General features: G+C 57.9%; 103 protein-coding genes and 5 pseudogenes (2 of these 108 running past the window's edge). 51 read left to right on the top strand and 57 right to left on the bottom strand.

The window, feature by feature from the left end; genetic code table 11:
• A protein-coding gene (locus ACZ9BE_RS10065) for a phage holin family protein (protein ID WP_008080174.1) crosses the window boundary here: on the top strand, window positions 1-321 show its 3' portion. The gene continues 12 nt to the left of window position 1, outside the view; 321 of the gene's 333 nt are visible here — the last part of the coding sequence; its start codon lies off the left edge, out of view; it ends in the stop codon at window positions 319-321.
• Window positions 322-461: 140 nt separating this feature from the next.
• Here ACZ9BE_RS10065 and ACZ9BE_RS10070 read toward each other — a convergent pair whose 3' ends face one another.
• Window positions 462-662 (bottom strand): KTSC domain-containing protein, encoded by a 201-nt coding sequence (locus ACZ9BE_RS10070; protein WP_476249340.1) that lies wholly within the window; start codon window positions 660-662, stop codon window positions 462-464.
• A 221-nt stretch (window positions 663-883) separates the two neighbouring features.
• On the opposite strand from ACZ9BE_RS10070, the gene ACZ9BE_RS10075 reads away from it, so the two are divergent.
• Complete coding sequence (locus ACZ9BE_RS10075; protein WP_423661904.1) at window positions 884-1,486, top strand: terminase small subunit; 603 nt, start codon at window positions 884-886, stop codon at window positions 1,484-1,486.
• Between the two features lie 444 nt (window positions 1,487-1,930).
• Here ACZ9BE_RS10075 and ACZ9BE_RS10080 read toward each other — a convergent pair whose 3' ends face one another.
• From ACZ9BE_RS10080 to ACZ9BE_RS10090, 3 genes are read right to left on the bottom strand one after another with little or no spacing between them, the layout of a single operon-like run.
• On the bottom strand, window positions 1,931-2,386 hold the full coding sequence (locus ACZ9BE_RS10080; protein ID WP_423661906.1) for a MaoC family dehydratase: 456 nt from the start codon (window positions 2,384-2,386) through the stop codon (window positions 1,931-1,933).
• A 16-nt stretch (window positions 2,387-2,402) separates the two neighbouring features.
• Entirely contained in the window at window positions 2,403-3,236 is an 834-nt protein-coding gene (gene panB / locus ACZ9BE_RS10085) for a 3-methyl-2-oxobutanoate hydroxymethyltransferase (RefSeq protein ID WP_423661908.1), read from the bottom strand.
• Between the two features lie 14 nt (window positions 3,237-3,250).
• Window positions 3,251-3,871 carry a LysE family translocator gene (locus tag ACZ9BE_RS10090; RefSeq protein ID WP_423661910.1) on the bottom strand — a complete coding sequence of 207 codons (621 nt, stop codon included), beginning with the start codon at window positions 3,869-3,871 and terminating at the stop codon, window positions 3,251-3,253.
• Window positions 3,872-4,004: 133 nt separating this feature from the next.
• Between ACZ9BE_RS10090 and ACZ9BE_RS10095 the strand changes: the two genes are divergently transcribed.
• Window positions 4,005-4,460, top strand: a complete 456-nt coding sequence (locus tag ACZ9BE_RS10095) for an Lrp/AsnC family transcriptional regulator (RefSeq protein ID WP_476249341.1) — start codon at window positions 4,005-4,007, stop codon at window positions 4,458-4,460.
• A 293-nt stretch (window positions 4,461-4,753) separates the two neighbouring features.
• Here the strand turns inward: ACZ9BE_RS10095 and ACZ9BE_RS10100 are convergent, their stop codons facing one another.
• The 5 genes and pseudogenes from ACZ9BE_RS10100 to ACZ9BE_RS10120 all read right to left on the bottom strand — a co-directional run.
• Window positions 4,754-5,647 (bottom strand): LysR family transcriptional regulator, encoded by an 894-nt coding sequence (locus ACZ9BE_RS10100; RefSeq protein ID WP_476249342.1) that lies wholly within the window; start codon window positions 5,645-5,647, stop codon window positions 4,754-4,756.
• An 81-nt stretch (window positions 5,648-5,728) separates the two neighbouring features.
• Window positions 5,729-6,781 (bottom strand): alpha/beta hydrolase, encoded by a 1,053-nt coding sequence (locus ACZ9BE_RS10105; protein WP_476249343.1) that lies wholly within the window; start codon window positions 6,779-6,781, stop codon window positions 5,729-5,731.
• A 50-nt stretch (window positions 6,782-6,831) separates the two neighbouring features.
• Window positions 6,832-7,657, bottom strand: a pseudogene (locus ACZ9BE_RS10110) (alpha/beta hydrolase); the annotation flags it as partial.
• A pseudogene (locus ACZ9BE_RS10115) lies at window positions 7,635-8,054 on the bottom strand (aldo/keto reductase); the annotation flags it as partial. The pseudogenes ACZ9BE_RS10115 and ACZ9BE_RS10110, both read right to left, overlap by 23 nt.
• Window positions 8,055-8,099: 45 nt before the next feature.
• A pseudogene (locus ACZ9BE_RS10120) lies at window positions 8,100-8,372 on the bottom strand (aldo/keto reductase); the annotation flags it as partial.
• 90 nt (window positions 8,373-8,462) lie between these two features.
• Here ACZ9BE_RS10120 and ACZ9BE_RS10125 point away from each other — a divergent pair.
• The 7 genes from ACZ9BE_RS10125 to ACZ9BE_RS10155 all read left to right on the top strand — a co-directional run bounded on the left by ACZ9BE_RS10125 (window position 8,463) and on the right by ACZ9BE_RS10155 (window position 16,951).
• Entirely contained in the window at window positions 8,463-8,966 is a 504-nt protein-coding gene (locus ACZ9BE_RS10125; RefSeq protein WP_476249344.1) for an NAD(P)H-dependent oxidoreductase, read from the top strand.
• A 79-nt stretch (window positions 8,967-9,045) separates the two neighbouring features.
• Window positions 9,046-9,918 carry a helix-turn-helix domain-containing protein gene (locus ACZ9BE_RS10130; RefSeq protein ID WP_476249345.1) on the top strand — a complete coding sequence of 291 codons (873 nt, stop codon included), beginning with the start codon at window positions 9,046-9,048 and terminating at the stop codon, window positions 9,916-9,918.
• A 148-nt stretch (window positions 9,919-10,066) separates the two neighbouring features.
• Entirely contained in the window at window positions 10,067-11,335 is a 1,269-nt protein-coding gene (locus ACZ9BE_RS10135) for a DUF1479 domain-containing protein (RefSeq protein WP_476249346.1), read from the top strand.
• 58 nt (window positions 11,336-11,393) lie between these two features.
• A complete protein-coding gene (locus ACZ9BE_RS10140) occupies window positions 11,394-12,674 on the top strand; it encodes an ABC transporter substrate-binding protein (RefSeq protein ID WP_423661922.1) in 1,281 nt (426 codons plus the stop codon).
• Between the two features lie 281 nt (window positions 12,675-12,955).
• Entirely contained in the window at window positions 12,956-14,293 is a 1,338-nt protein-coding gene (locus ACZ9BE_RS10145) for an MFS transporter (RefSeq protein WP_423661924.1), read from the top strand.
• 24 nt (window positions 14,294-14,317) lie between these two features.
• Complete coding sequence (locus ACZ9BE_RS10150) at window positions 14,318-15,580, top strand: gallate dioxygenase (protein ID WP_102899740.1); 1,263 nt, start codon at window positions 14,318-14,320, stop codon at window positions 15,578-15,580.
• Window positions 15,581-15,703: 123 nt separating this feature from the next.
• The gene (locus ACZ9BE_RS10155) at window positions 15,704-16,951 is read left to right on the top strand and encodes an OprD family porin (protein WP_476249347.1); all 1,248 of its coding nucleotides are present in this window, start codon (window positions 15,704-15,706) and stop codon (window positions 16,949-16,951) included.
• On the opposite strand, the gene ACZ9BE_RS10160 is transcribed toward ACZ9BE_RS10155, so the two are convergent.
• Window positions 16,926-18,161, bottom strand: coding sequence for a LysR family transcriptional regulator (locus ACZ9BE_RS10160; RefSeq protein ID WP_423661929.1), 1,236 nt, complete (start codon window positions 18,159-18,161; stop codon window positions 16,926-16,928). The two genes, ACZ9BE_RS10155 and ACZ9BE_RS10160, sit on opposite strands and share 26 nt — an antisense overlap.
• A 155-nt stretch (window positions 18,162-18,316) precedes the next feature.
• Between ACZ9BE_RS10160 and galB the strand changes: the two genes are divergently transcribed.
• The 7 genes from galB to ACZ9BE_RS10195 all read left to right on the top strand — a co-directional run bounded on the left by galB (window position 18,317) and on the right by ACZ9BE_RS10195 (window position 27,852).
• Entirely contained in the window at window positions 18,317-19,051 is a 735-nt protein-coding gene (galB, locus tag ACZ9BE_RS10165; RefSeq protein ID WP_401163312.1) for a 4-oxalmesaconate hydratase, read from the top strand.
• Window positions 19,048-19,764 carry a 4-carboxy-4-hydroxy-2-oxoadipate aldolase/oxaloacetate decarboxylase gene (locus tag ACZ9BE_RS10170; protein ID WP_102899744.1) on the top strand — a complete coding sequence of 239 codons (717 nt, stop codon included), beginning with the start codon at window positions 19,048-19,050 and terminating at the stop codon, window positions 19,762-19,764. Before galB ends, ACZ9BE_RS10170 begins: the two co-directional genes overlap by 4 nt.
• Window positions 19,765-19,766: 2 nt before the next feature.
• Window positions 19,767-20,855: a 4-oxalomesaconate tautomerase gene (locus tag ACZ9BE_RS10175; protein ID WP_476249348.1), complete on the top strand. Its 1,089-nt coding sequence runs from the start codon at window positions 19,767-19,769 to the stop codon at window positions 20,853-20,855.
• A 575-nt stretch (window positions 20,856-21,430) separates the two neighbouring features.
• The gene (locus ACZ9BE_RS10180; protein WP_476249349.1) at window positions 21,431-24,526 is read left to right on the top strand and encodes a TrlF family AAA-like ATPase; all 3,096 of its coding nucleotides are present in this window, start codon (window positions 21,431-21,433) and stop codon (window positions 24,524-24,526) included.
• A gap of 308 nt (window positions 24,527-24,834) precedes the next feature.
• Entirely contained in the window at window positions 24,835-25,224 is a 390-nt protein-coding gene (locus ACZ9BE_RS10185; protein ID WP_476249350.1) for a (deoxy)nucleoside triphosphate pyrophosphohydrolase, read from the top strand.
• Window positions 25,217-26,041: an HNH endonuclease gene (locus ACZ9BE_RS10190; protein ID WP_476249351.1), complete on the top strand. Its 825-nt coding sequence runs from the start codon at window positions 25,217-25,219 to the stop codon at window positions 26,039-26,041. Before ACZ9BE_RS10185 ends, ACZ9BE_RS10190 begins: the two co-directional genes overlap by 8 nt.
• A 533-nt stretch (window positions 26,042-26,574) precedes the next feature.
• Window positions 26,575-27,852 carry a hypothetical protein gene (locus tag ACZ9BE_RS10195; RefSeq protein WP_476249352.1) on the top strand — a complete coding sequence of 426 codons (1,278 nt, stop codon included), beginning with the start codon at window positions 26,575-26,577 and terminating at the stop codon, window positions 27,850-27,852.
• A gap of 294 nt (window positions 27,853-28,146) precedes the next feature.
• Here ACZ9BE_RS10195 and ACZ9BE_RS10200 read toward each other — a convergent pair whose 3' ends face one another.
• The 3 genes from ACZ9BE_RS10200 to ACZ9BE_RS10210 form a co-directional block, all read right to left on the bottom strand.
• Window positions 28,147-29,397, bottom strand: coding sequence for a hypothetical protein (locus ACZ9BE_RS10200; protein ID WP_476249353.1), 1,251 nt, complete (start codon window positions 29,395-29,397; stop codon window positions 28,147-28,149).
• 160 nt (window positions 29,398-29,557) lie between these two features.
• Window positions 29,558-30,376, bottom strand: a complete 819-nt coding sequence (locus ACZ9BE_RS10205) for a DUF2971 domain-containing protein (protein ID WP_476249354.1) — start codon at window positions 30,374-30,376, stop codon at window positions 29,558-29,560.
• A 614-nt stretch (window positions 30,377-30,990) separates the two neighbouring features.
• Complete coding sequence (locus ACZ9BE_RS10210) at window positions 30,991-31,917, bottom strand: universal stress protein (RefSeq protein WP_406228987.1); 927 nt, start codon at window positions 31,915-31,917, stop codon at window positions 30,991-30,993.
• 255 nt (window positions 31,918-32,172) lie between these two features.
• On the opposite strand from ACZ9BE_RS10210, the gene ACZ9BE_RS10215 reads away from it, so the two are divergent.
• From ACZ9BE_RS10215 to ACZ9BE_RS10230, 4 genes are all read left to right on the top strand, one after another.
• Window positions 32,173-33,246, top strand: coding sequence for an NAD(P)-dependent alcohol dehydrogenase (locus ACZ9BE_RS10215; protein WP_252887848.1), 1,074 nt, complete (start codon window positions 32,173-32,175; stop codon window positions 33,244-33,246).
• A gap of 35 nt (window positions 33,247-33,281) precedes the next feature.
• Entirely contained in the window at window positions 33,282-33,506 is a 225-nt protein-coding gene (locus ACZ9BE_RS10220) for a hypothetical protein (RefSeq protein ID WP_476249355.1), read from the top strand.
• A gap of 47 nt (window positions 33,507-33,553) precedes the next feature.
• The gene (locus ACZ9BE_RS10225) at window positions 33,554-34,795 is read left to right on the top strand and encodes an MgtC/SapB family protein (RefSeq protein WP_406228990.1); all 1,242 of its coding nucleotides are present in this window, start codon (window positions 33,554-33,556) and stop codon (window positions 34,793-34,795) included.
• Window positions 34,796-34,895: 100 nt separating this feature from the next.
• Window positions 34,896-35,819, top strand: a complete 924-nt coding sequence (locus ACZ9BE_RS10230; protein WP_406228992.1) for a universal stress protein — start codon at window positions 34,896-34,898, stop codon at window positions 35,817-35,819.
• A 53-nt stretch (window positions 35,820-35,872) separates the two neighbouring features.
• Here ACZ9BE_RS10230 and ACZ9BE_RS10235 read toward each other — a convergent pair whose 3' ends face one another.
• On the bottom strand, window positions 35,873-36,436 hold the full coding sequence (locus tag ACZ9BE_RS10235) for a GNAT family N-acetyltransferase (protein WP_041478749.1): 564 nt from the start codon (window positions 36,434-36,436) through the stop codon (window positions 35,873-35,875).
• A 223-nt stretch (window positions 36,437-36,659) separates the two neighbouring features.
• Between ACZ9BE_RS10235 and ACZ9BE_RS10240 the strand changes: the two genes are divergently transcribed.
• Window positions 36,660-37,571 carry a universal stress protein gene (locus ACZ9BE_RS10240; RefSeq protein ID WP_406228994.1) on the top strand — a complete coding sequence of 304 codons (912 nt, stop codon included), beginning with the start codon at window positions 36,660-36,662 and terminating at the stop codon, window positions 37,569-37,571.
• Between the two features lie 41 nt (window positions 37,572-37,612).
• On the opposite strand, the gene ACZ9BE_RS10245 is transcribed toward ACZ9BE_RS10240, so the two are convergent.
• The 3 genes and pseudogenes from ACZ9BE_RS10245 to fnr all read right to left on the bottom strand — a co-directional run bounded on the left by ACZ9BE_RS10245 (window position 37,613) and on the right by fnr (window position 40,852).
• A complete protein-coding gene (locus tag ACZ9BE_RS10245) occupies window positions 37,613-38,518 on the bottom strand; it encodes an amino acid ABC transporter substrate-binding protein (protein ID WP_406228995.1) in 906 nt (301 codons plus the stop codon).
• A 49-nt stretch (window positions 38,519-38,567) separates the two neighbouring features.
• A complete protein-coding gene (potE, locus tag ACZ9BE_RS10250) occupies window positions 38,568-39,908 on the bottom strand; it encodes a putrescine-ornithine antiporter (protein ID WP_476249356.1) in 1,341 nt (446 codons plus the stop codon).
• A 202-nt stretch (window positions 39,909-40,110) separates the two neighbouring features.
• Window positions 40,111-40,852, bottom strand: a pseudogene (fnr, locus tag ACZ9BE_RS10255) (fumarate/nitrate reduction transcriptional regulator Fnr).
• 233 nt (window positions 40,853-41,085) lie between these two features.
• Here fnr and ACZ9BE_RS10260 point away from each other — a divergent pair.
• On the top strand, window positions 41,086-42,057 hold the full coding sequence (locus ACZ9BE_RS10260; protein ID WP_095179823.1) for a universal stress protein: 972 nt from the start codon (window positions 41,086-41,088) through the stop codon (window positions 42,055-42,057).
• On the opposite strand, the gene ACZ9BE_RS10265 is transcribed toward ACZ9BE_RS10260, so the two are convergent.
• The 9 genes and pseudogenes from ACZ9BE_RS10265 to ACZ9BE_RS10305 all read right to left on the bottom strand — a co-directional run bounded on the left by ACZ9BE_RS10265 (window position 42,051) and on the right by ACZ9BE_RS10305 (window position 49,116).
• Window positions 42,051-42,263 (bottom strand): hypothetical protein, encoded by a 213-nt coding sequence (locus ACZ9BE_RS10265; RefSeq protein WP_224787233.1) that lies wholly within the window; start codon window positions 42,261-42,263, stop codon window positions 42,051-42,053. The two genes, ACZ9BE_RS10260 and ACZ9BE_RS10265, sit on opposite strands and share 7 nt — an antisense overlap.
• A 342-nt stretch (window positions 42,264-42,605) precedes the next feature.
• A complete protein-coding gene (locus ACZ9BE_RS10270; protein WP_056785583.1) occupies window positions 42,606-42,809 on the bottom strand; it encodes a hypothetical protein in 204 nt (67 codons plus the stop codon).
• An 8-nt stretch (window positions 42,810-42,817) separates the two neighbouring features.
• The gene (locus ACZ9BE_RS10275; RefSeq protein ID WP_406228999.1) at window positions 42,818-44,188 is read right to left on the bottom strand and encodes an ATP-binding protein; all 1,371 of its coding nucleotides are present in this window, start codon (window positions 44,186-44,188) and stop codon (window positions 42,818-42,820) included.
• A pseudogene (locus ACZ9BE_RS10280) lies at window positions 44,185-44,848 on the bottom strand (response regulator). The gene ACZ9BE_RS10275 and the pseudogene ACZ9BE_RS10280 overlap by 4 nt, the downstream one beginning before the upstream one ends.
• 11 nt (window positions 44,849-44,859) lie before the next feature.
• Window positions 44,860-45,504 (bottom strand): tetratricopeptide repeat protein, encoded by a 645-nt coding sequence (locus ACZ9BE_RS10285; RefSeq protein WP_041478760.1) that lies wholly within the window; start codon window positions 45,502-45,504, stop codon window positions 44,860-44,862.
• Complete coding sequence (locus ACZ9BE_RS10290) at window positions 45,501-46,310, bottom strand: SDR family oxidoreductase (RefSeq protein ID WP_095179828.1); 810 nt, start codon at window positions 46,308-46,310, stop codon at window positions 45,501-45,503. The genes ACZ9BE_RS10285 and ACZ9BE_RS10290 overlap by 4 nt, the downstream gene beginning before the upstream one ends.
• The gene (locus ACZ9BE_RS10295; protein ID WP_476249357.1) at window positions 46,297-46,971 is read right to left on the bottom strand and encodes a TenA family transcriptional regulator; all 675 of its coding nucleotides are present in this window, start codon (window positions 46,969-46,971) and stop codon (window positions 46,297-46,299) included. Before ACZ9BE_RS10295 ends, ACZ9BE_RS10290 begins: the two co-directional genes overlap by 14 nt.
• Window positions 46,971-48,449, bottom strand: a complete 1,479-nt coding sequence (locus ACZ9BE_RS10300) for an AMP-binding protein (RefSeq protein WP_476249358.1) — start codon at window positions 48,447-48,449, stop codon at window positions 46,971-46,973. Before ACZ9BE_RS10300 ends, ACZ9BE_RS10295 begins: the two co-directional genes overlap by 1 nt.
• Window positions 48,439-49,116: a thermostable hemolysin gene (locus tag ACZ9BE_RS10305; protein WP_041478764.1), complete on the bottom strand. Its 678-nt coding sequence runs from the start codon at window positions 49,114-49,116 to the stop codon at window positions 48,439-48,441. Before ACZ9BE_RS10305 ends, ACZ9BE_RS10300 begins: the two co-directional genes overlap by 11 nt.
• A 206-nt stretch (window positions 49,117-49,322) precedes the next feature.
• Here ACZ9BE_RS10305 and ACZ9BE_RS10310 point away from each other — a divergent pair, with 206 nt between their 5' ends.
• Together ACZ9BE_RS10310 and ACZ9BE_RS10315 are read left to right on the top strand one after the other, a co-directional pair.
• On the top strand, window positions 49,323-49,874 hold the full coding sequence (locus tag ACZ9BE_RS10310; RefSeq protein ID WP_041478765.1) for a cytochrome b: 552 nt from the start codon (window positions 49,323-49,325) through the stop codon (window positions 49,872-49,874).
• A gap of 132 nt (window positions 49,875-50,006) precedes the next feature.
• Window positions 50,007-50,135 (top strand): hypothetical protein, encoded by a 129-nt coding sequence (locus tag ACZ9BE_RS10315; RefSeq protein WP_095179833.1) that lies wholly within the window; start codon window positions 50,007-50,009, stop codon window positions 50,133-50,135.
• A gap of 7 nt (window positions 50,136-50,142) precedes the next feature.
• On the opposite strand, the gene ACZ9BE_RS10320 is transcribed toward ACZ9BE_RS10315, so the two are convergent.
• The 17 genes from ACZ9BE_RS10320 to rfaH form a co-directional block, all read right to left on the bottom strand.
• Complete coding sequence (locus ACZ9BE_RS10320) at window positions 50,143-51,480, bottom strand: MFS transporter (RefSeq protein WP_337957967.1); 1,338 nt, start codon at window positions 51,478-51,480, stop codon at window positions 50,143-50,145.
• A gap of 289 nt (window positions 51,481-51,769) precedes the next feature.
• Complete coding sequence (locus tag ACZ9BE_RS10325; protein WP_476249359.1) at window positions 51,770-52,444, bottom strand: polysaccharide lyase family 7 protein; 675 nt, start codon at window positions 52,442-52,444, stop codon at window positions 51,770-51,772.
• A gap of 27 nt (window positions 52,445-52,471) precedes the next feature.
• Window positions 52,472-53,656, bottom strand: coding sequence for an MFS transporter (locus ACZ9BE_RS10330; protein WP_476249360.1), 1,185 nt, complete (start codon window positions 53,654-53,656; stop codon window positions 52,472-52,474).
• A gap of 408 nt (window positions 53,657-54,064) precedes the next feature.
• Entirely contained in the window at window positions 54,065-55,543 is a 1,479-nt protein-coding gene (locus tag ACZ9BE_RS10335) for a family 16 glycosylhydrolase (protein ID WP_476249361.1), read from the bottom strand.
• A 30-nt stretch (window positions 55,544-55,573) separates the two neighbouring features.
• On the bottom strand, window positions 55,574-56,629 hold the full coding sequence (gene galE / locus ACZ9BE_RS10340) for a UDP-glucose 4-epimerase GalE (RefSeq protein ID WP_476249362.1): 1,056 nt from the start codon (window positions 56,627-56,629) through the stop codon (window positions 55,574-55,576).
• Window positions 56,630-56,660: 31 nt separating this feature from the next.
• A complete protein-coding gene (locus tag ACZ9BE_RS10345) occupies window positions 56,661-58,079 on the bottom strand; it encodes an oligosaccharide flippase family protein (protein ID WP_476249363.1) in 1,419 nt (472 codons plus the stop codon).
• A gap of 17 nt (window positions 58,080-58,096) precedes the next feature.
• Window positions 58,097-59,026 carry a glycosyltransferase family 2 protein gene (locus ACZ9BE_RS10350; protein WP_476249364.1) on the bottom strand — a complete coding sequence of 310 codons (930 nt, stop codon included), beginning with the start codon at window positions 59,024-59,026 and terminating at the stop codon, window positions 58,097-58,099.
• Window positions 59,020-60,327, bottom strand: coding sequence for an O-antigen ligase family protein (locus ACZ9BE_RS10355; protein WP_476249365.1), 1,308 nt, complete (start codon window positions 60,325-60,327; stop codon window positions 59,020-59,022). Before ACZ9BE_RS10355 ends, ACZ9BE_RS10350 begins: the two co-directional genes overlap by 7 nt.
• A 1-nt stretch (window position 60,328) precedes the next feature.
• Window positions 60,329-61,435, bottom strand: coding sequence for a glycosyltransferase (locus tag ACZ9BE_RS10360; protein WP_476249366.1), 1,107 nt, complete (start codon window positions 61,433-61,435; stop codon window positions 60,329-60,331).
• Window positions 61,432-62,511, bottom strand: coding sequence for a glycosyltransferase (locus tag ACZ9BE_RS10365; RefSeq protein WP_056785624.1), 1,080 nt, complete (start codon window positions 62,509-62,511; stop codon window positions 61,432-61,434). Before ACZ9BE_RS10365 ends, ACZ9BE_RS10360 begins: the two co-directional genes overlap by 4 nt.
• Window positions 62,512-62,522: 11 nt before the next feature.
• Window positions 62,523-63,230 (bottom strand): WecB/TagA/CpsF family glycosyltransferase, encoded by a 708-nt coding sequence (locus tag ACZ9BE_RS10370; protein WP_457263299.1) that lies wholly within the window; start codon window positions 63,228-63,230, stop codon window positions 62,523-62,525.
• Window positions 63,227-64,585 (bottom strand): UDP-glucose dehydrogenase family protein, encoded by a 1,359-nt coding sequence (locus tag ACZ9BE_RS10375; protein WP_476249367.1) that lies wholly within the window; start codon window positions 64,583-64,585, stop codon window positions 63,227-63,229. Before ACZ9BE_RS10375 ends, ACZ9BE_RS10370 begins: the two co-directional genes overlap by 4 nt.
• 46 nt (window positions 64,586-64,631) lie before the next feature.
• Window positions 64,632-66,023: an undecaprenyl-phosphate glucose phosphotransferase gene (locus ACZ9BE_RS10380; RefSeq protein ID WP_476249368.1), complete on the bottom strand. Its 1,392-nt coding sequence runs from the start codon at window positions 66,021-66,023 to the stop codon at window positions 64,632-64,634.
• A 66-nt stretch (window positions 66,024-66,089) separates the two neighbouring features.
• Window positions 66,090-68,399, bottom strand: a complete 2,310-nt coding sequence (locus ACZ9BE_RS10385) for a GumC family protein (protein ID WP_476249369.1) — start codon at window positions 68,397-68,399, stop codon at window positions 66,090-66,092.
• Window positions 68,400-68,401: 2 nt separating this feature from the next.
• Window positions 68,402-68,935 (bottom strand): polysaccharide biosynthesis/export family protein, encoded by a 534-nt coding sequence (locus ACZ9BE_RS10390; RefSeq protein ID WP_150635425.1) that lies wholly within the window; start codon window positions 68,933-68,935, stop codon window positions 68,402-68,404.
• Between the two features lie 12 nt (window positions 68,936-68,947).
• The gene (locus ACZ9BE_RS10395; RefSeq protein ID WP_476249370.1) at window positions 68,948-70,108 is read right to left on the bottom strand and encodes an outer membrane beta-barrel protein; all 1,161 of its coding nucleotides are present in this window, start codon (window positions 70,106-70,108) and stop codon (window positions 68,948-68,950) included.
• Window positions 70,109-70,159: 51 nt separating this feature from the next.
• Window positions 70,160-70,678 carry a transcription/translation regulatory transformer protein RfaH gene (rfaH, locus tag ACZ9BE_RS10400; RefSeq protein ID WP_056785643.1) on the bottom strand — a complete coding sequence of 173 codons (519 nt, stop codon included), beginning with the start codon at window positions 70,676-70,678 and terminating at the stop codon, window positions 70,160-70,162.
• Window positions 70,679-71,363: 685 nt separating this feature from the next.
• Here rfaH and ACZ9BE_RS10405 point away from each other — a divergent pair.
• The gene (locus ACZ9BE_RS10405) at window positions 71,364-72,338 is read left to right on the top strand and encodes an NAD-dependent epimerase (protein WP_476249371.1); all 975 of its coding nucleotides are present in this window, start codon (window positions 71,364-71,366) and stop codon (window positions 72,336-72,338) included.
• A gap of 1 nt (window position 72,339) precedes the next feature.
• Here ACZ9BE_RS10405 and ACZ9BE_RS10410 read toward each other — a convergent pair whose 3' ends face one another.
• Both ACZ9BE_RS10410 and ACZ9BE_RS10415 read right to left on the bottom strand, forming a co-directional pair.
• The gene (locus ACZ9BE_RS10410; RefSeq protein ID WP_056785649.1) at window positions 72,340-72,549 is read right to left on the bottom strand and encodes a hypothetical protein; all 210 of its coding nucleotides are present in this window, start codon (window positions 72,547-72,549) and stop codon (window positions 72,340-72,342) included.
• 94 nt (window positions 72,550-72,643) lie between these two features.
• Window positions 72,644-73,570 (bottom strand): alpha/beta hydrolase, encoded by a 927-nt coding sequence (locus ACZ9BE_RS10415; protein ID WP_476249372.1) that lies wholly within the window; start codon window positions 73,568-73,570, stop codon window positions 72,644-72,646.
• Between the two features lie 118 nt (window positions 73,571-73,688).
• Between ACZ9BE_RS10415 and ACZ9BE_RS10420 the strand changes: the two genes are divergently transcribed.
• The 9 genes from ACZ9BE_RS10420 (at window position 73,689) to ACZ9BE_RS10460 (ending at window position 83,099) form a co-directional block, all read left to right on the top strand.
• Window positions 73,689-74,594 (top strand): LysR family transcriptional regulator, encoded by a 906-nt coding sequence (locus ACZ9BE_RS10420; RefSeq protein ID WP_256809917.1) that lies wholly within the window; start codon window positions 73,689-73,691, stop codon window positions 74,592-74,594.
• Window positions 74,595-74,796: 202 nt separating this feature from the next.
• A complete protein-coding gene (locus ACZ9BE_RS10425) occupies window positions 74,797-76,044 on the top strand; it encodes an ABC transporter substrate-binding protein (RefSeq protein WP_016774568.1) in 1,248 nt (415 codons plus the stop codon).
• 77 nt (window positions 76,045-76,121) lie between these two features.
• On the top strand, window positions 76,122-76,997 hold the full coding sequence (locus ACZ9BE_RS10430) for a branched-chain amino acid ABC transporter permease (RefSeq protein WP_024012825.1): 876 nt from the start codon (window positions 76,122-76,124) through the stop codon (window positions 76,995-76,997).
• Between the two features lie 11 nt (window positions 76,998-77,008).
• The gene (locus ACZ9BE_RS10435) at window positions 77,009-78,790 is read left to right on the top strand and encodes a branched-chain amino acid ABC transporter ATP-binding protein/permease (RefSeq protein ID WP_218192294.1); all 1,782 of its coding nucleotides are present in this window, start codon (window positions 77,009-77,011) and stop codon (window positions 78,788-78,790) included.
• Window positions 78,783-79,487, top strand: a complete 705-nt coding sequence (locus tag ACZ9BE_RS10440; protein ID WP_073474647.1) for an ABC transporter ATP-binding protein — start codon at window positions 78,783-78,785, stop codon at window positions 79,485-79,487. The genes ACZ9BE_RS10435 and ACZ9BE_RS10440 overlap by 8 nt, the downstream gene beginning before the upstream one ends.
• Before the next feature lie 33 nt (window positions 79,488-79,520).
• Window positions 79,521-80,291: an SDR family oxidoreductase gene (locus tag ACZ9BE_RS10445; RefSeq protein ID WP_476249373.1), complete on the top strand. Its 771-nt coding sequence runs from the start codon at window positions 79,521-79,523 to the stop codon at window positions 80,289-80,291.
• Window positions 80,292-80,315: 24 nt separating this feature from the next.
• The gene (locus ACZ9BE_RS10450; RefSeq protein ID WP_095179870.1) at window positions 80,316-81,461 is read left to right on the top strand and encodes a glycerol dehydrogenase; all 1,146 of its coding nucleotides are present in this window, start codon (window positions 80,316-80,318) and stop codon (window positions 81,459-81,461) included.
• A 108-nt stretch (window positions 81,462-81,569) separates the two neighbouring features.
• The gene (locus tag ACZ9BE_RS10455; RefSeq protein ID WP_024012829.1) at window positions 81,570-82,106 is read left to right on the top strand and encodes a 2,4'-dihydroxyacetophenone dioxygenase family protein; all 537 of its coding nucleotides are present in this window, start codon (window positions 81,570-81,572) and stop codon (window positions 82,104-82,106) included.
• An 87-nt stretch (window positions 82,107-82,193) separates the two neighbouring features.
• Window positions 82,194-83,099 carry a LysR family transcriptional regulator gene (locus ACZ9BE_RS10460; protein ID WP_016774575.1) on the top strand — a complete coding sequence of 302 codons (906 nt, stop codon included), beginning with the start codon at window positions 82,194-82,196 and terminating at the stop codon, window positions 83,097-83,099.
• Between the two features lie 121 nt (window positions 83,100-83,220).
• On the opposite strand, the gene ACZ9BE_RS10465 is transcribed toward ACZ9BE_RS10460, so the two are convergent.
• The 3 genes from ACZ9BE_RS10465 to ACZ9BE_RS10475 form a co-directional block, all read right to left on the bottom strand.
• On the bottom strand, window positions 83,221-85,680 hold the full coding sequence (locus ACZ9BE_RS10465) for a fimbria/pilus outer membrane usher protein (protein WP_476249374.1): 2,460 nt from the start codon (window positions 85,678-85,680) through the stop codon (window positions 83,221-83,223).
• A gap of 197 nt (window positions 85,681-85,877) precedes the next feature.
• Window positions 85,878-86,627, bottom strand: coding sequence for a fimbrial biogenesis chaperone (locus ACZ9BE_RS10470; RefSeq protein ID WP_041478776.1), 750 nt, complete (start codon window positions 86,625-86,627; stop codon window positions 85,878-85,880).
• Between the two features lie 68 nt (window positions 86,628-86,695).
• The gene (locus ACZ9BE_RS10475) at window positions 86,696-87,301 is read right to left on the bottom strand and encodes a fimbrial protein (RefSeq protein ID WP_056785673.1); all 606 of its coding nucleotides are present in this window, start codon (window positions 87,299-87,301) and stop codon (window positions 86,696-86,698) included.
• A gap of 320 nt (window positions 87,302-87,621) precedes the next feature.
• Between ACZ9BE_RS10475 and ACZ9BE_RS10480 the strand changes: the two genes are divergently transcribed.
• From ACZ9BE_RS10480 to ACZ9BE_RS10505, 6 genes are all read left to right on the top strand, one after another.
• Complete coding sequence (locus ACZ9BE_RS10480) at window positions 87,622-88,842, top strand: EAL domain-containing response regulator (RefSeq protein WP_056785675.1); 1,221 nt, start codon at window positions 87,622-87,624, stop codon at window positions 88,840-88,842.
• Window positions 88,843-89,015: 173 nt separating this feature from the next.
• A complete protein-coding gene (locus tag ACZ9BE_RS10485) occupies window positions 89,016-89,723 on the top strand; it encodes a response regulator transcription factor (RefSeq protein ID WP_041478777.1) in 708 nt (235 codons plus the stop codon).
• A 7-nt stretch (window positions 89,724-89,730) separates the two neighbouring features.
• Complete coding sequence (locus tag ACZ9BE_RS10490) at window positions 89,731-93,363, top strand: transporter substrate-binding domain-containing protein (protein WP_476249375.1); 3,633 nt, start codon at window positions 89,731-89,733, stop codon at window positions 93,361-93,363.
• A gap of 102 nt (window positions 93,364-93,465) precedes the next feature.
• Complete coding sequence (locus ACZ9BE_RS10495) at window positions 93,466-93,843, top strand: type 1 fimbrial protein (protein WP_243242766.1); 378 nt, start codon at window positions 93,466-93,468, stop codon at window positions 93,841-93,843.
• A gap of 308 nt (window positions 93,844-94,151) precedes the next feature.
• A complete protein-coding gene (locus ACZ9BE_RS10500; RefSeq protein ID WP_476249376.1) occupies window positions 94,152-94,613 on the top strand; it encodes a hypothetical protein in 462 nt (153 codons plus the stop codon).
• A 115-nt stretch (window positions 94,614-94,728) separates the two neighbouring features.
• Window positions 94,729-96,357, top strand: a complete 1,629-nt coding sequence (locus ACZ9BE_RS10505) for a methyl-accepting chemotaxis protein (protein ID WP_056785681.1) — start codon at window positions 94,729-94,731, stop codon at window positions 96,355-96,357.
• 74 nt (window positions 96,358-96,431) lie between these two features.
• Here ACZ9BE_RS10505 and ACZ9BE_RS10510 read toward each other — a convergent pair whose 3' ends face one another.
• Window positions 96,432-96,971: a hypothetical protein gene (locus ACZ9BE_RS10510; RefSeq protein ID WP_476249377.1), complete on the bottom strand. Its 540-nt coding sequence runs from the start codon at window positions 96,969-96,971 to the stop codon at window positions 96,432-96,434.
• A 324-nt stretch (window positions 96,972-97,295) separates the two neighbouring features.
• Here ACZ9BE_RS10510 and ACZ9BE_RS10515 point away from each other — a divergent pair, with 324 nt between their 5' ends.
• A complete protein-coding gene (locus ACZ9BE_RS10515) occupies window positions 97,296-98,252 on the top strand; it encodes a fimbrial protein (RefSeq protein ID WP_315435016.1) in 957 nt (318 codons plus the stop codon).
• Here the strand turns inward: ACZ9BE_RS10515 and ACZ9BE_RS10520 are convergent.
• Together ACZ9BE_RS10520 and ACZ9BE_RS10525 are read right to left on the bottom strand one after the other, a co-directional pair.
• Window positions 98,247-98,606: a response regulator gene (locus tag ACZ9BE_RS10520; RefSeq protein ID WP_016774585.1), complete on the bottom strand. Its 360-nt coding sequence runs from the start codon at window positions 98,604-98,606 to the stop codon at window positions 98,247-98,249. The two genes, ACZ9BE_RS10515 and ACZ9BE_RS10520, sit on opposite strands and share 6 nt — an antisense overlap.
• Window positions 98,607-98,629: 23 nt before the next feature.
• Entirely contained in the window at window positions 98,630-100,069 is a 1,440-nt protein-coding gene (locus ACZ9BE_RS10525) for an ATPase domain-containing protein (RefSeq protein WP_130899380.1), read from the bottom strand.
• Between the two features lie 313 nt (window positions 100,070-100,382).
• Between ACZ9BE_RS10525 and pstS the strand changes: the two genes are divergently transcribed.
• The 6 genes from pstS to ACZ9BE_RS10555 all read left to right on the top strand — a co-directional run bounded on the left by pstS (window position 100,383) and on the right by ACZ9BE_RS10555 (window position 105,635).
• Window positions 100,383-101,414, top strand: coding sequence for a phosphate ABC transporter substrate-binding protein PstS (pstS, locus tag ACZ9BE_RS10530; protein ID WP_051600442.1), 1,032 nt, complete (start codon window positions 100,383-100,385; stop codon window positions 101,412-101,414).
• 74 nt (window positions 101,415-101,488) lie between these two features.
• Window positions 101,489-102,454, top strand: coding sequence for a phosphate ABC transporter permease subunit PstC (gene pstC / locus ACZ9BE_RS10535; RefSeq protein ID WP_024012838.1), 966 nt, complete (start codon window positions 101,489-101,491; stop codon window positions 102,452-102,454).
• A complete protein-coding gene (pstA, locus tag ACZ9BE_RS10540; RefSeq protein WP_016774590.1) occupies window positions 102,454-103,365 on the top strand; it encodes a phosphate ABC transporter permease PstA in 912 nt (303 codons plus the stop codon). The genes pstC and pstA overlap by 1 nt, the downstream gene beginning before the upstream one ends.
• Window positions 103,366-103,440: 75 nt before the next feature.
• Window positions 103,441-104,202: a phosphate ABC transporter ATP-binding protein PstB gene (gene pstB / locus ACZ9BE_RS10545; protein ID WP_016774591.1), complete on the top strand. Its 762-nt coding sequence runs from the start codon at window positions 103,441-103,443 to the stop codon at window positions 104,200-104,202.
• Window positions 104,203-104,295: 93 nt separating this feature from the next.
• Complete coding sequence (locus ACZ9BE_RS10550) at window positions 104,296-104,994, top strand: hypothetical protein (protein WP_375123766.1); 699 nt, start codon at window positions 104,296-104,298, stop codon at window positions 104,992-104,994.
• Window positions 104,994-105,635, top strand: coding sequence for a hypothetical protein (locus ACZ9BE_RS10555; protein WP_476249378.1), 642 nt, complete (start codon window positions 104,994-104,996; stop codon window positions 105,633-105,635). Before ACZ9BE_RS10550 ends, ACZ9BE_RS10555 begins: the two co-directional genes overlap by 1 nt.
• A gap of 36 nt (window positions 105,636-105,671) precedes the next feature.
• Here the strand turns inward: ACZ9BE_RS10555 and ACZ9BE_RS10560 are convergent, their stop codons facing one another.
• The 3 genes from ACZ9BE_RS10560 to ACZ9BE_RS10570 all read right to left on the bottom strand — a co-directional run bounded on the left by ACZ9BE_RS10560 (window position 105,672) and on the right by ACZ9BE_RS10570 (window position 108,184).
• On the bottom strand, window positions 105,672-106,064 hold the full coding sequence (locus ACZ9BE_RS10560; RefSeq protein ID WP_009049394.1) for a RidA family protein: 393 nt from the start codon (window positions 106,062-106,064) through the stop codon (window positions 105,672-105,674).
• Between the two features lie 232 nt (window positions 106,065-106,296).
• Entirely contained in the window at window positions 106,297-107,328 is a 1,032-nt protein-coding gene (locus ACZ9BE_RS10565; RefSeq protein ID WP_433782840.1) for a chorismate mutase, read from the bottom strand.
• 34 nt (window positions 107,329-107,362) lie between these two features.
• A complete protein-coding gene (locus ACZ9BE_RS10570) occupies window positions 107,363-108,184 on the bottom strand; it encodes an NAD(P)-dependent oxidoreductase (RefSeq protein ID WP_476249379.1) in 822 nt (273 codons plus the stop codon).
• A gap of 148 nt (window positions 108,185-108,332) precedes the next feature.
• On the opposite strand from ACZ9BE_RS10570, the gene ACZ9BE_RS10575 reads away from it, so the two are divergent.
• Window positions 108,333-109,193, top strand: coding sequence for a LysR family transcriptional regulator (locus ACZ9BE_RS10575; protein ID WP_009049391.1), 861 nt, complete (start codon window positions 108,333-108,335; stop codon window positions 109,191-109,193).
• Window position 109,194: 1 nt separating this feature from the next.
• Here ACZ9BE_RS10575 and ACZ9BE_RS10580 read toward each other — a convergent pair whose 3' ends face one another.
• Window positions 109,195-110,607, bottom strand: coding sequence for an MFS transporter (locus tag ACZ9BE_RS10580; protein WP_476249380.1), 1,413 nt, complete (start codon window positions 110,605-110,607; stop codon window positions 109,195-109,197).
• Window positions 110,608-110,874: 267 nt separating this feature from the next.
• Here ACZ9BE_RS10580 and ACZ9BE_RS10585 point away from each other — a divergent pair, with 267 nt between their 5' ends.
• Both ACZ9BE_RS10585 and ACZ9BE_RS10590 read left to right on the top strand, forming a co-directional pair.
• Window positions 110,875-111,633: an SDR family oxidoreductase gene (locus ACZ9BE_RS10585; protein WP_064361704.1), complete on the top strand. Its 759-nt coding sequence runs from the start codon at window positions 110,875-110,877 to the stop codon at window positions 111,631-111,633.
• 79 nt (window positions 111,634-111,712) lie between these two features.
• Window positions 111,713-112,219 carry a nuclear transport factor 2 family protein gene (locus tag ACZ9BE_RS10590; RefSeq protein ID WP_116254814.1) on the top strand — a complete coding sequence of 169 codons (507 nt, stop codon included), beginning with the start codon at window positions 111,713-111,715 and terminating at the stop codon, window positions 112,217-112,219.
• Here ACZ9BE_RS10590 and ACZ9BE_RS10595 read toward each other — a convergent pair.
• Both ACZ9BE_RS10595 and ACZ9BE_RS10600 read right to left on the bottom strand, forming a co-directional pair.
• Window positions 112,191-113,579: a heavy metal sensor histidine kinase gene (locus tag ACZ9BE_RS10595; protein WP_262138109.1), complete on the bottom strand. Its 1,389-nt coding sequence runs from the start codon at window positions 113,577-113,579 to the stop codon at window positions 112,191-112,193. The two genes, ACZ9BE_RS10590 and ACZ9BE_RS10595, sit on opposite strands and share 29 nt — an antisense overlap.
• Window positions 113,552-113,875 carry the final stretch of a heavy metal response regulator transcription factor gene (locus tag ACZ9BE_RS10600; protein WP_039760267.1) on the bottom strand. 372 nt of this gene lie beyond the right edge of the window, so 324 of the gene's 696 nt are visible here — the last part of the coding sequence; the start codon falls outside the window, past its right edge; it ends in the stop codon at window positions 113,552-113,554. The genes ACZ9BE_RS10595 and ACZ9BE_RS10600 overlap by 28 nt, the downstream gene beginning before the upstream one ends.

The following is a 113,875-nucleotide window of genomic DNA, read 5'->3' on the forward strand; positions in this document are numbered from 1 at the left end:
CAACAGGCACTTGCAGAGATGCCGATCTGGTTGGTGATTGCCCTGTCATTGGTTGGCGGCGTGTCCGGCGAGATGTGGCGCGCTGACAAGGATGGGGCAAGAGGCTGGGCATTGTTGCGGCGGCTCGCACTTCGGTCCGGCGCCTGCATCGTCTGCGGCGTGTCAGCGATGATGTTGCTGTTTGGCGCGGGCTTGTCGATCTGGACAGCGGGCGCCCTGGGTTGCCTGACCGCGATGGCCGGCGCGGATGTCGCCATCGGCTTGTACGAACGCTGGGTGGCCAAGCGGCTGGACCTGAGCGAGGCGGAACCGAAGGCATGAGCCGCGGGCAGGCCGGGTGGGGCGCCGAATTTCACGGGTCCTCCCCAAGGGCCGCCCCCTACACGGGTTATCGAACTCGCGGATTCTCTCTAGCTGAAACCTTCGCAGGGATGTCCGTCTTTCCAAGTTGAGTACGGGCCTCAGCACTGATAACGATCACGGATGTGCTGGTTGTAATAGGCGCCTTTGGACACCGCGGTCATCAAGCCATTGTGTATGGCCGATGGGACGCCGCAGAAATCGTAAGAGTGCCCCTGTTCAAAGCGGATCCTCATTCGTCTCGTTGCTGGGTCGTAGCCAACGGCGGTCATCGCACTGGAACGCACGGCAATCATGTCCATGACATCTCTCCCTCTGACGGATCGTCCACTGATGCTAGTCGAGCGAGGCGGATCTGCAGCCCAGGCCACCGAAAAGTCGCCGGGGACCCTGAGGACTTTCAAAGGACACGGGGTCGGAAACCCGCGGGATCTTGTTAGTGGGAGACTCGCCAGCTTATTGAAATTTCAATCCACTGAAATCTTGAAAGGATTCATTGAAAAGCCGCTGAAAAGGAGGGCTTATGAGCACAGCTACGTACCTGTCAAAGAGCGCCTTTGCTGCGCACATCGGACGGTCGCCGAGTTACATCACCTGGCTGAAGGAAAACGGTCGACTGGTCCTGTCCCCCAATGGCAAGCAAGTCGACGTGCTGGCCACCGAAGCATTGATCCGCGAAACCGCCGACCCGAGCAAGGCTGCCGTCGCTGCTCGCCACCAACAGGATCGGCTTCAGCGTGATGTGTACAGCCACGTCGCAGCCAAACACGAGTCGACTAACACGGCTGCGCCGCCGCCCGTTGAATCAGCCCAGGGGCACTCTCCGGACTTCCAAAAAGCGCGTGCGCATCGTGAGCATTACTTGGCGCGCATGGCCGAGATGGAGTTTCGCAAAGCGCAGGGAGAGCTGGTGGAGATCAGCTTTGTGCAGAAGGCCGCGTATGAAACGGCGCGGTCGCTCAACCAATCGCTGATGAGTATGTCGCCGCAGTTGGCACCGCAGCTCGCCGCGCTGTCTGATCCATGGGAAGTGGAACGACAGCTGACCGCTGCACTACGTCAACGGCTCAACGAGGCGGCTCAAGTGTCCAGCGACGATTTTGGATTTGTATTAGACGAACGCTAAAAGGATACAGATGTCATTCGGCCTGCATGATGGTTAAAGCGTCCTCTGCTATTAGTCAAAAGCGATGAGCTGCGTTTTATAAAGTGCGAGTTAAGCAGCAAGCCTTTCGCAGGCTTTAGGTGATTATTCCAGTTTGATCGCCTCTATCACCTCATGCTACGGCTCACCAGGCGTTGGTCTCTTAGAGTGTAGAGGCACCAAGCTTGGGGTTCGCCACGTGAAATAAAGCATCAGGGTCGCGCCTAGTGCAAAGGGCAATCCCACCCATAGCGATACCTTGTAGGCCAGTAATACTCCCGCTGCGCCACCAACGAAAGCAGCTAGCAGAAGAAAGTAGGCGTCTTCAATTCCCCTTCCTGGTCTAACAATAAATCTTACTAAGTCCTGCATGCGTGGTTCCTATACAAGAGGTGTTTTTGGCATATCTTGGCCGCCCTTATAAATCTAAGTTTCATCAATTGTTATTGATGCGAGTAGATTTCTCTCGGTGTCATTGGGGATCAGCCCTGTTGTTTCGGCGAGCAAGACAACCTGGCCGTTATTGTTGTTCACGGTAACTTCGGCTTGCGCTCGATTACCGTCATCGATCCCCATGATTTTCCACACGCAAGTCAGCTCATCGCCAATGTAAACGGGGCGCTTGAAGCGAAAACTCATAGAGGTAGCCAGCCATCCCAATTGCCCTCCGATTTCCGTAATCAGCGTTGCAGTCAGCAAGCCATGAGCGATGACACCATCAAAGCCTTTTGCTTCTGCGTACATAGCGTCGGAATGCACCGGGTTGTGGTCGCGCGATAGCACCTCAAACTGAACGATATCTGCGTGTGAAAAAGTGCGTTTGATTTTGAAAGTATCGCCTTTCTCAAGTCCTTCAATTGCTTTCTGGCGTATTGCGTTCATTGGCATCTCCGACGATTTAAAACGTATGGTCAATCCCTGGGAATGAGCCCGACTCGACGTCTTTAGCAAAGGCTTGTGCAGCGTCACTCATCACCTTTCTCATATCCGCATACTGTTTGACGAATCGCGGCAATTGACCATGACGGAGCCCTACCATGTCCTGCCAGACGAGTACCTGGGCATCGCAGCCACCTCCTGCACCGATTCCGACGGTAGGGATGGAGACTATCTCGGTGATCCTCGTCGCAACGTCTCCTGGCACCATTTCAATAAGCAGGCCAAACGCTCCTGCACGCTCGAACGCAACGCTCAAATTAATCAACCTCTGCGCATCCTCGCCCTTGCCTTGAATACGGTATCCGCCTAGCTGGTGTTCTGCCTGTGGGGTAAAACCGATATGAGCCATAACCGGAATGCCTGCGGCTACCAACTTCTCTACCTGCGCAAGCATTTCGACCCCACCTTCGAGCTTTACAGCATGAGCGCCGCCTTCCTTCATGAAACGGGCTGCGGTATGGAAACATTGCTCAGGCGATCCCTGATAAGAGCCAAAAGGCAAGTCCGCAATGACCAACGCCCGCTCAGTTGCGCGAGAAACCGCCCTGACCAGGGGCAGCATCTCGTCAACTGTTACTGGCAACGTCGAGTCGTGCCCAAAAACGTTGTTGGCGGCGGAATCGCCTACGAGCAGTACCGGAATTCCTGCTGCCTCAAACACCGACGCGGCGTACATGTCATAAGCAGTCAACATGGCCCATTTTTGACCCCGTGCCTTCATGTCTTGTAAATGAGGAATTCTTACCCTCCCGCGACAAGGGCTGTTATAGGGGGCAGTGATTTGATCAGACATTTTGCTTCCTTAATTCAAATGGTCAGCCGTTCGGCAGCAAGAACCACAGCAATGGCGATCATCGCGGCTCCCGATATCCGGCTCACATAGATAGCGGCTGCTGGACGTGAAGCAAGCACCGCTCCGGCGCCATAGCCAACCGCGAGATATACGACGCCGCAACTGAAACCGTGGATCAAACCTAACGCGACAATCTGAGTCCCTACTGGCCATACCGCCGACGCATCAGTGAACTGAGGTAGCAGCGCCAGAAACAACAAAAGAACCTTCGGGTTGAGACCGCTGACGCACAGTCCTTTTATCGCCCAGGCCATCCAGCTACTGTCACCGCTGGATGCTCCTTGAGGAGGCAACGAAGGCTTTAGCAACATGTTGAAGCCGAGCCATAGGAGATAGGCCGCCCCCATCAGCGTTAATGTCAGCAACGCATGGGGTATTTTGACCAACACCCCACCCACGCCTGCAGCGACGATCAACGTGGCCACAAGGTGACCGGAAAGCATGCCGACTACGGCGGGTAGGACACGGCCTCGCAAACCTGCCGATATCGAGTAGGCCCAGTCGACCCCTGGCGTGATAACAAACAAAAATGATACGGCCCAGAAGGCCATCATCAGAGACACTGTCACGATCAAATCCTTCTTTTTTCATCAGTTCAGTGCGCCGTTTACCGCCCTGAAACACTGTGATGGAAGGATAAAGAAAGCCAAGTGGTATTATCTTTCGAAGAAACCCGCCAAGGCGGACTGCATTAGAAGGTTTTTCTGAATGGATCGAATTGATAAGAAGATTCTTGCGCAGCTACAGCAAGATGGTCGCCAGTCGCTGACAGAATTGGCCGACCGCGTGGGTCTCAGTTTGTCTCCATGCCATCGGCGTGTTCGGGCGATGGAGGATGCAGGCGTTATCAAAGGATACCGTGCTCAGCTATCGGCGACCGAGATAGGTCTGAATTTCTCGTCCCTGGTATTCGTAACCCTTCGAGAGGGGCACCAAAAGGCGGTAGCGGATTTCGAAAGTGAGCTACCACGAGTTCCCTATATAGTCCAAGCACAAAGACTTTTTGGCGATCCTGATTATCTGCTGATGGTGGTGACAGCAGATCTTCCAGCCTTTCAGAAGCTTTACGATGAAGAACTGTCTAGGCTACCTAACGTACAGCGTCTCACATCGACGTTAGTGATGAAGCACGTAATCACAGACCGTCCTTTGCCTTTAGAATAAGAGCTCAAGCATTACGGGAGAGTCAGGGGGGAAGCAGTCATACGTTTGTCGAATCGACCAATGTTGATATACGACTGCTTGGCGCGAACAAAGACTGTTGCATAGGTTCGTCTATGGCTGATAGCTGCTGCTGTTGAACGACCGGTTGAATCCACCGCCAATAGCTACCACTCAAAGTCAGCAGTAATCGCCCCATTGCAGTCGGTCGCTTCCGTCTGCAACCGATCAAAAGCATTTGCTCATTTACGGGTTTATGGGGCGGATGAAGCTCATGCGCCTTGAAGGTCGATGACTCAGCGCTTGTAGAGTAATGCTTCAACTACAACACCAAACGCTGATGATTGTTCACGGCGATTCGGGTAGTAAAGATGGTAACCGGCAAAGGGTTGGCACCAATCTTCCAACACCCGTACAAGACTACCTTCGGCAAGCTCCTTCGCCACCATGTCCTCTGGCAGGAACCCCAAACCACATCCAGCCATCGCCGCGCGCAGGATCGGCACGCTGCTGTTGAACGTCCATTGCCCCTCGACCCGAGCTTTGAGTTCGTGGCCATCCTTTTCGAAATCCCATTGCATCAGGCTGCCGTGAGTCGGTAGGCGCAGGTTGATGCAGTTGTGCGCGGCCAGATCGCCCGGTTCCATCGGGTAAGGCCGATGCCGGAAATACTGCGGCGAGCCGACAACTGCAATACGCAAGGATGGACCGATCGGCACGGCGATCATGTCCTTGGCCACCTGTTCACCCAGGCGCACACCTGCGTCATAACGCTGCGCGACGATGTCGGAGAGGGCGTGGTCGACGGTGATTTCGACCTTGATGTCCGGGTAGTCGGGCAACACCTTCAGCAGCTTCGGCCAGAGGATATTGTTGGCTGCATGCTCGGACGCCGAGATCCGCACGTTGCCGGCCGGCGTGTCGCGAAACTCACTGACAGCAACCAGTTCCAGTTCGATCTCATCGAAGCGCGGCGTCATCGACTGATACAAGCGCTGGCCGGCCTCGGTCGGCGAAACGCTGCGTGTGGTTCGCGTCAGCAGGCGCACGCCCAGCCGAGTTTCAAGGGCGCGCATGGTGTGGCTCAGCGCCGACTGCGAGACGCCCAACTGTGCGGCTGCGCGGGTAAAACTGCCTTCGCGGGCGATCACCACGAAGGCTTGCAGGTCGTTGAGGTTGGCGCGGGACATTGATGAGGGCCTCTCATGAGGGGCGCGGGATTATTCCATGAAAGCAGGTTGCGCATGGATGCGCGACCCTCAAGGCGCTCATCACAGGGTGCGTGCGTAAAATTCGCTCAGCTTGCCAATCGCCGCATCAACATATTGCGGCACCCAGTAGGTTTCGATGTGCGTCGCGCCATCGACAATGAACACTTCCTTGTCCGTGGTGCCGGTGGCTTTGGGGAAGGCATCCTGAGTCATGTACAGGCTGTCGGCCTTGCTGCCGGCGATCATCAGCAAGGGTTGATTGATCAGCTCAATGTGGTCGGTGGCGTCGAAACGCATCAAATCCAGCAAGCTGCTGGTGGTGTATTTGAAGGTCGAGTTGGGGTGTGCGTGGGTTTTCCAGCAGTACTCGTAGCCCTGGCGATACAGTTCGAAGGGCAGTTTGGCTATCTGCTCATCGGTGAGGTTGGCATCGCCCGAATACAGCGCCGCACCGCCGGCCGCTTCCTGCGCGCGGGCTGCTGATGCCTGTTGCAAACGTTGCTGGATGCTGTCGATTTGCGAGTCGTTGTAGCCGTTGCGGCGTACCCGGCCCGAGTTGAACATGCTTACGGTCGCCAGCGATTTGAAGCGTTTATCGGTTTGCGCCGCCGCCAACGAATAGCCGCCACCGCCGCAGATGCCAAGCAGGCCCAGACGCTTGTCATCGACACCGGCAAACTGGCTGATGAAGTCGGCCATGCCGTGGATGTCCTCGATGCGATACGCCGGTTTATCGATGCTGCGCGGCTGACCACCGCTGGCGCCCTGATAGGCCGCATCGGCCGTGATGGTGATGTAGCCCTGTTCCGCCAGGCGCTGGGCATACAGACCGGCAACCTGTTCTTTGACGCCGCCATTGGGGTGTGCAACGACCACGGTCGGGTAAGTCTTCTTCGCGTCGTAGTTGGCCGGGGTGTACACGTTGGCGGCGATGTCCAGACCATTGAGCGTGTACTTGACCGGGTGGATATTGACCTTGCCCGGTTCGTTCCTGCTGATCGCGCCGTCGTAGGCGAGGGTGAAAGGGTTCTTTTTGTAGTCGGCGGCCAAGGCCCCGCCCGCCGAGAGGCCGAACAATGCCGACATGAGCGTGGCTTTGAGAGTGTTCTTCACGTGAAGCTCCTGAGCAATCAATTAGGGCGGCAGTTGCAAAAGTGTTGGGGTCAGTCCAGCTGTTTTTCTTTGAGGAATTGCGCGACCAGATCAGCGATCTGCACGTTGTTCAGATCCAACATGGGGAAGTGGGTGTTGCCGTGAATGCCAATCTCCGGCAGGTGGATCAGGCGCACATCACCGCCATGTCGATTGACCGCGTCACGCCAGAGCCGGGCCATCTTCAAGCGTGCGCGCCAACTGTCCTGAGCGGGCAGGTCGACGGCCTGTTCCGGGATGTTGTCGCCGTAGAGGATCAGAATCGGAATGCGCGTCAGTGCCATGAATTGCTCCATCGGCACCGCTGCGCCTTGCACCGTGTCGAATGCGCTGGGAATCGGCGCCGGCACTTCACCGTCAGCAAATACGAAACTGCTGCCCGGTTCGAACGCCACGATGGCTTTGACCTTGTCGTTCTTGATCGCCGTCAACCAGCCCGGCCCGCCACCCTGAGAATGCGTAAACAGGATGCCGGGGCCGATTTTGTCGAACAGCGCCGACACACCATCGGAGACCACGCCCATGTCAAACGGCCCGGTGTTCGGCGTCATTGCCCTGAAAAACTGCTCGCGGGTCTGGGCGTCCTGTGCCACTTGCACGCCGTTGAAGTAGCGGGGCCACAGGCCGATGCGGAACTGGTTGAACCACAATTGTTCGTCCGGCACAGGCTTGATGGTGGTCTCGACCATGCTGCGCCCGGCATCGCCACGCCGTGGCTGATCGATCAGATAGACACCGTAGTGGCGGCGCAGAAAAGATGTTCTGAAACCCCTCGCGGCCATCGGCAGTGGTTACCCAAGTCTTGGAAAATTGCGCCGCGCCGTGAAAGGCCGAAATGCTTGACCTTGCCCTCGGCGATCAGATCCTTGACGGTGCCGGCCACGTCTCCGATGGGCACCTGGGGATCGACGCGGTGCTGATAAAACAGGTCGATGCAATCGGTACGCAGACGCTTCAACGCCGCTTCGGCCACGGCGCGTATATGCTCCGGGCGGCTGTTGGTGCGGCCGACACGTGCGCCGGTGATCAGGTCGATATCGAAGCCGAGCTTGGTGGCGATGACGACCTGCTCGCGGATCGGCTGCAAGGCTTCGCCCAGCAGCTCTTCATTGGCGAACGGGCCATACGCTTCGGCGGTGTCGAACAAGGTGACGCCTTGCTCGTGGGCTGAACGAATCAGCTTGATCATGCTGGCTTGGTCGGCAGCCGGCCCGTAGGCCGACGTCATGCTCATGCAGCCAATACCCAAGGTGGACACTTCCAGGCCATTACCCAACGTGCCGGCAACGTCTTCGATCGGCACGTCCGGATCGACGCGGTGCTGGTAAAGCAAATCGATGTAATCGGTTTTCAGTCTGCGCAGCGAACCTTCGACGGCGACCCGAATACGTTCGGGCCGGCTGTCCAGAGTCTGCTTTGTGTTATCGGTACCGACGGCGAAGCCGAATTTTGTGGCGATCACGACCTGGCCACGAACCGGGGACAGCGCCTCGCCGACTACTTGCTCATTGAGATAGGGGCCATAGAACTCGGCGGTATCGAAGATTTGAATCTTCCAGCCGAACAGGAAAACATGTCTGCCAACGGACGCTCAACGCTGGATGTCGAGCAAGAGCAGGCGAAAGTGCTGTGATGTGATCTGTTGATTTTTCAGTTCCCCGTCTGGTGGTTTTCGATGCCTGCGATACTGAAAGGATGGGTTGATCGCACGATGACCCGAGGCTTTGCCTATGCCTCGGGTGAGAAATACGACAGTGGGAAGTTCAAGGGCCGCCGCGCTATGCTGTGCATTACCACCGGCACCGCGGAAAGCCTATATCAACCCGATGGCATTGATGGGTGTATGAATCACATTCTATGGCCCATCCACAATGGGATATTTCGCTACCTCGGATTCGATGTGCTTCCTCCTTTTGTCGCATGGATGCCTGGCAGCGTTTCACTTGAGGTGCGCAACAATTACCTGGCTGCTTACGAAATCAGGTTGCGAGTACTTCCAGCGACGCAAACACTATTCTTCCACCCACGCGAGGATTACGGTAGCGACCAGCGATTGAAACCAAGTGTGCTGGCGCGCTCCGGTTTTCAATGGAACCCTCGTGCAGGTCAATGTCATGATCAGGCGGCCAACGATTTTACGCGTTGAGACCTCGCCAGCTCACGGCGTAAGTAGTGGGTGTTACGATTATGGCGATACAAGTCCCTTGCTAGGCCGAGTCGATGCCATGAAACCCAGCTTCGAGAAAGTACCCACAGAGGCTGCAACCTCTTGGACCCTATTGAACAGGCGTTTGCTGTATGCGATTCCATTCGAGTGGCATCATCATCCCGAATATGAATTGACACTCACGCTCAATAGTCGCGGCCATCGCTACATTAGTAATGACGTAGCGCGCTATGACGATGGAGACCTGATTCTTGTAGGGCCGAATATTCCTCATAGCTGGTCTTCAGCGGAGCGTATTGATGAGGATCAGCCGCATGTCGCCTTGGTTATCTGGTTTTCCGCTGCTTGGGCCGACTCGCTGGTGACATTGTTTCCGGAAATGGCTGCGGTTCGTCCATTGCTGGCGGCAGCTCAACACGCGGTGAGTTTCAGTGGTAGGGCCTCCAGTGAAGTACGCTCCTCCATCGAGGCAATGGTCAATCAGACGCCGCCCCAGCGCTTGATCGCATTGCTAACGGTGCTCGACAGGCTGGCAAGAGACGCTGATGCTACTCGGATCCTGCCGACGCTAGGCGGTCTGGCGGGTGATCAGATTGTCGAAGACGCGCGTATTCATCGAGTTCTGCATTACCTACATGGTAACTACGCCCGGGCAATCAATGTTGCCGAGTTAGCAGAGCTGGCCTGCGTCAGTCTGTCTGCTTTCCATCGAATGTTTCGCCGGCATACACGCTGTACCGCCTTGGACTATATCGTTCGACTGCGCATCGGCCATGCATGTGCGTTGCTGATGCAGGGCAACTCGCCGGTATCGATAATAGCGGGGCAGGTAGGCTACTCGTCGCTGGCATTATTCAACCGCCAGTTCAAGGCGTTGAAAGGGCTGACACCTTCCGCGTTTCGTCAAACGCACAGCCATCATTTTCAGTGAAGGTCAGAAATCTAGTGGGTTGATACTCCGATAGTATTGGCTTAAAACGCCATTATCGTACTAGTCGACGCTTCAAATGAGGCTGACGTGTGCTTATTTAAAAGTGGTTCCATACCTGCATGAATAACAAAAACAGCAGGTAGTTCCCATGAGTAAATACCGTGCCTTCGAAAGCGAAACGCTTCCGCAAGATTATCGAGACAGTATCGTCAAAATGAAGCGCGCCTTGCGCGCGCAGATCGGCGACGTTAAATCTTTGTTTGAACAAGTTAGCGAATTCATCGTTGCTGAAATCGACTCAATCAAGGCGCAGGAGGCGCTAACCGGTTCGGCTTGGCCGATCCTTGAGTTCGAGGATATCGCGGTCGGGAAAGTGAGTGCGGACCAGTTGGCGCTAATCAAGCGGCGTGGTTGCGTCGTGCTCAGAAACCATTTTCCTCGAGAGCAGGTTTTGGGGTGGGACGAGAGGCTTTTGGATTACCTTGACCGCAATCACTTCGATGCAATTTATCGTGGTCCAGCGGACCAGTTTTTCGGAAGCCTGGAGGCATCGCGTCCAGAAATTTTTCCGATCTATTGGTCGGAGTCGCAGATGCAGTTGCGTCAGGATGAGCGCATGGGGGCCGCACAATCTTTTCTGAATCGTCTTTGGAAGATCCATTCTCAAGGGCAGCAATGGTTCAACCCTGACATCAATGCCCTATACCCGGATCGGGTACGGCGTCGGCCTCCGGGAACACATTCAAAAGGTCTCGGACCACACACCGACTCGGGCGCCTTGGAGCGATGGCTGCACCCAGCCTACCTGAAGGTATTTGACAAAATTTACAGCAACGACTTCAGCGCCTACGACCCTTGGGACGCAGCCTTCCGTACTGAAGTCGATGAGTACGCCTACAAAGATACGGTCAAGTGCTCTGCGTTCCGCACGTTTCAAGGCTGGACCGCGTTATCGGATATGAACGCCGATCAGGGGGTACTACATACCTTACCGATCCCCAAGGCGATGGCTTACATGCTGCTGCGGCCACTGCTGGACGATGTACCTGAGGATGAGCTGTGCGGGGTTGCGCCGGGCAAGGTACTTCCGGTGTCCCGACAATGGCATCCACTGCTGTTCGAAGGGCTGAGTCCGATTCCGGATGTCCGTGCGGGCGATTCGGTGTGGTGGCATTGCGATGTAATTCACAGTGTCGCGCCCGTGGCAAATCAACAAGGCTGGGGCAATGTCATGTACGTTCCGGCCGCACCTATGTGTCAAAAAAACATGCGTTACGCCAAAGATGTCTTCAGGGCATTCGCGCAGGGTGCATCACCCGACGATTTTCCTCGGGAAGACTATGAAACAACTTGGGAAGGTCGTTTCACCTTGGAGCGTCTGAACGCGCTCGGACGTGCCGGTCTGGGGCTCGAATGATTGCGTGAGACTGAGCGAATAGCCCACTACCTCGATAAAAAAACAATAAGGTACTGAAATGAATTTAATGAACCGCCTTGCAGCCATGGTTTCTCTTGCCGCTTTATTTCCTCTTGTGATTCAGGCCGCTGAAACCAAGGGAAGTGTTGAAGTTGTTCACTATTGGACCTCCGGGGGCGAGGCCAAGTCGGTGGAAGTTCTGAAAAATATCATCGAGAAAGATGGATTCACTTGGCAGGACAGTGCAGTCGCCGGCGGCGGAGGCAGTGCGGCCATGACTGTGCTGAAAACCCGTGCTGTATCGGGCAATCCTCCCACCGCCGCGCAGATAAAAGCGCCAGATATTCAGGAATGGGGTCGCCTCGATCTTCTTGCCAGCATTGACGACGTCGCCAAGGCGAATAACTGGGACAGCCTGCTTCCCGAGTCCGTCGCCCAAATGATGAAGTACGAGGGACATTACGTTGCGGTACCGGTGAATATTCATCGCATCAATTGGCTTTGGCTTAACCCTGTCGTCCTGAAGCAGGCGGGCATATTCGATGTGCCGACCACACTTGATGAGCTTTATGCCGCTGGGGATAAGCTCAAGGCGGCAGGGTTCATCGCTATCGCACATGGCGGTCAGGCCTGGCAGGACACGACAATCTTCGAAAACCTCGTTTTGAGCGTGATGGGCGTTGATGGTTTCAAGAAGGCCTTTATTGATGTCGACGACAGTGTTTTCACCGGGCCGAAAATGATTGAAGTATTCAATGCGCTGCGAAGAATCCAGAGTTATCTGGATCCCGATGGTAACGGTCAAGACTGGAATCTGGAAACAGCCAAGGTCATCAATGGCAAAGCTGGCATGCAAATCATGGGGGACTGGGCGAAAAGTGAGTGGAGCGCGGCGGGCAAGCTTGCCGATACAGATTACATTTGCGTGCCATTTCCCGGCTCACAGGGTGCTTACAGCTATACAATTGATTCACTGGCGATGTTCAAACTAGCCTCGAAGAATGACAGCCCTGGCAATATTGCAGCCCGCAACGACCTGGCCAAAGTAGCGCTGGAGCCGTCGTTTCAATATGTTTTCAATCAAAACAAGGGATCAATACCCGTCATAAAGGGTTTGGACATGAGTCGATTCGATAGCTGTGCGCAAGCCTCTGCAAAGGATTTCGCTGCTGCCGAGAAGACTGGTTCACTCGCTCCGAGCATGGCATTCAACATGTCGACTTCCCAGGCGGTGCAGGGCGCTGTGTTCGATGTCGTGACACACTTCATGAATGACAAATCAGCCGATGCTGCTAAGGCTGGCAGGCAGTTGCTGGCGGCGATCAAGGCCGCACAATAAATTGCTTTAGTTTTGAGCTGCTTCGTATACCGAATACGGAGCAGCTATTGACGTTCCATCTCCTACTAGCGGCTGCTCGTGCCGCAATCATCACCCCCCTCTCTACCACGCTCTGTTTATCTCTGTTGACTCCCCGATAAGAAAAATCGATACCCGGTTAATAATTTCCCAGAGGCGGGCGGTATACCTGCGGCTTTACAGTCACCTCCATCGTTTAGCGTGGGCGGTCCAATTACAGGCCTTGTCCGTCGGGACTTCTACAAAAATAAGAAGGTGAGAGCATGAGTAGTGAAACGATCGATATCAAAGCGTGGATCGACAACCGAAAAGTGGTGCCGTACCAGTGGCTGATTATGGGTTTATGTTTTTTCATAGTGCTTTTCGATGGCTTCGACGTCGCGGTGATGGGGTTTATTGCCCCCTCGCTGATTCAAGAGTGGGGATTGTCAAAAGCGGCGTTCGGCCCGGTGATGAGCGCCGGCATGGTGGGACTCGCGATCGGCGCCCTGACCGCCGGCCCTTACGCTGACCGACTCGGCCGTAAAAAGATATTGCTTACGGCGGTGACCGGATTCAGCGTGTTGAGCCTGGCTTGTGCGTTCGCTCGCAACCCTTATGAGTTGGCCACTCTGCGTTTGATGACTGGTGTGGCGCTGGGCGCGGCTTTGCCCAACACCACGACGCTGTTGTCCGAATACTTGCCGGAGCGCAATCGGTCACTGTTCATCACGATCATGTTCACCGGATTCAACATGGGGTCGGGATTGGGCGGATTTCTCGCCGCGTGGTTGATTCCCCATTACGGCTGGCAGTCGGTGCTGCTCGCCGGCGGAATTCTGCCGTTGCTGCTGCTGCCATTGATGTGGCTGCTGTTGCCTGAGTCCGCTCGTTTTCTTGCTGCGCGCAATGCGCCTGCCGGCCAGATCGCCAAGGTGCTGAACAAGCTTGGCGGCACGTTTAGCGCAGCGACGAAGTTCGTCATCGCCGAGCCTCAAACCCAGCAAAAGACTCCGATGCGCTTGTTGTTCACCGAAAACTATCGCTTCGGCACGCTCGCTTTGTGGGCGACTTACTTCATGGGGTTGCTGGTGATCTACCTGACCATGGGTTGGATGCCGACCCTGCTGCGTGAAGGTGGGCTGTCCATCGAACGAGCCGCGACCATCACCGGCCTGTTTCAGATTGGCGGTACCGTCGGCGCCATCGTGGTTGGTTGGGCGATGGACCGGCGTAATCCGAACGCGGTAATTGCCACGTCCTACGCACTGGGTGGCGCTTTCATTCTGCTGCTGGGCGCGTTCAGCCTCGAATCCAGTCTGCTGGCGTTCGGCGTAGTGGCGGCAGGTTTCTGCATGAGTGGGGCGCAAACCGGCCTCAATGCTTTCGCGCCGGGGTACTACCCGACAGATTGTCGCGCCACGGGCGTCAGCTGGATGCTGGGTATCGGCCGCTTCGGGGCTATCTTTGGTTCACTCATCGGTGGCGCGGTGCTCAGCATCGGGCTGGGGTTGCCGCTGCTGTTTGCCCTGTTGAGCGTGCCTGCCTTTATCGCTGCACTGGCGATACTGGCCAACGGTCATGCACGGCGCCGAGTCAGTCGGGCCTTGCTGACACATTAATCTTTTTCGACAAAGGAACTCGTTATGGCACGCATCATTGGTGGCCTTGCTGTATCTCACACCCCGACCATCGGCTTTGCGGTCGATCACGACAAGCAGCATGAGGCCGCCTGGGCGCCGATCTTCCGTGGCTTCGAGCCGATCAAGGTGTGGCTGAAGGAGCAGCAGCCGGATGTGCTGTTCTATATCTTCAATGACCACGTGACGTCGTTTTTCTTTGATCACTATGGTGCATTTTCCCTCGGTGTCGATGAGCGTTACGAAGTCGCCGATGAGGGCGGTAATCCACGCGAGTTGCCGGGGATCGCTGGCCATGCGGCGCTGTCGCGGCACATCGGCGAGAGCCTGGTAGCGGATGAGTTCGACATGAGTTTCTTCCGTGACAAGCCGCTCGATCATGGCTTCTTCTCGCCGATGTCGGCACTGTTGCCGTGCGAGCCGGACTGGCCGGTGGAGATCGTGCCGCTGCAGGTTGGCGTGTTGCAGTTCCCGGTGCCGAGTGCGCGGCGCTGCTACAAGTTGGGCCAGGCGCTGCGCCGGGCGATCGAAAGCTACCCCGAGGACTTGAAAGTGGCCATCGTCGCGACCGGCGGCGTTTCCCACCAGGTGCACGGCGAACGCTGTGGTTTCAACAACCCGGAGTGGGACCAGCAGTTCATTGATCTGTTGGTCAACGATCCCGAGCGCCTGACCGAAATGACCCATGCCGAGTACGCCGCGCTGGGAGGCATGGAAGGTTCGGAAGTGATCACCTGGCTGATCATGCGCGGCGCGCTGTCGGCCACGGTGAAAAACCTGCACCAGGATTACTACCTGCCGTCGATGACCGGCATTGCCACACTGCTGCTGGAAAATCAGGATCGGCCCGTTCCCGTCGACGTCATTGCGCGGCATTTGCAGCACATGCAGCATCAGTTGGCAGGCATCGAGAAGCTCGAAGGCACCTATCCATTCACCCTGGAACGTAGCGCCAAGGGTTATCGGTTGAACAAGTTTTTGCACCGCATGATTGAACCGCATTGGCGTCAGCGTTTCCTCGACCAACCCGAAGCGCTGTTCGATGAAGCAGGGCTGAGCGATGAAGAGCGGGATCTGCTGCGCCGCCGCGACTGGCGCGGATTGATTCACTACGGGGCGATTTTTTTCGTGCTGGAAAAACTCGCTGCCGTGGTCGGGGTGCCGAATCTGCAGATATACGCGGCAATGCGCGGACAAAGCCTCGAGGAATTCATGAAAACCCGTAATCAGCAGGTGCTCTATTCGGTAGCGGGCAAGGCCCCGCGCTAACGTCACGGCGTCATCGACGGCTCGCTCCGGGCCGCTTCGCCACACCCTTGAATGACTTCACTGCGCCCGGCTCATGCGGGCGTAGCGGACTGCTTCATCCCAAAAAAATGGATAACAATAACAATGAAAATCACCGCCAATACACGCGTAGTCTTCACGCTGTCCGCCGTTTGTGCTCTGCCTGTCGAGGCGAGCGCCGCAGGCTTTGTGGAAGACGCTAGCGCCAATCTCAACCTGCGCAACTTCTACATCAATCGTAATTTCACCAACCCGGCCAATGCGCAGGGCAAAGCCGAGGAGTGGACGCAGAATTTCATTCTCGACTTTCGCTCCGGATTCACCCAAGGCACAGTCGGCTTCGGTGTGGATGTGCTAGGGCTGTATTCGCTGAAGCTTGATGGCGGTCAAGGCACGGGCGGCACGCAATTGCTGCCGCTGAACAGTGATGGCCGACCTGCCGATCAATTTGGTCGCCTGGCTGTCGCCGGGAAAATGAAAGTCGGCAAGACCGAAATCAAGCTCGGCGAGTGGATGCCAGTGTTGCCGATATTGCGTTCCGACGACGGTCGCTCGTTGCCACAAACCTTTCGTGGCGGTCAGGTCACTTCACAGGATATCGCCGGTTTGACCTTGTATGGCGGTCAGTTCCGGCAGAACAGTCCGCGCAACGATTCAAGCATGGAAGACATGTTCATGCAGGGCAAAACCGCGTTTACCTCTGACCGCTTCAACTTCGTCGGCGGCGAATACGCGTTCAACGAAAAGCGCACGATGATCGGCGTGTGGAATGCTCAGCTAAAGGACATCTATCAGCAACAGTATCTGCAACTGGTTCATAGCCAACCACTGGGTGACTGGACGCTGGGCGCCAATCTTGGCTACTTCTGGGGTCGCGAGGATGGCAGTGCCCGCGCAGGCGATCTGGACAACCGTACGTTCTCGGCATTGCTGTCGGCACGCTACGGCGGCAACACGTTTTACCTCGGTTGGCAAAAGCTCAGCGGCGACGATGCCTGGATGCGCGTCAACGGCACCAGCGGCGGAACCTTGGCCAACGACAGCTACAACAACAGCTACGACAATGCGCGGGAGAAATCCTGGCAGCTGCGCCATGACTACAACTTCGCCGTCCTCGGCGTGCCCGGTCTGACCCTGATGAACCGTTACATCAGCGGCGACGATGTGCATAGCGGGGCCGTCACCGATGGCAAGGAATGGGGGCGCGAATCCGAGTTGGGTTATACGCTGCAAAGCGGTGCGTTGAAGAACCTCAACCTGCGCTGGCGCAATTCGAGCATTCGCCGCGATTACAGCAGCAATGAGTTCGACGAGAATCGCTTGATCATCAGCTATCCGTTGAGCCTGCTTTAAGCGCCTCAGCGGCCTGTGCCTGGATCACCCGGCGGATCATTTCCATCAACGCCTGCGCCACCGGTGAGTGCAGGCAGCCGCTGCGGTAGGTCAGGCCAATGGCTCTGGCGGTCTGTTTCAACTCCAGCGGCAAAATGCACAACTCGCCGCTAGCGATTTCCTGTTCCAGTTGATGCGCTGAAACGGCCGCGAGCATGTCCGAGCGTAACAACAGTCCGCGAATGATCGCCATGTCGGCGCTTTCCACCACCGGGGAAGGCGCAGGAATGCCGAAACTGGCGAAGCATTCCTCGAGCATCGTCCGCGCCGGTGAGCCGGCGCGAGGCAATACCCAGCGCGCGTAGCCCAGATGATTCTGCAAATCGCCGTTGCCGCAGAGCGGATGATCACGCCGCGCAAGCACGACCATTTCTTCCGTCAGCAGTGACTCGCCGACCAGGTCGCTGGCATAGGTCGATGAGCGCAGCGCACCCAAAATGAAATCCACATCGCCGGCACGCAACTCGGTCGCCAGCAGGTCGAAGGGACTCTCATTGGTGATCACTTGAATGCCGGGATGCTCTGCCATCAGGCGCACGATGGCCTCGGGCAGGATGCGCGTGCGGCCGAGGGGCAGGGCGCCGACGTGCACAACACCGTGCAAGGCACCGCGAAGGGCGGTGATGTCGCTGTCGATATGGCGCAACTCGTTCAGCGCACGGCGGATTGCAAACAGGATGTCATGACTGGCGCGGGTCGGCTGCAAGCCGCGTGGCGTGCGCTCGAACAGCGATTGGCCGCAGCCGTTTTCCAGCACTTTCAGCGTCGAACTGACCGCAGGCTGACTCAGCCCCAGCAGGTTGGCCACTGTCTGCATATGCTGGGTTTCACAGAGTTTGACGAACACTTGCAGGCGTCGTGCCTGGAACAGATAAAGCGGTTCAATCGCGGCTTTCTCACCTTGGCCGAGCAATGTCGGCACGCTCCCAAGCTCCGCCAATACCCTTCGCGCACGGGGTAGCAAGCGTTCACCGAAATCGGTCAGGCGCATACCGTTGGCGTGGCGCTCGAACAGCGTCACGCCCAGGCGGGCTTCAAATTCCGATATGGACCGGGTGACCACTGATTGCGCTCGGTACAGCGCCACTGACGCTTTGGAGACGCTGCCGTGATCAGCTACGCGGACGAAGGCACGCACGTGCATCAGGTTCGGAAGTTCAAAGGGTTCCATGGGCAAGGACTCTGCGGGTCGGCGAATCCGACGACTATGCCGCCGCTATTTTCGAGTGGCAATAAAAAAAACGCATACCTCGAACACTCGAACGCACTACTCCGTCGGCGGGGTGCGATGCGATGCTCTTTCGCAACGCAAGAGGAGAATCCGCAATGATCGATTCAACCAAAAACGCGCTGGTTGTCAGCGCCCACTCAGCCGATTTTGTCTGGCGTGCCGGTGGCGCCATCGCTCTGCATGCACAGCAGGGTTACCACGTTCACATCGTCTGCCTGTCGTTCGGTGAGCGCGGCGAATCCGCCAAGTTGTGGCGCAAGGGCGAGATGAGCGAAGACAAGGTCAAAGCCGCACGTCGCGAAGAGGCTCAGGCCGCCGCCGACATTCTCGGGGCCAGTGTCGAGTTCTTCGATATCGGCGATTACCCGATGCGCGCCGACAAGGAAACCTTGTTCCGTCTAGCCGATGTTTTTCGCCGGGTGCAACCGGAGTTCGTTCTCAGTCACTCGCTCAAGGATCCGTACAATTACGATCACCCGCTGGCCATGAACCTCACGCAGGAGGCGCGCATCATCGCCCAGGCCGAAGGCTATAAACCGGGTGAGAAAATCGTCGGCGCACCGCCGGTCTACAGTTTCGAGCCGCACCAGCCCGAGCAATGCGAATGGCGCCCCGATGTGCTGCTCGACATCACTGATGTCTGGGACAAGAAGTACGCGGCCATCCAGTGCATGGCCGGGCAAGAGCATTTGTGGGAGTACTACACGCGCGTTGCCCAGCAACGTGGTGTGCAAGCCAAACGTAATGTCGGGATCACCTCAACCCGCAACATCGTCTATGGCGAGGGTTACCAGAGTATTTTCCCGCGTGTCACGGAGAATCTGGGATGAGCGAACATATCGGTAAGACTGGCGTTGTCGTGCGCAATATTCAGCGCGCCGAAGCAGCGCTAATCGATGAGTTGAAACGCTTCGGCGTGGCGACCATTCATGAAGCGCAGGGTCGCAAAGGCCTGTTCGCGACTTCGATCAGACCCATTCAGCAGGGCACAGTGATCAGTGGTTCAGCCGTCACGGTGCTGGTTGCGCCGGGTGACAACTGGATGTTCCATGTGGCCGTCGAACAATGCCGGCCCGGCGATATTCTGGTGGTCGCGCCGAGTTCGCCGTGCACCGACGGCTACTTCGGCGACCTGCTGGCCACCTCGCTCAAAGCCCACGGCGTTAGGGCGCTGGTAATTGATGCGGGCGTGCGCGACACCCACACCCTGCGCGAAATGGGCTTCCCGGTCTGGTCCCGCGCCATCAGCGCTCAAGGCACAATCAAAGAAACCCTGGGCTCGGTCAACCTGCCGCTGGTGTGCGGTGGGCAACTGGTCCATCCGGGTGACGTGGTGGTTGCTGATGACGATGGTGTGGTGGTCGTGCGACGCACCCAGCTGCTGCAAGTCGTCGAAGCCAGTCGTGCCCGCGCCGATCTGGAGGAACAGAAGGCCCTGCGCCTGGCCAAGGGCGAACTGGGTCTGGACATCTACAACATGCGCGCGCGCCTGGCGGAAAAGGGTTTGCGTTACGTCGACAGCCTTGAAGAACTGGGAGACTGAGCATGGCGCAGACCCGCATTCCCTGTCTGCTGATGCGCGGCGGTACGTCGAAAGGCGCTTACTTTCTGGCCGAGGATTTACCGCAGCAACCTGCGCTGCGAGACCGCGTGCTGCTGGCGGTGATGGGCTCGCCGGATGCGCGGCAGATTGACGGCATTGGCGGCGCTGATTCGCTGACCAGCAAAGTGGCGATCATCAGACCGTCGAGCCGCGCGGGTGCCGATGTCGATTATCTTTTCGGCCAGGTTCTGGTGGATGAGCCGCGTGTCGATTACGGTCAGAACTGCGGAAACATCCTCGCCGGTGTCGGTCCGTTCGCCATCGAGCGCGGGTTGGTGGCGGCGACAGCCGACGTCACCCCAGTGCGGATCTACATGCAAAACACCGGACAGATCGCCATCGCCCATGTGCCAACGTCTGATGGTGAGGTGTGCTACGACGGCGACGCGCGTATCGACGGCGTGCCGGGGCAGGCCGCGCCGTTGATTGTCGAATTCGAGGATGTCGCTGGCGCCAGTTGCGGTGCCATGTTGCCGACTGGTAACGCCCGGGACGTGATCGACGGCGTCGAAGTGACCTGCATCGATAACGGCATGCCCGTGGTGCTGATCAACGCGCAAGAGCTTGGTTGCAGTGGCTATGAGAGTCCCGCGCAACTCGATGTCAATGCTTCACTGAAACAGCGTCTGGAGTCCATCCGCCTGCAAGCGGGGCAGCGCATGAATCTGGGTGATGTGAGTCAGCGCAACGTGCCGAAGATGTGCCTGATTGCACCGCCGCAGGTCGGTGGGGCCATCACCACACGCAGTTTCATTCCCCATCGCTGCCACAGCAGCATTGGGGTGTTTGGCGCCGTCAGTGTAGCTGCTGCCAGCTTGATTGACGGCAGTGTTGCGGAGGGCATGGCAGTTGTGGAGGAAGGTGATATGAAGCGCTTGTCGATAGAACACCCGACGGGCGAGTTTACTGTTGAAGTACGGTTAAAGGATGGGAAAATAGCGGGCTGCGGGTTGATGCGCACCGCCAGACTTTTAATGAGCGGCGTCGTATTCGTTCCGTCAGGTCTTTGGCGTGATATGCCAAATCGTTAGTTATGACCCTTCGTTTAAGTTCAAACAAGCGATCCTGTAGACACGGTTGTGAGTTCTGGTTGCGGAAATCAAAGAAATCATGCGGAAAGGATTTACGAGATCCGCTATTGCTGCCGCTTACCTCATAAACGATAAAGCCCCGAATAATCAGGGCTTTATCGTATCAAATATGGCGGAGGCGATGGGATTCGAACTCATGGACCTGTTACAGTCGACGGTTTTCAAGTCTGAAGATTAATTTATACATTTCAATAGTTTAGTCTGTATTCGTTTCCGCTAGACAGTGGTCGTTAGTGCTCTGGAGGGCTCTGAAATTAAGGGGGAGGTAATTTTTGCGGTAACGAATTTGACCAGCATTTGGTGTTCTGGGGGTGGGGTCATGATCGCTGCGCTTACTGAAAAGGCGACTCTCACCTGATCAACCAAGTCATGTTGGTAAAGTGAAATTACCCAAACGCCTATGCTTTTCTATCGTTGCCCAACTTGTCGGTGTTGGCATCCCAACCTAATCTCTGGCAAGCCCTGATGCTGCAAGCGAATGGGGTGGAGCAGTCTAACGCACTGGAAGGTGGGAAATGGCTATTCAAAGCGGCAGTGAACGCGGGTCAGAGTGGCGGCAATGGGATTTGCATATTCACACTCCAGCGTCATTCGAGTGGAGAGGAGCGAAGTTCGACCGGAAGAATCCGGATTCAGCAGCGAACAAAGCGCTTGTTGATGAAATGATCGGTGCACTTAACGCAGCGAAACCTGACGTTTTTGCGCTTATGGATTACTGGACATTCGACGGATGGTTTGCACTCAAGCGCAGATTAGCTGAGCCAGACGCTCCGATCCTGAAAAAGACTGTTTTCCCTGGTATTGAGCTGAGACTGGCAGCCCCAATGAAGGGACGCTTGAATGCCCACGTTCTCTTCTCTAACGAGGTTGACGACCAGATTCTGAAGGACTTCCTTGCTCACCTCCGTATTGCGTTGATTGACAGACCCTTGTCTGACGCCGCTCTCATAAACTACGCACGCGAAGCACCTGAAGGCTTGCTGAAACCACATGGGATCAAACCTGAACAGATTGCAGCCGATGATGAACTGGCTTACATAGCAGGCGCAAAAATCATTGAACTGACGTGCGAGAGCTACAAGGAAGCGATTGCCAAAGTTCCAGACGACCAAGCAATTGGCTTCATGCCGTACGACACAAACGATGGTTTAAGTGATGTGAAGTGGACAGAGCACTATGCCTATTTTTTGGGCTTGGTTAGGTGCTCCCCGATTTTCGAGAGCCGGAACTTGGACGTTCGCTCTGCGTTCGTTGGAGAAGAAACGCCAGGGAATGCCAAATTTTATTCGGGCATAAGGAAAGGATTGAACGACATATCCCGATTGGTTGTGGCAGGTAGCGACGCTCATTGCTTTGTCGGCATACCAGGAAGTAAGGATCGGCGTGGATACGGCGACTTTCCATCAGACAAGAAAACCTGGATCAAAGCTGATCCCACATTCCGTGGGTTGCAGCAGGCTATCCGAGAACCTGCGAAACGTTCATACATAGGCGTTACACCGCCTAAGCTTGACCAGATTGCTGCCAACAAAACATTTTTTATCGACTACGTGGTGATTAGCAAGGTGGGGGGATCACCACTAACGTCACATTGGCTGGACGATGTCTACCTTCCGCTTAGTTCTGACCTCGTCGCCATTATTGGCAACAAGGGGAGCGGCAAAAGTGCTTTGGCCGATGTCCTTGCTCTGTTAGGCCATTCACGGCAAACCACCCATTTCTCATTCCTTCGAAAAGAGCGATTCCGGGGCAAAGCTGGTGAGCCTGCTCGACAGTTCGAGGGCTTTCTCTTCTGGCATGACGGGACAATAAACACTTGCAATCTAAATACTGACCCGCCTGCTGAGAAAGTTGAGATGGTGAGGTATATACCGCAAGGACATTTTGAAGAGCTCTGCAACGCGCATGTTACAGGGCAGTCTGACGCCTTTGAAGATGAGCTTAGGTCAGTCATTTTTTCGCATACCGATGACGCAATCCGATTAGGGGCACTGGATTTCAATCAACTGATCGAGCAGCAGGAAAGCACCTTCCGTCTCCAGTTGAACGAGTTTCGTAAAGATCTCAAAAGACTCAATCTTGAAATCGCAAGCTCTGAAAGCCAGCTCCATCCACTAATCAAGAAAAGCCTTGTGGAACAGCTTGGGCTCAAGCAACGGCAGCTCGCCGAACACGGAGCCTTAAAGCCAGCAGAAATGGAAAGGCCATCTGCTGATCTATCGCCTGAGCAGCAGTTGACGGCTGCCACTCTTGAGAGAGTCGCCGTGGAACTCAAACGTTTGGATGAGGAGCGGGTCGCAGCCAATGAGACGGCTTCGCAGCTCGCCGCCAAGAGCAAGGCTTTAAAGGATGTTAGGGAGCAGGTTCGACTACTGCAACGCACTTATGACCAGTTCATTGCTGATACGAGAAAGGACCTCATCCTGTTAGGGTTGGAAGTCGCTGACCTTGTGAAAGTCGAGAGTAATCTCGCCCCGTTGAACCAATTGGCTGACGCAGTTTTGGCTGATCAAGCAGCCATAGGCACCAGCACCCAAGCTAGAGAAGACGCGCGTCAGAAATTTTTGCAGCAGCAGACAGAGGCCAAAGCACGGCTGGATCAACCTCAGCTCATTTATCAGAATTATCTGCTCGCGGTTGACGAATGGCAGCGCAAATATCAGGACTTGGTTGGTGCCGCGGACGCCCCAGAAACAGTGAAAGGACTAGAAGCTAGGATCGCGCAGATCGATGCTCTGCCAGAGAGGCTGGAGACGCAAAAAATCTACCGGCAGCAATTAACAGGTGATATCTACGACATCCTTGATGCACAGCGCCGGGCGAGAGAGGCACTGTTCAAGCCGGTTCAGGAACTCATTCAGGGCAACAGCCTGATTCGCGAGGAGTATAAGCTGGGGTTCAAAGCGAAGCTCGGAGGCTCAATCGACGCTTTTGCCACCAGCCTGTTTACCTTGCTTAAACAGAACGTAGGTGAGTTCCGCGGTGACGACGAGAGCTTTACCACAGTTCGACGTCTGGGTGACGCTGCGGACTTTGACAGTCGTGAAGAGGCAGTGGCTTTTGCACAAACTCTGCACGACAAAATTTCAGCAGCGGCAGCTACGATAGGGGACAAGGTCGAATACGGCATCGACTCAATGCTGCGCAAAGACAAAAACGCGAACGAGGTATACGACCTGCTATTCGATCTTTCCTACCTGGAGCCTCGGTATTCACTACTGTTCCAAGACGCGGAAATCGAACAGCTCTCACCTGGTCAGCGCGGAGCACTGCTCTTGATCTTCTATTTGTTGGTTGATAAGGGGCGCAACCCTATCATTCTGGACCAGCCAGAAGAGAACCTTGATAACGAGACTGTAGTAAGCCTTCTGGTGCCGGTTCTCACCGAGGCGAAGAAGCGTCGTCAGATCATTATGGTTACACACAACCCGAACCTTGCGGTGGTCTGTGACGCGGAGCAGATCATTTGGTCTCACTTCGATCGGGCCAACGGGCAGAAAATCTCCTACACCGCAGGCGCCATTGAGAGTCCTACTATAAACGGACATGCGGTCAAGGTGCTTGAAGGAACAAAACCTGCATTTGATAATCGCAGGTTCAAATATCACTGAGATTCGATCCCGGGGGAGCCTGCGCTGAGCTCTGCCCGAACCCTTCCTTCGCGGAGCTATGTTGGAGACTGCCGCAGGGATGCTAGTCGGCCGTATGCCGTTAACAAACCACCGCTTTCGGCCAGAAGCGGACGGTGGTAGGCGACCGCTACCGGGCCAGAAACGGACATCAAGAACGTCTATGAAACTTAGGGCGTTTCATAAATTGATCGACCTTGGTCTAGATTCAAAACGGCTGGGGGAATCGGCTATGATGATGGCCATTTGTTTGTATGGTGCTTTTGGCCCCGGCGATAAGGACTCGCGACATGAAAAAACCGGTGGCCGCTGCAGTCGTTCATCTTGATGGGAAAATTCTCATCACTCGTAGGGCTCCAGGTCAAAATCTCGAGGGCATGTGGGAGTTTCCAGGCGGCAAGCTTGAACACGAAGAATCTGCCCTGGAGTGCATTACTCGTGAGTTACGTGAGGAGCTTGGTGTTGAGTCTGTCGCCGGCGAAATACTCACCACCACGACTTACACCTATCCCGGCGGCGAGATCGAGTTGATCGCCATTTCGGTTCAGCTGCAATCCACCCAGTTCACCTTGCAGGTCCATGACCGGTTTCAGTGGGTGCTACCTCAAGAACTCCTTCAATACAACTTGGCTCCTGCCGACATTCCCATTGCCCAAGAGATCATCCGGAAATATGGCTAATTTCATTTCTCCTGTCCCCGGATCAAACCTTAAAAACGAAGACCTAATTCTTCATTTTTTATGCAGTCCTCAAGGTGGAATGCGCCGGTCAAATCGGACCAACACTCTCGTCATTGTTTCTAATCACGTGGCGTCAATTTACGACGATCGGTGGGTCGAAGATGTATTGCATTACACCGGTATGGGTCAGGTCGGTGATCAATCTCTTGTGTTCAACCAAAACAGAACACTGAACGAATCGCGCATTAATGGAGTGGCCGTACATCTATTCGAAGTCTTTACCGCCAAGACCTATACCTACATCGGGGAGGTAATGCTGGCTGATGAGCCATACCAAGAAAGACAACCGGATGTAGAAGGGCAGGACCGCTTTGTTTGGGTTTTCCCCTTGCGTTTGAAATCGGGCACTCCGCCGGCAATTTCTGATGTCACGCTGCAGCAACTCAATCGGGTGAAGGAAAAACAGGCCAGGAAATTGAGTGACGCTGAGGTAGAAGCGTTAGCCCTGCGTCAAGGACGGACCAATGTTGGGAAGCGGAGCGCCAGAGTCACGCAACATCAGCGCTCACCATGGGTAGCAGAGCACGCTAAGCGTAGATCCAAGGGGCGATGTGATTTGTGCCAGGAAGCCTCTCCGTTCAACAGGAAGGATGGGACGCCATATCTGGAGACACACCATATCGAGTGGCTTGTGCATGGTGGAGCAGACACGGTGGAAAACACAGTTGCTCTCTGCCCCAACTGCCATAGAAAAATGCATGTTCTTGATGACCAGGCTGACAAAATACTTTTGGTCGCGCGGATCAATTCCCACTAATGAAAGGAGCTATGTGTGGACGCGGAAATCAGTTTTGAACATGAAGGGACAGAGTACACTGGCACCTACTCGGTTCACGGAGATGAGCTCATCGTTTATCTACCTGATGGTAGCCAACGGGCAACCACGTTGCGTGGCCTTGACCCTGAAGTGACTGCCTTAACTCATCTGCGTGGGTTTGTACTGCATTCGAAAAACGTTGATCGGACTGGTAACTGACAGTCAGCATCGTTCTGCCGTGATCAGAAAACCCATCGGTAGGTTGTCATGAGTGGCTGTTCCGGGCCGGAAGCGGCCACTCACCATAAAGTCGTTTCTACACATTGGCCGGACCTATCCTTAGCAAGGGTTTTGCATACGCAGCAAGTCCTTGGCGGGGCTGCGGTGATAGTCAAACGCCGTTGCTCTCAGTAGAGAATGCCAATAATATCTGCGACCAAACCAGCAAAAGCTTCGAATGCATTTTCTCAAAGCTGAAAAAATATATAGCCGATAGAAATTGTGCACTTGCCATCTAACAAATAAGGAAAAAAATGCTCAGCGATCTGGATGAGTTAATATTGAGTTGCGAGGACCCTCGCTCACGACTATATATCGAAGAAGCCGTAAAATGTTATAAGGCAGGTGCGTATCGCTCGTCAGTGGTAGCTTGTTGGATTGCAGTTGCTTTCGATTTGGTGGACAAAATAAGAGAGCTATCAGCTTCCGGAGATAAGGAGGCCCAGGTTGAAATTGCAAGATTTGAGACTATACAGAAAACTCACAACCTTCCGGGAGCCTTAGCTTTTGAAAAAGAACTTCCATTGATGGCGAAGGACAAGTTCGAACTAATTTCTCCTATTGAATATCTAGATATTGTTCGCTTGGTAGAGGATCGCAACAGATGTGCTCATCCCTCACAAGTTTCTGACAACCAAGTATTCTCTGCGTCGGCGGAACTGGCAAGATTGCATATATTCAACTCTGTAAATTCCATACTTTCCAGACCTGCATCGCAAGGAAAGGTAGCACTGGCGCGAGTTTTGAGCGATGTAGATTCTAAATTTTTCCCGAGCAATCTAGAAGACGTTGTTACGTTATTCGAGGCCGGGCCTTTGAAACGGCCAAGAGAGTCTCTTTACAACAACTTACTAAAAGTTTTTGTAAAAACCGCCTTTGGGGGAGAAGAGTCGGCAAAATTTAATAAGTGCGTGCTTGCTTTATCGGCAATTAAAATTATCCACCCTAATTTGTGGGAAAGGTTTTTCGAAGATTGCGTCAGACAAACAGTTGAACGCATGCGCACGGAAGAGGAAATATGCGGCGCAGTGATAATCGTAGCACGGCTCGCCAAATTGGGTTTATGGAATGCCCTTCCCAAGGCGGAGCAGTTAAGGATTTTGACATTTATACAAAACGCACCACATAAATTATTTGTTGATTTGGATTGGTTTTTTTTACTGGACGCGCTCCCCCCCGAATTAATTGCCGCAGCAGAAAAAAGAATCAGATTTGCAACATTTGATGAGCTGGACAAAGTTGACTGGCTTGTCACTCCTTCAGCGATGTTGGATCGGCTAATCACCATATATTCAACCTCTCGTAGCTTTGCTGAAGCAAATACATATGGTCGGACCATCAGGCAAGTTATGCAGGAAGTCGACCCTACCTACAAACAAGCCAATGAAATTGTTAGGATGGCATCGGCAAATGACCAGATTAAGCACAGCAATGAGTTGGCCAGTGTTCTGCGAGCGTTGGAGTCTGTTGAGGGTGGAAGGGTCGCAGTAGAGCAACTGATGGTAGATCATGGTTTAAATATTAATCTTTGATGTTTATTAGAGGAGAAATATTTAGGCTCTCTTGCCCCAATTGTAATTCTTTACCAAGGTCATGCGCGGGTCGCTCTCAGCTACTTTTCGCGTCTATGCCTCCTTCAGAATCGTATTCAGTCGATCGCCGTAGTCAATCGGATGCTCGCAATCGACCACTAACGGCCAAAAGGAGCCAGTTGAAGGCGTCTAGAAAACTATGGGCGACTCAGCATGTTCATAAGTTTTATATAGAGCTTAAGATTAGTCGAGTAATGGATGAATAATGTCGATCGAATGATGTTTATATTTAGCTTATTCAGGGCTAATAAACAATATGGCTTTATCTATAAGGTCTCGCTGTCGTATCAACTCCTCTATCGAAGCTGACGAGTCTAAGAATTTATTGGCATCTTGCAATCCAGAAAAAATGCCCACTTCAGCCAAGTGAAAAATAACCGCCTGCCGAAAGAATTTTTGTATTTGGAAGCAATGAGGGGATGGATCGTCGATAGACTGCCCCATATGTACATTTCGATTCCGGTAGTCTTTTACATGCTCTAATATTTGTCGATGATACTCACGTTCTCCATAAAGGTAAGAGCAACGCGCAACGACTAAATCCGTATTATTTTCACCTGGAGCCATTACTGACTCCAAAGCAGCCCACCCCCGTTGAACAGAGGAGTTTTTATCAGTCTCGTCAAAGGCACGCACAAATCTTACGATGGCGTCCTTGATAATGTGCGCATCCTTATGATGCTTGAGTTTATCTGTTACAAACCCGAAGAAATTTATCGATTGGGTTTTTTTTTCAGCTGTCAGATTTAATGATCTTCGCTCAGTATAGTTAGAGTCATACCAAAAAATATTGCTATCACTAAGACTGCCATCCTTGTTGTGTAGCGTGTGCATTCCCCCTAAAGTCAGCTTATTGATAGGCGCTCTTCGAATTGCCTGCATCGAAATGGCAATCTCAAACGCAGGGTTTATATCTAGACAAAATACTCCCCTTATGAAATCCAGTTCATGTAGCGCATGCTCTACACCATCCATAGGGTTTTTCGACTTGAATCTTACAACAACAGGACAATAACTATCTGGTAGAGATGGAGATTCGAAATTCCAACGAGCGTTATATGCTTCTCGAGTTTTATATTTTTTTGGAAGCCCGCCTGGGTAACATTCCAGAGTCGTATCGCCGAGTACTATCCTTCGCAGTGGAAAGCCCGCGGCTATCGATATCGAAGTTACTAACACGTACTCCTTCGGCACCTGCTTGTTATAAGATAACACCTCTGTCTTTAATGCCTTCAAAAAATCATCAGCCAATTTGCTCCCGGATTTCACCCAGGAGTTCAAGGCGCGGTTATAAAATCGCTTAGCGGTGTGATAACTAAATGTTTTATGAAAATCAATCATCGTAAAAAGAACGGAATCAAGCTCATGCATTTCGAAGCCATTGAAAGACACTTTACCTTCGGCGTCGATAGATGAGCAGGCCTTTAGGCGATCTAGGATGATTTGCGGCTTCAGTTTTTTGTTGGCCTTCCATTCGACTTTCATATCCACTCCTCAAATTCAACAATATTCTAACCCCGTTTACATCGCTCTGAATCGCCCGGGTATCCCAGATACATCCAAGGCACCCTTTTGGCCGAAAGAAGCCTGCTATGCCGGGCGGGCATGAAGTATCATAGGTCGAGGGTGCAGTTTTGGTAGCCGATTAAGTGCCTGCTGTCCCCAGTAGTCCTAGCCGCTTTGCTTCCAGATGTGACATGTATTTTACGGGCTGAAATTCAACTGAGAAGTTAGACTTGCTACGGCAACCTTGCCAGAGCTGGACGTGTTCATTTTGTCCAGCGAGAACTAACGCGATAATCTCAATCGCAGTGAGGGGCATGTCTGGGCCGAAGTAGATGCCGGTGAGTGCTTCGGAAGGATACCGATATGCCGTGCCGGCTTGACTATGAATAGCGCGCCACTCGTGCTCATAAGCCCAATCAATCGCTTTGGTACAATATAGATCGGAGACAGGGTCGGAATCTTCACCGCACAGGATCGGAACGATGTCGAGAATGGGCATGTCTTGTGTATAGCGAACCTTCTTAATCTTGTGAAATGGATCGGCCAAGGTTGAAAACTCCAGGCAGAAACCTTTGCAATGATCCCCGTAGTGGGACCACATCAATAAGTTGTCCTTCTTCTCTGAAAAGCAGCTGACCCCACGTTGTGACAGAAATCTTTTGATCATGTCATCTAAGGTTTCCTGTCCTATGCGAAGGAGCATATCCCTAAGCACAGCAGGAGACGCTTTTTCGAACTCTCGCCGAATGCCACTTTCGATTTTGGGTTTCGCTAAGTAATGGCTTCGCAGTTTCTCAACATCTGCGTCAGTTGGCTCCTTGATGCGCGGTGAAAGCGCGCAGTCGTACGGGTCGTTGAAAGCGAGCGGGGAACCGAAATAGATTAATTGGTCCTTCAGGTTCTGAAGCGACTGTGCGGTAAAGCGTTCGTACTTGTAGAGGTGCAGCGGCGATGACATGGGTTCAGATTCCTAGAAAAGCCTGACGCTACTGTTTCGCCATCAGCCTGTCCACTGTCCGTTGCTGGCCGTCAACGATCGCTTTCGAACGTCCGGTTTTGGCCGATAGCTGCCTTTGACGCCTCATACATGGAATTCCAGCCTATGTTCACTCGGCCCCCACACCTGGACTAGGCGTGGGGGCCTTTGTTGCGGCCACGGCAACCAGTCACCCCGATTCTGGTCTGTCATTCCTTGGCTGTCTGGCTACTGACGTGCATCTGAGTTGTCTTAAAATGCGTGATCTTGCAGCCCGATTTCTTTCCGCAATTTATTTTGAGGTGATGGTTTTGCTGTCTTAGAACGAAGAGGAAATTTCTGTGATGCGGAAAAAAACTGAACGTAAGCTATTGAATTAAAGGTAAAAAATTGTGGACTTAAAATCCCCCGCTCGTAAGGGCGTGCCGGTTCGATTCCGGCTTCGGGCACCATAAATATCAAGGGCTTGCATGACATATGTCATGCAAGCCCTTATTTTTTGTGCCGTGGAAATGTTTTCCACGCTCCTGACTGGCCATTCCGTCGCCGTCTGGTGCCTGGAGATCCACTCCTTTCTTCAGCGTCGACTGCATCCATCAGCGAGTAAGCGTTTCCGGCGCTACGACCCATACGCTACAAGGCATTTTGTACAACAGATGCTCGACCGTGCTGCCAACCAGTCTGCCTATTCCTCGATGAGTGACGCGGCCCATTACGATCACATCGATGTCGTAAGCATCGGCATAGCTGGAAAGCACCTTGGCGGGATCGCCCACAATCATGTGCTGGTTTTCTGCCGGAATGTTGTTGCGTGCAGCCAGCGCCTGGAAAGCTTCGCCTTGGGCATCGAACAGTTTCTTGGCTGCGCTGGAAGAAAAGATCGCGGACGCGTTATTGAAGCCGAATTCGGCAGCGCTGATCGATGACAGGTCATGGGCATAAATCACGTCCAGGCTGCCATTGCAGACACTGGCCAGTCTTGCTGCTTCGCGCAGGATCCGGTCGTTGAGGCCCTGGTATTGGCCATCACGATGGAAGGGGTCGACCGCCGCGACGATTCGGCGTGGCAGTGCGTTTTGAGCGTGGCTGACAAAATGCAGCGGCACCGGGCATTCGCGCAACAGGTGGATGTCCAGCGGGGTGAACATCAGTCGCGACAGAACTGATTCGTGCTCCAGAGCCTTTACAAGGGCGGCCATCGGCTGTTCCTTCAAATGGATGAGGATCTCCTTCAAAGGATTGTCCACCCAGACGACCTCGGTGGTGACGGTCACTCCGATCTTGCGCAGCGGCCGGGCCTGGTCTTCGAGCCATTGATGATGACGTTCGACATAGCCCAGACGCATCTGCTCCAGGGCTTGCTCGTTGACCATTCCTGCGGTCGCCAGGCCCTCCAGATAATCAAACGCGACAATATGCAGTGCGGCATCCGACGCTTTGGCCAGTGCGGCGGCGCGGTCGAACGCGGGACTGTTTTTCATCAGCGGCGACACGACCAGCATGAAACGCGATTGCTCAGACATGACAGAACTCCCGAGGTAGTCACCCAAGCATTGCGCTGCATGCCTGGAGTGAGTAGTGGCGCATGCGCTTATCCTGGAGCGAGCCAGCAGGGCGGGGTTGATATTTATCAACCAGACATCAGCGCGTGGTCGTGAGCGGATGTACGGTCGAGCAAGACCACTGATCCTCGGATAGTTGACCATTATCAACTACGACCCTGTCGTCGCGGCTCAAGCTCTGCTCTGCACTCACCTGTCGGCGGAGGGAAAGCCATCATGGCCACCATGAAAGCCGCAATATTCGTTGAAAAAAACCGCATCGTGCTCGATGACAAGCCGATTCCCGAGGTCGGGCCGCTGGATGCGTTGATCCGCGTGACCACCACCACCATTTGCGGCACCGACGTACATATCCTGCGCGGCGAATATCCAGTGGCCAAAGGGCTGACCATCGGGCACGAACCGGTCGGCATCATTGAGCGATTGGGCTCGCAAGTACGCGGTTTTATCGAAGGGCAGCGGGTGATCGCCGGTGCCATCACCCCAAGCGGGCACAGTTACGCGTGCCTGTGTGGCTGCGGCTCGCAGGACGGCCCCGACACCCGGCACGGCTTCAAGGCCATTGGCGGCTGGAAGTTTGGCAACACGATCGACGGTTGCCAGGCCGAGTACGTATTGGTGCCGGATGCACAGGCCAACCTGTGCCCGATCCCCGATGAGTTGAGCGATGAACAGGTCCTGATGTGCCCGGACATCATGTCCACCGGGTTCTCGGGGGCGGAGCGGGGCGAGATCGCCATCGGCGACGCTGTCGCAGTATTTGCATTGGGTCCCATCGGCCTCTGCGCCGTGGCCGGAGCGCGCCTGAAGGGCGCCACCACGATTATAGGTGTCGACGCGGTGCCCGAACGCATGGCCATGGCGCGCCAACTGGGCGCGACCCATACCGTCAATTTCAAGGACGGCAATGTGGTGGAGCAGATCATGGCGTTGACCGATGGCCGTGGCGTGGATGTGTCCATCGAAGCGCTGGGCACCCAAGGCACGTTCGAGTCGGCATTGCGGGTGCTGCGCCCGGGTGGGCGCTTGTCCAGCCTCGGGGTGTATTCCAGCGATCTGCACATCCCGCTCGGCGCGTTTGCCGCCGGACTGGGCGATTACAGCATCGTTTCCACCCTGTGCCCCGGCGGCAAGGAGCGCATGCGGCGCCTGATGGCGGTGGTGCAGAGCGGCGCCGTCGATCTGTCACCGCTGGTGACTCACCGTTTCAGACTGGACGACATCGAGCAGGCGTATGAGTTGTTCGCTCATCAACGCGACGGGGTCATGAAAGTCGCAATCACTCCTTGAAAGCACCTTGGCGTGCCGCTGAAACCGGGGTTTGCATGAACATCAAGATCGCTGAAAAACACGCTCCCCATGGCTGGGTCGTGCACATGGATGACTGGGATGTGGGCTTCAGGAGCCTTAAGGCTGCGCAGGAATTTGTCGAGGTGCTTGAGGCCCGTATCAACGCTCCTCATGAGTGGCCGAATGCGTTTGCCCAGCCGTTGCCAGCGAGGCAGGCAACGGCTCGCCGCATCAGCGCAAGTGCTGAATGCTCGCCATAAGCCAAGTGCAGAGCAGGGTGCGCAAACCCTGCGGGACGCTACCCATCATGAATGAGGTTTTTGATCTGTCCGGCGCCGCTGCGGCGCTGGGGATCGGCATGCTCATCGGTCTTGAGCGTGAACGGCACAAGGGCACCGGCGATGCGCGACACTGCGCCGGCTTGCGCACGTTCGCCATTACCGCGTTGTTGGGGTATGTCGCGCTACAGGTCGGCGGTGGTCTGCTGCTGGGGATCATCGCCGTCTGTGTAACGTTGCTGACCAGCGTCGCCTACTGGCGCAGTCAAAGCGACGACCCTGGGCTGACCAGCGAGGTGGCGTTGATCGCGGTGCTGATCCTGGGCGCGTTGTGCGCAACTGCGCCGGCGCTGGCAATTGCCCTTGGCGTAGTGATTGCGGGCCTTTTGGCCTATCGGCAGACGCTGCATCACTTTGCCAACAGCCAGTTGTCCGAAACTGAAATGCGCGATGGTCTGATCCTGCTGATCGCCGCGCTGGTAATACTGCCATTGGCACCGGACCGATATATCGGCCCCTACGCCGCGATCAATCTGCGCACCATTTGTACCGTGACGGTGTTGCTGATGCTGGTCGGCGCATTCGGCCACATCGCGGTGCGCGCTTTGGGCTCGCGCTATGGCTACGTCATCAGCGCGATTGCATCCGGCTTCGCCTCCAGTACCGTGACGATCGCGACCATGGGCCAACGCCTTGCCCATGAGCCAGACAACATCCGCATCCTCAGCGCCGCTGCGATTTTCTCCAATCTGGCAACGGTGATACAGGTCGGACTGATCCTCATGATGGTTGATCCGAATCTGCTGAACAGTGTATGGACGCCACTGCTTTTCGGCTTGATCGCTACGTTGTTGTACGGCGCCTGCCTGATGTTTCCCGACCCCACGCGAGGGAGCCGCAGCAAGCCGGTCGACACGGCAGGGGCGTTCAATCTGAAACTCGCGGTCATCGTGACACTGACTCTTACCGGCATCACATTCGTCTCCTCGGCCATGCTCAGCCACTTTGGTCAGGCGGGTCTGTGGCTTACCGCAATGCTTTCGGGCTTTGCCGATGCGCACTCTGCCACAGCGTCCATCGCCAGCCTGGCCAAGGCGGGCCAGGTGCCTTATGACTCGATAGTCGTGCCAGCGCTGATTGCCGTCAGCAGTAACTCGGTGAGCAAATGCGTGGTGGCGTGGGTCAGCGGCGGCAGGCGTTTCGCTGCCTGCGTGATCCCGGGGCAGTTGTTGCTGACCTTGGCCATGTGGGCGGGCACTGTGCTGTTTTGAGCGCAATCGGTGCTCTTGCTGATAAAGATCAAGCTGCCAATGGCCACAGCATTCACCCTGAAGACTGTTTGTTCTGGCTGGCCGCATGCCGAGGTATCCCATGTCACAGACTCCGCGTTTACTGTTGATCGCTCCCTGCGCCATGGAGCACACGCCTGCGTTCGAGCGCGCGGCTGCGCTGGCCCAGGCCATGCAGTTGCCGTTGCACATCGTGGCCTTCGACTACTTGCAGGCGCTGGCAGTGGCAGGGCTGTTTGCCCCCGAGCAGATCCGCCTCGCCCGCGATGGTTATCTGCGCACTCACCGGCAGTGGCTCGCAGAGCAGGCTTCATTGCTGGCGAGGCATCAGATCATGGTCACCAGCGAGGTGATGTGGGTTCAGGATCCCTTCGCCGAGATCCTGCAGTTCATCAACGAAATGCCGTTGCTATTGATCATCAAGGATGTGCAGCACGAGTCCGTGCTGGAGCGTATTTTCTACACCCCGCTGGACTGGCAACTGTTGCGCGATTGCCCGGTGCCGGTGCATCTGGTGACCGACGACACTCATCCGCGCCCACGCCGTGTGCTGGCCATCGTCGATGTCTTGCGCAGCGAAGAGCAGCACTGCCTGTTCAACGATCAAATCATCGATGCCGCCACCCAACTGGCCGCGCAGTGCGATGCCCGTCTTGATGTGGTGCATGTTTACGACTGGACGGCGGCTTACGCCACGGACATGGGGTTCGGCGCACTGCCATTGGCCACCGGGATCCATGAAACGCTGGGCACTGCGCAGCATGAGGCATTTACGGCCCTGGCCGAGCGCCACGGCGTGCCGGCCTCATGCCGGCACTTCATCGAGGGCGCGCCGGTGCGCAGTATCTGCGAGTTCGCCATCAACAAGCAGATCGACGTCATTGTCATGGGCACAGTGCAGCACCACGGCTTGAGCAAGTTGTTAGGCACCACCGCCGAACAGCTGCTGCATCGGGCACCTTGCAGTGTGCTGGCGATCAAGCCGCAACCCACACTGCAATCCTGAAACACGAACGCCCCGAGGTGAATCGTTGGCCGACTCACCTCGGGGCGATTCATTTACAGGTCAAGACGATGAATGACCTGGCGTGCGTCGTCAGGATCATTGTGGGTTTCGAAGCCCAGGCTTTTGGCCAGATCGCGCATCGCCGCGTTACTGGCGGCATCGACCGAGTACATCTGGCGGAATCCGTTGTGGCGGGCTGCCTTGATCAAGTGTTCCATCAGCAACGTGCCCAAGCCCAAGTGCTGCCATTCATCGGCGACCGTCACCGCGCACTCGCATTGATGTCCGCCTGTGCCGGCATAGCGGCTGATGCCGATTTCGATCAACTTGCCGTTCTCGTGAACCAGTGCAATGAAGGCGGTGCGCTGTTTGTTATCGGTGTCCATCAACTGGTCGAGCAGAGCGGTGCCGGGTTCGCCGATCTGGGCGAGAAAACGCATGTGCCTGGATTCGGGGGACAGGCGCTTGATGAAGTCGTATTCGCGCAAGCGATCCTTCTCCGTGAGCGGCCGGATCAATACATGGCGACCGTCCTTGAGCGCCTCAATCCAGTATTGACCGGAAACCGCCGCGTAAGCGGCCACGGCCTGATCGTTGTGGTCTTTGACGGTGAGCATGGTCATTCTCCATCCGGTTCAAAAGGCTGGCGGGCGTTGAAAAAGCGTCCGCTTGCCTCCCTTCTACGCGGTTGCCCATGGCGACATCTGATCTACATCAGACAGCTGCCATGCGCCTCGCTCATTGACCCGGGCTTGATGTAAATCAACGCCCGGCCAGGGCGAGCGGGCGCAGTCTTGAAGCCTGCCGGCCCACCGCGCCGGTGCCGAGCGGAGGTGTGTGATGGGCCAATATGAACGTCTTTTGCTGGTCGCCGACCAGACGCTGCATCAATCGGCGGCGATGTTGCGTGCCATCGCACTGGCCAAGGCGAGCGGGGCGGCGCTGGATGTGCGGGCCTTTGTTTCGCCGGTGCCGATCACCCATCTGTGGGAGGAAAAAATCGATGACGTGGATGCTCAGCGCTATCAGCGGCGCTACCGTCGCTGGGTGGCCGATGAGCTCGAGCAGCTCAGCAACCAAGGGTTGGACGGCACGGTTGATGTGGTCTTTTCCAGCCATCCGCTGCTGGACATCCTCAAGACCGTCCATGTACTCAAGCCCGACCTGTTGATCAAGGACGTGCGACTGGAACCGGCGCTCAAGCGCGTGTTCATCACGCCGCTCGATTGTCACCTGCTGCGTGAGTGTCCGATCCCCGTGCATCTGGTCAATCAGATTCGCTATGCGTTGCCGCATCGTGTCGTCGCGGCCGTTGATCCGTTTGATCCAGATACCCAAATCAATGGCTTGAACGACGTCATCATACGATCGGCGAACGCTTTGGCGTTGCAATGCGACGTGCCGTTGCACCTGCTCTGCGCCTACGATTTGTCCGCCGCTTTCAACGGCGATGCACCAATGATCAACGGTGGCTGGAACGAAGATCTGGCGAACGAGCTGCGTCAGACACTGCATCAGGCTTTTGTCGCCCTTGCCGATCGTCACGGTGTGCCACCTGAGCGTCGACACTTCGTCATGGGCCATCCAGTGCAGGTCATCAATGAGTTCGTCGAGCAGTACCTGGCCGACGTGGTGGTGATGGGCACGGTTCATCGCGTGGGCATCGAACGCGTGATCGGCAGCACCACCGAGCGCGCATTGTATTCGCTGCCGGGGAGCATTCTGGCGGTGAGGAAAGAGCCTGTGCGGTGAGCATGATCGCAGCGTAGCGAGCCAGCCTGTTCGCTGGCTCGCTAGGGGATTGCATAGATCTTGAACAGCTTCCTGGCCGCATCGCCGGCGCCGCCCAGATGTTTGTCGAATGCCTGTTCAATTTCGCCGGATCGGTACATTTCACTCAGCGCCGTGTCGACCAGCAGACGAAAGTCCTCATCCTCTCGATCCACTGCCATCGCCGTCGGTGCGGACTCGAAAATCCGCTCCAGCAGCACCAGGTTGCCCGATGGATAATTTCTGGTCAGCAGATGCTTGAGCAGCATGCGTTCAGCGAAAAACGCATCGGCTTTGCCATTGGCAACCAGATTCAGACCGGCTTCTGCGTTCTCTACCGTGACCAGCGTGGCTACCACACCCAGCAATCGCATCTGCTGTTGTATCCACGTCTCGGTGACCCCGCCGGCGATGGCGGCATACGTCTGATTGGCCAGACCACGGTTCACCGTGGCTCGCCACGTTGGCCCGGTATGGGCCACTTTGCCATTCAGCACATTGAGCAAGGTTTCGGAAGCATCCTGGCGCACCACGGCCGAGAGACCGGCGGTGTAAATCGGCACCGAGTAGCTGACGACCCTGCGCCGCGCCAGCGTGGGTGGGGTCGGCGTACAAAGAATGTCGATCCTGCCGGAACTGACGGCGCTCATCTCGTCGTTGAGCGAGACCGGTTGGTAATTGATTTTCAACGTCGGCAGATTCAGATCGATCCTGACCTTCTCGGCTATTTTCAGGCAGAGATCGATGGCATAGCCGCTGGCTTTATCGGCGGCCTGATCACTGAAAGGCATGAAGTCAGGCACGTAGCCAAGGGTGATCGCTTGACTGGCACGGATGCGCTCCAGCGTATTGCCATGGGTCACTACCGGTAGCAGCGCAAGGACGCAGACGAGCAGCAGGTGGTGGGCTCTGATCAGTTTCACGTTCATGCGCGCGGTTCCTCGAATTCAGATATCTGTGCTGTACCGAAGACTTCGATCAAGGGTTATCAGGCCGGGGGCCGACAGGCGCAGGGGCAGCGACAAAACGTTTGGCGAGGAAACCGTAAAGCAGGTAGCCGAACACCAAGACCAGGATGCCGCCGAACACCGCGTCCTTGCCGCAGGCATACAGCGCATACAAGGAATAGGCCACGGCAACCACTAACAGCAGGGTATTGCGCGTGTATACGGCGGCGCTGACTCTGGCTTTGTACATCATGACCAGCAGCCCGGTGGCTGCCGTCACGTAGGGAATCAGGTTGGTCACCGCGGCGAGGCTGACGAGTTTTCCAAACTGCGCGCTTGCGTTCGGCGAAATGGTCGACAGCGCCATCAAGGTCTGCAGTACGCCGCAGACCAGCATCCCGACGATGGGGGCGTTGCGTGCGCTGACCTTGCTGAACAGTTTCGGGAACATGCCCTGATCAGCGGTCACCTTGGCCGTTTGCGCCAACGTGAACTGCCAGCCCAGCAGCGAGCCAACACAGGCCATTACCGCGAGCGCCATGGTGATGTTGCCGACCAGGGGATTGAACATGTGTGCATAAACGAGCGCGAAAGGAGCAGATGAGTTGGCCAGTTCGGCGTTGGGAATAATGCCCTGAATGACCGTCGTCGAGAGCACATAGACCACCGCGGCGCCCAATGTCCCGAACAGACAGGCCAGCGGTACGGTGCGCTTGGGGTTTTCCACCGCATCTGAGGCCTGGGCTGCCGACTCCATGCCGAGAAACGCCCAGAGTGTCAGGGGAATCGCTTTGCTGATGGCCTCGGATATCGGCAGTTGATTCGGGTTCCAGGCGGCGATGATCAGATCGGGTTTGAACCAGAACCAACCGATGATGCTCAAGCCCGCTACAGGAATGATTACCCCCCACACCGTAACCGCACCAATCCTGCCGGTGATGCCTGGGCCGCCGAAATTCGCCACGGTGGTCAGCCAGAGCAGACCGACCGTTCCAACGAATAAAGGAATGGCGCCGCTTCCCAGCCAAGGCATGAACGATGTCATGTATCCCACTGCGGAAATGGCCACCGCCACGTTGGCGATGGCCAGCGACAGGAAGTACAGGTAAGAGCACAGAAAAAAGCCTGACTTTGCATGCGCCTCTTCGGTGTAGGCAGATAACCCGCCAGAGCGCAGGCAGAAGATGCCGCACTGGGAAAAGCAATACGCGATGGCCATGGAGCCGACAGCGGTGACGATCCATGACAGCAATGAAACAGCCCCGAGTTGGGCCATGCTCGTCGGCAACATGATGATGCCTGAGCCCATCATGTTCACCGTCACCAGTGTGGTGAGCCCCATGAGGCTCATTTTCTTGCTTGAGTCGGCCATCGGAGTTCCCTCGATTTGCGCAACGCATCACCGCTCAGCCAACGCACAAGGTTTTGCCGGCATCGGCAGTACGCAGCTTTTCAAGCGACGTTCAACGGTTAGAAAGACAGGTGATTTCAAGTGCATCGAAACAGCGCGCCCATCGCTTCGATATGGCTTGCCCGAGGGATGGCGAAGGCATGGCAGGAACTCATGGACGGGCTCAATGCTGCTGGCGGTTGCAGCCCGACACCATCTGCTTGAGGCCGTCCATGTTGCGGATTTTTACGTCGCGTGCGGTGATTTCCACCAAACCCTGATCGCGCAAGTGGGCAATGCCGCGGCAAATGGTTTCCAGACGCAGCCCAAGGTAGGAGCCGATTTCTTCGCGCGCGCATTTTCAGCACGAACTCTTTCGAGGAATAGCCACGGGAGCTCAGGCGTTGTGAGAGGTTGAGCAGGAAAGCCGCGAGGCGCTCATCGGAGTTCATATTGCCCATGAGCATCAACATGCTGTGATCGCGCACGATTTCCCGGCTCAGCAACTTGTTGAGGTTGTGCTGCAGCGATGGCAGGCTTTGCGCGAGTTTTTCCAGCTGTGCGAAGTGAATCGGACAGACTTCGCTGTCTTCCAGCGCATATGCAGTACACGCGTGTTGATCGATGCTGATGGCGTCCAGCCCGAGCATTTCGCCGGGAATATGAAAACCGGTCACTTGCTCGCGGCCATCGACGGAGACCACGCTGGTCTTGAACGAGCCTATTCGCACAGCGTACAGCGAGCGCAGCGGGTCCCCCGTCCTGTAGAGAGCAGCGCCTTTCTTCACCTTGTATCGCTGCACGATCAGTGTGTCGAGTCGATCAACCTCCGGGCCAGTCAGACCGAGCGGCAGGCATAACTCCACCACACTGCAATTGGAACAGGCAGTTTTAAGAATCGGCGGGGGCGAGTGGGCTTCAAGCATGGATAAGCAGCCTCCAGTGAGTGTGATAAGCATAGAAGTCTTCGCAGCGCACGTGCCTTTCGTTTGGCGTGCCAGCGTGATTACGGACGAACGGCGGGGAGGGGAATCACAAAGGCAACGGCCTCTGCGCCGCTCTTGTGTCGCAGGCTTGATGGGGAGACTTGATGCATATCAAGCGTGGCGGTTGGCAGAGTTGCAGAATCGTCCAATGGCGCTGACTGGAAACACTCGTGATGTTCAGGCTCAAACGCATTCTGTTGATCGCACCCGCCGAAATGACCCGCACCCCGGCGTTTGATCGCGCCCGGGCGCTCGCTCGGGCCAGTGGCGCGTTGTTGCACATCGTAGCGTTCGATCATGTCCAGTCCCTGGCGTTGGCCGGCCTGATCGACCACGACGCCATGGCGCAAGCGCGTGAAGGCTATTTGCAGATGCATCGCCAGTGGCTGGAGCAGCAGGCCCGGTTTCAACGTGGCGCCGGCGTGCAAGTCAGCACCGAAGTGGTCTGGGCCAGGGCCACCCCGGCGCATGTGCTTGAGTACATCAATGACATTCATGTCGATCTGGTGATCAAGGATGCTCACCATGTTTCAGCGCTCAATCAAACGTTTCATCCGCCATTGGACTGGCTATTGGTACGAGATTGTCCCGCCTGCGTGCATCTGGTCACCGAGGCCGCACATCCGAAACCCTTGAAGATCCTGGCGGCCATTGACCTGTCGCATCTCGAGGATCTGACCCAAGGGCTCAATGACCGGATACTTGGCGTTGCATCGACATTGGCAGCTAAATGCGATGCATCGTTGCACTTGTTGAACGTCGCCAATTGGTCAGTGGTGGGTGATGCGGCGATGAGTGTGCCGAACTTGAGTCTGGATCACAGTTTGCGCGATGCGATCAACGACACTCAGCAGGAAGCCTTCGATACGCTGGCCGAGCGCTATGGTCTCGATGAAGAGCATAGCCACCTGCTCTCAGGTGTCCCGTACCGGGTGATCGAAGACTTCGCCCGGCAGCACGCGTTCGACCTGCTGGTGCTCGGTATCTGTCACCATCAAGCGCTCGACGGCTTCATCGGCGGCACGGCCGAATGCCTGATGAACCGGGCTTCTTGCAGTTTGTTGATGGTCAAGGCAATGCCTGCCACAGCCTGCCCGGTCATCGCAGCAGTTGATGGTAATCGGTTGGGGATAATCCATCAGTGACTGCGCCCGCCGTGTGCGTATTGCCATTGTTGCCAGGCGTGCCGATATTTCTCATCGGCGCGTTTCCTCGCTTCAGTGAACTTGTGCATGGTGTCTGTAGAAAACGGCTCTTCAAGGACGGCATAGGCCCGTTCGCTGAGCCGATCGGCTTCGTGAAACAGTGCGCCACTGTCATCGATCGCGTCGGGGACATTGGCGGTTGTCATGGCTGAATCATTGATGACCATATCGTGAACCTCGCAAAGCAAGAATGAGGGTGGGTTGCGGACCTGCCACCCTGTGGCCGCATCTGTAACTTTCACGCGTTCGAGCAGCTTGTGACTGTCCCTGATCCGAGATGCGGGCGCAGCCGAGTCATGAATCTATTTCGATCCAGTTTGTCGTCGCAGCGATTGATCCAGATCAATGTCGCTCGCCAGTTTCATCGCCGCTTTGTCGGTTTTCCAGGCGCTTTCGCAAGGGTGGTGGACAAGCCTCGATATTCAGGTTTTTCACTGTACCAGGACCCCTGCAGCGTACTGGCGGTCTAGCGCAAACGCTGGTGCACCTTACAAAGTCAGCGTTCCGGCCCACAACATCCGGCCAGCGTAAATCGCGGCGGCCCAGATGATGATCAACACACCCGTTTCCGGACCGCTGAGCGGCTGACCCTGACGTGTTTTCAGCGTGCCCAGGTAAATCAACGAGCCAAGCGCGTAGAGCAGAGCGCTGAGCAGCAGGTATTTGGGGCCGGCGGCATACAGCTGAATCAATCGGATGATTATTCCCCTGCCGGAATCGATAACGTCGCCCTCAAACCTCCCTCTGCGCGGTTTGTCAGTTCAATCCGTCCGTTCAGTCGCATCGCGATGGTGTTGACAATGGTCAAACCCAACCCGGCTCCATGCGCCGTGCCACGGCTGTAGAAACGCTCGAACAATCGCTCTCTGTCCGATTCATCGATTCCCGGCCCTTGATCGTCGACCGTCAAATGACAGAAGCCATCAGACTTGCTCAGGTGCACGGTGATCGCACCGTGTTCGGGGGAGAAATTCGCCGCGTTGGTGATCAGGTTATTCAGCGCAATGTCGATGGCGGCGGGGTCGGCGAGGACATGAAACGGTTGGTCGCTGACCTCGAAGATCAATTCAAGGTGTTTGCTCAGCAACCATGGTGTCAATTGCACCAGGCTGTTGCGTACGGTTTCGCTGAGATCAATGCGTTGCAGTGGCGGCGGGTTGGGTTTGGGTTCAAGACGCGCCATGGTCAGCAGTTGGTTGACCAGCCGGCTGGTGCGGTCGACTCCGGAGATCAGAAACTCAAGTGACTCACGGCGCTCTTCTTCGGTCCCGGCCTCTTGCAGATTTTGCGCATGCACCCGCAGCACCGCCAGCGGCGTGCGCATTTCGTGCGCGGCATCGGCGATAAAGCGACGCTCCCGGCCGAGCACTTCCTGAATCTGCGCGAGCATGCGATTGAGCGCTGCCTGCATTGGCTCCAGCTCACTGGGCAGGGGCGTCAGTTGCAGCGGCTCAAGTGAACCACTGTGACGGGCGCGCAGAGTCGCCGCCATGTCTGCCAGGGGCTTGAGTCCCCAGCCTATGGCCAGCCAGATCATCGCGGCGAGGATCAGGCTGCCGAGCATGTTCGGCCACAGCGTGTGGCGCACGATGCGGTCGACCAGGTCGGTGCGCACATCGTCGCGCTCGCCGACCCAGATGCGCAGGCCGTTCTGCTTGTCTTCCAGCATGAACGCTCGCCATTGCCGACTTTTCAGATCGACCACGTCGCTGAACCCCGTTCTCGTCGGCGGCGCAGTGAAGGAGGGCGCACTGGCGGTGTGTACCAGCACCTCGCCTTGCGGGTTCCACACCTGGAAGGCGATTTTGCTTTCGTAAGGATGTCCGTCAACCCGTGGCTTGGCTTCCCCGAGAGCCTGATTGAACGCCTGATACAACTGCGCGTGCTCGGTACTCGCCATCGGCATACGCATCACGCCTTGCAGCAGGCGCGCGTTCTGCGCCAATTGCGCGTCGTAGACCTCGGCGATTTCGTGGTTGCTGTCATGCACGTTGAAGAGGCTGAGTACCGCCAGACCGGCCAGTAACAGGCCGATGATCAGGGTCAGCGTGCGCCGGCGGATCGAGGTCATCGACGCTCCTCCACCAGATAACCCACGCCGCGGATGGTGCGGATCAGGTCGGTGGAGAACTTCTTGCGCAGGTGATGAATGTGCACTTCCAGGGGTGTTGCTTTCCGCTTCTTCATTCCAGCCGTAGAGCAACTGGATCAATTGATCGCGAGTCATCACCCGCCCCGGCGGCGACAGCAGTTCGTGCAGCAACTGATATTCCTTGGGGGTGAGCGCGACCGGTTGGCCTTGATAACTGACCTGCTGGGTGCCGGGGTTGAGGCTGATACCGGCGTGCTCGATCAGCGCCTGGGCGCGCCCGGCACTGCGGCGCAACAGGGCACGCAGGCGGGCTTTGAGTTCGGCGAGGTCGAACGGCTTGACCAGGTAATCGTCAGCACCGGCGTCGAGTCCGGCAATGCGGTCTTCGGTGGCATCGCGAGCGGTGAGAATCAATACCGGCAGGTTCGAACCGCTGTCGCGCAGGCGGCGCAACACTTCGAGGCCATCCATGCGCGGAAGGCCGAGGTCCAGCACGGCGACATCAAACGTTTCGCTGAGCAGGGCATGCAAGGCGCTGCTGCCGTCCTTGAGCCAGTCGACCGTGTACCCCTCGCGGCCCAGCGCCTGATAGATGCCTTCACCCAGCGCCACGTCATCCTCGATCAGTAATAAACGCACGCGCACTCCTTTCAGTCGAGTTTCTTGTTCACGTCCACCAGCAAGGCGTCGATCTCTTTACGACGCCCGGCGTCGGCACTTTCGCGGCCCGCACGGGGTGCGGCTTGTCTGGCCTTGATCAGCGCTGCCTTGGCTTCAGCGTAGCGCTTCTGACGGTAGAGATGGTCGCCCCAGAAGTACAGACTGTCGATGCCATCGGGGTTGAGCTGCAGGGCTTGTTTGAGCAATTGCTCGGCCTTGTCGCTGTCGCCGAAGCCGATCGGCCAGCCCGGTACCCGATCGTACAATGCAGCGAGGCTGGTATAGGCCGAGCCCTGCAAGGCTTTAGGGTCAAGCGTCAGGGATTTTTCCAGGTCCGCTTTGGCGTCCTTGGCTTTGCCCAGGGCACCGAGCCCGCCCTCGGCACCGGCCCAACTGCTGGTGACGATGCCTTTCCAGATCCAGGCTTCGGCCACATTCGGACGTTGCGTGGTGAACGCGTTGGCTTCGCTGGCCAATTGCTCGAACGCCGCGGCGCGCTGCTTTTCCGCGACCTCGTATTGAATGTGCGCCCAGTTCTGCTGGATGCCGGTGAGACGTTGCTGATCAGCCGGCTCAAGCGCCCAGACACTTTGACTGAGGGCGGCAAACAGCAGGCATGTGGAGAGTTTTTTCATGGCTTTGAAGCCTCGTTGTCAGGTTTTTCACTGAGACGGCGGATCAGTGGCAATTGCTTGCGCAGACCGCGATCCACCAGATGGGGAAGTAAGCTGTTCAAACGGACGAAAAATCGCTCCGGCCAGCCTAGGTACAGATCACGACGGTCGCCGGCAATCGCATGCATCACTGCCGACGCCACGGTCTGCGGATCGTCAACGCTGGCCTTGAGGGCATCGTTCAAGGCTTGCGCAGCGGCGCTGTTCATCGAGGTGCGGGTGGCCCGGGGCGCGACATACAACACGCTGACCCGCGTGTCGGCCAGCTCGCGGCGCAACGCCTCGGAGAATCCGCGCAGGGCGAATTTGCTCGCGCAATAACTGGCGTAACCTGGGTAGCCGATCGAGCCATAGGTCGAGCCGACGTTGACCACCATCGCACTGTCAGCCTGCTTGAGCAGCGGCAACAGCATTTTGGTCAGGCAGATTGGCGCGCTGATGTTCACCGCCAGCATCGCGTTGATGTCACTGTCATCGAGCTGTTCGAGCATGGCGAAGTGATTGACCCCGGCGGCGTTGATCAGCAGGTTGATGCCGCCGATGGCGTCGGCGGCGGCCAACACTTTGCGCCGATCGCTGAGGAAGGTCAGGTCGGCGGCGACCCAGCACAGGTTCTGCGGATACCGCTCAAGCAGCGGCAACAGCGCCTCCTGATGCCGCGCCACGGCCAATACCCTGGCACCGGCGGCGCACAAGGCACTGGCGATGGCCAGGCCGATGCCGCCACTGGCACCTGTCAGCACCACGCGGGCTTCATGCAGCTGCATGTTGGGCCTCAGCGTCGCGCGGCAGATCACGGAACATGTCGGTGTAGAGCCGATAGACGACTTTCGAAGCATGAATGACCGCCGCTTGATCGTCAGGGTCTTCCAGCTGATTCATCAACCGCCGATAGGTCTGCATGTGCTCGATATCGAGCGCGCCGTGGGAGCTCAGATAGCTGAATGCCGTTTCCGGCAGCGCCAGGCGATCGCGAATGCTCCCCGCCGCGTGGGTCGCCAGGGCAATGCTGGTGCCTTCGAGCACGTTCACCATGGCGAACAGACCCACCGGATTGCCCCGGGCGATCAGGTCGTAGAGAAAACTGACCATCAGCTCGATTGACAATGACGGCTGGCCATCGCGCACGGTGTCGCGATCACCACCACAGGCGGCAATGTCGTTGAGTACCCACTGCTCGTGGCCGTATTCATCCTCAATGTACTCGCACACCGCTTTGCGCAGCCATTCCAGGCGCGTCGGCAGGCGTGCACCGCAAGCCATCATCAGCGGCACGGTGTGGCGCACGTGGTAGTAAGCCTGGGCAAGAAAAGCCCGATAGCTGTCGAGGCTGACCTTGCCTTGCAACGCATCGACGATGATCGGCAGGTTGAACAGCTCGTGGCGTTCGCGTTGCGTGGCTTCTTGCAGAGTGTCGAAAAAACTCATTATGCGGATTCCTCGGAAGTGGCGGATTCGGTCAGTTGCGTGCGGTACTGCGCGATGATGGCGTCGCGGCGCGGCCGGCCATTGGCGGTGAGCAGGCCGTTGGCGGCGGTGAAGGGCTGCGCCAGGCGCGTCCACTGATGCACCTGGGCGTAATCGGGCAACGCCTCGTTCGCTTCGGCGACGGCGGCGGCCAGCTCGGCATCGGTGCAGTCCGGACGATGCGGCCAGAGCAGGGCGTGGTTGTGCGGCATCGCCTCGCCATAGACGAACGCTTGAGCGATGTGGCGGCGCTGGGTCAGTTCCGACTCGACCCATTCCGGGTTGACGTTTCGCCCGTAGCTGGTGACGAATTGGTGTTTTTTGCGGCCCTTGAGATAGAGAAAACCTTCCGGATCGAACTCGCCCAGATCGCCACTCGGCCACCATTGATCGGTATACGCCGGCTCCCCCAGATAACCGAGCAACACCGAACCCTTGATCAGCACTTCCCCGTCCTCGGCCAACCGCACCTCTATATGAGGCAGAGGGCGCCCGACGCTGCCCGGACGGCGCGCGCCGGGGCGATTGAGGCATACGACCGAGGCGCACTCGGACAAGCCGTATCCCTCGTAAACCGCTAACCCGACCCGTTGCGCGCGGTGCAGCAGATCCACTGACACCCGCGCGCCACCGACCGCGGCGAAGAGCAAGGTTTGCGGATCGAAAGCCTTCTGTTCAGCGGCGCTGACCAGAACTTGCAGCAGCTGTGGCACGAGTATCAGGCTCTCCGGCGCACGCTTGCCCAGATAACCGAGCAGGCGCGCAACATCGATGCCGCTGGCACCTTGAATGCCGAGGGTTGTCTGGCTTGGCAGGCTCAACACCGCACCGGCGTACAGCGCGGCATAACAGCCCAGGTTCTCCAGCAGGATCGCCAAAGGCAACAGCGCCAGATGGTGCTCCGGTCCAGTGGCTGCGCTTGCCTGATCAAGCTCCCGGGCAACGCGCAGGAAGCTGTCGGCGCTCAGGCACACCCCTTTCGGCGTGCCGGTGGTCCCGGAGGTAAACGTGAGTTTCGCGGTGCCCGCCGGCATGCGACTCGGGCCATTGAACGAGCGACACCAGAATTCACCTCGTAATTCATAGCCCGCCGCCAGCAGCTCGGCTTGCAGTTCCGGCTCGGCGATCACCCGTTCGGCCTGGCTCTGCTCCAGACAATGGGCGCGCTGCGCGGCGCTGAAAAACGGCGGCAGCGTTACGCAGGTCAAGCCTTCGAACAACACAGCCAGATCCCAAAGCATCGCGTCGACGCCGTTGTCCAGCGCCAGCGCAATCACCTGCACCTGCTCATCGCGCAGGCGCTCCTGGCGATACAACACCTCGGCATACAGCGTGGCGTAATCTATTCTCAGCGTGTCGCCCCACAGGGCTGAGGCGTTGTCATTGCGCCGGGCATGGTCGCGCAGGGTTTCCTGGAAGCGTTGCAATTCAAGCGACATGGCAGGCTCCTTCAACAGAAGTCGGCAAACCCAGGCGAGTGAACAGGCCAATATTGCGCAGGTGAACAAATCCCGCGCGAATGTTGCCGACGTGCACCCAGGGTTTGCTTTCGTAATAACTGCCCCAGTGTTGACGCTCGTCACCCAGTCGCTGTGGATCAGCGGCGCACAATGTCACGGGCTTCAAACCGAGGCGATGGAAGCTGTTGACCAGCCCGATGTTGCCGGTGAAGGTCACCCATTCCAGGCCGCCCATGGCCAGCAGATAGGTGATGGCGATGATGCTCAGGCGCGCACTGCCGGTATCGCTGGCGGCGAGGTTGCCGACTTCGACGATGACCGTGCGATCCACTGCACGACCGGCGGCGGCGCTGATCAACGGCTCGATCGGTTCATCCAGATAGCGCTCGAGAAACAGTGCCTCCAGATGCGCTCGACGGACCCCGGCCACTGCGCACAACTGGCCATCGCTGTTGTGCATGCCGAACAGCTCGGGCATGAAATGGCGGATTTCGGCACCGTGAGCCGTGCGAAAACGCTGCTGGATAAAGGCTTCGAAGGGCGCGCGCAGCTCGTCCTCCGGCAACGCGTTTCTCAGCGTCATCGGCAACGATTCGGCCTGGCCGAAGTGCAAGGGCAGCGGGATGTTCCAGTCGAATTCGGGCATGGGCAGAACGCCTCCCTCAATGGGTTTGAGCGCAGTATCCAAGCCATTTCTTAACGAAGTCTGAAGATGAAAAACCGTTAACCGCAGCGCCGATCTTCAGACTCCCTTAAGGCTGGGCAAGCATGGTCAGCCTTGATTCAGGGCAACCGGATCGATAATTTCGAGCGAGATGATCGTCGCTCCACAACAATCACGAGGCGTTTCCTATGATTCGCGACACCGCTGTAACCCGTTATGGAAAACTCTCAATCATCCTGCATTGGCTTATGCTGGCGTTGTTCGTTGGTGTGTATGCGTGCGTCGAAATCAAAGGCTATATGCCCAAAGGCAGCGAAGCACGCGGCCTGCTGATGGGTATGCATGGGCTGTTTGGCGCAAGCATCTTCGCGTTGGTGTGGATTCGTCTGATCGGCCGCCTGACCCCGCGTCCGCCGATCATCCCCAAGCCGCCAGCGTGGCAGACCGCAATCGCGCACCTGACGCACCTGGCGCTGTATGGATTGATGATTGTCACACCGCTACTCGCCTGGCTCATGCTCGCGGCGGGCGATAAACCGTTTCCGTACTTCGGTTTCCATGTGCCGGCGCCGGTGGCTATTGATCCGGACCTGGCCAAACAACTCAAGTACTGGCACGAATGGATTGGCAGTGCCGGCTACTGGCTGATCGGCCTGCACGCGCTGGCGGGGCTGTTCCATCATTACTGGGTGAAGGACAACACGTTGCAGAGGATGCTGATTGAGCGTACCCGCTCTTGAGGCAAGCATCTGGCGCTGTTCGCTGAAGGTAATGTTCGCCGCAACTCAAGCGCATGGCTGCGGTGGAGCTGAAAATCCGGAACTGCCAGCCCTCGCCGATGCCGAAATAGCATCGACAACGAGGGCAAAGCCATGACTGAAGAAAATACCGAAGTGCCGCAAGAAGTACCGGATCAAACCACCCCGGCGCATTCCACTGAAGAAGAGCGTGAGCGCTTGAAGGACTTCAACAAGGACGGCATCCCGCCGGGCAGTTGCTGATCAGCGGTCACCGTGGCTGCGTCACCAGTTCCCCGCTGATCGCATCCATCATCGCCGGGTGCTCCTCAGCGGCCACGCGCAAATCCTCGGTGACCCGCAACTCCGCACCTGTCGGTGAATAGGTGGCTGCTGCCGTGAACGGTGCGGGGTTGGCCGGCACCGGGCGTTTGCCGCGGCGCCAGAAGAAAAAGCTGACCATGCTCAGGTTGACCACCGCAAATACCCAGAACAGGCCGTTGGCGCCGAACGAGTTCATCACCGGCGAGATCATCATCGGACTGATGGCCGAGCCCAGCGAGTTGATCAGCAGCAAACCCTGAATCATCGGCACCAGCGCTTCGGCCGGGGCGCGGTCGGCCGCGTGGCTGACGGCCACCGGGTACAGCGCGAACACCCCGCCACCGAGCAGAAACAGCATCGCCGCGAGCATTGTCGAAGACAGCGGCAGCAGCACAATCACCAGCGATAATGCCGTGCATGCCACCGTCAGAAGCGTCAGCACCTGCAAGCGATCCGTGCGGTCGGACCAGCGTCCGACCGGATACTGCAGCAACATCGCCCCGAGAATCGTCCAGGCCATCATGCTGCCGACTTCTCCGACGTCCAGACCTCTGCGTTGCAGATACAGCGGCAACAAGGTGTAGATCGCCGCGATGGTCACCCCCGAGCCGAAACAGCCGACCAGCCCGGTCGGCGTCACGCCCAGCAGTTGCCGGGGCTTGAGCGGCTCGACCTGATCGAGCAGCGGCGACACGCGCGGCAGGATCACGATCGGCAGCACCGACAACGCAGCGAGCATGCCGGCGACCATGAACGGCGCGCTGTCGCTCATGCCGGTGATGGTCCCGAGCGTCGCCTGGCCCAAAACGCCAGCGCCATAAAGGACGATCATGTACAGCGCGAGCAAGCGCCCGCGAATCTTCTCGTCACCGGCCAGTAGCAGCCAGCTTTCGATCACCAGAAACACACCCACCGTGGCCCAGCCGTTGATCAGGCGCAGGACGAGCCAGCCCCAGGTGTCGTAGAACAGACCCTGCAACAGAATCGTCACGGCGATCAGCGAGGCGAAGCTGCCGTAGGCACGAATATGGCCGATGCGCAGAATCAGCCGGTCGTTGAACACCGCGCCCAGCGTCAGGCCGATGAAGTAGGCCGACGAAACAACTCCGATCATCGTCGCCGAGGCGCCGGCGGCGTCCAGGCGAAGGGTGGTCAGGGAAGACAGAAAACCATTGCCCAGAGCAATAATGAACAGCCCGAGCAGGGGCGCCAGCGCCATGGCCAGCAAACGCGGAGACATAAAAACCTCAAGAAATCGAACAGCGCAACGTGCGCCTCTGCGCATGCGGTTGCCAGGCTGGAACAGGTGTTGTGCAAATGTCTGCCGATCGGGCAGGGCGGTGGCGTCGGACGACATGGCCAGCCCTGCAAGTTCGCGTCTGTGACCAGACGCGCGCTTGCAAGAGCGCGCGGGATTCTACGGCTTGCGCAGGATTTGCCAATAGCTGAAGGCTGCGACGTTAGGACGCAGGCTGTTTTGAGGTTCGAGAGGAGAATGAAAACCGATCATCGGGCTGAGCTCCGACAAGGGCCATGCATGCAAAAACTACGCAGGCCCTTGCTCGTTTCAGCGCCTAAGTATGCGAAATCAACAAGTCACTGATGATGCAGATCGAGCCATCCTCTGGCGGCGTGGCGTCGGTGTAGTCGATCTGGTTGTAGACCCCGCCGTGGAAATTGAACACCTGCGAATTCCAGGTTGAGTCGAGCTGCAAATCACCTGATGTACCGACAACGCCGTTGTAGTCGACGGTGACTCGAGCTACGCCGGCAGAGTTGGCGCGAATGGTGATCTTGAACTTCGCCCCCAGTGGCACGCCCTTGAGCACCGTGGTGTTGATCGGGATGGGCTGATTGAAGCTCTGGCGGAAGCCCATGGTGATGTTGCCTTTCTGCCAGAACACCTTGATGGCGGGGCTGTCGTCGTTTTTCACATGCATCTGCGAAATAACGACTTTCTGCGCAGAGTTGACCTTGGTCACGGTCATCTCCTGATAGTTGAGGTGGTCAGCGGCGCTGGCCAGCGACCAATAGAAGGATTCTTTCCATTCGCAGCGGGTGCGGTGGGTGCTCTTGCTTGAGGCGCCTTTGGTCGGCGCGGACAGTTGCAGCGATCCGTCCGGCAGCACGGTGACGATGCTGGGAAATTGCGCAATGGCTTCGGCGCCGTTGAGCTCCAGTGCGACTGGATTGGTCGCCGAGACGGGTACCGGAGTGGAGAGGGTGAGATTGCTGATGTTTACGGCCATGGTTTGTACTCCTGACGATAAAAATCATTAGCGACCCAAGCCTTCGGTGGATTGGCACATCTGTCTGCGCGGACTTTCACCATCTCTTGGGCACAGCACCATGGCGGCGCAAGCGGCCGCCGCGAAAACACAAAGGGCAACGATCACACCGGCAGCCTCCAGCACCGCGCCGAAAACCGGCGTGCCAGCGGTCTGACCGAGCGCCAGAAGCAGAAACGGAATGCCCAGTCCCAGGTCCGGGCGGTCCGGCAACAAACGAATGCCTTGCAGCAGATAAACGCCTGAAGAAACGATGTAGGCCGCGCCAAACAGACACATCGCGGCGAGGCCCGATCCGGCTGAAACTGATGCGCCAGTGAGGCCCAACGTCCCGAGGGCGATCCCGGCAAGCGCCAGATGCTGCATCCGTGCGACACCGAAGCGGCCAGTGAGCACGCCCGTCATGCAGCCGCTGATTCCCGCAGCGCCCAATACGATCCACGCCCACGCAATCGCCTGATCGGAGAAACCAGCCTTACTGCGCAAAATATCGGCGCCGAATGTCCAGATCGCCGTGCTCGCCAGGCCCATCAGGAAAGCACTGGCGCACAAAGGCAGTACGCTGGGTCGACGCAGCATTGCCAGCGAGAAGTTCTGCGCGACGTCATGCTCGACCCGTCGCGGCACCGCAAACCAGAGCCAGAGCGTAACGCCGATGCCGATCAAGGCAAACAGGGCATACAGCTGGCGCCATTGCCCGGCCGCCAATATCGCCGCAAAACCGGAAAAAACGATTCCCGCCGCTGTTCCGGCATTGATAAAGCCATTGGCCCGCGGACGATCCGCATCATCAAGACGCGCTGCCACCGCGCTGGCCAATGGCGGCGAAGTCAGACCCGTGCTCAATCCCGCCAGCGCCACACCACAGCCCAACGTCAGCCCCGACGAGGCCACAACCACCAGGCCCATCCCCAGCGTGGCCGCTGCACCGGCCATCACCGTCAACCCGCGCGGACTGATTTTGCCATTGCAGACAAACGTCGCAACGATGCCCACACAGTAAGCGGCGAACGCACTGCCACCGATCCAGCCGGCAGCGGTCACGCTGAGCGTCAGATCCTGACGAATCTGCGGCAGCAGCAGTCCATAGGCGAAGCGCGCCAGGCCATAGGACAACGCCGTCAGCGCGAACGCTGCCGCGACAAGATTGAGGCTGCGCCGGTCAAGACTCACGGTGAAATCGGATTGCTGGCAGGAAAGGTTGTCTCGACCGCATGCTCCGGTCTGGACCAGATGCGATCGGAGTTGGAGGGATCATTAGCCATGAGTGTCCTCGAGGATGTCTGTTGCTGGAGTGGTTACCGATTCTGATAACGGACTTGCACTTGGGTTTGATGATTTTCCAACACAGCCGATGGATGGTAGAGCAAAGGGCGAGGGCAGCTCTCGGTTGGCTTGGCGCACGTCAACCTTTGCGAGCAGGATCGAGGGGTTTTTGCGGGTATCGAGGGGCGGGGGATGGCGCTTGAAGAGAGGCGAGTTAGTGCAGGACGGCACGCCGGAAGAATTGCTCGTGGTTCAGGGAGCTTTCCGCGCGCGGTGGCGGATGCAAGCGAGGGTACAAAACCGTTGAGCACAGCACTACTGCGCTGAGCGCGTCCAGACCCGCACGTAATCGATGCGAAACACCGACGGCAGGTCAGCATCGTCGACCACGCCGAACCAGTCCCACATCGCTTCACTGTCGAAGACGATTTGCATCGGGAAATGCCAGTAGCTGTTCTTTGCTTCCCGGACGAGTACGCCGTCGACATACCAGCGCAAGGTCTCGGGTTGCCAGTCGAAACCGTAGACATGAAAGGTACTGGCCAGCCGCCAAGGGGCATTCCACGTGCTGCCGGAACTCAGGTGTTGATCATTCTGCGGTCTGGCCCAGACATGGGCGTTCATGTTGTACCGGCGGTCGAACGCTTCGTTGCGGGTTTTGCCGCCGATTTCGAAGATGTCGATTTCCGTGGCGTTTTCCGGCAGCCCGGTCCACGCCAGCCAGAACGCACTGGAGCCGGCAGAGTTCATCGGCTTCGCCCGGGCTTCGTAATAGCCGTACATCCCCCGTTCATGGGTACGCACCATCGCCGAACTGTAGTCCTTGTAGCCCAAGGCGACGTATTTCTCGGGGAGGGTCTGTTTGCGGAAGGTGATGTTCAGATTACCGCTGCCGACCTTGGCGTTCTCCGGCAAAAACAGCGCCGGTTTGCGCCCGAGGGAATCGGTGCCGGTGGCGTTGTTGACGTGCCAGCGTTCGGCATCGAGGGCGCTGCCGTTGAATTCGTCTGACAGCCGCGTATCGCGTGTCCAACCGCCGGCATTGGCCTGGTCCGATAACGGCAGATCGGGCGTAACGTGCGTCGGGGTCGGTCCTAGCGGACCGACGCGGGTCCAGGCATCGGCCTGCTGCGGAATGGCGACCGCCCACTTTTGCGCGAGATACTCGAACACATTGCGGCGTTCGTCCTGGCTGTTGAATGGGCGGTCATAAACCAACACCTCGGCGATGTCGCCTCGCAGAATCTCCGAGGTGCCCACTACATTGCGCGCCACCGCGAACGGGCCGATCGGCACGTCACTGGTTTCCAGCAAGGCCAGGGCTGGCTCGTAGGCGGTGGTCTGCTGCACACTGATGCCGAAATTCGGTGCGACGTTATCGTTGTCCGCCAGTTGCGGCCGCGAGCTGAACAGTCGCTGCCAGGCCTTGCCGCCGGCCTGCTCGGGCAGACGCCGCGAGACGATAAAGACTGTCACCGGGCCTTTGCTTGTGCGGATCGCCTGGCCCATGAACGCCGCCGTGCCGCTGAAACGCACCACGCCGTGGCCGTTGAGGGCGTTGTCGACGCGCGTGGGCAATGTCGTCGCCGCGCGATTGTCGACGACGACGTCATTGCCCTTGCCGGATTTGTCCCGCCAGCGCACGACCTGATTTTGTCCTTCGAGGGTCATGGCCGCCGGATCATTGCCGTCCAGCCACAGCACCAGTCCATCGGTGACCGGTCGTGGAATATTGGCGCTGACGCCAGCACTCAGCAGCAGCAAAACCAACAGCAAGCATGGTGATCTGTTCATGAGTCGTCCCTAACATGGATGTGCGCCGGTTCAGCTACCCACCGCCAGCAGCGGCGCCGGTTTCGGGCGGTAGCCCCATGGGTTGCTGGTCTGCCAGCGCCAGCTGTCGATGAGCATCTGCGTCAGCTCGCGTTGTGCCCGCCAGCCCAGCTCGCGCCCGGCCTTGCTCGCGTCGGCGCGGCACTCGGCGATATCTCCGGCGCGGCGTGGGGCGAAGCGGTAGGGAATGCGCAGGCCGGTGACGTCTTCGAAGGCGCTGATGATCTGCAATACGCTGTAGCCGGTGCCGCTGCCGAGATTCCATACGTGCAGGCCATGCTCGTCGCCTTGCAAAACCTGCAGCGCCTTGAGATGACCTTCGGCCAGATCCAGCACATGGATGTAATCGCGAATACAGGTGCCGTCAACGGTTGGATAGTCATTGCCATAAACGGTCAGCGCAGCGCGCTGGCCGCTGGCAACCTCGGTCAGGCACGGCAGCAGATTGTTCGGCCGACCGCTGGGTGCTTCGCCGATCAGCCCGCTCTGGTGCGCGCCGATCGGGTTGAAGTAACGCAGCACAGCGATGTTCCAGCGTGAATCGGCGAGGGCAAGGTCGCTGAGCAATTCTTCGATCATCAACTTCGAGCGCCCGTAGGGATTAACCGGTTTGCCGGTGCCGTGCTCTTCGACGATGGGCATGCGGGCCGGCTCGCCGTACACCGTCGCCGAGGAACTGAACACCAGATTGAACACGTGGGCGCGGGCCATCGCCTGACACAGGTTCAGCGTGCCGAACACATTGTTGGCGTAGTAATCCATCGGCCGGCGCACGCTTTGCGCAACGGCTTTGAGCCCGGCGAAATGCAGCACGGCGTCGATCGCGTAGGTGCTGAAAATCTCGTCCAGCAGTGCGGCGTCGCGGATATCGCCCTCGATGAAATCGACGTGCGAATGACTCAACAGCTCCAGCCGTGCGACTGCTTCGCGGCTGCTGTTGCACAGATTGTCGAGGATCAGCACCGAGTGTCCGGCTTCGATCAGTTGCAATGCCGTGTGCGAACCGATGTAGCCGGCACCGCCCGTGATCAACGTGGTTTTGCGCATGACGACGTGCTCCATTGCGAGGAAATCCGGCTCAGCGGGCGGTGAACACCAACTTGAATTCTTGCGGCCAGCGCGGGTGCAGCAGGCTGTAGGCCAAGGCATAGGTCAGCGTGCCGATGGCAATGTCGCCGGCCAGGTGCGCATAACCGGACAGGCCGGTCTGCCGCGACAGCCACATCACCACGACGACCATCACGAAAGAGGCAAGCAGGCTGCGGTAACTGGACTGAAAGAAGCTGCGCCAGTCGTAACCGATCGCGGCGTGCAGGCCGCGTACCTGCAACGGCGTGATCAGCAGCATGCGCAGCAGCAATGCCAGCGCCGCCGCCATGCCGCCGTAGGTCGCGCCAAGCAAATAGACCAGCGCCAGCGCGAGCAGGGTGGTGGCAACTTCCGCCTTGAGGGTCAAGTGCGTGCGATTGACCGCCACCAGCGCTGTGGTCGCGTACAGCGCCAGATTGCCCAGCGCCGCCGTGCAGGCGAGCACTTGCAGCAAAGGAATCGCATCGGCCCATTTCGCGCCGAAGATCAGCAGGATGATGTCTTCGGCGGTCAGGGCGATGCCGAAGAACAGCGGCGTGAGCACGAAGCCGCTGATCGCCGTGGAATCGCCAATCATCCCGATCAGCCGCGCCGGTTCGGCACTGCGCCGGGCGAACACCGGCAGGGCGTAACTCATCAAGCCGTTGCAGATCGCCGAGCGCGGCAGGTCGATGATGCGCATGGCCAGATTGAACATGCCCACCGCGTGCGCCCCGGCGGTCAGGCCGAGAATCAGATTGACGCCGCGTTGCAGGGTTTGCGAACTCATGACATTGACGCAGACCGGCAGACCGGCGCGCAGCAGTTCGCTCAGCACCTGGCGGTCGATCAGCAAGGGAATGCGCCGACGTTCGCTGCGCATCAGCACCAGTGTGGAAACGCCGTCCATGATCAGCGCCTGGGCAACCACCGCCCACGGGCCGAAACCCAGCATCGCCACGGCCACACCGCCAACCCCGCCCGCGACTTTACCGAGCAAGGTACGCGAGGCCAGCAACTTGAAATTGCCACTGCGGCGCATCTGTGCCACATACACCCGGGCCATCAGGGTGAAGAGGATTTTCACCGAGGCCACGGCGGTCATCCAGCGCAACGCGGTGGACGGCGTATACAGCACCACCGCCAACGAGATCAACGCAATCGATAGCAGGCTGACCAGCACGGCAAACCAGAACACGCTGCTGATGTGTTTGTCTTCCATCCGCTGCAGGCGCACCAGCGGGTCTTCCAGCATCGACGAGAACAGAATGCCGACCACTTCGACCACGGCGATGATCAACGTGCCGATGCCCAGCTCCGTCGGCGTCAGCAAATGCGCGTAGACGACAAAGGTAATCATCGACAGGAAAATCAGGCCGAACTTCTCGGTGAAAATCCATGCGAGGGTCATCAAGCGACGGTTGGCCATGGCGCGATCCCTGAAATTCAGCGGCTGTTGCCCAGACTTTTGAAGCAGGCGTAGAGGTAGCGCAGGGTCGGTTTGCCCCGGGAGAACAACAGCGTCTGCCACGAATGCCCGAGCATCTGTCGGAACACCTCGATGACCCGGCGATGATCGCCGCGCCGGGAAAAGGCATTGAGAAATTCCGCGTGATTGGCGAGGACGAAATAGATCCGCTGCTGCTGGTTCAGCCGGGTGCCGTAACGCGCCAGGTACAGCTGGATGAAGCGCAGCTTGTGCGGGTAATACTTGTGCGGTTGCGCGGTGATGTTGGCGGCATTGACGGCGCGCCAGTGGAGGATCTGTGGCACGCTGTGGATCTCGCTGATTTCGGCGATGCGCGTCCACAACAGGCGATCTTCAGCGAAGCGCAGGCTCTGATCGAAGCCGCCAATGGCGACGATGATCTCGCGCAGGGCGAGTACGCCGGAGGTGCCGTTGATGATGTTCTCGCGCATGAAGTCGGCAAAGTGCTCGCCGTGTTTACAGCGATGCTCCAATTGGCGTTTGCCATCACTGAATTCGCTCATCTGAAAGCAATCGATCAAACCGACTTTGCGTCCCTGTCGGGTCAATTCCGCGTGCAGTGCCAGTTGTTTTTGCAGTTTTTCCGGATGCCAGCGGTCGTCGGCATCAAGGAAAGCGATAAAGGTTTCTTCGGCGCTGAACACGCCGCGATTGCGTGCACTGGCCGGGCCTTGGTTGGGCTGCTGCAACAGCACGATGGGGAAGGGCGCGGCGTACTGCCTGACGATCTCTGGCCCGGCATCGCTGGAACCGTCATCAACGACAATGGCTTTGTCCGGCAGGCGGGTCTGTGCGCACACCGAGTCCAGTGTGCGTTGAATGCTGGCGGCGGCGTTGTACAGCGGAATCACCACGCACACGGTGACGGCCGAGGGATCATTCAGCATGGGCGTTGCTCCCGAAAAGTGCCGCGCATTGGCCGAGCATTCGCCGCTGGCAGCGGCTGCGGACGGGCGACGAGGTGGTGGCGGAAGGTCAGGCTGAGCACGCAGAAAATCAGGAACTCACCCGAGCGGTAGTTGGGAATCACATAGGCGACGTAATTGGTAACGACGAACAGGCCGATGATCACCAGCGCGCAGGCCTGATAGCGCGCCGACTGATCCGCCGTGATTGCCCGATAGCGCTTGCTCAGGGTCTGGGCAAACATCAGCAGCAGGGCGATCAACTGGATCAAACCGCCGTTGAGCAGGGTTTCAACGTAGCCGCTGTGGGCATTGCCGATGTAGCCCCAGCGCGTGATAAACGCATCGGCATCGGCACTGGCCCAGAACGCGCCGAAGCCATAGCCCTTGAGAAATTGCGCATCGATCAGCGGCTGCAACAGCTCCCAGATCAACGTGCGGTCAGTGAGTGACGGGTCGCGGCCGACCAGTTCCAGCAGCATGGCGTAGTTGGCGTAAAGCACCCCACACAAGAGGAAGAACACCAACGTGGCGGCGGTGAAGGCCAGCAGTGAGCGGTTGATGCGCAGCCGGATCAGCGTGATGAAGTAGGCGTAACTGGCGGTGCCGGCGACGATCAGCGCAATCGCCGTGGCTGACTGCGCCAGACCGATGGCGATCAGCGCGAACAGCCCATACAGCATGGCCAGCGGGTTGCGCTGGCGGATCATCGGCAGCAGCAACAGGATCGCAATAGCGTTCAGGCGTGCACCGGCATTCTTTTCCGCGAACACCCCGCGAAACGCACCGTCACGGATGCCGCCGGAAATAAAGGCGATGTCCGGGCGAATCACGGCGAAGATCAACCCGACTAGCGCCGCTGCACCGATCACGCAGCCGAACAGAAAAGCGATCCGCTCGATGCTGTAGCGCCAAGCGATAAAACCGGCAAAAAACACCACGCTGAGCAGCGCAACGGAACGCTTGAAACTGAGCATCGGCTCGCTCGACCAACTGATCGACGCCGCCACGCAGCCGAGAAACAACAGCAAAAACAGGTTCTGCCGGTAGAAACTCTTGCTGAGGAACACTTTGTGGCGAATGAAGAAGAACAGCGGCACCAGCAACGTCAGCAAGCCGCAGACCTGATTGGCCAGATTGCCTTCCAGATCCTGCTGGGCATCGTCCAGCGTGCTCACATTCCCCAGGCGCAGAAAGAAGCCGATCACTTGCGTATAGAACAGCACGCCAAACAAGGTGAAGGCGTCGGCCAGTGTCGAATAACGCACTTGCACTCGGTTCATCTCAGCGCCTCCCGAGTAACGCCTTGAGGTAGGTCTGCACCGCGCGGCCGCTGACGAAGCGCGCGGCGGCATCAATCCGCCGCTGGCGATGCAGGGCTCGTGGCGCGGCCATTTGTGCGCTGATTGCGCTGGCGAGCGCGGCCGGATCGTCAACATCGACCAAGGGGGCGACGGCGCCATCGCCGAGGATTTCCTGCGGGCCGTACGGGCAGCGGGTCGCCACGACCGGCGTGCCGGTCGACAGGGCTTCGACCAACGCGTTGGGGCTGCCCTCGAAACGCGACGACAGGACGAAACAGTCCGCTCGGGCAATCTCGGCGATAGGGTCACTGGCGTATCCCGGTAGATCGCAACGCTCTGCGACGCCGAGCGCTGTCGCTTGGGCCAGCAGTTCGCCGCGCAGGGCGCCTTCGCCGAAGATGATCAGCCGCGCATTGCCTTGCGGCAGGCGGGCGAAGGCGTCGATCAAAGTGTCGAAGCCTTTTTGCTGCGCCAGGCGTCCTACAGCGACGATCACCGGAGTGGTTTTGGCCTTGAGCCAGGGATGGCTGGGCGCGGCGGCGGGTTTGTCACGAAAATCGTTGTCGAGCACCGGGTTGTCAGCGGTCGTCACATCGCGCGCGCGGGCGATGGTGGTGTCGACCAGATCCTCGGCGACGCCTTGTGACACGCAGATCACCGGGTTGGGAATCAGCCGGTACAACCACGGCGCCAGCCAGTAGGCGAGCTTGACCGACAGCGCCGGGTTGACGTGTTTGTCACGCGAAAAGGCATTGCGCTCGCTGACATGCAGCCGCGCCAGCGTCCCGGACAGCGCGGCGGCGGCAATCGCCACGACGTTGACGTGTGTGAGGGCGGCCAGTTGCGCGTCGTACTGATTGCTGCGTAAAAACCGTGTCAGTGCCGGCACAGCCGCCGCGCTGCGCGGACTGTCGAGCAGCACTTGTCTGACTCGTGGGTCGAGCGCCGGCTGATTGATGCCGGCACCGGTGAGCATCAGCAGCGTGACTTCGTTGCCGGCCTCAACCAAGGCACCGGCGAGGCGCACCATCATTTTCTCCGCGCCGCCGGCGCCGAGGTCCTGGAGAATGATCAGCAGCTTTTTCATCGGTTCCACACCTGGTAATAAGCCTGCGCGGCGTACTGGCTGGTATAGGGCAGGATCGCGTCGCTGACTGAGCGTCGGGGCGGCGGCTCGGGTTCGCGGCTGGCCAGACTGTCGAGCAGCGCCTCGGCCAGGGCTGGCACATCGTTGACCTTGACCAAACGCCCGAGGCGTCCATCGTCGAGCAACTCGCGCGGACCGCTGCCGCAATCGGTGGAGATCACCGGCGTACCCAGCGCCAGCGCCTCGACCAGTACCGTCGGCAAACCTTCGTGCAATGAGCTGAGCACCAACAACTGCGCATGGCGGATCAGCGGATAGGGATTGCGCAGATGCCCGGTGAAATGCACCAGACGTTCGATGCCCAGCCGTTGTGTCTGCGCTTCAAGCGCTGCGCGTAACGGCCCGTCGCCGGCAATTACCAGATAGGGCAGCGGGCGTTGTTGCGCCGCCAGCGCGTAGGCGTCGAGCAGCAGCGCGAAGCCCTTGGTTTCCACTAGCCGGCCGACACCCAGCCAATAATGATGGGGCACGCCACCGGGCAACGGCGCCTGAGCCGCACGCAACAGTTGCTCGCTGATCACCGCGTTCGGGCAATAACGGATGCGCGGCTGGCCCCACGGCATCAACCCGGCAAGCGACTGGCGCAGACCGTGGGACACCGCGACTACCTTGCCGCTGCCGCACAGGTACAGCGCATACAACAGGCGCAGGCTGGCGCGCCCGGTGTTCTGCTCGGCGCAATCCAGCGCGGCGTGGCGGGTGTAGATGACTTTGCAGGCACTGCCCAGGGTGGCGAACCAGGTGCAGAGGTTGGCCTGCTCCTTGGCGCCAATCAGATGCGTCACGCCCTCACGGCGGATCAGCCGGCGCAGCAGCACGATCGATTTCAGCCAGCCCGCGAGCCCACTGCCGCCACCGGCCATGCTCGGCGCGCCGTCGACGTTGGGCGAGTCGCCGTTCATGACAAAAAAACTCACCCGCCGGCCGTCCGCCAGAAACTGCTCGGCGAGGCGTTGCTGCACGCACTCGACGCCGCCGCCAGTCTGGTAATCCTTGAGCGTGAACAGAATATGCATCGGCACAATCCTCATGGGGCAGTGACATTGATTGCCACTTGCTGGCGCAGAATCAGTTCGGTCAGGCGCAGGGCATTGCTCGGGTAGTCGAGCAGGTAGCGCTTGATCGTGTGCGGCTCGCGGTACATGCGGTAGAAGGCGCGCAGGTGCAGGCGGTTGATGGCGTCGGGGTAGTAACGCTCGCCGGCATCGGCTTCCTGACGAATGAAACCGCCGCAGGTGAACGCCACGCCGCTGAAGCCACCACGCAGCGCATCGAGGACAAAGCGCTCCTGCAGACCGGCGCCGAGGCCGACCAGCAACAGGTTGGTCCGCTGCCGACGGATATCAGCCTGAAGCGCGGCGCCTTGCTCGGCATCGAAGTACCCGTTGTGCGCGCCGACCAGTTGCAGGCGCGTGTACTGCATGCCGAGCTTTTCCACGAAACGATCAAGCTCGGCCTGCCGCGCACCGACCACATAGACGCGTTTGCCGCGCTGCTCGGATTCACGCAACACCGGATCGGCAATCGAGGTGAAATCGAAACTGACCCGCTGCACCGCGCGCCCGGTGATGCGCGACATGAACCCGGACATCAGCATGCCGTCGCAAAAATACGCCAGCGACGACGGCGGCTGGCGGATGAAACTGCCGATCGAGGCGAAGTTGAGAAAGGAGAAGGCCCGGTTGGATTCCAGCAGGGCCGGCGAATAACGGTCGAGCAATTCCAGGCGGATCATGACGCGAGATCCTGTGCTTCAGCGGCGCAGGTTGGCCGGCCGACGCTGATGTAGGTGAAACCGCGTGCGCTGAGGCGTTGCGGATCGAACAAATTGCGGCCATCGAAGATCAGCGGATTTTTAAGCTGGCGGGCGAGCAGTTCGAAGTCCGGCGCGCGAAACGCTTGCCACTCGGTGACGATCACCAGCGCGTCGGCATTTTTCAGCGCCGCCTCTTTGGTGCCGGCCAGCGTCAGGTCATCGCGCGGGCCGTAAAGCTGCTGCGCCTGTTCCATGGCTTTCGGGTCGAATGCCTGCACATTGGCGCCGGCTCGCCACAACGCTTCCATCAACACGCGGCTGGGGGCCTCGCGCATGTCGTCGGTATTGGGCTTGAAGCTCAGGCCCCACAGCGCGAAGGTTTTGCCTTCCAGCGCGCCGTTGAAGTGCTCGGTGATCTTGTGGAACAGCGTGCTTTTCTGCTCGTTGTTGCGCGACTCGACTGCGCGAAGCAGGCGCGCATCGATGTCGACGCCGTGGGCGGCGTGGATCAGCGCGCGCACATCCTTGGGAAAACACGAACCGCCGTAACCGATACCGGGGTAGATGAACTGGTAGCCGATGCGCGGATCCGAGCCGATGCCATGGCGAACCATTTCGATGTCGGCGCCAAGCTTTTCGGCAAGCCCGGCCATCTCGTTCATGAAACTGATCTTCGTCGCTAGCATGCAGTTGGCCGCGTACTTGGTCAGCTCGGCGCTGCGCACATCCATGACGATGATTTTTTCGCGGTTGCGATTGAACGGTTCGTAGAGCTCGCGCATCAGCGCTTCGGCGCGCGGGCTGTCGGTGCCGATGATGATCCGGTCGGGGCGCATGCAGTCGTCGACCGCGCAGCCTTCCTTGAGAAATTCCGGATTGGCGACCACGTCGAAGGTCAGCGCAGCGCGGCCGCTCTCGGCGAGGATGGCGCTGATGCATTCGCGTACCCGGTCCGCCGTGCCCACCGGCACCGTGGATTTGTCGACGATGATCTGCTCGCCGCGCAGGTGTTCGCCGATGGTACGGGCGACGCTGAGGACATGTTTGAGATCCGCCGAGCCGTCCTCGTCCGGCGGCGTGCCGACCGCGATCAGCAACACATCGCCGTGCTTAACCGCAGCGGCCAGATCACTGCCGAATTGCAGACGGCCGCTGTGATGATTGTCCCGCACCAGGCTTTTCAGGCCGGGTTCGTAGAGGGGCAGAGTGCCGTCGTTCAAGGCCTGCACCTTGGCCGCGTCGACATCCACACACAGCACGTTGTGGCCGACCTCGGCCAGCGCGGCGCCCTGGACCAGTCCGACATAACCGATACCGAATACACTCACATTCATGGGAAAACCTCATGCGTGGCGGGGTGGGCCAGAGCGCTGGCCGCTGTCAGTAGATGTTTTTCGAGAACAGGGTGAAGGGCGTTTTCAGGAGGATCTTGATGTCCAGCCACAGCGACCATTGATTGATGTAATTGAGGTCTTGGGCGACCCGGCGCTGCATCTTTTCCACGGTCTCGGTTTCGCCGCGGTGCCCGGTGATCTGCGCCAGCCCGGTGATGCCAGGCTTGAGCCGATGCCGCGCCATGTAGGCGCGCACCTTGCCGGTGTAATAGATGTTGTGGGTGACCGCGTGCGGACGCGGGCCGACCAGCGCCATGTGGCCGAACAGCACGTTGAACAGTTGCGGCAATTCGTCGATGGAGCTGCGTCGCAGAAAGCGTCCCAGCGGTGTGACGCGGTCGTCGTCGCGGGTGGCCTGACGCACTTGCTGATCGTTGTGCACGCGCATCGAGCGAAACTTCCACACGCGGATCACTTCGCCGTCGCAGCCATGGCGGTTCTGCTTGAACAGCACCGGCCCCGGCGACGTCAGCTTGACCGCAATGGCCACGCCGAGCAGCAGCGGGCTGAGCAGAATCAGCGCCACCGCAGCGACGCTGCGTTCAAACAGGTCCTTGCAGAACAGGCTGCCGGGGTGCGAGGTGAGCAGGCTTTCGTTGAGATAGATCGCCGGCATCCGCTCGATCTCGGAGATCGAATGATTGAGCAAGACCATGCTGCCCAGATCCGGAATCCACACCACGTCGACGTTCATGTCGAGCAGATTGATGTACAACGCTTCGATCGTCGCCGCCTCGGCCATCGGCAGCACGATGTACACCCGCCGCGCCTGCAAACGGGTGATGATTTCGCGGATGTCCTCGACTTCACCGAGCAGCGGCAGAATGCTCGGCGCCGGGCCGCTGTCGGCTTTCGCCGCGACAAACCCGAGCAGTAACGCGCGATCCGGGTCGAGGAGTTTGCGCGCCAGTTCATGGGCGGTCGGGCAGGTGCCGATGATTACCGCGCGGCGCTCGTTGCAAATCATTTTGGTGTACATGCGCACGAACAGATGCAGCGGCAGAAACGTCGCCGCCTGGGCGAGAAAACCGACCACCGCCCAGACAATCACCACCTGCCGGGAGAACAACGCGCTGGTCTGGGTGACGAAGGCGATGCTCATCAGCAGTCCGAGCAGAATCAGCCAGCCGGCCAGCAAACGGCCGAGCCCGACCAGCAAGCCATGACGTTTGTGGTAGACCTGCACCAGGCCGTAGACCGGCATCGAGCCAAGCACCGTGAGGATGATCAGTAGCCGGTATTCACTGGGCAAGGCGCCGATGCGCCAGTGCACCAGAACAATCAGCAACAGATTGACCAGGGTCATTGCGCACAACCATTGCCCCCAGAAGGTGAGGCCGCGACGGTGTGCCATTTGCGCGGAATATTGCGAGGTCATCGGCGCGATCTCCGATTCGTCGAACAGGGAAGGACAGGCTGCGGCCGGGCGACACGGTCCGAAGGATCAGCGCGGGGCGAAGTCGTAGTCGTAGAAGGAACGGGAATGGCCATGGCCGTACTTGCGCGCCTTGCGCAGATCGACCTGATTGAGCACCACGCCGAACACCGGCGCCTGGCTCTGCTGCAACACGGCGATGCTTTTGCGCACTTGGCCGACCGGCGTGCTCTGCGCCTTGACCACGTAGATCACCGCATCGGAATGCTGCGCCAGCAACAGCGCGTCACTGACGATTTCCGCTGGCGGCGAATCGATGATGATGTGCCGGTAGCGCGACTTGAGAATCTGCAACAGCCGACCGAGGCGCGGTGAACTGAGCAAGTCCTGCGCAGGGGCCACGGCGTTGCTCGAACTGCTCGAGGCTTTCAAGCGTGGTGCCTCGAACGGGTCCAGCGCTGCGGGCGTCAGGCAGCCGGCCGGGAGCATGTCCAGATTACCGACACTGCGAATGCAGTCTTCCAGCCGTGCGCTGCCGGCCATGAGGTTGGCGAGGCCGGGGCTCTGCGGCGGGAAATCGAAGTTCAGCGACAGTGTCGGCTGACGCATGTCGGCATCGATCAGCAGCACCCGTTCCAGTGGCGCCAGTGACGAGGCAAGGTTGTTGGCGATGGTACTTTTGCCTTCGCCGGACACCGAGGAAGTGACGAGCACCACCTGCGCCGGGCGTTCGTTGTTCTGCAGCATCAGCCAGGTGCGTAGGTTGCGGATGGTTTCGCAGAAGCGCGGGTGGTCGTTGTCCTCGAACAGCCGCGCCAACTGCCGCCTGCTCTTTTTCATCACCAGCGGCACGACGCTGAGCAGCGGCACATTGAGCAGGCTCTCGACGGTGTCGTCAGTCTTGAAGGTGTTGCTCAGCGTGTCGAAGAGAAAGGCGAGGGCGACGCCGACGACCGCAGCCACCAGCGCGACAATGGCGAGGATCAGATTCTTGCGCGGTTTGCTCGCTTCCAGCGGTGCGATCGCCGGGTCGACGATGCGCGCCTTGGCCGAATCCATGTCCGAAGTGGCGGCGGTTTCCTTGAGGCGGGTGACGAAGGTTTCATACAGCGCGCGGGTGCTGTCGACTTCACGCTGGAATTCGCGCAGCTGGAATTCCTTGCGCGAAATGTCCTGAATCTGCGCTTTGTTGCTGTTGAAGGATTTGCGCAGGGCGTCTTCGCTGGCCACCGCCAATTGGTATTGACGCTCGATGCCGGCGACCACTTGCTGCACTTGCAGACGCAGACTGTTGGCGGCGGTGCGCTGTTCGGAGCGGGCGGATATCAGCGCCGGGTGTTTCGGCCCGTAGCGGCCCGACAACTCTTCGACTTTGGCCTGAGCTTTGGCCAGATCAGCCTGGAACTGCTGAATCAGCGGATTGCTCAGCACTGCCGGCACGCTGGACAAACGACTGATGTCGCCGTTGCTCAAGGCTTGCGCCTGACGGAACTGGCTCTCCGCTTCGGCGCGATCGCGGCGCGCATCGATCATGCGGTTGCCGGTCATTTGCAGCTCGTTGGCACTGATCGTCGCGACACCGTCGACATCGACCAGACCCTGTTCCTCGCGATAGGCCTGCAATTTGTTTTCGGCGACGCGCAAGTTGTCGCGCAATTCGACCAGGCGGGTGTTCATCCAGCTGGTGTTGTTTTGCGAAGACTTCAGGCTGGTGTCCTGCTGGCTGTCGATGAAGCCTTGCGCGAGGGCGTTGGCCACCGCCGCAGCGAGTGCCGGGTCGGGCAGTTCGACGTCGATCTCCAGCAATTGACTCTTGCCGACAAACTTGACGCTGGTGTGCAGCATCAGGTTTTGCGTGACGTCATTGAACACTTGCTCTTCGGTCGCTGGCGGCTTCGGCGGCGGCAACAGGTCCAGCCATGGCAGCCACTGGTCGCGATTGAGCTCCGCCAGCCATTGGCGCGGGGTGAACCAACTCTGCGCCTGCTGGCGTGGATCGGTGATCGGGTTGGTAGTCAGGCCAAGTTTGCGCACGGCGCGCTCGGCCAGCTCCCGCGATTGCAGCAGGGCTTGCTGGGTCTGCAAGTAATCAGTGGTGGTGGCACCGCCGGATTCAGCGGCTTGCTGAAAACTCAACACCGGCGGCGTCTTGTCCTTGATCAGCAGTGTCGCACTGCCGACGTACTGCGGCGTGATAAACGACAGCGCGACCACGGCCAGCGCACAACTGAGCAGCACCAGCCAGGCGATGTTCCACTTCGCCGACCAGATCACCCGCCACAGGTGCAGCAGATCAAGGGTGTCCGACTCATCGGCCGCTTGCGTTTGCGAGTGGCTCTGAAGCGGACGTTCGAGGTAGGTGCTTGGGCTGTTGTCCATGATCAGAAAAAGCCTTGTGCAATGGAAATGGTGTCGCCGGGGGCGATGACGGTGGTGCGCGAGATGTTCTCAGTGACCGGTGGGCCGCCACTGCCGCGCAAAATCGTCACGCGTTTCATTGAGGCGCGTTCGGTCAGGCCGCCACCCAGGGCGATGGCTTTTTCCAGAGTGAGCCCGGGCTGGAAGGGATAACTGCCGGGCTTCTGCACCTCGCCGTTGATGTAGAACGGGCGGTATTCGATCTGGCTGAGGCTGACTTTCGGATCGACCAGATAGCCTTGCCTGAGGCCATCGACGATCTTCTGTTCGACCTGATTGGGCGTCAGGCCCTTGGCGACGATTTCGCCGAGAAACGGGTAGGAGAAGGTGCCGGCATCGTTGAGACGGATCTTCTTGAAGCTCAGTTCCGGCTCGCCGAACACGATGATGCGCAAGACATCGCCAGCGGCCAGGCGGTAATGGGTGTCGGTGTCCGCCGCCTCGACCGTGGGCACTGTCCAGAGCAGCAACAACAATAAAATCAGGCGCGTATGCATGGCCCAACCCTCCTACAGACTGACGTCGAACGTGATCTGGAAAACATTGCGGGTGAAGCTTTCGTTGTCGGCATCGGAGTCGTTATCGCGGTGGCGGTAGGCGACTTCGATGTCCAGCCAGCGGCGCATTGCGTAATTCACGCCGAGTTTGTAATCCTGCAAATCGTCGCTGCGATCCTGGCCTTCGTAGACGTAATGGCCCATGCCGGCTTCAGCAATCGTGGTAATGCGCTCGGTCCAGCCGTGGCGCCAACCGATCTGGGTGAAGGTGGCTTTCACCGCGTCGGAGCCGTCATCGCCTTCGGCCATGGCCTGGCGCGCGAGGAAGGTGAAGGTCGAGTAGGTGCGCGGTTTCCACGCCAGATCCACTTGCCAGGTCGGGTTGCTCAGATCGTCGGAACCGCTCTGGTCGAAATTCTTTCGCTCGTAACCGACGCGCAGCTTGCCGGTGGTTTTCGCTGTCATGTCCCACTCGGCTCCGGCCAGCACTGCATCGGAGCGACTGCTGCGCGGGCTGTTCGATTGCAGGTAATCGAAGCGGGTGTGGTCGTATTCGAGCAGGCCACGGGTCTTGCTGCCGAGGCGGTGATACCAAGTGCTGGACAGATTGCTGGTGTTGCGCTCCTTGTCATCGTTGATGCCGTCGGAGTTGTCATAGCGCAGTTGTGCGTAACTGGCGCCGAGGTCGATCTGGTTCAGCGCACTGCGCGCGCCGAAGGTGTAGACGCCGCCGACGCGCTGGCTCTCGATCTTGTCGTTGATGCCGTCGACGGCGGTCGAGGTGGTGCGCTCGTACTTGCGTGCCTCGGCTTCGAGTTTCAGCCGATGCCGGTCGGTGAACTCCATGATGCTGTCGGCGCGCAGACGCTGGGCGGTGTTCGAAGCGTCCGAGGCGCTGTGATAGATGTAGCGGGTCGGCTCCCAGATCACCCGCGTGGCGCTGTTGCGGTCCTCGGCTTTGAGCTCGAAGGCCGGCGCCAGGCGGGTGACCATGGTCGATTCGACATCGTGTTCTACTTCACGAAAGTTGTCGTCGTAGCTTTCCGACAAGGCAAAGGTCGGGGTGAAATCGAAGCCGTACACATTGATCGCTTGCGGCTCAACGCTCCAGGCAGCTTCGGGGGCACAGCAGGCGACGACTAAAACCAGGGAACAGCGAGGCTTCAGAGCCATGGATCACGCTCCTGATTAAGGGGGTCGGGGTCAGGGCGAAGCGGATCCGGACTATTGTCGCTGGCGTTCGAGGTAACTCAGCGGGACGCTGACGTGCTGTTGGCGGTTGAGGAAATTGAGCAGGATCATTACCCGCTCATCGCCCTGCATGGACAGGAACACGCCTTCGAGCGGGGACAGTGGACCCTGGACGATTTGCAGAGGTTCGCCGGGCTTGAGTGTCGGTTCCGCAGGAAAGCCGATCGACTCCTGACTGCGCTCACGCAATTGCGCGATCACGTCTTCATCGACCCGGGCGGGCACATGGTTGAATTCGACGATGCGGCTGACACCACGGGTCGAGCGAATCGGTGCCCAGTTGTCGTCGCGGCTCAGTTGAATGAACACGTAGCCGGGAAACAGCGATTCCAGTGTTCGTTGGCGTTTGCCACGAATACTGCGCTCGCTCATCAGCTGCGGCCGGAAGGTTGAATAATTCTGTTGCTGCAGATTGAGTTGTGCCCGTTCATCCTGGCGGGGCTTGCACTGCAATAAATACCAGTTAGAGCCGTTGCGGCAAACCGTTAGCATGCTGGAGTACTCCATACATAGCGATCGTTTAAGCAGGGCGGCCGATAGCGTGGGACGAGCCGTCATGCTTGCTAGTAGGTAGTAGGCTGATCAAGGCAAAGTGCCGAGCCAGATGCATCAATGTTTATTGGCAGAAGAAGTGTTTCAAAAATGAATCAACTTGGTTGGTTATTGTTATATCCGTGGCCGTCTTGGCTATAACGAATCGGCGCGCTTTCATTCAGGCAAAGCTACCGCACGGTTCGCAGTTGCGACCTTCAGGATCCAATTACATAAGTAGCCGGAGAGCAGAAAAGTGCGCGGCGGCGCGAGCTCTTCGGGCAGTGCTAAGTTATCGGCCAGTCTTTGCAAGCTGTCAATTAATAACAGTCAAAAAGACTGCCTTTCATCCGCTGATAATGGCCGTGTTTCGTAAGTCATTGTTTGTGAACGGTGAAATTTATTCGTCGGATTTTTTAAACTTTTCGAAGTTATTGAAGTCGCGGGTGTTAGATGGCGTCCGTGATAGCAAATTAGTTTCAATCTTACATCTTTCGATTCATCGGCAGTTCGACTTTTAAATACCTCGCGTCGGATGCTGCTGGCCAGGGTAACTAGGGTCGTCTATCAATAGTTGCCGTTGTTGGCCGGTAAATGTTCGGTGCTGTGTATCTCCTTAAAGTCCAACCGGTGAGCCGAGGTGATCATGAGTGTTCTGGTGACAGGTGCCGCAGGTTTTATCGGTTATCACACGGTCATGCGTTTGTGTCGCGAGGGGCTCGAGGTTGTGGGTATCGACAATCTCAATCCTTATTACGATGTCAAACTCAAACAGGCGCGTTTGCACAGATTGCAGACGCTGGCCAATTTCACTTTCCATCGACTGGACATTGTTGATCAGGCGGCGTTGAACGCGCTGTTACAGCACGGACACTTCAAACAGGTCATTCACTTGGCCGCCCAGGCCGGTGTGCGCTACTCGCTGGACAATCCTGATGCGTATGCGCAATCGAATCTGGTCGGGTTTCTCAACGTTCTGCAGGCATGCCGTCGTCATCCGCCGGAGCACTTTATCTACGCCTCGAGCAGCTCGGTGTATGGCGCCAATACCAAGATGCCGTTTGCAGAAGACGACCCGGTCGACCAACCGGTTTCGTTGTACGCCGCGACCAAGCGTGCCAACGAATTGCTCGCGCACAGTTACTGCCATCTCTACGGCTTGCAAGCCACCGGCCTGCGTTTTTTTACCGTCTACGGTCCCTGGGGTCGACCGGACATGGCGCTGTTCAAGTTCACCGAAGCGATGCTGCAGGGGCGCGCCATCGACCTTTACAACCAAGGCGAAATGGCGCGGGATTTCACCTACATCGATGACATCGTCGAAGGGATTTTCCGACTGCTCGACAAACCGCCCGCACTCAGCGCCGAGCGTGGTACTAACCGGCTGTTCAATATCGGTCGCGGCAGTCCAGTAGCGCTATTGAGCTTCGTCGAATGCCTGGAGCAGGCATTGGGCATGAAGGCCCAGCGCCGTTATCTGCCAATGCAGGAGGCCGATGTATTGAAGACCTGGGCCGACGTGTCGGCGCTGGCGCGCTGCATCGACTTCAGCCCGCACGTGCCGATCGAGCAGGGCGTGCAAGCGTTCGTGCAGTGGTATTGCGAGTTCTATCAGGTCTGATTCAGTGCAGCGTAACGGCCCTGCGACTTTCCCCGATGCGGATCCGGTCGAGGGCGCGGTTCAACGCATCCAGTGCATCGAGCAACGCTTTGGCCTCGGCTTCACGCCCGTCACCCCACAGACGCTCGGCCATTTTGTTCAAGGCCAGAATGGCGCGTTCGATGTCGGCTGCGCTGGCGGTGCTGTCAGGGGCTGGTGGTTTTTTCGGCATTCAGGGTTCCTCAGCGGTCGGCAAATCACCATACCGCCAAGGCGCCGAGCAATACAGCGACAAGTGTCCCCGATCAGCAGCTAATGCTGTCTGGTCAGCGATTAGCCTCAATCAATCCCGCCTCGATAAACCGCACCGAACTCTCCAGCGCCTGCTGCCCCTCGGCCAGCATGCCCGCGTAGAAATGCCAGGCGTGAAACATGCCGGGCCACACTTCAAGATTGACCCGGACGCGGTTGTCCGCCAGGTGATTGGCCAGACGCATGGCGTCACTGAGCATCAGTTCGTTTTCGCCGATCTGCACCAGAATCGGTGGCAGTCCGGTGACGTCGGCGAACACCGGCGAGGCTAGCGGATGGTTGGCCAAGGTGTCGCCGAGAAAGGCTCGCGCGAGGATGTCCAGCACGGGCTTGGAGTTCAGCGGATCAAGGCCTTCACGATTGCTCATGGAGGCGCCGGTGTGTTCGAGGTTGGCCCATGGCGAAATTGACGAGCCCACCGCAGGCAATGGCAAACCTTTGGATTTTGCCGCGACCATCACGCTGACCACCATCGCGCCACCCGCCGACTCGCCTGCGAAGGCAATCTTGCTGGCGACGATGCTCTGCTCAAGCAACCACTCATAGGCGCGCAAAGTGTCATTGATAGGGGTGGGGAACTGATGCTCGGGTGCGAGGCGGTAATCCGGCATGTACACCCGCGCGCCAAGCATTTTTGCGTAGTTGCCGCCGATGCCGTGGTAGCCGTCAGGTCGACCGACGATGTAGGCGCCACCGTGGATGTACATCAGCACCGCGTCGGTCTTGAGCTCATCCGGAGTCACCAGCGTAGCGGGCACGCCGCCCATGTCGACTGTTTCAAACCTCACGCCAGCCGGCGGCTGATTCTGCCCGAGCATTTTTGCGTAGGCATCGCGGATGTCGCTCATCTTTGTGGTGGTATCGGTGCCCTTGAGCACGGGTACCAGATCGCTGAGGCTGTTGGCCCAGGTTTGCACGGCTGCTTTTACTTCAGTGTTCATATGACCTCGATCAGGCGTTGGTGATGGATTAACTAATCGAGATGTTATGCTCATGATTGGGGAATAGGGTTCCCCATAACCGGTGCCAAGCCGCTTGAATGCCAAATCCGGAGGCCACATGGAACTGCATAACCTGAACGACATCGCCGCCTTCGTCGCCTCGGTGGATGCCGGAAGTTTTACGGCGGCGGCCAGGCAACTCGGGCTGACTCGCTCGGCCGTCGGTAAATCGATCGTGCGGCTCGAATCGCGTCTGCAGGTCCGCCTGCTGAACCGCACCACCCGCAGCCTGAGCCTGACCGACGATGGTCGGGTGCTGTATGAGCGATGCGTGGGCATCCTGCAGGATCTGGACGAGGTCGAAGAAGCTTTGGCGTTCCGCCGTTCGACGCCCAGCGGCCGCTTGCGCATGAGCCTGCCGGTAGCACTGGGCCGGCTGCACGTTGTGCAGCACATCGAGCGCTGCCTGAGAGACTGGCCGTCGCTCGCCATCGACGCGACGTTTTCCGATCGGCTGGTCGACCTGATCGACGAGGGTTTCGATCTGGCGATTCGCATCGGTCCGCCCAAGGAAGACTCCGGGCTACTCACGCGCACGGTGGCTTACCAGCAAATGATCACCTGTGCCTCGCCCGATTATCTGAAAGAACATCCGGCACCGCAGACACCCGAAGATCTCGCCGGGCATGCGTGCCTGCACTTCGTCAGCGGTGGCCGATTGCTGCCGTGGAATTTTCGCGTCAATGGTCAGCCTGTGTCGGTCATTCATGCCGGGCGGCTGCAGATGGACAGCGCTGAGGCCTTGCATCAGGCGACTGCCGCAGGCCTCGGTATCGCGACGTTGCCATCCTATGTGGTCAACGATGACTTGCGCAGTGGCAAGCTCGTGCAGTTGCTCGCAGATTACGCCGAGGCTGCCGAGCCGATCCGGGTGATTTATCCGAGCAAGCGACACCTGTCGCCGAAGATTCGGCTGTTCATCGACAGGCTGGTGGAAGCGTGGTCGCCGGCGCCTTGGGACTGATCAATCGGCGATAGAAGCTGTGCCGAAAATTCACAGCAGGTGTGCTTTTTCAGCTATATCCAGCCAATCTTGGCGAGCCGTACTCTTGCAAACAGTGGCGCAGAAACTTGCGTGTCATCGCCACTGTAATCCGACGATGTCTGTGCTCGGCACGGATCATTTGAAGGAACAATAAAAACAATATCTGCGGGAGATGAATCCAATGAGACTCGCTCAAGAGGAAGCCGTGGCCGTGGCGGCTACCGCGAAAAGCTGGCTGAAAGCTGCCGGCATCCTGCTTTGCCTGTCCACTCCGGTCGCCGCGCTCGCGGACATCAGGATCGGTGCGCTTTATCCCCTGAGTGGATCCCTGGCGTTGCTGGGCGACGAGAGCTTCCGTGGCCTCGAACTGGCCGTCGCCGAACGAAATGCCTCGGGCGGTTTGAAGGGCGAGCCGATCAAATTGCTCAAGGCCGACGCAGTCGATGCGGGACAAGCGGTCGGTGCCGCGCGCCGGCTCACCTCTGTTGAGAACGTCACTGCTGTATTTGGCAGCTATTCCTCGGCGCTGTCATTTGCGGCCACGCAGGTGACGGAGATGGCGGGGGTGCCATTTTTCGAATTGGGTGCGGTGTCCGACCACATCACTGAGCGTGATCTGAGCTACGTGATGCGCAGCAACCCGACCGCCAGGAATTTCGCCGAAGGCACCATCACCGCCATCACGGACATTGTCAGCCCATCGCTCAAGGTCGATCCGAAACAATTGAAGGTCGCGATCATCCACGAGGATGCGCTGTACGGTACGACCATCGCCGGGTTTCAGAAAAAAATCGCTCAGGAGCAAGGTCTGAACGTGGTCGAGGTACTACCGTATTCGGCCAAAGCGGTCGATCTCTCATCGCTGATCCTGCGTTTGAAAGGCGCCCAGGCGGATGTGGTATTGCAGACCAGTTATCAGAACGACACGACGCTGTTTTTCCGCCAGATCCGCGAAGCCGGTTTCAGGCCCAAAGCCGTTATCGGCGCCGGCGGCGGCTATTCCATGCAGGACACGGTCAAGGTCGTCGGCGCAGCCAATATGGAAGGCGTGCTCGATGTCGATTTTCCACAGTTCCAGACCAATGAAAACGGCGCTCCCGGTATCGGTGCGTTCGCCAAGGCATACAAGGATCGCTACGGCAGCGAACCGCGCTCGGGCCACAGCCTGATCAACTATGTCGGGGCGAAGATATTCCTCGATGCCATGGAAAACAGTACTTCGCTGGACGCCGATGCGATCCGTGCCTCGGTGGCAACCATCGATATTCCTCTCGGCGGCACGGCTGCCGGCATCGGTGCCAGGTTTGGCAAGAACGGCCAGAACCAGCGCGCCAATACGGCAATCATGCAGTGGCAGAACGGACTGCTGAAAACCGTTTACCCCCAGGCAGCCGCCGTTGCCCAAGCGCGTTTTTCCGACCAACCCTGATACCTGAACCCCGCAATCTGCTGAAGCTTGATCATTGAGCTTCACGGGTTCGTTCGCTCGCAAAGAGGGCGCCAACCGTGGAAATTTTCATCCAGCTCCTGTTAAACGGCTTATTGCTCGGTGGCACGTTGGCCATCATCAGCATCGGCCTGACGTTGATTTTCGGCATCGTGCGTGTGGTCAACTTCGCCCATGGCGAGTTTCTGATGATCGGCCTGTATGCCGTGTACTTGCTGAATTCGCACTTCGGCATCCACCCGTATATGGCGATCATTCCTGCGACGATCCTGTTGTTTGCCGCTGGTGCGGCAATGCAGCGTTTCATCATTCAGCCGTTGCTTGGCGCCGAGGGACATATCCAGATTTTCGCCACCGTCGGCGTCTCGATTGCCCTGATGAACGGCGCGTTGCTGATCTTCGGTGCCGACGTCATGACGGTGAAGAACATCAGCGTCGGTACCACGACCGTCAGCTTCGGCGCCTTTCGCGTCAGCAGCGGTCAGTTGATCACGTTTGTCGCGTCGCTCGCACTGGTCGCGGGGCTGCACTGGTTTTTGCAGAACACATTTCTCGGCCGGGCTGTCCGCGCTACTGCACAGCATCGCAACGCGGCGCAACTGATGGGTGTCAACGTCAAGAACATCTATGTGTTTGCCTTCGGCCTGGGTTGCGCCTGCCTGGGCGTCGCCTCGGGACTGATCGCCCCGCAATATCCGGTCTTTCCAACCGTTGGCACTTTCTTCGTGCTGACGGCGTTTGTGATTGTGGTGCTGGGCGGCCTGGGTAGCCTGTCCGGCGCACTGATCGGTTCAATGCTGATCGGCATCGTCGACAGTCTCGCCGGTTACTACATCGCGCCGGACCTCAAGGAGGTCGTCTACTTCACGATTTTCCTGGGCATCCTGGTGTTTCGTCCGACAGGTCTTTTCGGCGCCGGTCGCGGGTCTGAGTGAGGAAGATGTTCATGAATATTTTGCACCCGCGTGTCTATGTCAGTGCACTGGCCCTGGCGCTGTTACTGATCATTCCATTGAGCGTTGGCTCGCCGTTCGTTTATCACCTGTTCATCCTCATATGCAGTTATGCGGCACTGGCCAGTGCCTGGAACATCGTCGGCGGGTTTGCCGGCCAGCTGTCGTTGGGGCATGCCGTGTTCTATGGAGTGGGCGCTTACACGACGACGCTGTTGATGATGAAACTGGGCATCAGTCCATGGATCGGCATGTTCGCTGGCGCAATCCTGTCGTCGATTGTCGCGGTGCTGATCAGTTGGCCGTGCTTCAGATTGCGCGGGCCGTTTTTTGCCTTGGCGACCATTGCGGTGCTGGAGGTCGTGCGTCTGGTGGCGATCAATCAGCATGACGTGACCGGTGGTGCGGCAGGGCTGGGCGTACCGCTGAAGCTCGGTTTCGAGTGGATGTTGTTCCGCCCGCGCTGGCCGTACCTGCTGATCGCCTTCGCGTTTCTGCTCATCACATTGGCGGTGTCGTGGAAGATCAAGAATTCCCGACTGGGTTATTACCTGATCGCCGTGCGTGAGCGTGAAGACGCCGCCCATGCGGTGGGCGTGAACTCGGTCAAGGTCAAGCTGATCGCCGTGGTGTTGTCCGCATTTATCACCAGCCTGGTCGGCAGCTTTCATGCGATGTACCTGACCTTCATCGAACCCGGCTCGATGTTTTCTCTCGAGATGTCGATTCAGATCGCCATGTTCGCGTTGATTGGTGGACTGGGCACGGTATCGGGACCGCTGATCGGCACTTTGCTGGTGCTGCCGCTGGCTGAACTGGCACGCGGCTGGCTTGGCGATCTGGGCAGCGGGGTGCACGGTCTGGTCTATGGCATCGTGCTGGTCGTGGTGGTGCTGACTATTCCGCAAGGCGTGGTGGGGCGTTTTGGGGCCCGGATATTTGCCTGGATCGATTCATTGCCCGGCGGCCGTCGTTCGATGGCAAATACAAAAGCACCGATCGGGCCGACCTTGGCGCAAGCCCACTCGGCCACCCACGGTGAGCCGGTTCTGGTCGCAGAAAACCTGCACAAGTTCTTTGGCGGACTGCACGCCACCAACGATGTTTCGCTGAGCTTGGCCGAAGGCGAAATCGTGGGTGTGATCGGCCCGAACGGCGCCGGCAAAACCACGGTGTTCAACCAGCTCTCCGGGTTTCTTCTGCCATCCAAAGGCCAAGTGAAAGTGCGCCTGCTCAATGGCGACTGGGTCACCCCGAACAGCCCGGCCGAGTTCGCCCGGGCAGGCATTGGCCGGACCTTTCAGATCGTGCAGCCATTCGCTGATTTGAGTGTCTGCGAGAACATCATGCTCGGTGCATTCATGCACACCGCCGACGCGAGGGAGGCGAGGGCGATCGCCGAGCAAGTCGCCGAGCTGACCGAACTCACCGCGCTGCTCGACACCCGGGCGCGCAACTTGACGGTCGGCGGCATGAAGCGCCTGGAAATGGCCCGCGCTCTGGCGACCCGCCCGCGCATCCTGCTGCTCGACGAAGTCATGGCCGGCCTCAACCCGACGGATGTTGCCAAGGCCATCGCAGTGATTCGCCGGGTGCGTGATTCGGGCGTCAGCGTGTTGATGATCGAGCACCTGATGCAAGCCACCATGAGCCTTTCTGACCGCATCGTCGTGATCAGTTCCGGCACGCTGCTGATGCAGGGCGCGCCTCACGATGTGATCAACGATCCTCAGGTTATCGAAGCCTACCTCGGTAAGGAGTACAGCCATGCTTAAACTCGACAACGTCCACAGCGGCTATGGCGGTACGGAGATCCTTCGTGGCGTGTCGTTCGAGGTCAATGCCGGTGAGGTGGTGACCATCGTCGGCGCCAACGGCGCCGGCAAAACCACGACCCTGCGCAGCTTGTGCGGCATCGTCACGCCGTCCCAAGGCACGATCGAATTCGAAGGCCAGCGCATCGATGGCAATCGCCCCGATCAGATTGTCGACGCGGGCCTGACGCTGATACCGGAGGGGCGCCAGTTGTTTCCCTTCATCAGCGTGCGCGACAACCTCTTGATGGGCGCCTACAAACGCAGTGCACGAGCGGGCTACAGGCAGCGTCTGGACAATATTCTCGATCTGTTTCCGAGGGTGCGCGAACGCCTTGATCAGAACGCCGGGACACTGTCGGGCGGCGAACAACAAATGGTTGCCATCGCCCGGGGCCTGATGGCCGAGCCGAAATTGTTGATGTTTGATGAGCCGTCGCTGGGCCTGTCGCCGCTGCTGGTGTCGCAGGTCTTCGAGATTATCAACAGGATTCTCCAGTTGGGCACCACCGTGTTGATCGTCGAGCAGAACATCGTTCATACGCTGCGCATTGCTCATCGCGGTTACGTGCTGGAGAACGGCGAAGTGGTGCTCAGCGGCACCGGCCAGGAACTGCTGGAAAACCCGCACGTCAAGCGTGCTTATCTGGGGCTCTGACCCAGTCCATTCATCTGCAAGTGAGAACAGCTCATGACTCATTCCAGACACGCCGGGCGCACCGTATTGGTCACCGGTGCCGGTGGTGGCATCGGTGCGGCGATCGCGCGGTTGTATTGCGAAGAAGGTGCAGCCGTGGCGCTGCTCGACGCTGATGTCGACAAGGTGCAACAGCAGGCCGGGGCGTTGCGTGATGCGGGTTTTGCGGTCGCGTGGGCGCAGGCTGATGTCGCGAGTTTTCAAGACTGCGCTGCTGCATGCGAGCGCGTGCAAGGTGAGCTCGGCCCCATCGATACCCTGATCAACAACGCCGGCATTTCGCCCAAACACCACGGCGCACCCGCGCCGATCTGGACCATGGCGCCGGAGGAGTGGCTGCGGGTGGTCGATATCAACCTCAATGGCTCCTTCAACCTGGTGCGAGTGCTCGCGCCCGGCATGGTCGAGCGCCGGTTCGGGCGCATCGTCAATATGTCTTCGGTGGCGGGCAGCGCGTTCTTGCCGATTGTCGCAGCGCACTACAGTGCGACCAAAGCCGCAATCATCGGCTTTACCCGCCACCTGGCCGGCGAACTCGGGCCGTTCGGTGTCACCGCCAATGCGCTGGCACCTGGACGAATCGAAACGCCATTGCTCAAGACCGTATCGGCCCAGGCCAATCAAACCGTGGTCGACGAGACACCGCTGCGCAGGCTGGGCACACCGCTTGAGGTGGCGAGAGCGGCGTGTTTTCTCACGTCAAGCGAAAGCGACTTCATTACCGGCCAGGTGGTTGATGTCGCGGGCGGCTGGTTGATGCGCTGATGACTTCTTGCGAGGACGTTTGTCATGGTTAAAACGATGGGATTTCCCGGGCGCTACGAGCAGGGTCCGAATGCATTGCAACAATTGGGCAGAGTGCTGAACGACATGGGCCGATCACGGCCGCTGGTGCTTTGCGATGAGTTTGTCGCCCGGCATCTATGGCCGCAGGTTGGCGCCACGTTGCAGGACCAGGGATTGGAGCCATTGCACATCGAGTTTCCCGGCGAGTGCACGCGCGCTGCGATTGCGCAGTTATCCGAGCAGGCATTGCTGCACGCCCCCGACACGATCATTGCGCTGGGCGGTGGCAAGACCATCGATACGGCGAAGGGGCTGGCGGCCAATCTCGACGTGCCGATCATTGTCTGCCCCACGATCGCTTCAAGTGACGCGCCAACGAGTCGGCTGATCGTGCTTTACGACGAAGAGCACAAAGTGGTGGGCGTGGAGTTCCTGAAGATGAATCCCGCTGCTGTGATTGTCGATACAGAGGTCATCGTTCAGGCGCCGGCACGGTTCTTCGCGGCCGGGATCGGCGATGCCATCAGCAAGAAATTCGAAGCCCGACAGTGCTACGCCGCCGGCGGCCACAACTCTTTCGGCACACCGCCGCTGCACACGGCATTGATGCTCACCAACCTGGTTTTCGACACGCTGATGCAGTACGGCGTCCCGGCATATCAGGCGGTGTGTCGACATGAACTCACCGATGATGTCGAGCGGGTCATCGAAGGCACCGTGCTGATTAGCGGTGTCGGTTTCGAGAGCGGTGGTTTGTCACTGTCCCATGCCCTGGTTCGGGGGCTGACCGCGATACCGGCGATGGCGTCGATGCTGCATGGCGAACTGGTGGCGTTCGGCACGCTGGTGCAGATGGCGGTGGAGGCGCGACCGGCCGAAGAGATTGAACAGGTCGCGCGTCTGCTGCACGCGGTGAAGCTGCCCGTGACGTTCGCTGAACTGGGTCAGCGCACGCCGTTGACGACGGCGCAGATCAATATTCTCGTGGACGCAACCTTATCGGCGGTTTACGCCAGAAACATGCAACCGCCCTTGAACTACCAGCGCCTGGTGGAAGGATTGGCGGCGGCTGACAGCCTTGGTTCACGGCTGGTCAGAGTCTGCGCGAACCCGCCCCGACACTGTGATCCTGCGTCACAACAGGTGTGACCAAGTAGCTGTTTTCTCCCGTACAGCGACGCCATAACCTTTTCCTCAAGCGAAATCCTGGCGCAATCAAGTGCTGTGAATTCGTCAAAAAAACCGAGAGGCCTGACTATGAATACTCCTGTTAAACCTGATGAACTCGCCATTGCGTATCAGTTGCCGCAAGTTCCATTCATGACGCCCGACATGGTGCATCCGGGCGTCATGACGCAGTGGCTCGAAGACGATGCGCTGTGGGTGCCGGTAACAAAATCTGTCTCCTTCAAGCCATTGCTGCTCAACACCAGCGGCGGCTATTACATCAACCTGTTGCGGGTGCGTCAGGCCGGCGTGCTGTCGCGTCACCGCCATACCGGCGGCGTGCATGCGATCGTGCTCAAGGGTCGCTGGTACTACCTGGAGCATGACTGGGTCGCGGAGGAGGGGTCTTTTGCCTATGAGCCGCCCGGTGAAACGCATACCCTGTTCGTCCCCGAGGATGTGAGTGAAATGATCACCTGGTTCCACGTGCAGGGTGGCTACACTTACGTCGATCCGCAGGGCGTTGCCGTGGGTTACGAAGATGTGTTCACCAAGCTTGAAGCCGCCCGAGCGCATTACAAGACGCTGGGTTTGCCGGACGACTACATCGAACAGTTCATTCGCTGACCCGGCCCCCAGGAAAAAGCGCGCTTCGGCGCGCTTTTTCATAAGCGTTGAGACAACATGCCTTCAAGCTTTTCGCCAGGACCGGCCATGGACAATTATTCGCAGCTGCTCGCTTTTATATGGTCTACCGAATGTGGAAGTTTTTCTGCTGCCGCGCGCGCCCATCACCTGACGCCATCAGCGGTCAGCAAACTGATCACCCGCCTGGAAGATCGCTTGCAGGTCCGGCTGTTCCAGCGCGGCTCACGCGTGCTGACGCTGACCGAGGAGGGCGCCGCTTACCTGCGCAGCGCCAAAGCCGTCGTTGAAGCCATGAACGAGGCGGACTCGCTGGCCGAGGCGTTGCCCTCCAGGGTCAGTGGCACCCTGCGCATCCACACCATGACCTCTTTCGCCAAACACCAGATCGTGCCGTGGCTACCGGAATTTCTGGATTTGTATCCCTCACTGGACGTTGAGATCCAACTCGGCGCGCAATTCGTCGATCACTTCGAGCAAGGGCTCGATATCGCCATCCACAGCGGCGTATTGCCCAGCTCATCACGCATTGCCAGACGCATCGGCGAATGTGAATGGCTGATCTGTGCCTCGCCGCAGTACCTGGCTGAACACGGCACACCAACCACACCCGCAGATTTGCTGAATCATCGTTGCTTCAATTTCAGCTTCGTCAGCCCGTGGAACAAATGGTCATTTTTGCAGGATGGAGACGGCGTCTCGGTACCGGTGACCGCCAGCGCGTCGTTTACTCAAGGCGATCTGTTGCGCGACATGGCGCTGTCAGGCGCTGGCGTGGTGAAGCTTGCGGACTTTCATATCGGGCTTGATGTAAAAGCGGGAACGCTAGTGCCGTTGCTTGAGGATTTCAAAACGGGTGTGGTCGAGCCGATCTACCTGCTTTATTCGGATCGCAAGCATTTGAGTCCACGGATACGAGTATTCATCGAGTTTTTTCAGAACAAGTGGCGTGAGCATCCGTGGAAGGTCTCCTGACGTTCAGCTCTGGGGGCAGCGTATTGATCAACGCGATGCTCAAACTGCGCATTAAAAAGCCCTGAATCATCAGGGCTGAGTTTTGGTTGAGGGGGCGTAGAGTGACAAGCTCGCGGTCGGTCTACTTCGCGCTCGAAGAGCAGGCCAACCGGTATTGCTCATAGTTCAAGCCTTCGACCTTTTCCGGCAGCTTGTACGGCACGGGGCAGCTTTTGCCCTGCCACTTGATGGTGATGACACCGTGATCTTTGGTCACCAGCGCCAGGGCCTTGCCCGTCGGATCTGACAATGCCAGTTGTTTGCCGTCGCTATCCAACAGCACCGCGCCGAATGGAATCGGCTGGCCGTTGGCATCGTACAGTTCAAACTGGACGCGTCTGCCTTTGCTGCCTTCGAAGCGTGCAAGAACTATCGAACCTCGTCTTGGCACCAGTTGCTGGGTGGCATTGTCCAGCTCGATCTCACCGCCCAGGTTACGCGTGTCCAGCGTTACCCAGTTCACGCGGTACGGTTGCGCGTTAGGCAGAACCGCATAGCCGTTCAGGCCGGTTTTCACACCCGAATAGCTGCTGACTTCGACGCCCGACATGCCGGGCACTTCCACCAGACCGAACGTTTCACCGACGGTCTGGCCCATATTGATGCCGCCTGCATGGGCCACCAGCGATCCGGCGGCACTCAAGTTCTGTGATTCATAACCGTTGCCTCGGTTGTAACCCAGGCTCAGGTCGCCCATCGATGTGCGGGTACTCAGGCTCAGCGAGCCAGATCGATCGCCTTGGACACTGCGCCCGGTCTGCACGGAATAGTAGGTGTCGCTGTCCTCGGTCAGATAACCGTTGATCCCGGCTTGGGTGCTGGTACCGGTGTTCTGATGGTTACTGGAAATGTAGGCGCGCGGTGCGCGGGGTGTCGAACCGAGCGGAAACGAAATCGAGACGCTCAGTTGTGTGTCGTTGCTGGTGTCACCGCGCGCGCCGAACTCCTGGGTTTTGCTCAGGCTGATGTTGTAGTTCAGGTCGCGCCAATTGTTGTTGTAGCCGGCGGAAAAGCTCCGCGAGCCACCGCGATCCCAATAGCGCTGGTCACTGGCGTTCAGGTACAGCGAGCCGAACTGGCGTGCTTCGCCCAAAGTCTGGTTGACCGTGAGGTCGGTGCGGGTTTTGGAATTACCCAGGCGCCGGGTGGCCCCCGAGCTGGTGTCCTGGACATGGTCGGTCAGCGTGCGGTAACCCTCGGTCGAATAACGATAAGCGGCGAGGGTGAAGCTGGTATCGGTGCCGGTGAAGGTCTTTGCATAGAGCGCGCGTATGCTGCTGCCCTGGGTGGTTTTGCCGAATGCCTTGCTGGACGATTGCGTAACGTCCAGGGACATCGCGCCAATCGAGGTGTTCTTCGCCGCACCGATGGACAGCGCCTTGAAGCCGTTGCTCGCCTGAATGCCGGCAATGCCCGTCAGATTGCTGGTCAAGCCGTAGGCGAAAGTGCCCCCAAGGAAAGCCGGTTTGTCATAGCCCTCGCTGTTGTTATTGAATTTGCCGCTCGACAGGCTGTACTTCAACTGTCCCTCACGCACCATCGTCGGCAGGGCGGAGAATGCCTGTCGGGTGACCTTGCGCCGTCCATCCGCTTCAACAATGGTGATCTCCAGATCGCCGTTGGAGCCCGATGGATAGATGTCACTGATCTCGAACGGACCCGGCGGCACGTTGGTGGTGTAGAGAATGTAGTTATCCTGGCGGACCTCGATCGTGGCGTTGGTTTCAGCAACGCCACGTATGATCGGCGCATAGCCGCGCTCGCTGTCTGCGCGCATGCCCTCATCAGAGGCCACCTTGACGCCTTGATAGCGCACGCTGTCGAACAGATCCGAGTCGGAAAAGATTTCCCCCGCGCTCAGTTGCCCCTTGATCGCCGTGAGGTCGCGCTGGATGAACGTGCGGTTGCTGACAAAACGATTGGGCCGGCCGGTGGAGCTGCTCAGATTGGACTCGTTGCGCAGACGCCAGGCGCCAAAGTTGATGCCGTTGCGCAGCCCCAGGTTATTGGAGATTTGCGTGGTGTAATCGGTTTTGCTGCGGGTGCTGCTCAGCTGGTAGTTGATGAAACCGGCGGCCACACCTTGGTCCCAAAGCTCTGGATCTACATAGCCGCGCATGCCACGCGCCATGGCGACCTGCGGCACACTGATATTGAGGCGCAGGCGGTTGGCATCGAAATTGAGACTCGCTTGCTCGATCATTGCAGGCAGGTCGTAGTGATCGGCAGGGTGTTGCTCGTCAACCAGACCCTGCTCACGCAGTTTGCGCATGTCCACACCCAGCTGCTGCAACAGTTCCAGAGTGATGCGTGGCTCGACTTTGCCGTTGACCGGGTTGGCCGCGAAATCGATATCGCGACGCCCGACCAGCGTGCCGTTGCTGAACACGTCGACGCGGTATTGGCCTGGCAAGACGCTGTTGGCATTCAGCAACGGTTGCAGATCGACCGCCGATGAACCTTCAAGGAACAGCGTATTGAAAGATTCACTCGCCACTGCGGCCGGGGCTTCGGCGCCCACGGCGAATCCGCAAATGGCCATGTTGATAGCAAAGCACAATGGATGCAGGCAGCCCAACGCCGCTTTGTTTTTCTGGCGCGCAACATGATGCTTAACACAACTTTCAGATGTGTGGTGTTGGGAGGAAAACATGCAATTTGCCTTATCAGTCCGTGTTGCTTCAACCGGAGTCCGGAACTTGTGAATAGCTTGTAAGTTGGCAGGGTGGGGCGGGGGATTTACTGGGCGGAGGCATCTTTCACGCGCTCGGCATGGCTTTCGGCAACGCTTAGTGGTGCATCGAATCGTTGTTGTGCGCCGTAATCGTTAATTGCTGAAAAACTCAAATGCGAAGTACCAGCTGGCAGATCTTTCAGATTGAATGAGCGAACTTCCCCTGGAACGATCATTGTCGAATCAATTACCAATTCCGCTTTTTTCCCTGCAACGACTTTCAGATCGGCCAGCGACACGTGGTAGTTGCTTTGGTTTTTTACTTTCAGCACCGACTTGCCAGCCTGAGTGACCAATTGCCATGCAAGTTGCTCCGGTGCCTTTGCGGCATCACCGGTGAGTCCGTCCGGGCGGAAGAAGACCTTGATACGCTGACGTACCGCCAATTGCAGCGTGTTGACATCGGCAGCACTGGCCTGGGGGATTTCCTGCACGTTCAGCCATACCACCGACTCCTTGTCCGCAGGCATGCCGCGGCCTTCATAAAGAATCCTCAGTAATTGCTGTTGATTGGGCTCAAGTTTGGCCAGTGGTGGAGTAACTGCGAAAGGCGGTGCGCTGCCAGCGGTGTCGCCGGCATCCAGCCACGATTGCGCCAGAATGGTTTGTCCGCCGTTGCGCACGGTGACATTCGCCTCTTTGTGCGCGCCATCGAAGATAATCCGGGTGGAGCTCAAGGAGATGCTGGCGAATGCCGAGTGCGTCATCAACACCCCGGCAAGCCCCAGGCAAAGCGGAAAGTAGCGACTTAACATAGATTTCACCGATTAATCTGTTCGGGAAGGACGAGGCACAGCGGCCCCGTCCAGGTATTGCGGGCTGCTTATTCGTATTCGAGAACGAACGGCAGAGTGGCGTTACCGGTACCGGCAGTAGCGGTGGTCTTGTCGCCGGTGGTGACGTAAGCGGCTGCGAACGACAGGGTGCCGTCACCACCTGTGGTTGCGTCGCCAGTCAGGTTGGTCTGCACTTTGGCAGTGGCTTCGGAGCTCAGGTCGATCAACTGGCCATTGCTGTCCAGCAGTGCGATACCAACGCCCTTGGCCGCGTCTGCACCCTGCAGCTTGAGAACTTTCTTGCCATCAACCAGGCCCGAACCGCCGTTTACGGTTGGTTTGAACAGCATCGAAACCTTGGTGCCAGCGTTGCAGTTCACTTTCAGGTTGAAATCGTTGGCGGCCACACGACCGGCGCCCGGAGCAGAGTCGGTGCCCATGTCTTTGATCGACACGCTGCCCATGTCCACGGCAATCATCTTGTCGTTACCCGAAGCGCCGTCTACCGAGCAGGCGTCGTTGTTGATAACGCCGGTGAAGCTGATTTGACCGCTGCCGCCCTTGACAGCTTTGGCCGCTTCTTCTTCAGCCACTGCACCAGTGGAGGCAGCCAGTACGGAAAGAGTGAGTACTGCGAAAGCGAACTTTTTCATGTTTATATCCGAAGTTATTGTGAAGTGCTGCATTGAAATGCCAGGCCATATTAGGTGTGCGGTGGTGGCGGGTCTTTGGGATTTGTCTTAAAGCGATAAATGTGCGAGCCAGTCAGTAATATGGCAGTGGCGTATTCATATTTGCGGTAATGGTGCAGCGAACCAAATGAGACAATTCTCAAAGTCGTGCGGTCTTTGTCTGGCTAGTATTCGCGGATGCAGAAATTCTCAGTCAACGCAAAGTTTGTGAGCGGGCGTCCTGCTTGAAAGATTATTCAGACTTTCGCTATTAACGACTGATAGAAAGAGGTTCCAGGTTTGTGAACACGCTTCGTATATTGGTCTTGGAAGATCACGCCTTTCAGCGCACGGCGGCAGTCAGTGCGCTTAATAGTCTGGGGTACAAAAATATCTTTCAGGCGGCTGACGGCAAGGATGCGCTGGCTGTGATATCCCAGGCTGGAGGCGTGGACGTTGCATTGTGTGACTTGAGCATGGCCGGGATGGATGGTTTGACGTTCTTGCGCCTGGCGAGAGAGGCCGGTTTGATTCGTGCAGTGATCATCTGCAGTTCACTGCCTGAAGACTTGTTGCGCACGGTTGATCGAATCGTCACGTTGCAGGGGCTGGAATTGCTTGGCAGTGTCGGCAAGCCTCTGATGATCGATGTGCTGGGGCCATTGTTGGCGCGTTATCGGCCGCACACTCCGGGCGATACCAAAGTGGTGGAAAGTCATCTCGATCAGCCTTCGGAGAACGAAGTGCTCGAAGCGATACGCCGTCAGGAATTTCGCGCCTACTTCCAGCCCAAGTTTCATCTGCGCAGTGGTGAGGTGGATGGCGCCGAGGTGCTGGTGCGATGGCAGAGCCCCAGTCGCGGCTTGCTCTCGCCAGGCATGTTCTTGCCGACGATCGAGCGCTGCGGGCTGCTCGATGAGATGTTTTTCAGCCTGCTCACGCAAGGCTTGAGTCTGCAGCGCTTCGTCCAGTCTCACGGCAAGCCGTTCAAGCTGGCGTTCAATCTCGACGTGACGCAGATGGCCAATCCGAATCTTGTCGACCGGATCAAGGCGCTGTTGCGCATCCATGGCGCCTCGCCAGCTGGGCTCATTTTCGAGCTCACGGAAACCGGCCTGCTGCAGATGCCCGAGATCAGCATGGAAAACATGGTGCGTCTGCGCATGCTCGGCTTCAGTCTGGCAATCGATGATTTCGGTGTCGGCTATTCTTCACTTGAGCGGCTGTGCCAGATGCCGTTCAACGAAATCAAACTCGACGCCGGCTTCGTGCAGAATTTCCATCAGGCGCGCTACAGCGCGGTCATCCACGGGGCGTTGGCCTTGGCGCGGGAATTGGACATGCGCGTGGTGGCAGAGGGTATTGAAACCGCAGATCAGGTTCAGCATCTGGCGCGGCTTGGTTGTCAGTGGGGGCAGGGCTTCTTCTATGCTCGCCCGATGAATTGGGCGCATTTGGTCGACTGGCGTTTCGAAGGCCAGAAGTCGTCCTGGCGCCGCGCAATAGGCACATCCGATCGTTGATGCAAGCGGCATTCTGACTTTTGGGACAAAGCCCTATTTCGTCACGCCTTCAAAACACTCATCATGTGCCGAGAAATCAATCAGATGCACCTGAATGCTTCGGTGATGCCCGGGATTTGCTGCGGTTGCCAAGTGCTGATGGTCCTCCAACACTCTTCATCATGGAGCTGTTCATGCATTGGTCAGTCGTGAATCCGTTACGCGTTGCCATCCTTGATGATCACTCGCTCATACGTCTGGCGATGAAGTCGCGGCTGACGCGCGAAGCCGAGTTCAGTGTCGTAGGTGTGTATGGCAGCAGCGCGCAGTTGCTCACCGGATTGCGCGAAATCGACATCGACCTGCTGATACTCGATTACAAACTGCACGATGGGGAGCTGGACGGGCTCAATCTGATCCGCCTGCTGCGCAAGCAATATCCGGGCATGCGCATCCTTGTCTCATCTTCCGAAGAGCGCCCGGCGGTAGTGAATATGGCGATCGGGGCGGGCGTCAGCGGATTCTTCGGCAAGTCGCAGTCGGTCGATGACCTGATCACCGCCATCCGCAGTGCTGCGTCCGGCCAGTTGTATCTTTCGCCGGAAATGGCCTTCGAACTCGATGTGCTGCCTGCGTCGGTCGACGAACCTGCTGGTGCCAATGACGATGGCGCGGCGCACGGCGACGACTTCCTCAGTAATCCTCTTCTGTCACCGAAAGAAAAAGAAGTATTGCGCTGCTGCCTCGAGGGGATGGGAGTGACGCAGATCGCTTTGAAGTTCTCGCGCAGTCGCAAAACCATCAGCGGGCAAAAACAGGCCGCTTTCAAAAAGCTTGGCATTCGTGGTGATGCGGAGCTGTTCAAGTTGCAGCACAGCCTGACGGCGGACAACCAGGGATAACTCGCTTATGTTTCATCTGTTGCGCGGTGTTTTGCTAGTCAGTGTGCTTGTCATGTTCGGTAGCGGGTCGTTGTGGGCAGCAGAGCCGCGCACTCTGCAGGTGTTCGGTCGGTCTGACTGCAAGGAGCTACAGATCGATCTGGCCAATGAAGACTGGAGTTGGCTGCGGCAGAAGCGCAGTCTGGTGCTGGGCTCGGCGCTTCCGGATTTCCCGCCTTATGTCATGACCGCCAGCGGTACGCGGTACGAGGGAATAGCCGCCGACATCGCCTGCATTATCGGTCAGGCCTTGCATGTCGAAGTTACCGTCAAGGCTTATCCCGACCGTCGCGACGCCATGGCGGCGCTCGAGCGTGGCGACATCGACATGCTGGGCAGTTCCAACAGTTTCGAGTTGATCGACGGCCTCGTCACGCTCAGTAAGCCTTATGTCGAAGACGTGCCGGCAATGTTCATGCGCGGTGATGATCGGCGCCCGATGCCGGCCAATCTGGCCGGTTTGCGTATTGCGGTTGCCGACGATTACCTGCCTTCCAGTCAATTACACGCGTTATACCCCAACGCCGAATTCGTGCTTTTTCCATCGAACGAGTTGGCACTGGCTGCGCTGGCTTTTGGCAAGGTCGACCTGTTTCTCGGCGATACGGTGTCGAGCAATTACCTGATCAACCTCAACTACTTCAACTATGTGCGGCTGCACTCTTTCGTCAAAACCCAAACCAGCGGTTTCAGCTTTGCCTTGCGCCGGGGCAACGACCAATTGCTGCGTCTGATCGATTCGACCCTCGAGTCGCTGGGTGATGCGAAGATTGCCGAAATTACCAAGCGCTGGTCGGGCGGCGGCGGGGCGCTGACGCCCAAACGCATTGACCTGACACCCGGCGAAGCACGTTGGCTTGAGCTGCATCCGGTCGCGCGGTTCGTGATCAATGACGATCAGGCACCGTTTGCATTCTTTGATGGTGACGGCAACTTTGGCGGGATCGGCGCTGATCTGCTCGAGCTCATCCAGCGGCGTACCGGCTTGCAGATCAATGTCGAGCGCACCGACAGCTTTTCCAGTCTGAGCACGCGTCTGCTGGATGGCAGCGCGGATATTTCTCTGCTGACACCAACGGTCTCGCGGGAAGTCGGCATGCGTTTCACTCATCCGTTCCTTGCCAGCCCCTTTGTGATCGTCACCACCAAGGACGCAGGCGCGCCTTCAAGCCTGCAGGAGCTGCGCGGCAAGCGCGTCGCAGTGCCCGAAAGTTCGGCTGAGCGTGAGCTGCTCAAGGACTACCCCGACATCGAGATCGTTGATAACGAAACAGTTCTGGGCGCCTTGGCTGACGTGAAGGACGGTCGAGCGGACGCGATGATTACCACGTTGCACAGTGCGCGCTACTACATCGCCCACATCTACAGCGACAGCTTGCGTATCTCCAACATCGTCGGCATGAACAAAGGCTTCCTCGCTTTCGCCGCGCGGCGTGCCGATACCGAACTGGTCAGCATTCTGAACAAGGCGCTGCTGAGCATTCCGCCGGATGAGCTGGACGTAATCCTCAACAGGTGGCGTCCCATTGCAGCGTTTTCGGGGTTGTCGTGGCGCGATTACAAGGCGCTGATCTACCAGATCAGCGCTGGCGCGTTCCTGATTATCCTGGGATCGCTGGCGTGGAATTTCTACATCCGTCGGCAGATTCGCGAACGCAGTCGTGCAGAGCGCTTGCTCGGCGATCAGCTGAAGTTCATGGGCGCGCTGATCAACGGCACGCCGCATCCCATTTACGTACGTGACCGGGAAGGTCGGCTGGTGACCTGCAATAATAATTATCTGCAAACATTTGGCCTGTCAGAAAAGGACGTGATCGGCAAGACCGTGCTCGAAAGCGGCAAGCGCAATCGTCAGGAGGCGTTGCAATTTCACGACGACTACCTGCGCGTCATCGAGCAGGACGAACCTTACGAGGTGGATCGCACGCTGCATGTGGGTGATACGCGGCTGATCATTTACCACTGGATCCAGCCGTATCACGACACGGCGGGTGAAGTCAGAGGCGTGATCTGCGGCTGGATCGATATCAGCGAACGCCGTGAACTGATCGAGGAGTTGCGTTCGGCGAAAGAGCTGGCTGACGAGTCGAGCCGCGCCAAAACCACGTTCCTGGCGACCATGAGCCACGAAATCCGTACGCCGATGAGCGCCGTGATCGGCATGCTCGAACTTACCCTCAAGCGTGCCGAGCAGGGACACTTCGATCGGCCGGCGATTGAAGTGGCATACGACTCGGCAAAAGGTCTGCTGGAACTGATCGGCGATATCCTCGATGTGGTACGCATCGAATCGGGCCATGTCAGCCTTTCGCCGAAACGTGCCAACCTGCGCGAATTGGTCGAATCCGTGGCGCGGGTGTTCGACGGCTTGGCCAGGCAGAAGAGTCTGGTGCTGAAGCTCGACATCGACGCCACTGTCGGCTGTGACGTATTGGTTGATCCGATGCGCTTCCAGCAGGTGCTCTCGAACCTGGTGGGCAACGCGATCAAGTTTACCGACACCGGTCATGTCAGCGTCTCGATTCGCGGCCAACGTCTCGCTGACGAACGCTTACAGGTCGACCTCAAGGTCGAGGACACCGGCATCGGCATTTCCAACGCCGATCTGCAGAATCTGTTCCAGCCGTTTTCCCAAGCCAATCATGGTCCCTCCAGCAGAGGCGGCACCGGTCTGGGACTGGCGATCTCCCGTTCATTGTGCGAATTGATGGGCGGGCGGCTGAACATTACCAGTACGCTTGGCAAAGGCACCTGCCTGGAAGTGTCGCTGTTCTTCAATATTCTCAGCCCGCTTGGCGGCAAAGTGCTGCCTGTTTCGGTTGTTCAGGACAAACCGGTACCGACACTCAGGATTCTCGTAGTCGATGACCAGAGCGCCAACCGCCTGCTGTTGACGCAGCAGCTGAGTTTCCTTGGCCAGGCGGTGCGTGATGCCGCCGACGGTGCCCAGGCATTGGCGCTGTGGCGCTCGGAGCCGTTCGACATTGTGATCACGGACTGCAACATGCCGGTCATGAACGGCTATGAGCTGGCCCGCACCATTCGCCAGGACGAACGCGAAAGTGGTGGATCGCCGTGCATCGTACTGGGCTTCACGGCCAACGCGCAGCCGGAAGAAAAAGTGAAATGCCGGGAGGCCGGGATGGATGATTGCCTGTTCAAACCGATCAGTCTCGGCACCTTGTCGATCATGCTTGCAGGCTGGGAAAAAAATGTTGAAACCCAGCCATTTGAAAGCCCGCCTGCGGCGACTATCAAGGAGCTGGGTTCGATTCGCGAGCGTCTTGACGAGCTCACCGGGGGCGATCTCGACATGATGAAAGAACTTCTGCGCGAGGCGCTGTCGAGTTGCGAAAAGGATCTGGAGGAGTTGCATTCGCTAATACCCGAAAGCGATCCCGGGCTGTTGGCTGACCTGGCGCACCGCATCAAGGGGGCGGCGCGCATTGTTGCCGAGCATCAGGTCATTGAGGCGTGTAACGAGCTTGAGGCCGAGTGCGAGGCGCCTGTTATCGATCCGCTGGACCTCAATCGCAGTGCATTGAAGCTGGAGCATGCACAGGCTGATCTGATCAAGAAAATCAAACGGATCGAGCTGTAAACGTATCGGCTCATGACCATCCGACTGGCCTTGCATTGAAGCTGACGTTAAAGATCATTTTGCAGCGGGCGATACCTTGGTTAATAACCATGGAGTTTCGCGATGATCATTCGACGTCCTTTATTGATTGCCTGCCTTTGCCTGCTCGGTTTTGACACCGTCAGCGCAGCCCAGTCTGCGCCGGTCAGCGGAGTGATTCGCTTCAGCGGTCGAATTGTCGAGGCAAGTTGCATTGCCAGTGGCGCCAGCCATTCTTCTGTCGAGTTGCTTGATTGCCCCCAGGCAAGCACCGGGCAGATTTTTACCGTGAACAACGTCAATGCGGCAGGGCGAGGTGAGTCGCGCCAGCAGGTGTTTGTGAAGGTGATTGCCGATACTCATGAGCAGGACGATTATTACGACCAGCGCTTGCTGCTCACGGACAACAAGGGTCACCAGATAACGAGCGGTAATTACGTAGTGACGATGACGCTGCCTTGATGGCTTGGAAAGAATGAGTCTGCGCCCCTTGTTTCAAGGTTACTGACAAAAAGGGGCGTTAATAATGAGAATTGTCTGGTTCGCACAGAACCGTCCCGCGCTTCTGGCTCGTCGCGACTCCCCTGCGTTGCAAAATCCCTCCTTCAACACTTTCTGAGCCAGACCATGCGCCGATCGCGTGGGCTGTCGTCAAGGTGTGGCTTTTTATCATCTATCCCTGCGTTCATTTTTGAGACAAGTCTCATATCAGGCAGGTTGGCCCTTGGTTATTTTCTTGAAAGGAAGAATGGAGCTGCCAAAGGTGTCCGATGTTTCTTGAAAATAACCGCAGTCGATCCTTGCGGATCCTGATCGCCGACAGCGACGTGCGAAGAGGCCAGTCGATCGAACAGCAGTTCAATAAGCTGGGCTGTCTCAGCGTCTTGAACGTTTGCACTTATCGTGACCTGAAAATACTGACGTATTACTGCCCTCAACGGTTGAGCCTGGTCGTCGTCAATGCTGAGTTGCTCAGCGAAATGGCGATGGATCCGCTCGACTTTTTCGGGGAAAACCCGCTGATTCGTCATCTGCTGATTTTCAATCCCAACGATGATCACCAGTGGTCGAAGACCTTCTTCAACCCGCATCCGCAACGCTGGATGCGCCTGGTCTCGAAAATCAATCTGCCGCGCCTGGCAGATTTTCTGATGCTGGCCGACCCGGCGCTCAAGGAACTTGCGGAGCCGGCCTCGACCGACTCCACACTCTCTTCGTGCGCAAACCGCTAGCTGCTGCACCTTCCCGCGATGATCCACGTAGACGCTGAGGTGCTATTGCCCAGCGCCTGCTGTGCCGCCCACTCGTTTGCCCCATTGTCTTGAATACACTCTAAGGTAAGGCATCATGCTGCTTCGTAAACTCAATCTCGCGCCTCGTTCGGCGCTGTGTTTCGGCTTGTTCTGTCTCATGATTATCGCGATCGGATTGATCGCTCTGCAGCAAGTCGACTTGCTCAACAAGGCAGAAACGTACGTCGAGACGACGATCGTGCCGAGTATCAAGCTGCTCGGCCAACTCGATCGAGAGTTCGTCGAAATCAAGGGCAACAACGCTCGCTTGCGCAATCCCATCGAAACCCCTGAGCGCAAGGCGCAAGCCCTGATGGACATTCAGCAGTCGCGTCAGCTGATCAAAAAACATCAGCAAGCGCTCATTGATCTGCTGGCCACTGACGCTGGGCGCGAGGCGTTCGAGGAGTTTGCCAAAGCACAGAAGGTCAACGATCAGGCGCAGGACCAATACCTTCAAACCGTGGCGAACGGGCAGCTTGAAGCGGCCATTGCGTTGTCAAAGAATCAGATGCGTGCTGCCTCGGATGGTGTACAAGTCGCGCTCAAGAAGCTGATTGCACTCAACGAAATAGAAGCTTATGAGGCGGGCAAGCAGGCCGACAATGTCTATGAGCACACGCTGTTGATCGTCAGTGTGTTCATTCTCATCGCGATCGGTGCTTCGTTGGCCCTGGCCGTGTTGTATACCCGCAGCCTGACGGTACCCATTGCAGGCTCGCTAAGGGTGGCGGAATGCATCGCCGCCAATGATCTGAGCGAAACCATTGCGCTGGATGGCTCCGATGAGGCCGCGCAAATGCTGTCGTCATTGGCGGCGATGCAAACCAGTCTGCGAGATGCCTTGATCATGATCCGTGATTCGTCCACGCAGCTGGCCGAAACCTCGGAGGTCATGCACGGCGTCACTGAAGATATCTCGCGTATCACTCAACGTCAGAGCCATGAAATCGAAATGGCCGCCACCGCCGTCACTGAAATGAGTGCAGCGGTGGAGCAGGTTGCAGACAACGCCGCATCGACCTCGCAGCTGACGTCGGAATCAAGTGCGGCAGCCGTCGCCGGTCGAAGCCAGGTTAGCGACACGGTAGCCGCAATCAATCTGATGGTGTCCAGCGTGCACAGCACCTCGGCTGAGGTGCAGGCGCTATCGACCATGGCGAGCGATATCAGCAGCGTGCTGGACGTTATCCGAGAGGTTGCCGAACAAACCAATCTGCTTGCCTTGAACGCAGCGATCGAAGCAGCGCGGGCGGGGGAGGCGGGTCGCGGTTTTGCCGTGGTTGCCGATGAGGTGAGAGGGCTGGCGCAGCGTACTCAGAAGTCGACCGAGGACATCGAGTCCATGGTCAGCTCCATTCAGTCGGGCACCAGCCGCGCAGTTTCCTCCATGAGCCACACCCGCGCTCAGGCCGAGAGAACGCTCGAAATGGCCAATATCGCCGGCGAAGTGCTGACCGACATCACTGGCTCGCTGAATCTCATCAACGAGCGAAACCTGCTGATGGCAACCGCTGCCGAGGAGCAGGCTCAGGTTGCGCGGGAAGTCGACCGCAGCCTGATCAGCATTCGTGACCTGTCATGTGAAACCGCAGAGGGGTCGAAACAGACGGCAGTCGCATCGGCGGAGCTGTCGCAATTGGCGGCGTCGCTGAATAAATTGACCAAGGAATTCAAGCTTTAAGACGTTAACGGGAAGCCCTGATTGCCAGGGCTTTTTTGATCCGCGATCAAGCGCAGCGCGCAACGAGTGCTGACTCAACTCTGTGTTGGCGATTCGGTGTGTGCCGTCAGTTGTTCAATGCAGGTGGTGAGTTGTTTTTCATAGCTTTCAAGCACGGCTTCGGCTTCAGCTTCGCGCTCGTCACGCAGACGAAAGAAGTCGTCGCGACTGAGTTGGTCCGCTACGAGTCGGATATTTTGCTCGATGATCGCGCAGAGTGAGTCTTCATCCTCTAACGCCGCGCTGGTTTGTGCTGCGCGTTGAGTGTTTTCGAGTTCGGTCTTTGCCGCCTCGGCGGCCTTCGCCTGTTCCTTCGCGGTAAGCAGGTCGGTTTCCAGGGTTTGCTTTTGTTCCGCCAGACGCTTGAGTTCAGCGGTCATTGACTGGATGGTATCGGAGCGCTGCTTGAGCTGGATCTCCTGCTGTTGCACCACGGCCTTCAGTGGAAAGAGATTGTTGAGCTCATAACCGGCGACGACAGTCATGGCGATCAGCGCCAGTGCCAGAATCGTCAGGCAGTAGAGGGCGGCGTTGCTGTGGGGTTTTGCGCTATTGAGGGTATCGAGGGCTCTCACGGAATCTGTTCTCCTATCAAGAACAGTCAGGGTACTGGCCGAGTTCCACTGTGCATTTAAGACGAGTCTTAAATTGGCTTTAGTTATTTGCGCTGAGTAAGTGTGATGCTAAATAGCGTGTCTGTTTGTAGATTTTTCAGGTCTGACTGGCTGGTTATAAATCTATGAGAATTGTCTTGTTATTGAATAAATAAATTTTTGCTCAAGTGTTCTTTTTTTATTATCTTCTCGTTCCGGTCGTGGTGATTTTGCTGCCAATTAAATAGGTGTGGCTACGTCAGCCATTCAGTTGTTTACACGCTAGATAGAGTCAGAGAGAGTGTTATGAAGTTGTGCCGTGTATTGATTGTCGGGCTCTTGTATATGCTGTCGTCAAACGCAATGGCGGCGGTATGCGAATTTTATCCGGACAATTCCATGGGCAATATGCGGGTTATACTGCCGGCCACTCTCTCGGTACCACGTGACGCGCCGAATGGCACGGTTATCTATGAAAGTCCGATCGTGACGCTGGGTTCCATTCCCAGTTCGTTCAGGTGCTCTGCAGTGCACAATGAAGGTGTGCGCAATAATGTCGGCGTTACTCAGCCGGGCGTGGAGATTTTTCCTATTGGAAATACCGGAATCGGCTGGCAATGGGTCCGACCGCCATCGGGGAAAGCGTGGAAAGGCTTTCCAGGAACTACCGACACTGCTGGCGGTTGGGGTTGGAATGGTTCTGAGCACATCTTGCGTTTTGTAAAGACGGGAACTATTTCCGGCAGTGCGACGATACCCTCAGGCCAACTTGGGACCTTCGTCGCTGCAGAAATCGAGCCTCTGGCAATGAATACAAATGGCACGCGGATCGTCTCGCAGTCTTGTGAAACACCTGATGTGAAAGTGGATATGGGCAGCTACACCATGAGCGATTTTTTGCAGAACGGTGACTATGCCAAGGAGAAATATTTCTTTCTTGATATGAAAAACTGTCCTCCCGGAATCAATAACTTCAGGTACTCCTTTTCGCCCACTGCGGGCAGCCCTGCATGGAGCGCTGATACCGGCGTGGTACACCTCAACAGTAATTCCACTGCCAAAGGGCTGGCATTGCAAATGCGCTTCAGTGACAGGACGATACTCAAGCTGAACCAGAATTACATAATGAAAGCGCCAACATCGAGCGGCGGTAATGCATCCGTTTCCTTGCAAGCCCGCTTCGTGCGCATCGAGCCTTCCAATGCGCAAATGCGAGCGGGCGATGCCAATGCCGAAATTGCCTTTGTCGTCGAGTATCTATGAGCCCAACAGCCTCTTTACCTCAGCCACAATCACCGCAATATCAAACGGCTTGGGCACCACCACATCAAACAGATCCGAACGCTGCATGCCGATGTGCGCTTGCGCGCCACTCATGAGAATGATCGGCAAGTGTTTGACGGACGGCTGGGCACGTACGGCTTCGGCGAATTCGAGGCCGTCCATGACCGGCATCATGAAGTCAGTGATGACCAGGGCTGGACGTTCTCTTTCCAGCACTTCGAGAGCCTTCTTGCCATTGCTCGCGGTCACAGTCATGAAGCCCTCATCCTCAAGCGCAAAGCCAAGAATGTCAGCAATCAGATACTCGTCGTCGACTACCAGAATGGTGGTCATGTTATTTCAACCCGCTTGAAGACTTACGAAATTGAACCAGGCAATGACTCAGCTGTGACTGAAGGTTCATTTTTCAAAGCCTTTTCCAGGAACACATCTTGATCACGGATAACCACCTCGAACCGCGACGGGTTGTAGGAGCTATCACGTATCTTGAGAATGGAAAGCGTCCTGTGAAGTTCAGCGTGATTCTCAAAGAAACGCATGAGCATCAGGTTGTCGACAATACTGGACAGGTCGGAGTTCGGTGCGCTGACCTCGGAGCCGAACAAATCGCGCATTTCCCATGAGGCGAACACCGTAACGCCTCTGGATCGCAGCTCATTCATCAGCGCGCTGAAAAAGTCGGTGATGCGTTCCGGCGTGGTTGAAACCCGAGTCATGCCGCTGAGGCTATCGATGAACAGGCGCTTGATGCCTTTTTCATCGACCAGGCTCAGCAGGCGTGCGCCGAGGCCGTCCAGCAAGCCTTCGGTAGTTGGCTGCCAGGCAATGCTCAGCGCACCGCTGTGTTCCATGTGTTCGATATCAATGCCCAGCGAACGGCCTTTCAGCCGCAGCCGCTGCGGGCTTTCATAGAAGCCGAAGTGCAGGCCCGGCGATTCGGCCGTCGACTGCGCGATGAACTTCAGACCCAGCGTGGTCTTGCCGATCCCGGAAGGCCCCATGACCAGCGTCACGCTGGAGCTGTGCAAGCCACCCCCGAGGATGTCATCCAGTGAAGCAATGCCGCTTGGAATGCGCGTCATGTCCGCGCTGTCAGGGGCGGAAGGGCGCTTGTAGAGGCTTTCGAGGCGCGGGTAGACGACCAGGCCGTTATCGGTGATCTCGCACTCGTGAAGACCGGTCAACGCGCCGCTGCCGCGAGTCTTGCGCAAATGAATGCGCCGTACGGAACGGGTACCGAACAGCTCTTCGCCCATTTCGATGACGCCGTCGACCATCGTGTGCTCGGGGCTGCCGTCGTCCAGGCGCGAACTGGTCAGGAACAGCACGGTGCAACCGGCAAATGCGGCATGGCCTTGCAGTTCAGAGATGAATTTTTTCGTATCGATCGGCGAGTCGGCTTTGGAACGTGCGTTGAGCAGGCCGTCGACGACCATGACGGTCGCCTTCTGCCGGGTGATTTCGCGCCGAAGCAGCTTCACGACTTCATCAAGGCCTTCGTTTTCCAGCGTATCGAAGGCGCTTACGAACTGAATTTCGGCGCCGACTCGCGAGGCGTCGAAGAAACTCATGGTCGACAGAAACTGGAACAGACGGTCGTGGGACTCGGCCAGCAACGTGGCGACCAGCACACGGCCGCCGTTTCGGGCGTGGTGAAATCCGAGCTGATTGGCAAGGATGGTCTTGCCGGAGCCCGGACGCCCTTGAATGATGTACGAGGCGCCCGCGACAAAGCCCCCCTGAAGCAGCGCGTCGAGCCCTTCGATCCCGCTTTGAAGGCGTTTTAGCTTTTCCACAATGCAACCCTGATCTGAATAAACAGGCTTGTTCAGCCGAATGAGTGAAATGCTAACGCCATTTCCGGTCGAGGGCCATAAAGGCTGGGGAAAAGTAGCGTTTTTGCAATGTGAACCTGGCGCGTGACTGCTCGGGATCAGGGGGTAGTGACAAGCCCGGCACAGGAAGATTCGATTTTTCGAAACCCGGAGGCCGATTACATCCATAGGCGCTGCTGCGGACCATGAGGGTAACGCTTGCCACTTTGCTTTCATGAAATCGTCACAAAACTGCTGCAGAGTTCGGGAGCCCGTAATCACTAGGTGTCATTTAATGAAAAGTTTGATGAAGTCTGCTGCGCTCGCCATTGCGGTATCTCTTTGTGCCACCTCGGCCTCCTTTGCAGCAGAAAATGTTCGCCTGACGGGGTCCGGAGCAAGTTTCCCGGCGCCGATCTATCTGACCTGGTTCAAGGATTTCAGCAAGAAATCCGATGGTGTCACTGTCGATTACCAATCCAAGGGCAGTGGCGCGGGCGTACAGGACTTCTTGAACAAAACCGTGGATTTCGCTGCCAGTGACTCGGCAATGAAGGACGAAGATATCGCCAAGGTCGCCGAAGGCGTGCAGTTGCTGCCAATGACCGCCGGGGAAATCGTGCTGGCCTATAACCTGCCGGGCAATCCCAAGGGTCTGAAGCTGCCACGCGACGTCTATTCCAACATTTTCCTGGGCAAAATCACGCGCTGGAACGATCCGCAGATCGTCGCAGCCAACCCGGACCTGAAACTCTCCGATACGCCGATCACGGTTGTCGTGCGTGCAGATTCCAGCGGTACTACCGCCGTATTCACCAAGCACCTGGCAACCGTCAACGCCGAGTTCAAGCAGGCGTTGGGTGAGGGCAACACCGTCAACTGGCCGGCCAGTGACAAGTTCATCAAGTCGCCGAAAAACGATGGCGTAACCGCTACCGTGCGTCAGACCCCTGGTGCGATTGGTTACATCGAATATGGCTTCGCCAAGCTGGCCAAGGTCGACTTTGCCCAGTTGCAGAACAAGGCAGGCAATTACGTCGTGCCAAACGCCGAAAGCGGTGCCGAGGCCCTGGCGGCGGTGAAGATGCCGGAAAACCTGGTGGCCTGGCTGCCTGATCCGGACGGTGCCAAGTCCTATCCGATCACCTCTTATACCTGGATGATTTTCCGCAAGGATAATGGCAACCCGGCCAAGGCCAAAGCCATGCGTGAAATGGTCGAATACAGCCTGACCGAGGGGCAGAAGATTGCCGATTCGATGGGTTACATCCCGTTGCCGCAATCGGTCGTCGAACAGGTTCGCAAAGCGTCCGCCAACATTCAGTAACGCCGTGAGGTCTCTCTCGGCGTGTGCGTCTGCGCCACGCCGGGAAAGTTTTCCCCCTGTTCCGGACTTAGCCCATGAACAAACCTTTTGTCGTACCGGTTAATCCCGACTCTGCCTGCCAGCCACCCTCGACGAAGGATTTTCTGGTTGATCGCACCTTCCGCGCGCTCGCACGCATCGGTGTGGTACTGATTCTGGCGCTGGTATTTGCACTGGTGTTCGAAGTCGGACGCAAGGCACTTCCCGGTATGGAGAAGCACGGCTTCGATGTGCTTCTGGGCAGTGTGTGGGACGTCAACCAGGGCAAATACGGCATCCTGCCGGCCATCTGGGGCACGCTTTACAGCGCCTTCATCGCGTTGCTGATCGCCGGTGTCTTTGGCGTGAGCATGGCGATTTTCCTGACCCAGGATTTCCTGCCAACCAAGCTCGCTGCGCTGTTTCGCACCATCGTCGAATTGCTCGCGGCCATCCCCAGCGTGGTCTATGGCCTGTGGGGGATCTATGTGGTGATTCCGGCGATTCGGCCGCTGACGACCTGGCTGAACAGCGAGCTGGGCTGGATACCCTTTTTCGGCACGTCCCTGAGCGGTCCGGGCCTGCTGCCCGCAGCTCTGGTGCTCGCCATCATGATTCTGCCGACCATTGCCGCCGTGTCGCAGGACGCGCTTACGGCTGTGCCGATGAAAACCAAACAGGCCGCGTACGGCATGGGCACAACCCATTGGGAAGCGATTCTCAAGGTGATGGTGCCTTCGGCTGCCACCGGCATTTTCGGCTCTCTGGTGCTGGGCCTGGGGCGCGCGCTGGGTGAAACGATGGCGCTGGCCATGCTGGTCGGCAATGCCAACAACATTTCCCTCTCGTTGTTTGCACCGGCCAACACGCTTGCCGCTCTGCTGGCGCTGAACTTCCCCGAAGCCGGACCGAACGAGATCGAGGTGTTGATGTATGCCGCGCTCGTGCTGATGTTGATTACGCTGATCGTGAACATTTTCGGCTCGATGATCATGATGTACGCCCAACGGGGTAACAAGTGATGACTGATCTGACCGCAGCAACAGACCTGACGGCGCCAACCGGTGCGATGCCCAGTTTGCAACGCAGGTTCGAAGGCCGCGCGCTGCGCAGCCTGATCCTGACCACCCTGGTCTGGGCAGGTGCTTTGCTGGCCAGCGTGCCGCTGATTTCCGTGCTCTACATGCTGATCACTCGTGGTGGCGCGCGTCTTAACCTGGAAGTCTTCACCGAACTGCCGCCGACCGGCTTCGAGATGGGCGGCGGTTTCGGCAACGCGATGGCGGGTACCTTTGTGATGGTCGGTATCGCGGCAGCGATCGCGGTGCCGGTCGGGATCATGGCGGCCATTTTTCTGGCTGAACTGGGGCCGGATAGCAAGCTGGGGAACGCCGCGCGTTTTGCCGCCAAGATGCTTACGGGCCTGCCGTCGATCCTGGCGGGGGTGTTTGCCTACGCTTTGGTAGTAATGACGACTGGCACGTATTCGGCACCGGCAGGTGGCGTGGCGCTCGCCGTCCTGATGCTGCCTATCGTGGTGCTCACCGCAGAAGAATCGATGCGGATGGTGCCCAAGATCATGAAAGATGCTGCTTATGGCATGGGCTGCACTCGCTCGCAGGTCATCTGGAAAATCATCTTGCCGACCGGCATGCCGGCGATCCTGACTGGCGTGATGCTCGCCGTGGCGCGTGCCGCAGGCGAGACGGCACCTTTGTTGTTTACCGCGCTGTTCAGCAACTACTGGATCTACCACCAGGGCAATCTCGATGTCATGAATCCGACTGCCTCGCTGGCGGTGCTGATCTACAACTTCTCCGGCATGCCTTTCGATAACCAGCTCGAGCTCGCATGGGCGGCCTCGTTGGTGCTGGTGATGATCGTGCTGTTCGTGAACATCATCAGCCGGATTTTCGGCAAGCCCAAGTATTAAGAACGGGAGCATCTGATTTTGAACGTATCCACTGCGCAAATTGCCGCTCCGTTTGTCACCCAGGCGCCTGTAGTCATGGACTGCAAACTGGACAAGATTTTCTACGGCAACTTCATGGCAGTACGTGACAGCCACGTGCCCATCGAGAAAAACAAGATCACCGGATTCATCGGTCCCTCAGGCTGCGGCAAAAGCACCGTGCTGCGCAGTCTCAACCGGATGAACGATCTGGTGAAGGGCTTTCGTTTCGAGGGTCATGTGCATTTCCTCGGCCAGGACGTCTACGGCAAGGGCGTCGATCCGGTGGTCGTACGCCGCTACATCGGTATGGTGTTTCAGCAGCCTAACCCGTTCTCGATGAGCATCTTCGACAACGTGGCTTTTGGTCTTCGCCTCAATCGCTACAAGGGCGATATCGGTGACCGCGTCAAGCATGCGCTGCAAGGCGCCGCGTTATGGGATGAGGTCAAGGACAAGCTCAAGGTCAGCGGCCTGTCGCTCTCCGGTGGCCAGCAGCAACGCCTGTGTATCGCCCGGGCAATCGCCACCGAGCCGGAAGTCCTGCTGCTGGATGAGCCTTGTTCGGCACTGGACCCGATCGCCACCCGACGCGTCGAAGAGTTGATGGTCGAGTTGAAGAAGGACTACACCATCGCACTGGTCACTCACAACATGCAGCAAGCCATCCGTGTTGCTGACACCACAGCGTTTTTCTCGGTGGATATTTCCCAGGGCACGCGCACCGGTTATCTGGTCGAGATGGGCCCGACGGCGCAGATCTTCGACAACCCGCGTGAACAGATGACCGGCGATTACATCAGCGGCAAGTTCAGCTAAGTCACAGCACCGGTCACGGCCGCCTACCTGCACAAGCCAAATGGATTTGGCGGGCACCGGCGGACATTTACCAAGCGTTTCCAAGGAGCTCCAATGCCTGCCACGCATCGCCTTGATTTGCCTGCGATTGAACGCGCACTGCGTAACGTGCAGAGCCGTTTCGCCGAGCTCAGCCGGCACTTCACCGAGCCTCGGGACCCGTTCACTGACGAAGTTCTGCACAATGTGCTTGAAGGCTATGCGTTGGTTGACGAGTATGTTGCCCGCGGCGTCGACCTGTTCGATCTGCAGCAACTGAACCTGATGCTGGAGATCAATGCCACAGTGCTTTGTGGCCGGGATCCGGCGCGCCGGCTGGAATACGCCCAGCATCTGGCAGCCACCGAGGCGCATTTCTTCAACAACGTCGAGGGCGGCATCAAGGACTTGTACAACTGGTATTGCGCGTATCGCAGTGAGTCAGTCTGGAAACGTGCAGCGGGGGTCTATGTGCGCATTCTGAGCAAGCCGCAGCTGTTTATCGAGGGCAATAACCGCAGTGGCTCGCTGATTGTCAGCTACCTGCTAATGCGCGCGGGGCTGCCTCCATTCGTGTTGACGCTGGAAAACGCCGAGGGCTACTTCAACCCGTCCTCGGTCATCCGCAACTCCGCCAAGCATGGCGTCAAGGCGTTGTACGAATTGCCCAAGATCAAGAAAAAATATGCAGCATTCTTAGAAGAACAGGCGCCCGATCCAATGAAGTTCTTTCTCAAAGGCAAGCCTTTGCCTCTCTCTCAAGGTGGCCATTGATGAACTGGGCACCAGCATTTGCCAGATTGAGAACCTTCGGCAGCCGGGCAGGGCAGGCTATCCGCTGCGCTTTGCCGCAGTTGTTCGAACGTCAGCGCATACGAATTTCGTTCGATATCGATGACACGCTCGCTTGCCAGCTCCACCACTGCGCAGTGGAGAAGAGTCGACTACCGGCCTGTATTCATCGCTGGCTGGGTGAACCGTTGCGGATGGGCACACGATCGCTGATCCGAGAGCTGCGTCGCCAGGATTGCAGTGTCTGGGTCTACACCTCATCCGGGCGCACGCCGTCCTATATCAGGCGTTGGTTGGCGCTTTATGGCATCCGCGTCGACGGCGTGGTCAACAGTGTGCTGCACAACCGTGCCCTGACGGCGCACGGGATGTCGAATGCGCCTTCCAAGTATCCGCCAGCGTTCGATATCGACTTGCATGTCGATGATTCGGAGGGCGTGCAGATTGAAGGCAAGGATCATGGCTTCCGGGTGGTCGTGGTGCATCCCGAGGATGATCGCTGGGCGCAGAAAGTGCTGGATTCGGTGGCCAAGGTCCAGGCGCAGCTCGCTTGGCAGCAGATGTTCAGACATAAAAAGCCGGTGCCACAACGGGCGGAGACGTTCTTTGAGCCGCTTGGCTGAGCGAGTACGCGTTGGCTATCTGGACAGCAGCGCTCGTTATCGCTCTACGGCGACGCATTTGATCTCCACGAGAAGGCCAGGTCGAGCCAATTCACTGACACCAATGCAGGTCCATGCACAAGTGCTTCTCGGAAAGACTTTATCCTTTACGCGTCTGAAAATTGGCATGTGACGGTGCATGTCGACGTGGTAAGTTGTCATTTCTACGACATCTTCAAATTTACAGCCACCTGCCTCCAAGACGATCCGAAGATTGTCCCATGCAGCTAAAAACTGCTGCTCAGGTTCTTCAATGACGGATAATTCCGGCGTCCTGCCTACCTGACCCGCGCAGTAGAGAGTTTTTCCTACCTTTACTGCTGGTGCATAACCCGCGCGCTCGTAGATCAATCTCATGCCATCTGGAACAATGATCTGACGGTCAGTCATGATTGCGGAGCCCCAAGTTAGAACGGTTACGAAAGCTAACTCAGGGGCCAGAGCCGCGTCCACTCAGTTCACTTCTCATCTATTAATCAACCCCACAGGTGCTTTTAGCCGCTGCTGAGTCTTTTTGAACTCATTACCTAATGTGGCTACCTCGATCGATGCAAAAGGCGCGAGCCGGCAGCGTTACTGATCAGAAGCATTTCGATGGTTGGTTCGCTACTAGGCTGGCTCGTCAGTTCGTGTCGTCATCACCTTGAAATATATCTGCGTAAAGTCGCGCGACTGTAGGGGTAAGGTTATGACCGGTAGGAATGAGAAAGTCGGCGTGTGGTGCGAGCCGTTTTACGTAGATGACTTCGTAAACCCTGCGCACGATTCCAGGTGCTGTTTCTTCCCGGTCCAGGCCAGGCATTATCCCTACCGCTTTGTAACCGGCTTGCTCCAGTGCTTGTTGCATATACGGCGTGCGGGTTGTTGCCATGCCATAGATCAGCCCCGCGCCCATGAACGTGCCGATTTTTTCTCCCAGGTCCTGGGCCGCAACGGCCAGTCTGGCTTGTCTGTGCGGTTTGGCCACCGCGCCGACCCGCCCGAAAATAACGTCAGCACCGTCAATTTTTTCCCACGTGGCGATAGCGACAATCTCATCGTTCTGGCGGACGACGGTAGCGAATATGCCTCGATCCGGATCGTCTTCGAGCACCACGTTGTCTGCGTAGAACTGCTGGTCCAGAAACGGGCTTGCCAACCCCACCGAAATGGAGGGAAACCATGTCCGGAAAAAATCTGTCGCGACATTGATCTCCTCACGTTTCAGGTAATCCCAACTGTAGCCATAGGGTAAATCGGTGAAGCTGCGAATTTGCTCGATCGTTGGCCATTTCATGCGGTTCTGCTCGTTTGTCTGATTGCTTCGATAAGTGGCGCCGGGGTCAGCCCCGAGGGGTGAGGTCATTGGGGGTGTCGGGGCATGCCTGGCGGCGATCTGCCTGTGGCGCTCGACCACTTCGCCAATGACCAACTGCATCAGCCTCTGCACGATGGCCGTATCCAGCTCAGCCTCTTGAGCAAGTGCTGCCAGACGCTGGTATTGCTGCTGCTCTCTGGCCTCGTCTACCGCAGGCAACTGATATCGGGCTTTGAGCAATCCGACCTCATCGGTACAGCGAAACCGTTCCGCGAGCAGATGGATGAGCGCGGCGTCGATATTGTCGATGGTTTTCCTGAATGTTGAGAGTTGACGCGCGATGTCGGAGTTTTCCATGAATGACCTCGTGACAGGTGTTCGAAAGAGCTTCTCAATGATTCGTCTGCTGAGCGAAAACCGACCAGTCCTTGTCGCCATCCCCCCTGGCTACCCCCGACTTCATTTTCAATCGAACGGCATCCGCCGCTGGCAACTCCAGCCCTTTGAGGCGACCCGCATCGATCGCCAGATTCATATCCTTGAGGCCTAGCGACAGTTTGAATCCCGGTTCAAAATTGCTGCTGACGATGTTCTGCCCATAACGTTGATAACTGGGGCAGGCGAACAGGGTCTGGGTCATGAGCTTGATGAAAATCGAAGGGCTCAGTCCGTGGCGTTGAACGAGTCCGCTGGCTTCGCCCAGAGACTGGATGGCTTGGGTGATCATCATGTTGCCGGCGATTTTCGCGATACAGGCCTGTTCAGGTTGATCGCCCAGATACCAGGTTTTTTTCCCGAGCAGGTCGAGCAGCGGTTGGACGGTCGAGACAGCGGCCTGCGATCCGGCCGCCAGGATATTCAACTCGCCCTTGGCCGCCACGGCGGGCACGCCGAAAACCGGCGCCGCGATCAATGGCATGCCGACGGCTTCATGTTCTCGCTGCAACTCCAACATCAGCGAAGGCGACAAGGTCGACATCACGACATGCACGCAAGCTTTGTCTGCAGTTTCCAGAACAGCGCTGGAGAGCAGCACTTGCCTGATGGCGGCGTCATCGGCCAGAAGAGTGATGACTACCTCTTGCTGGAACGCAGAGGCCGGCGTTTCGATAACGCTGATGCCTTCGAGATCCTTGATCGCCGCGTGACTGCGGTTCCATGCCGAGACGTGATGGCCAGCGCGGACGAGCAGTGGAATGATCGCTCTGCCCATGCTTCCCACTCCGATAAAACCAATCTTCATTTGCAGTCTCCGGTTTGTATTCGACGACGGTGAATGCAGACAAGTATGTCGGGCACGGGATTGCTACGGCACTGCCATTGCTGCACTCTCACTGTTCATTTTTGTAAGGGAGCAGAGCATGGACTGGAGTGATGTGCGGGTCTTTCTCGCGATTGCCCGCAGCGGGTCATTGGGGGCTGCCGCCAAGCTGTTGGGGGTCAGCCATCCGACCGTGGGGCGGCGCTTGCAGGTGCTGGAACAGTTCAGTGGCCAACCCGTTTTCCTGCGTACCAACCAAGGTCTCGTGTTGACTGACAGCGGCGAGAAGCTCCTCAGCCTCGCGCAGGAAATGGAGCAAAGTGCGTTGGCCATCGAAAGGCGCCTCGCGGGGGACAGCGCACAGCCCGAAGGTGTGCTGCGCATTTCCTGCGCTGACTGGTTCGCCTGTTATGTCCTGGCCCCGGTGCTGAGTGAACTGCGCCGTCGTTATCCATTGATCGTGCCCGAGGTCATTGCCGGGCATCGATTGTTTGATCTGGCTCGCCGCGACGCCGACATCGCGTTTCGAATCGTTCCGTTCACCGAACCCGATATCGTGCACCGCAAGCTGATCTCCCTGACTTACGGGTTATACGCAGCCGTTGGATCTGCTGACCCTGAGCCACAGGGCGCCGGGCTGGGTCTGATCACCATGAGTGTTGCCCAGTCTCATTATCCCGATGTGCAGTGGCTGCAGCAGCGTTACCCTCTGGCGCGTACCGTGTTTACCAGTAGCAGCCGCACAGTCCAGGCGCAAATGTGTGCGCAGGGGCAGGGCGTCGCGGTATTGCCCCGCGCTTTGGGCGACCAGTTGACGGCGCTGCGTCTGATCGATTCAGATGAACCGCCACCAGGCCGCGACATTTGGATGGGCTACCACCAGGACATGCGCCAGATGGACAGTCTGCGCGCGCTTGCCGACCTGGCCTCCGTCATGATTGGCACTCAGGCAGGCGGTTGATTCACTCTGCCGGCTGCATGGCCGCCGTTTGCAGCTCTGCAGCAGATTGGCGCGCCAGACTCAGGCTCAGTCCTGCGCCTACGGCCAGACAGGCAGCGATGCACAGTATGGCGACGGTGAAGGCGTGGGTGATGGCCGCCGCGTCCGTGTCCTTGCCCAGAAGCGTGTAAAAAATGCCACCGATGATCGCCACGCTCAGTGCCGTGCTGATTTGCAGGGTGGAACTGGTGATGCCCGCAATCATGCCGGAATACGCCGGTGCCACGCGTCCAGTGATCATGCGCATCAATGTCGGAAGGGCAAGTCCTTGTCCGAAGCCGATCAGAAAGAGAATCACGGCAAGGGACAGCGCAGTGGGCGTGACGGCCGTCGGTGTGTGCGCCACGAGCCAGGCCAATAGCACGAACCCCAGCACTTCGAGTGCCATTCCGAAGGGATTCACATAAGACCCCAGCAGACGCCGGAATAGATGGGTGGCGAGCGGCCCCAGCAAGAAACCAGCGCCGAATGGCAGAAAGACCAGACCTGCACTGAGCGGGCTCGTATGCAGCGCTCCCTGTAAATAGATGGAAAACAGCAGGAAGAACACGCCGATCGCGTAAAAAGTCAGCGCCACCAGCAATGCCCGGCCCAGCCCGGGCGCACGCAGTGCAGCAGGGTTCAGCAACGGCGCGCCTTGCGCTTGATACAAGCGGGCTTCGTAGCGCCAGAACAGCCAGGCCAGCAGTGGCACCGCCGCCAGCGACAGCCAGGCCCACCACGGCCAGCCCGCTTCACGTCCCTCGATCAGTGGAACGATCAGCGCCGCAAGCGTCACCATCGACAACAGCGTTCCACCCAGATCCAGCTTGCTGGTCTGGGGTGCGCGGGTTTCCTTGACCACGGGGATGGCGATCAGAATGACCAGCAACGCAATCGGTAGATTCACCAGAAATATCGACCGCCAGCCCAGGTTCATCAGGTTGAGCGAGATCAGAATCCCGCCAAGTGCCTGGCCGACTACCGACGCCAAACCAAACACCGCACCGTACAGGCTCAACGCCAAGGGTTTTTCCGACTCAGGGAATATCGCCTGCACTGAAGCGAGTGCCTGCGGCGCCATGACAGCGGCCGTCACGCCTTGCAGCGAGCGTCCGGCGATCAACACCCAGGGTGACTCGGCGACACCGCAGATCAGTGAGGCGACGGCAAAGCCAATCAGGCCAACGAAGAACATTCTCATGCGGCCAAAGATGTCGCCAAGCCTTCCGCCGGTGATCAGTGTCACGGCATACAGCGCCGCGTAAGAAGAGATGATCAACTGTTCGGCAGAGGAGGCCGTGCCCAGCGATTGCTGAATCGAAGGCAGCGCTACGTTCACGATGAAGAAATCCAGCGGCGGCAAGAATGCACCGACCAACAGGATGGCGAACATCAGCCAGCGCCGCTGTTCCGGAAGGGCTACTATTTTCTCAGGCATAAGGTCTCCTTTCTGAAACCCTTCGGCTCCAGAATATTTTCGATTGCGAGTCATGCTTTGAATAAGCTGAGTTCAATCTAAACGATCAAACCCTGGCTGACGCCTCACATAAATGAACGTCCAATGTTCATTTATGGCAGTGCCGCTGCGCCCCTGCCTCCTCGCAAAATGGCCGCACTGTGGTTCCAGTCGAGCCACACAACCGAAATCGAGGAGTCAGTTATGTCAGGTAAATTCGCTGATCAGGTCGCAGTCGTCACCGGCGCGTCCACCGGGATCGGATTTGCGATTGCACAGGGTTTGATTGCCGAGGGCGCCAGGCGCGTTTACATCACCGGGCGTTCTGCAGCCACGCTGGAGGCTGCGGTGGCCAAGCTTGGCGACAGGGCGGTCGCGGTCATTTCCGATGTCGCGCGCCAGGTTGATCTGGACGAGCTCAAGGCGACGATTGAGGCGCACGACGATCAACTGGACTCAGTGTTTGCCAATGCGGGTATTTGTGAAAAGAACCCGCTGGGCGAGACCACCGAGGCCGCCTATTTCAACATGTTCGACATCAACGTAAAGGGAGTCTTTTTTACTGTACAGACGTTGATGCCATTGTTGAAAAATGGCGCTTCGATCGTACTGACGGCCTCTATCTGTTCCAGCAATGGCATGGAAGGACTGAGCCTCTACAACGCCTCCAAAGCCGCGGTACGTTCCTTTGCCAGGACGTGGGCCAACGAACTCAAAGGTCGCAAGATCAGAGCGAATGTCCTGAGCCCTGGCTTCACCCGCACACCGCTGATGGATAACGGCTTGAAGATGAGCGAAAGCGACGTCGCCGCGCTGCGTCAGCACGTCGAGCAGATCACGCCATTGGGGTACATGGCCGAGCCTGAGGAAATCGCCTCGTCGGCGCTGTTTCTTGCGTCTGCCGATGCGAAATATGTCAACGGTGTGGAGTTGATGGTCGACGGCGGCCTGTCGCAGATCTGACCACGTGCTCAACCGTAGCGCAGCCCTCGCGCAGGGCTGCCTTCCTCGCTTATGCGCAGCCCCTGCAGGAAACCTCATCATGAACAATGAACAACTGACAGCCCGACTGGACGCCCTGGAAAGTCGCGCCGCCATCGAGTCGCTGATCAGCGCCTACGCCAATGCTTTCGACCGCATCGACGCCTCGCTTCTTAGCTCAATCTGGCACGAAGAGTCGACACTGGATCTACCGGGTTTTGGCCAGGCTGGAAACCGTGACGAAATCCTGGCGATGGCGCAAAACAGCTGGCGCCAGATGCCCCATATGCACCACTGGATGGCCAACCCGCTGATTGAAATCGAGGGTGACAGCGCAGTGGGCACGGTAGCTGCGGATTGCCTGTTTCATGACATTGAAAAAGGCCCGGTGCAAGTCAGCGGTCTTTACCACGACAGGTTTGAACGGCGGGACGGAAAGTGGGCGTTCCTGTCACGTCGTTTTGAACTGCACTTCCTGACGCCGTTAAAAGATTGGGTACCCGCAGCGGGCGAAGAACAGTTTGCAGCGGTCGAGCAGCTCAAGGGAACGACAGCGAAAAACGAATAGTCCCGGCCCTTGGCTGTTCGACACCCACGTGGCCGCCATGCAGTTGCATGATGGCCACGACAATGGCGAGGCCAAGCCCGTAGGAGTCGGAATTCTGGTGCCGAGACGCATCGCCACGGTAAAAGCGGTCGAAGAGTTTGCCCAGGGTTTCGTCGCCCAGCACCGGCCCTTGGTTCTCCACTTCAATCCGGGCACCTCCGTGGGTTTCCAATACCCGTATCAGAATCTCGGTGCCCTCGTAAGCGTAGCGAACAGCGTTCGCCACCAGGTTGCTCAACGCTCTGCGCAGCAGCAAGGGGTCAGCGAGCACGATACCATCGCCCGTTATTTGGAAGCTCATTCGCCGCTCTTCAGCCAAGCCCTCAAAATACTCAGCGATGCGCTGTGATTCGTCATGCAGCGACAGTTGCTGGCGCTCCACTACGGCTTGCGCTTCATCGGCGCGCGCCAGAAACAGAATGCTTTCGACGATGCGCGAGATCCGTTCGAGTTCTTCAAGGTTCGAAGCGATCAGCGCTTGATATTCGTCCTCGCTACGGCGTTGGCGAAGGGCAACCTGACAATGTCCCATCAACGACCCGACCGGCGTGCGGATTTCATGGGCAAGGTCGGCGGAAAATTGCGTCAGTCGCTGATAACCCTGAGCAAGACGATCAAGCATCGCGTTATAGGCGTCACTCAGCTGTTGCAATTCAACCGGCGTATCGGCGCTGTCCATACGGCTGTGCAGACGCTCAGGCGTTATGGCTGCGGCATGGGCGGCCATTTTGCGCAGCGGACGCAGCCCGCGACGCAATAACAGATAACCCAGCAACGCGGTTGCCAGAAAGGCAAGGGCCACGGCCAGGTAGATGCGCTCGCGATACGCTGCAAGCATCGCCATTTCCTTGCCCATAAGGTGGGCGGCCGTCAATCGGACTACACGGCCACCCGACGTCGTGACTACGGAGGCGGCGCGCAGCCTTGTTCCCGAGTCGGTCACGCCGCTGCGCAGATCACTGACGCTCAGCTTTGTGTCCTGGCCGATCACCGGCAGTTCAGGCAACGTGACGTTGAGTGGATTGACCTGGATGACCGGTGGCTGCCCCGGCTCTTCAATGATGAAGATGTCGTCTTCGCTGTCGAGCATGTTCTTGAAAATCTGCGGGCTGTCGCGCAGCTTTTCGATGGCGAGTTCGTAATGCAGGAGCTTGCGAAAATGCTCCAGACGGCCCATCACCGCGTGATCGCTGTAGACCAATACCGAGGCCTTCATCGTCTGATACAGATAGAAGCCCGCGCCGGCCACGGCCAGCATCGCGACCATGGCAAACGCCACGGTCGATCGCAGCGTCAGCGAGGGTTGGCGTCGGGACCGCATGGCCTCACCTCGCAGACATAGCCGATACCGCGAATGGTATGGATCAGCTTGATCGGGTAGGGCTGGTCGACCTTGTTGCGCAGGCGCTTGACAGCGACGTCCACCACGTTGGTATCGCTGTCGAAATTCATGTCCCAGACTTCCGAAGCGATTTGTGTCCTGGACAACACATCGCCGGCTCGACGGAGAAACAGATGGAGCAGGGCGAACTCCTTGTTGGTCAGCACGATCACCTGTTGTTGGCGGGTCACGCGGCGCCGGACCAGATCCAGTTCGAGATCGGCAAGGTGGAAATG

The organism is Pseudomonas sp. TE9122, assembly GCF_056278925.1.

Bases quoted from the DNA above. Each gene is read 5' to 3' on its own strand.
- ACZ9BE_RS10520 (WP_016774585.1), bottom strand. From the start codon at position 98,606: ATGACCACCATTCTGGTAGTCGACGACGAGTATCTGATTGCTGACATT.
- ACZ9BE_RS10230 (WP_406228992.1), top strand. From the start codon at position 34,896: ATGTCACAGACTCCGCGTTTACTGTTGATCGCTCCCTGCGCCATGGAG.
- ACZ9BE_RS10130 (WP_476249345.1), top strand. From the start codon at position 9,046: ATGAAACCCAGCTTCGAGAAAGTACCCACAGAGGCTGCAACCTCTTGG.
- ACZ9BE_RS10385 (WP_476249369.1), bottom strand. From the start codon at position 68,399: ATGGACAACAGCCCAAGCACCTACCTCGAACGTCCGCTTCAGAGCCAC.
- ACZ9BE_RS10465 (WP_476249374.1), bottom strand. From the start codon at position 85,680: ATGGCCATTTGCGGATTCGCCGTGGGCGCCGAAGCCCCGGCCGCAGTG.
- ACZ9BE_RS10315 (WP_095179833.1), top strand. From the start codon at position 50,007: ATGACTGAAGAAAATACCGAAGTGCCGCAAGAAGTACCGGATCAAACC.
- pstA (WP_016774590.1), top strand. From the start codon at position 102,454: ATGACTGATCTGACCGCAGCAACAGACCTGACGGCGCCAACCGGTGCG.
- ACZ9BE_RS10570 (WP_476249379.1), bottom strand. From the start codon at position 108,184: ATGGGCAGAGCGATCATTCCACTGCTCGTCCGCGCTGGCCATCACGTC.
- ACZ9BE_RS10190 (WP_476249351.1), top strand. From the start codon at position 25,217: ATGGCTAATTTCATTTCTCCTGTCCCCGGATCAAACCTTAAAAACGAA.
- ACZ9BE_RS10585 (WP_064361704.1), top strand. From the start codon at position 110,875: ATGTCAGGTAAATTCGCTGATCAGGTCGCAGTCGTCACCGGCGCGTCC.
- ACZ9BE_RS10355 (WP_476249365.1), bottom strand. From the start codon at position 60,327: ATGAACCGAGTGCAAGTGCGTTATTCGACACTGGCCGACGCCTTCACC.
- pstS (WP_051600442.1), top strand. From the start codon at position 100,383: ATGAAAAGTTTGATGAAGTCTGCTGCGCTCGCCATTGCGGTATCTCTT.
- ACZ9BE_RS10265 (WP_224787233.1), bottom strand. From the start codon at position 42,263: ATGACAACCGCCAATGTCCCCGACGCGATCGATGACAGTGGCGCACTG.
- ACZ9BE_RS10075 (WP_423661904.1), top strand. From the start codon at position 884: ATGAGCACAGCTACGTACCTGTCAAAGAGCGCCTTTGCTGCGCACATC.
- ACZ9BE_RS10170 (WP_102899744.1), top strand. From the start codon at position 19,048: ATGAGCGAACATATCGGTAAGACTGGCGTTGTCGTGCGCAATATTCAG.
- ACZ9BE_RS10380 (WP_476249368.1), bottom strand. From the start codon at position 66,023: ATGACCTCGCAATATTCCGCGCAAATGGCACACCGTCGCGGCCTCACC.
- ACZ9BE_RS10160 (WP_423661929.1), bottom strand. From the start codon at position 18,161: ATGGAACCCTTTGAACTTCCGAACCTGATGCACGTGCGTGCCTTCGTC.
- ACZ9BE_RS10425 (WP_016774568.1), top strand. From the start codon at position 74,797: ATGAGACTCGCTCAAGAGGAAGCCGTGGCCGTGGCGGCTACCGCGAAA.
- panB (WP_423661908.1), bottom strand. From the start codon at position 3,236: ATGTCTGATCAAATCACTGCCCCCTATAACAGCCCTTGTCGCGGGAGG.
- ACZ9BE_RS10440 (WP_073474647.1), top strand. From the start codon at position 78,783: ATGCTTAAACTCGACAACGTCCACAGCGGCTATGGCGGTACGGAGATC.
- ACZ9BE_RS10415 (WP_476249372.1), bottom strand. From the start codon at position 73,570: ATGAACACTGAAGTAAAAGCAGCCGTGCAAACCTGGGCCAACAGCCTC.
- ACZ9BE_RS10100 (WP_476249342.1), bottom strand. From the start codon at position 5,647: ATGTCCCGCGCCAACCTCAACGACCTGCAAGCCTTCGTGGTGATCGCC.
- ACZ9BE_RS10235 (WP_041478749.1), bottom strand. From the start codon at position 36,436: ATGCTCACCGTCAAAGACCACAACGATCAGGCCGTGGCCGCTTACGCG.
- ACZ9BE_RS10095 (WP_476249341.1), top strand. From the start codon at position 4,005: ATGGATCGAATTGATAAGAAGATTCTTGCGCAGCTACAGCAAGATGGT.
- ACZ9BE_RS10300 (WP_476249358.1), bottom strand. From the start codon at position 48,449: ATGTCGCTTGAATTGCAACGCTTCCAGGAAACCCTGCGCGACCATGCC.
- pstC (WP_024012838.1), top strand. From the start codon at position 101,489: ATGAACAAACCTTTTGTCGTACCGGTTAATCCCGACTCTGCCTGCCAG.
- ACZ9BE_RS10555 (WP_476249378.1), top strand. From the start codon at position 104,994: ATGAACTGGGCACCAGCATTTGCCAGATTGAGAACCTTCGGCAGCCGG.
- ACZ9BE_RS10145 (WP_423661924.1), top strand. From the start codon at position 12,956: ATGAGTAGTGAAACGATCGATATCAAAGCGTGGATCGACAACCGAAAA.
- ACZ9BE_RS10575 (WP_009049391.1), top strand. From the start codon at position 108,333: ATGGACTGGAGTGATGTGCGGGTCTTTCTCGCGATTGCCCGCAGCGGG.
- ACZ9BE_RS10150 (WP_102899740.1), top strand. From the start codon at position 14,318: ATGGCACGCATCATTGGTGGCCTTGCTGTATCTCACACCCCGACCATC.
- ACZ9BE_RS10225 (WP_406228990.1), top strand. From the start codon at position 33,554: ATGAATGAGGTTTTTGATCTGTCCGGCGCCGCTGCGGCGCTGGGGATC.
- ACZ9BE_RS10370 (WP_457263299.1), bottom strand. From the start codon at position 63,230: ATGATCCGCCTGGAATTGCTCGACCGTTATTCGCCGGCCCTGCTGGAA.
- ACZ9BE_RS10220 (WP_476249355.1), top strand. From the start codon at position 33,282: ATGAACATCAAGATCGCTGAAAAACACGCTCCCCATGGCTGGGTCGTG.
- ACZ9BE_RS10335 (WP_476249361.1), bottom strand. From the start codon at position 55,543: ATGAACAGATCACCATGCTTGCTGTTGGTTTTGCTGCTGCTGAGTGCT.
- ACZ9BE_RS10595 (WP_262138109.1), bottom strand. From the start codon at position 113,579: ATGCGGTCCCGACGCCAACCCTCGCTGACGCTGCGATCGACCGTGGCG.
- ACZ9BE_RS10210 (WP_406228987.1), bottom strand. From the start codon at position 31,917: ATGTCTGAGCAATCGCGTTTCATGCTGGTCGTGTCGCCGCTGATGAAA.
- galE (WP_476249362.1), bottom strand. From the start codon at position 56,629: ATGCGCAAAACCACGTTGATCACGGGCGGTGCCGGCTACATCGGTTCG.
- ACZ9BE_RS10375 (WP_476249367.1), bottom strand. From the start codon at position 64,585: ATGAATGTGAGTGTATTCGGTATCGGTTATGTCGGACTGGTCCAGGGC.
- ACZ9BE_RS10365 (WP_056785624.1), bottom strand. From the start codon at position 62,511: ATGCATATTCTGTTCACGCTCAAGGATTACCAGACTGGCGGCGGCGTC.
- ACZ9BE_RS10490 (WP_476249375.1), top strand. From the start codon at position 89,731: ATGTTTCATCTGTTGCGCGGTGTTTTGCTAGTCAGTGTGCTTGTCATG.
- ACZ9BE_RS10240 (WP_406228994.1), top strand. From the start codon at position 36,660: ATGGGCCAATATGAACGTCTTTTGCTGGTCGCCGACCAGACGCTGCAT.
- ACZ9BE_RS10580 (WP_476249380.1), bottom strand. From the start codon at position 110,607: ATGTTCGCCATCCTGTTGGTCGGTGCATTCTTGCCGCCGCTGGATTTC.
- ACZ9BE_RS10435 (WP_218192294.1), top strand. From the start codon at position 77,009: ATGAATATTTTGCACCCGCGTGTCTATGTCAGTGCACTGGCCCTGGCG.
- ACZ9BE_RS10155 (WP_476249347.1), top strand. From the start codon at position 15,704: ATGAAAATCACCGCCAATACACGCGTAGTCTTCACGCTGTCCGCCGTT.
- potE (WP_476249356.1), bottom strand. From the start codon at position 39,908: ATGGCCGACTCAAGCAAGAAAATGAGCCTCATGGGGCTCACCACACTG.
- ACZ9BE_RS10195 (WP_476249352.1), top strand. From the start codon at position 26,575: ATGCTCAGCGATCTGGATGAGTTAATATTGAGTTGCGAGGACCCTCGC.
- ACZ9BE_RS10470 (WP_041478776.1), bottom strand. From the start codon at position 86,627: ATGTTAAGTCGCTACTTTCCGCTTTGCCTGGGGCTTGCCGGGGTGTTG.
- ACZ9BE_RS10350 (WP_476249364.1), bottom strand. From the start codon at position 59,026: ATGCTGAATGATCCCTCGGCCGTCACCGTGTGCGTGGTGATTCCGCTG.
- ACZ9BE_RS10260 (WP_095179823.1), top strand. From the start codon at position 41,086: ATGTTCAGGCTCAAACGCATTCTGTTGATCGCACCCGCCGAAATGACC.
- ACZ9BE_RS10320 (WP_337957967.1), bottom strand. From the start codon at position 51,480: ATGCGCAGAGGCGCACGTTGCGCTGTTCGATTTCTTGAGGTTTTTATG.
- rfaH (WP_056785643.1), bottom strand. From the start codon at position 70,678: ATGCTAACGGTTTGCCGCAACGGCTCTAACTGGTATTTATTGCAGTGC.
- ACZ9BE_RS10290 (WP_095179828.1), bottom strand. From the start codon at position 46,310: ATGCAGCTGCATGAAGCCCGCGTGGTGCTGACAGGTGCCAGTGGCGGC.
- ACZ9BE_RS10455 (WP_024012829.1), top strand. From the start codon at position 81,570: ATGAATACTCCTGTTAAACCTGATGAACTCGCCATTGCGTATCAGTTG.
- ACZ9BE_RS10590 (WP_116254814.1), top strand. From the start codon at position 111,713: ATGAACAATGAACAACTGACAGCCCGACTGGACGCCCTGGAAAGTCGC.
- ACZ9BE_RS10070 (WP_476249340.1), bottom strand. From the start codon at position 662: ATGGACATGATTGCCGTGCGTTCCAGTGCGATGACCGCCGTTGGCTAC.
- ACZ9BE_RS10285 (WP_041478760.1), bottom strand. From the start codon at position 45,504: ATGAAAAAACTCTCCACATGCCTGCTGTTTGCCGCCCTCAGTCAAAGT.
- ACZ9BE_RS10420 (WP_256809917.1), top strand. From the start codon at position 73,689: ATGGAACTGCATAACCTGAACGACATCGCCGCCTTCGTCGCCTCGGTG.
- ACZ9BE_RS10205 (WP_476249354.1), bottom strand. From the start codon at position 30,376: ATGTCATCGCCGCTGCACCTCTACAAGTACGAACGCTTTACCGCACAG.
- ACZ9BE_RS10565 (WP_433782840.1), bottom strand. From the start codon at position 107,328: ATGGAAAACTCCGACATCGCGCGTCAACTCTCAACATTCAGGAAAACC.
- ACZ9BE_RS10390 (WP_150635425.1), bottom strand. From the start codon at position 68,935: ATGCATACGCGCCTGATTTTATTGTTGTTGCTGCTCTGGACAGTGCCC.
- ACZ9BE_RS10495 (WP_243242766.1), top strand. From the start codon at position 93,466: ATGATCATTCGACGTCCTTTATTGATTGCCTGCCTTTGCCTGCTCGGT.
- ACZ9BE_RS10410 (WP_056785649.1), bottom strand. From the start codon at position 72,549: ATGCCGAAAAAACCACCAGCCCCTGACAGCACCGCCAGCGCAGCCGAC.
- ACZ9BE_RS10345 (WP_476249363.1), bottom strand. From the start codon at position 58,079: ATGGCCAACCGTCGCTTGATGACCCTCGCATGGATTTTCACCGAGAAG.
- ACZ9BE_RS10305 (WP_041478764.1), bottom strand. From the start codon at position 49,116: ATGCCCGAATTCGACTGGAACATCCCGCTGCCCTTGCACTTCGGCCAG.
- ACZ9BE_RS10175 (WP_476249348.1), top strand. From the start codon at position 19,767: ATGGCGCAGACCCGCATTCCCTGTCTGCTGATGCGCGGCGGTACGTCG.
- galB (WP_401163312.1), top strand. From the start codon at position 18,317: ATGATCGATTCAACCAAAAACGCGCTGGTTGTCAGCGCCCACTCAGCC.
- ACZ9BE_RS10515 (WP_315435016.1), top strand. From the start codon at position 97,296: ATGAAGTTGTGCCGTGTATTGATTGTCGGGCTCTTGTATATGCTGTCG.
- ACZ9BE_RS10405 (WP_476249371.1), top strand. From the start codon at position 71,364: ATGAGTGTTCTGGTGACAGGTGCCGCAGGTTTTATCGGTTATCACACG.
- pstB (WP_016774591.1), top strand. From the start codon at position 103,441: ATGGACTGCAAACTGGACAAGATTTTCTACGGCAACTTCATGGCAGTA.
- ACZ9BE_RS10460 (WP_016774575.1), top strand. From the start codon at position 82,194: ATGGACAATTATTCGCAGCTGCTCGCTTTTATATGGTCTACCGAATGT.
- ACZ9BE_RS10180 (WP_476249349.1), top strand. From the start codon at position 21,431: ATGGCTATTCAAAGCGGCAGTGAACGCGGGTCAGAGTGGCGGCAATGG.
- ACZ9BE_RS10505 (WP_056785681.1), top strand. From the start codon at position 94,729: ATGCTGCTTCGTAAACTCAATCTCGCGCCTCGTTCGGCGCTGTGTTTC.
- ACZ9BE_RS10275 (WP_406228999.1), bottom strand. From the start codon at position 44,188: ATGACCTCGATCCGCCGGCGCACGCTGACCCTGATCATCGGCCTGTTA.
- ACZ9BE_RS10445 (WP_476249373.1), top strand. From the start codon at position 79,521: ATGACTCATTCCAGACACGCCGGGCGCACCGTATTGGTCACCGGTGCC.
- ACZ9BE_RS10500 (WP_476249376.1), top strand. From the start codon at position 94,152: ATGTTTCTTGAAAATAACCGCAGTCGATCCTTGCGGATCCTGATCGCC.
- ACZ9BE_RS10395 (WP_476249370.1), bottom strand. From the start codon at position 70,108: ATGGCTCTGAAGCCTCGCTGTTCCCTGGTTTTAGTCGTCGCCTGCTGT.
- ACZ9BE_RS10560 (WP_009049394.1), bottom strand. From the start codon at position 106,064: ATGACTGACCGTCAGATCATTGTTCCAGATGGCATGAGATTGATCTAC.
- ACZ9BE_RS10475 (WP_056785673.1), bottom strand. From the start codon at position 87,301: ATGAAAAAGTTCGCTTTCGCAGTACTCACTCTTTCCGTACTGGCTGCC.
- ACZ9BE_RS10215 (WP_252887848.1), top strand. From the start codon at position 32,173: ATGGCCACCATGAAAGCCGCAATATTCGTTGAAAAAAACCGCATCGTG.
- ACZ9BE_RS10325 (WP_476249359.1), bottom strand. From the start codon at position 52,444: ATGGCCGTAAACATCAGCAATCTCACCCTCTCCACTCCGGTACCCGTC.
- ACZ9BE_RS10450 (WP_095179870.1), top strand. From the start codon at position 80,316: ATGGTTAAAACGATGGGATTTCCCGGGCGCTACGAGCAGGGTCCGAAT.
- ACZ9BE_RS10080 (WP_423661906.1), bottom strand. From the start codon at position 2,386: ATGAACGCAATACGCCAGAAAGCAATTGAAGGACTTGAGAAAGGCGAT.
- ACZ9BE_RS10185 (WP_476249350.1), top strand. From the start codon at position 24,835: ATGAAAAAACCGGTGGCCGCTGCAGTCGTTCATCTTGATGGGAAAATT.
- ACZ9BE_RS10135 (WP_476249346.1), top strand. From the start codon at position 10,067: ATGAGTAAATACCGTGCCTTCGAAAGCGAAACGCTTCCGCAAGATTAT.
- ACZ9BE_RS10200 (WP_476249353.1), bottom strand. From the start codon at position 29,397: ATGAAAGTCGAATGGAAGGCCAACAAAAAACTGAAGCCGCAAATCATC.
- ACZ9BE_RS10245 (WP_406228995.1), bottom strand. From the start codon at position 38,518: ATGAACGTGAAACTGATCAGAGCCCACCACCTGCTGCTCGTCTGCGTC.
- ACZ9BE_RS10550 (WP_375123766.1), top strand. From the start codon at position 104,296: ATGCCTGCCACGCATCGCCTTGATTTGCCTGCGATTGAACGCGCACTG.
- ACZ9BE_RS10310 (WP_041478765.1), top strand. From the start codon at position 49,323: ATGATTCGCGACACCGCTGTAACCCGTTATGGAAAACTCTCAATCATC.
- ACZ9BE_RS10295 (WP_476249357.1), bottom strand. From the start codon at position 46,971: ATGAGTTTTTTCGACACTCTGCAAGAAGCCACGCAACGCGAACGCCAC.
- ACZ9BE_RS10360 (WP_476249366.1), bottom strand. From the start codon at position 61,435: ATGAAAAAGCTGCTGATCATTCTCCAGGACCTCGGCGCCGGCGGCGCG.
- ACZ9BE_RS10140 (WP_423661922.1), top strand. From the start codon at position 11,394: ATGAATTTAATGAACCGCCTTGCAGCCATGGTTTCTCTTGCCGCTTTA.
- ACZ9BE_RS10485 (WP_041478777.1), top strand. From the start codon at position 89,016: ATGCATTGGTCAGTCGTGAATCCGTTACGCGTTGCCATCCTTGATGAT.